The sequence below is a fragment of the Virgibacillus sp. W0430 genome, from assembly GCF_051846935.1.
Classification (GTDB): Bacteria; Bacillota; Bacilli; order Bacillales; family Amphibacillaceae; genus JBPYCR01.
In genome coordinates, this window is record NZ_JBPYCS010000004.1 from 57672 (window position 1) to 169903 (window position 112232).

The 112232-nt window shown below is 36.5% G+C and carries 110 protein-coding genes and 1 other annotated feature (1 of these 111 only partly in view); of the genes, 24 read left to right on the forward strand and 86 right to left on the reverse strand.

Annotated elements, in window-relative coordinates:
* The 30 genes from ACLIBH_RS03380 to ACLIBH_RS03525 all read right to left on the reverse strand — a co-directional run.
* Positions 1 to 87, reverse strand: partial view of an aspartate carbamoyltransferase catalytic subunit gene (locus tag ACLIBH_RS03380; RefSeq protein WP_439315280.1) — the beginning only. It extends 843 nt beyond the left edge of the window; only the first 87 of its 930 coding nucleotides appear in the window; it begins with the start codon at positions 85 to 87; its stop codon lies off the left edge, out of view.
* Between the two features lie 140 nt (positions 88 to 227).
* Entirely contained in the window at positions 228 to 764 is a 537-nt protein-coding gene (gene pyrR / locus ACLIBH_RS03385; protein ID WP_439315281.1) for a bifunctional pyr operon transcriptional regulator/uracil phosphoribosyltransferase PyrR, read from the reverse strand.
* Positions 765 to 988: 224 nt separating this feature from the next.
* Entirely contained in the window at positions 989 to 1894 is a 906-nt protein-coding gene (locus ACLIBH_RS03390) for an RluA family pseudouridine synthase (RefSeq protein ID WP_439315282.1), read from the reverse strand.
* Complete coding sequence (lspA, locus tag ACLIBH_RS03395; protein WP_439315283.1) at positions 1891 to 2361, reverse strand: signal peptidase II; 471 nt, start codon at positions 2359 to 2361, stop codon at positions 1891 to 1893. Before lspA ends, ACLIBH_RS03390 begins: the two co-directional genes overlap by 4 nt.
* 661 nt (positions 2362 to 3022) lie before the next feature.
* Positions 3023 to 5785 carry an isoleucine--tRNA ligase gene (ileS, locus tag ACLIBH_RS03400; RefSeq protein ID WP_439315284.1) on the reverse strand — a complete coding sequence of 921 codons (2763 nt, stop codon included), beginning with the start codon at positions 5783 to 5785 and terminating at the stop codon, positions 3023 to 3025.
* Positions 5786 to 5857: 72 nt separating this feature from the next.
* Positions 5858 to 6069: a binding site (T-box leader), on the reverse strand.
* Positions 6070 to 6170: 101 nt separating this feature from the next.
* Complete coding sequence (locus ACLIBH_RS03405) at positions 6171 to 6674, reverse strand: DivIVA domain-containing protein (RefSeq protein ID WP_439315285.1); 504 nt, start codon at positions 6672 to 6674, stop codon at positions 6171 to 6173.
* Between the two features lie 132 nt (positions 6675 to 6806).
* The gene (locus ACLIBH_RS03410) at positions 6807 to 7586 is read right to left on the reverse strand and encodes an RNA-binding protein (RefSeq protein ID WP_439315286.1); all 780 of its coding nucleotides are present in this window, start codon (positions 7584 to 7586) and stop codon (positions 6807 to 6809) included.
* 10 nt (positions 7587 to 7596) lie between these two features.
* Positions 7597 to 7860 carry a YggT family protein gene (locus tag ACLIBH_RS03415; protein ID WP_439315287.1) on the reverse strand — a complete coding sequence of 88 codons (264 nt, stop codon included), beginning with the start codon at positions 7858 to 7860 and terminating at the stop codon, positions 7597 to 7599.
* Positions 7861 to 7866: 6 nt separating this feature from the next.
* Positions 7867 to 8292 carry a cell division protein SepF gene (locus ACLIBH_RS03420; RefSeq protein WP_439315288.1) on the reverse strand — a complete coding sequence of 142 codons (426 nt, stop codon included), beginning with the start codon at positions 8290 to 8292 and terminating at the stop codon, positions 7867 to 7869.
* A 9-nt stretch (positions 8293 to 8301) separates the two neighbouring features.
* On the reverse strand, positions 8302 to 8982 hold the full coding sequence (locus tag ACLIBH_RS03425; RefSeq protein ID WP_439315289.1) for a YggS family pyridoxal phosphate-dependent enzyme: 681 nt from the start codon (positions 8980 to 8982) through the stop codon (positions 8302 to 8304).
* 141 nt (positions 8983 to 9123) lie between these two features.
* Positions 9124 to 9354 carry a YlmC/YmxH family sporulation protein gene (locus tag ACLIBH_RS03430; RefSeq protein WP_439315290.1) on the reverse strand — a complete coding sequence of 77 codons (231 nt, stop codon included), beginning with the start codon at positions 9352 to 9354 and terminating at the stop codon, positions 9124 to 9126.
* Between the two features lie 333 nt (positions 9355 to 9687).
* Positions 9688 to 10470: an RNA polymerase sporulation sigma factor SigG gene (gene sigG / locus ACLIBH_RS03435; RefSeq protein WP_439315291.1), complete on the reverse strand. Its 783-nt coding sequence runs from the start codon at positions 10468 to 10470 to the stop codon at positions 9688 to 9690.
* A gap of 139 nt (positions 10471 to 10609) precedes the next feature.
* A complete protein-coding gene (gene sigE / locus ACLIBH_RS03440) occupies positions 10610 to 11329 on the reverse strand; it encodes an RNA polymerase sporulation sigma factor SigE (protein WP_439315292.1) in 720 nt (239 codons plus the stop codon).
* Positions 11330 to 11373: 44 nt separating this feature from the next.
* The gene (gene spoIIGA / locus ACLIBH_RS03445; RefSeq protein WP_439315293.1) at positions 11374 to 12282 is read right to left on the reverse strand and encodes a sigma-E processing peptidase SpoIIGA; all 909 of its coding nucleotides are present in this window, start codon (positions 12280 to 12282) and stop codon (positions 11374 to 11376) included.
* A 739-nt stretch (positions 12283 to 13021) separates the two neighbouring features.
* Positions 13022 to 14149 carry a cell division protein FtsZ gene (ftsZ, locus tag ACLIBH_RS03450; RefSeq protein ID WP_439315294.1) on the reverse strand — a complete coding sequence of 376 codons (1128 nt, stop codon included), beginning with the start codon at positions 14147 to 14149 and terminating at the stop codon, positions 13022 to 13024.
* 110 nt (positions 14150 to 14259) lie between these two features.
* A complete protein-coding gene (gene ftsA, locus ACLIBH_RS03455; RefSeq protein ID WP_439315295.1) occupies positions 14260 to 15537 on the reverse strand; it encodes a cell division protein FtsA in 1278 nt (425 codons plus the stop codon).
* 133 nt (positions 15538 to 15670) lie between these two features.
* Complete coding sequence (locus ACLIBH_RS03460; RefSeq protein ID WP_439315296.1) at positions 15671 to 16450, reverse strand: cell division protein FtsQ/DivIB; 780 nt, start codon at positions 16448 to 16450, stop codon at positions 15671 to 15673.
* A 285-nt stretch (positions 16451 to 16735) separates the two neighbouring features.
* On the reverse strand, positions 16736 to 17848 hold the full coding sequence (gene spoVE / locus ACLIBH_RS03465) for a stage V sporulation protein E (RefSeq protein ID WP_439315297.1): 1113 nt from the start codon (positions 17846 to 17848) through the stop codon (positions 16736 to 16738).
* Positions 17849 to 17924: 76 nt separating this feature from the next.
* A complete protein-coding gene (gene murD, locus ACLIBH_RS03470) occupies positions 17925 to 19271 on the reverse strand; it encodes a UDP-N-acetylmuramoyl-L-alanine--D-glutamate ligase (RefSeq protein ID WP_439315298.1) in 1347 nt (448 codons plus the stop codon).
* Positions 19268 to 20236 (reverse strand): phospho-N-acetylmuramoyl-pentapeptide-transferase, encoded by a 969-nt coding sequence (gene mraY / locus ACLIBH_RS03475; RefSeq protein WP_439315389.1) that lies wholly within the window; start codon positions 20234 to 20236, stop codon positions 19268 to 19270. The genes murD and mraY overlap by 4 nt, the downstream gene beginning before the upstream one ends.
* A gap of 71 nt (positions 20237 to 20307) precedes the next feature.
* Positions 20308 to 21666: a UDP-N-acetylmuramoyl-tripeptide--D-alanyl-D-alanine ligase gene (locus tag ACLIBH_RS03480; protein ID WP_439315299.1), complete on the reverse strand. Its 1359-nt coding sequence runs from the start codon at positions 21664 to 21666 to the stop codon at positions 20308 to 20310.
* Between the two features lie 3 nt (positions 21667 to 21669).
* Complete coding sequence (locus tag ACLIBH_RS03485) at positions 21670 to 23139, reverse strand: UDP-N-acetylmuramoyl-L-alanyl-D-glutamate--2,6-diaminopimelate ligase (RefSeq protein ID WP_439315300.1); 1470 nt, start codon at positions 23137 to 23139, stop codon at positions 21670 to 21672.
* A 113-nt stretch (positions 23140 to 23252) separates the two neighbouring features.
* On the reverse strand, positions 23253 to 25196 hold the full coding sequence (locus tag ACLIBH_RS03490; RefSeq protein ID WP_439315301.1) for a stage V sporulation protein D: 1944 nt from the start codon (positions 25194 to 25196) through the stop codon (positions 23253 to 23255).
* Between the two features lie 73 nt (positions 25197 to 25269).
* Positions 25270 to 27471 (reverse strand): penicillin-binding protein, encoded by a 2202-nt coding sequence (locus ACLIBH_RS03495; protein ID WP_439315302.1) that lies wholly within the window; start codon positions 27469 to 27471, stop codon positions 25270 to 25272.
* Between the two features lie 16 nt (positions 27472 to 27487).
* Positions 27488 to 27862, reverse strand: coding sequence for a cell division protein FtsL (gene ftsL / locus ACLIBH_RS03500; RefSeq protein WP_439315303.1), 375 nt, complete (start codon positions 27860 to 27862; stop codon positions 27488 to 27490).
* Positions 27859 to 28839: a 16S rRNA (cytosine(1402)-N(4))-methyltransferase RsmH gene (gene rsmH / locus ACLIBH_RS03505; RefSeq protein ID WP_439315304.1), complete on the reverse strand. Its 981-nt coding sequence runs from the start codon at positions 28837 to 28839 to the stop codon at positions 27859 to 27861. Before rsmH ends, ftsL begins: the two co-directional genes overlap by 4 nt.
* Before the next feature lie 28 nt (positions 28840 to 28867).
* Positions 28868 to 29299, reverse strand: a complete 432-nt coding sequence (gene mraZ / locus ACLIBH_RS03510) for a division/cell wall cluster transcriptional repressor MraZ (protein WP_439315305.1) — start codon at positions 29297 to 29299, stop codon at positions 28868 to 28870.
* A 388-nt stretch (positions 29300 to 29687) separates the two neighbouring features.
* Positions 29688 to 31310, reverse strand: coding sequence for a bacillithiol biosynthesis cysteine-adding enzyme BshC (bshC, locus tag ACLIBH_RS03515; RefSeq protein WP_439315306.1), 1623 nt, complete (start codon positions 31308 to 31310; stop codon positions 29688 to 29690).
* 150 nt (positions 31311 to 31460) lie between these two features.
* Entirely contained in the window at positions 31461 to 31829 is a 369-nt protein-coding gene (locus ACLIBH_RS03520; protein WP_439315307.1) for a DUF3397 family protein, read from the reverse strand.
* Positions 31822 to 32700, reverse strand: coding sequence for a 2-dehydropantoate 2-reductase (locus ACLIBH_RS03525; RefSeq protein WP_439315308.1), 879 nt, complete (start codon positions 32698 to 32700; stop codon positions 31822 to 31824). Before ACLIBH_RS03525 ends, ACLIBH_RS03520 begins: the two co-directional genes overlap by 8 nt.
* 238 nt (positions 32701 to 32938) lie before the next feature.
* Between ACLIBH_RS03525 and ACLIBH_RS03530 the strand changes: the two genes are divergently transcribed.
* Positions 32939 to 33412 carry an N-acetyltransferase gene (locus ACLIBH_RS03530; protein ID WP_439315309.1) on the forward strand — a complete coding sequence of 158 codons (474 nt, stop codon included), beginning with the start codon at positions 32939 to 32941 and terminating at the stop codon, positions 33410 to 33412.
* 69 nt (positions 33413 to 33481) lie between these two features.
* Here the strand turns inward: ACLIBH_RS03530 and ACLIBH_RS03535 are convergent, their stop codons facing one another.
* The 4 genes from ACLIBH_RS03535 to ACLIBH_RS03550 all read right to left on the reverse strand — a co-directional run bounded on the left by ACLIBH_RS03535 (position 33482) and on the right by ACLIBH_RS03550 (position 35942).
* The gene (locus ACLIBH_RS03535) at positions 33482 to 33979 is read right to left on the reverse strand and encodes an RsfA family transcriptional regulator (protein ID WP_439315310.1); all 498 of its coding nucleotides are present in this window, start codon (positions 33977 to 33979) and stop codon (positions 33482 to 33484) included.
* An 80-nt stretch (positions 33980 to 34059) separates the two neighbouring features.
* Entirely contained in the window at positions 34060 to 34992 is a 933-nt protein-coding gene (locus tag ACLIBH_RS03540; protein WP_439315311.1) for an enoyl-CoA hydratase/isomerase family protein, read from the reverse strand.
* 184 nt (positions 34993 to 35176) lie between these two features.
* A complete protein-coding gene (gene rpmF / locus ACLIBH_RS03545; RefSeq protein WP_439315312.1) occupies positions 35177 to 35350 on the reverse strand; it encodes a 50S ribosomal protein L32 in 174 nt (57 codons plus the stop codon).
* 37 nt (positions 35351 to 35387) lie between these two features.
* The gene (locus ACLIBH_RS03550; RefSeq protein ID WP_439315313.1) at positions 35388 to 35942 is read right to left on the reverse strand and encodes a YceD family protein; all 555 of its coding nucleotides are present in this window, start codon (positions 35940 to 35942) and stop codon (positions 35388 to 35390) included.
* Between the two features lie 205 nt (positions 35943 to 36147).
* Here ACLIBH_RS03550 and ACLIBH_RS03555 point away from each other — a divergent pair, with 205 nt between their 5' ends.
* Positions 36148 to 37359, forward strand: a complete 1212-nt coding sequence (locus ACLIBH_RS03555; protein ID WP_439315314.1) for a nucleotidyltransferase — start codon at positions 36148 to 36150, stop codon at positions 37357 to 37359.
* A 19-nt stretch (positions 37360 to 37378) separates the two neighbouring features.
* Positions 37379 to 37813, forward strand: coding sequence for a hypothetical protein (locus ACLIBH_RS03560; RefSeq protein ID WP_439315315.1), 435 nt, complete (start codon positions 37379 to 37381; stop codon positions 37811 to 37813).
* Between the two features lie 133 nt (positions 37814 to 37946).
* Here the strand turns inward: ACLIBH_RS03560 and ACLIBH_RS03565 are convergent, their stop codons facing one another.
* Positions 37947 to 38960: a SepM family pheromone-processing serine protease gene (locus tag ACLIBH_RS03565; RefSeq protein ID WP_439315316.1), complete on the reverse strand. Its 1014-nt coding sequence runs from the start codon at positions 38958 to 38960 to the stop codon at positions 37947 to 37949.
* A gap of 226 nt (positions 38961 to 39186) precedes the next feature.
* On the opposite strand from ACLIBH_RS03565, the gene ylbJ reads away from it, so the two are divergent.
* Positions 39187 to 40413 carry a sporulation integral membrane protein YlbJ gene (gene ylbJ, locus ACLIBH_RS03570; RefSeq protein WP_439315317.1) on the forward strand — a complete coding sequence of 409 codons (1227 nt, stop codon included), beginning with the start codon at positions 39187 to 39189 and terminating at the stop codon, positions 40411 to 40413.
* A gap of 31 nt (positions 40414 to 40444) precedes the next feature.
* On the opposite strand, the gene coaD is transcribed toward ylbJ, so the two are convergent.
* The 7 genes from coaD to ACLIBH_RS03605 form a co-directional block, all read right to left on the reverse strand.
* Positions 40445 to 40924, reverse strand: a complete 480-nt coding sequence (gene coaD, locus ACLIBH_RS03575) for a pantetheine-phosphate adenylyltransferase (protein WP_439315318.1) — start codon at positions 40922 to 40924, stop codon at positions 40445 to 40447.
* Positions 40925 to 40936: 12 nt separating this feature from the next.
* On the reverse strand, positions 40937 to 41491 hold the full coding sequence (gene rsmD, locus ACLIBH_RS03580; protein ID WP_439315319.1) for a 16S rRNA (guanine(966)-N(2))-methyltransferase RsmD: 555 nt from the start codon (positions 41489 to 41491) through the stop codon (positions 40937 to 40939).
* A 242-nt stretch (positions 41492 to 41733) separates the two neighbouring features.
* The gene (locus ACLIBH_RS03585) at positions 41734 to 42009 is read right to left on the reverse strand and encodes a YlbG family protein (protein WP_439315320.1); all 276 of its coding nucleotides are present in this window, start codon (positions 42007 to 42009) and stop codon (positions 41734 to 41736) included.
* Positions 42010 to 42075: 66 nt separating this feature from the next.
* Complete coding sequence (locus ACLIBH_RS03590; RefSeq protein ID WP_439315321.1) at positions 42076 to 42525, reverse strand: YlbF family regulator; 450 nt, start codon at positions 42523 to 42525, stop codon at positions 42076 to 42078.
* Positions 42526 to 42794: 269 nt separating this feature from the next.
* A complete protein-coding gene (locus ACLIBH_RS03595; protein WP_439315322.1) occupies positions 42795 to 43028 on the reverse strand; it encodes a YlbE-like family protein in 234 nt (77 codons plus the stop codon).
* Positions 43029 to 43133: 105 nt separating this feature from the next.
* Positions 43134 to 43520: a YlbD family protein gene (locus tag ACLIBH_RS03600; RefSeq protein WP_439315323.1), complete on the reverse strand. Its 387-nt coding sequence runs from the start codon at positions 43518 to 43520 to the stop codon at positions 43134 to 43136.
* Between the two features lie 255 nt (positions 43521 to 43775).
* The gene (locus ACLIBH_RS03605) at positions 43776 to 44843 is read right to left on the reverse strand and encodes a CAP domain-containing protein (protein WP_439315324.1); all 1068 of its coding nucleotides are present in this window, start codon (positions 44841 to 44843) and stop codon (positions 43776 to 43778) included.
* A gap of 186 nt (positions 44844 to 45029) precedes the next feature.
* Between ACLIBH_RS03605 and ACLIBH_RS03610 the strand changes: the two genes are divergently transcribed.
* Both ACLIBH_RS03610 and ytvI read left to right on the forward strand, forming a co-directional pair.
* Positions 45030 to 45395, forward strand: coding sequence for a YugN family protein (locus ACLIBH_RS03610; protein ID WP_439315325.1), 366 nt, complete (start codon positions 45030 to 45032; stop codon positions 45393 to 45395).
* Positions 45396 to 45552: 157 nt separating this feature from the next.
* The gene (gene ytvI / locus ACLIBH_RS03615; protein WP_439315326.1) at positions 45553 to 46611 is read left to right on the forward strand and encodes a sporulation integral membrane protein YtvI; all 1059 of its coding nucleotides are present in this window, start codon (positions 45553 to 45555) and stop codon (positions 46609 to 46611) included.
* Positions 46612 to 46768: 157 nt separating this feature from the next.
* Here the strand turns inward: ytvI and ACLIBH_RS03620 are convergent, their stop codons facing one another.
* The 7 genes from ACLIBH_RS03620 to cyoE all read right to left on the reverse strand — a co-directional run bounded on the left by ACLIBH_RS03620 (position 46769) and on the right by cyoE (position 53551).
* On the reverse strand, positions 46769 to 47224 hold the full coding sequence (locus tag ACLIBH_RS03620) for a DUF420 domain-containing protein (protein WP_439315327.1): 456 nt from the start codon (positions 47222 to 47224) through the stop codon (positions 46769 to 46771).
* Positions 47225 to 47262: 38 nt separating this feature from the next.
* Positions 47263 to 48165 carry a cytochrome c oxidase assembly factor CtaG gene (gene ctaG, locus ACLIBH_RS03625; RefSeq protein ID WP_439315328.1) on the reverse strand — a complete coding sequence of 301 codons (903 nt, stop codon included), beginning with the start codon at positions 48163 to 48165 and terminating at the stop codon, positions 47263 to 47265.
* 469 nt (positions 48166 to 48634) lie between these two features.
* A complete protein-coding gene (gene ctaF, locus ACLIBH_RS03630; RefSeq protein ID WP_439315329.1) occupies positions 48635 to 48958 on the reverse strand; it encodes a cytochrome c oxidase subunit IVB in 324 nt (107 codons plus the stop codon).
* A gap of 3 nt (positions 48959 to 48961) precedes the next feature.
* Positions 48962 to 49582: a cytochrome (ubi)quinol oxidase subunit III gene (locus tag ACLIBH_RS03635; protein ID WP_439315330.1), complete on the reverse strand. Its 621-nt coding sequence runs from the start codon at positions 49580 to 49582 to the stop codon at positions 48962 to 48964.
* Between the two features lies 1 nt (position 49583).
* On the reverse strand, positions 49584 to 51449 hold the full coding sequence (ctaD, locus tag ACLIBH_RS03640; protein WP_439315331.1) for a cytochrome c oxidase subunit I: 1866 nt from the start codon (positions 51447 to 51449) through the stop codon (positions 49584 to 49586).
* A 44-nt stretch (positions 51450 to 51493) separates the two neighbouring features.
* On the reverse strand, positions 51494 to 52561 hold the full coding sequence (gene coxB / locus ACLIBH_RS03645) for a cytochrome c oxidase subunit II (protein WP_439315332.1): 1068 nt from the start codon (positions 52559 to 52561) through the stop codon (positions 51494 to 51496).
* 60 nt (positions 52562 to 52621) lie between these two features.
* Entirely contained in the window at positions 52622 to 53551 is a 930-nt protein-coding gene (gene cyoE / locus ACLIBH_RS03650; protein ID WP_439315390.1) for a heme o synthase, read from the reverse strand.
* A gap of 556 nt (positions 53552 to 54107) precedes the next feature.
* Here cyoE and ACLIBH_RS03655 point away from each other — a divergent pair.
* Positions 54108 to 55028: a COX15/CtaA family protein gene (locus tag ACLIBH_RS03655; RefSeq protein ID WP_439315333.1), complete on the forward strand. Its 921-nt coding sequence runs from the start codon at positions 54108 to 54110 to the stop codon at positions 55026 to 55028.
* Between the two features lie 437 nt (positions 55029 to 55465).
* Here the strand turns inward: ACLIBH_RS03655 and ACLIBH_RS03660 are convergent, their stop codons facing one another.
* The 6 genes from ACLIBH_RS03660 to ACLIBH_RS03685 form a co-directional block, all read right to left on the reverse strand.
* Positions 55466 to 56005: a hypothetical protein gene (locus ACLIBH_RS03660; protein ID WP_439315334.1), complete on the reverse strand. Its 540-nt coding sequence runs from the start codon at positions 56003 to 56005 to the stop codon at positions 55466 to 55468.
* Between the two features lie 43 nt (positions 56006 to 56048).
* Entirely contained in the window at positions 56049 to 56543 is a 495-nt protein-coding gene (locus ACLIBH_RS03665; protein WP_439315335.1) for a DUF1648 domain-containing protein, read from the reverse strand.
* Positions 56544 to 57149: 606 nt separating this feature from the next.
* Complete coding sequence (locus tag ACLIBH_RS03670; RefSeq protein ID WP_439315336.1) at positions 57150 to 57845, reverse strand: RluA family pseudouridine synthase; 696 nt, start codon at positions 57843 to 57845, stop codon at positions 57150 to 57152.
* Between the two features lie 71 nt (positions 57846 to 57916).
* Complete coding sequence (gene pyc, locus ACLIBH_RS03675; RefSeq protein WP_439315337.1) at positions 57917 to 61363, reverse strand: pyruvate carboxylase; 3447 nt, start codon at positions 61361 to 61363, stop codon at positions 57917 to 57919.
* Complete coding sequence (locus tag ACLIBH_RS03680; protein WP_439315338.1) at positions 61357 to 62538, reverse strand: FtsW/RodA/SpoVE family cell cycle protein; 1182 nt, start codon at positions 62536 to 62538, stop codon at positions 61357 to 61359. The genes pyc and ACLIBH_RS03680 overlap by 7 nt, the downstream gene beginning before the upstream one ends.
* A 254-nt stretch (positions 62539 to 62792) precedes the next feature.
* Positions 62793 to 63062, reverse strand: coding sequence for a DUF1507 family protein (locus ACLIBH_RS03685; RefSeq protein ID WP_439315391.1), 270 nt, complete (start codon positions 63060 to 63062; stop codon positions 62793 to 62795).
* A 722-nt stretch (positions 63063 to 63784) separates the two neighbouring features.
* On the opposite strand from ACLIBH_RS03685, the gene ACLIBH_RS03690 reads away from it, so the two are divergent.
* A complete protein-coding gene (locus ACLIBH_RS03690; protein ID WP_439315339.1) occupies positions 63785 to 64273 on the forward strand; it encodes a hypothetical protein in 489 nt (162 codons plus the stop codon).
* A gap of 255 nt (positions 64274 to 64528) precedes the next feature.
* Positions 64529 to 65119 (forward strand): YhcN/YlaJ family sporulation lipoprotein, encoded by a 591-nt coding sequence (locus ACLIBH_RS03695; RefSeq protein WP_439315340.1) that lies wholly within the window; start codon positions 64529 to 64531, stop codon positions 65117 to 65119.
* A 176-nt stretch (positions 65120 to 65295) separates the two neighbouring features.
* On the opposite strand, the gene arcC is transcribed toward ACLIBH_RS03695, so the two are convergent.
* The gene (gene arcC, locus ACLIBH_RS03700; RefSeq protein WP_439315341.1) at positions 65296 to 66246 is read right to left on the reverse strand and encodes a carbamate kinase; all 951 of its coding nucleotides are present in this window, start codon (positions 66244 to 66246) and stop codon (positions 65296 to 65298) included.
* Positions 66247 to 67239: 993 nt separating this feature from the next.
* Positions 67240 to 67488, reverse strand: coding sequence for a hypothetical protein (locus tag ACLIBH_RS03705; RefSeq protein WP_439315342.1), 249 nt, complete (start codon positions 67486 to 67488; stop codon positions 67240 to 67242).
* A gap of 100 nt (positions 67489 to 67588) precedes the next feature.
* On the opposite strand from ACLIBH_RS03705, the gene ACLIBH_RS03710 reads away from it, so the two are divergent.
* Complete coding sequence (locus ACLIBH_RS03710) at positions 67589 to 67825, forward strand: YlaI family protein (protein WP_439315343.1); 237 nt, start codon at positions 67589 to 67591, stop codon at positions 67823 to 67825.
* Positions 67826 to 67881: 56 nt separating this feature from the next.
* Here ACLIBH_RS03710 and ACLIBH_RS03715 read toward each other — a convergent pair whose 3' ends face one another.
* On the reverse strand, positions 67882 to 68187 hold the full coding sequence (locus tag ACLIBH_RS03715) for a YlaH-like family protein (protein ID WP_439315344.1): 306 nt from the start codon (positions 68185 to 68187) through the stop codon (positions 67882 to 67884).
* 133 nt (positions 68188 to 68320) lie between these two features.
* Between ACLIBH_RS03715 and ACLIBH_RS03720 the strand changes: the two genes are divergently transcribed.
* Positions 68321 to 68488 (forward strand): DUF5325 family protein, encoded by a 168-nt coding sequence (locus tag ACLIBH_RS03720; protein ID WP_439315345.1) that lies wholly within the window; start codon positions 68321 to 68323, stop codon positions 68486 to 68488.
* Between the two features lie 12 nt (positions 68489 to 68500).
* On the opposite strand, the gene ACLIBH_RS03725 is transcribed toward ACLIBH_RS03720, so the two are convergent.
* Positions 68501 to 69310 (reverse strand): inositol monophosphatase family protein, encoded by an 810-nt coding sequence (locus ACLIBH_RS03725; protein WP_439315346.1) that lies wholly within the window; start codon positions 69308 to 69310, stop codon positions 68501 to 68503.
* 151 nt (positions 69311 to 69461) lie between these two features.
* Complete coding sequence (locus tag ACLIBH_RS03730) at positions 69462 to 69656, reverse strand: hypothetical protein (protein WP_439315347.1); 195 nt, start codon at positions 69654 to 69656, stop codon at positions 69462 to 69464.
* Between the two features lie 240 nt (positions 69657 to 69896).
* Here ACLIBH_RS03730 and ACLIBH_RS03735 point away from each other — a divergent pair, with 240 nt between their 5' ends.
* A complete protein-coding gene (locus ACLIBH_RS03735) occupies positions 69897 to 70514 on the forward strand; it encodes a DUF1054 domain-containing protein (RefSeq protein ID WP_439315348.1) in 618 nt (205 codons plus the stop codon).
* A 115-nt stretch (positions 70515 to 70629) separates the two neighbouring features.
* Here the strand turns inward: ACLIBH_RS03735 and ACLIBH_RS03740 are convergent, their stop codons facing one another.
* From ACLIBH_RS03740 to ACLIBH_RS03775, 8 genes are all read right to left on the reverse strand, one after another.
* Positions 70630 to 71592: an NAD(P)H-dependent flavin oxidoreductase gene (locus tag ACLIBH_RS03740; protein WP_439315349.1), complete on the reverse strand. Its 963-nt coding sequence runs from the start codon at positions 71590 to 71592 to the stop codon at positions 70630 to 70632.
* A gap of 289 nt (positions 71593 to 71881) precedes the next feature.
* Entirely contained in the window at positions 71882 to 71998 is a 117-nt protein-coding gene (locus tag ACLIBH_RS03745) for a GapA-binding peptide SR1P (protein WP_439315350.1), read from the reverse strand.
* Between the two features lie 97 nt (positions 71999 to 72095).
* Complete coding sequence (locus ACLIBH_RS03750; RefSeq protein ID WP_439315351.1) at positions 72096 to 72953, reverse strand: polysaccharide deacetylase family protein; 858 nt, start codon at positions 72951 to 72953, stop codon at positions 72096 to 72098.
* Positions 72954 to 73082: 129 nt separating this feature from the next.
* Positions 73083 to 74489, reverse strand: a complete 1407-nt coding sequence (gene lpdA / locus ACLIBH_RS03755; RefSeq protein ID WP_439315352.1) for a dihydrolipoyl dehydrogenase — start codon at positions 74487 to 74489, stop codon at positions 73083 to 73085.
* A gap of 3 nt (positions 74490 to 74492) precedes the next feature.
* The gene (locus ACLIBH_RS03760; RefSeq protein WP_439315353.1) at positions 74493 to 75779 is read right to left on the reverse strand and encodes a dihydrolipoamide acetyltransferase family protein; all 1287 of its coding nucleotides are present in this window, start codon (positions 75777 to 75779) and stop codon (positions 74493 to 74495) included.
* Positions 75780 to 75805: 26 nt separating this feature from the next.
* Positions 75806 to 76783 (reverse strand): alpha-ketoacid dehydrogenase subunit beta, encoded by a 978-nt coding sequence (locus ACLIBH_RS03765; RefSeq protein ID WP_439315354.1) that lies wholly within the window; start codon positions 76781 to 76783, stop codon positions 75806 to 75808.
* Between the two features lie 3 nt (positions 76784 to 76786).
* Positions 76787 to 77830 (reverse strand): pyruvate dehydrogenase (acetyl-transferring) E1 component subunit alpha, encoded by a 1044-nt coding sequence (gene pdhA, locus ACLIBH_RS03770; protein WP_439315392.1) that lies wholly within the window; start codon positions 77828 to 77830, stop codon positions 76787 to 76789.
* A 510-nt stretch (positions 77831 to 78340) separates the two neighbouring features.
* Positions 78341 to 79021 carry a YkyA family protein gene (locus ACLIBH_RS03775; RefSeq protein WP_439315355.1) on the reverse strand — a complete coding sequence of 227 codons (681 nt, stop codon included), beginning with the start codon at positions 79019 to 79021 and terminating at the stop codon, positions 78341 to 78343.
* Between the two features lie 176 nt (positions 79022 to 79197).
* On the opposite strand from ACLIBH_RS03775, the gene def reads away from it, so the two are divergent.
* Positions 79198 to 79749, forward strand: coding sequence for a peptide deformylase (gene def / locus ACLIBH_RS03780; RefSeq protein ID WP_439315356.1), 552 nt, complete (start codon positions 79198 to 79200; stop codon positions 79747 to 79749).
* Between the two features lie 40 nt (positions 79750 to 79789).
* Here the strand turns inward: def and ACLIBH_RS03785 are convergent, their stop codons facing one another.
* Positions 79790 to 80566 carry a Cof-type HAD-IIB family hydrolase gene (locus ACLIBH_RS03785; RefSeq protein ID WP_439315357.1) on the reverse strand — a complete coding sequence of 259 codons (777 nt, stop codon included), beginning with the start codon at positions 80564 to 80566 and terminating at the stop codon, positions 79790 to 79792.
* A 519-nt stretch (positions 80567 to 81085) separates the two neighbouring features.
* Between ACLIBH_RS03785 and ACLIBH_RS03790 the strand changes: the two genes are divergently transcribed.
* Together ACLIBH_RS03790 and rnjA are read left to right on the forward strand one after the other, a co-directional pair.
* Positions 81086 to 81295, forward strand: a complete 210-nt coding sequence (locus tag ACLIBH_RS03790) for a DNA-dependent RNA polymerase subunit epsilon (protein ID WP_439315358.1) — start codon at positions 81086 to 81088, stop codon at positions 81293 to 81295.
* A 3-nt stretch (positions 81296 to 81298) separates the two neighbouring features.
* Complete coding sequence (gene rnjA / locus ACLIBH_RS03795) at positions 81299 to 82966, forward strand: ribonuclease J1 (protein ID WP_439315359.1); 1668 nt, start codon at positions 81299 to 81301, stop codon at positions 82964 to 82966.
* Between the two features lie 667 nt (positions 82967 to 83633).
* Here rnjA and ACLIBH_RS03800 read toward each other — a convergent pair.
* The 3 genes from ACLIBH_RS03800 to cbpB form a co-directional block, all read right to left on the reverse strand.
* On the reverse strand, positions 83634 to 84299 hold the full coding sequence (locus tag ACLIBH_RS03800; RefSeq protein WP_439315360.1) for a potassium channel family protein: 666 nt from the start codon (positions 84297 to 84299) through the stop codon (positions 83634 to 83636).
* Between the two features lie 185 nt (positions 84300 to 84484).
* Complete coding sequence (locus ACLIBH_RS03805) at positions 84485 to 85027, reverse strand: peroxiredoxin (protein ID WP_439315361.1); 543 nt, start codon at positions 85025 to 85027, stop codon at positions 84485 to 84487.
* A 234-nt stretch (positions 85028 to 85261) separates the two neighbouring features.
* A complete protein-coding gene (gene cbpB, locus ACLIBH_RS03810; RefSeq protein ID WP_439315362.1) occupies positions 85262 to 85714 on the reverse strand; it encodes a cyclic-di-AMP-binding protein CbpB in 453 nt (150 codons plus the stop codon).
* Between the two features lie 544 nt (positions 85715 to 86258).
* Here cbpB and trhA point away from each other — a divergent pair.
* Both trhA and ACLIBH_RS03820 read left to right on the forward strand, forming a co-directional pair.
* Positions 86259 to 86894: a PAQR family membrane homeostasis protein TrhA gene (gene trhA, locus ACLIBH_RS03815; protein ID WP_439315363.1), complete on the forward strand. Its 636-nt coding sequence runs from the start codon at positions 86259 to 86261 to the stop codon at positions 86892 to 86894.
* A gap of 68 nt (positions 86895 to 86962) precedes the next feature.
* Complete coding sequence (locus ACLIBH_RS03820; protein ID WP_439315364.1) at positions 86963 to 87154, forward strand: hypothetical protein; 192 nt, start codon at positions 86963 to 86965, stop codon at positions 87152 to 87154.
* 142 nt (positions 87155 to 87296) lie between these two features.
* Here ACLIBH_RS03820 and allB read toward each other — a convergent pair whose 3' ends face one another.
* The 8 genes from allB to ACLIBH_RS03860 all read right to left on the reverse strand — a co-directional run bounded on the left by allB (position 87297) and on the right by ACLIBH_RS03860 (position 97145).
* Complete coding sequence (gene allB / locus ACLIBH_RS03825) at positions 87297 to 88700, reverse strand: allantoinase AllB (protein ID WP_439315365.1); 1404 nt, start codon at positions 88698 to 88700, stop codon at positions 87297 to 87299.
* A gap of 26 nt (positions 88701 to 88726) precedes the next feature.
* Positions 88727 to 89665, reverse strand: a complete 939-nt coding sequence (locus ACLIBH_RS03830) for a dihydroorotate dehydrogenase (RefSeq protein WP_439315366.1) — start codon at positions 89663 to 89665, stop codon at positions 88727 to 88729.
* Positions 89665 to 90450, reverse strand: coding sequence for a dihydroorotate dehydrogenase electron transfer subunit (locus tag ACLIBH_RS03835; protein ID WP_439315367.1), 786 nt, complete (start codon positions 90448 to 90450; stop codon positions 89665 to 89667). The genes ACLIBH_RS03830 and ACLIBH_RS03835 overlap by 1 nt, the downstream gene beginning before the upstream one ends.
* Complete coding sequence (locus tag ACLIBH_RS03840) at positions 90437 to 91687, reverse strand: Zn-dependent hydrolase (protein ID WP_439315368.1); 1251 nt, start codon at positions 91685 to 91687, stop codon at positions 90437 to 90439. Before ACLIBH_RS03840 ends, ACLIBH_RS03835 begins: the two co-directional genes overlap by 14 nt.
* Positions 91688 to 92444: 757 nt before the next feature.
* Positions 92445 to 93719 carry a TRAP transporter large permease gene (locus ACLIBH_RS03845; protein ID WP_439315369.1) on the reverse strand — a complete coding sequence of 425 codons (1275 nt, stop codon included), beginning with the start codon at positions 93717 to 93719 and terminating at the stop codon, positions 92445 to 92447.
* Between the two features lie 22 nt (positions 93720 to 93741).
* Positions 93742 to 94209: a TRAP transporter small permease gene (locus ACLIBH_RS03850; RefSeq protein WP_439315370.1), complete on the reverse strand. Its 468-nt coding sequence runs from the start codon at positions 94207 to 94209 to the stop codon at positions 93742 to 93744.
* A 115-nt stretch (positions 94210 to 94324) separates the two neighbouring features.
* On the reverse strand, positions 94325 to 95377 hold the full coding sequence (locus ACLIBH_RS03855) for a DctP family TRAP transporter solute-binding subunit (protein ID WP_439315371.1): 1053 nt from the start codon (positions 95375 to 95377) through the stop codon (positions 94325 to 94327).
* A gap of 163 nt (positions 95378 to 95540) precedes the next feature.
* On the reverse strand, positions 95541 to 97145 hold the full coding sequence (locus tag ACLIBH_RS03860) for a PucR family transcriptional regulator (RefSeq protein WP_439315372.1): 1605 nt from the start codon (positions 97143 to 97145) through the stop codon (positions 95541 to 95543).
* Positions 97146 to 97393: 248 nt separating this feature from the next.
* Here ACLIBH_RS03860 and ACLIBH_RS03865 point away from each other — a divergent pair, with 248 nt between their 5' ends.
* The gene (locus ACLIBH_RS03865; protein ID WP_439315373.1) at positions 97394 to 97858 is read left to right on the forward strand and encodes a YkyB family protein; all 465 of its coding nucleotides are present in this window, start codon (positions 97394 to 97396) and stop codon (positions 97856 to 97858) included.
* Between the two features lie 68 nt (positions 97859 to 97926).
* On the opposite strand, the gene ACLIBH_RS03870 is transcribed toward ACLIBH_RS03865, so the two are convergent.
* Positions 97927 to 98256, reverse strand: coding sequence for a hypothetical protein (locus tag ACLIBH_RS03870; protein ID WP_439315374.1), 330 nt, complete (start codon positions 98254 to 98256; stop codon positions 97927 to 97929).
* A 495-nt stretch (positions 98257 to 98751) separates the two neighbouring features.
* Complete coding sequence (locus ACLIBH_RS03875; protein WP_439315375.1) at positions 98752 to 98928, reverse strand: Spo0E family sporulation regulatory protein-aspartic acid phosphatase; 177 nt, start codon at positions 98926 to 98928, stop codon at positions 98752 to 98754.
* A 293-nt stretch (positions 98929 to 99221) separates the two neighbouring features.
* Here ACLIBH_RS03875 and lepB point away from each other — a divergent pair, with 293 nt between their 5' ends.
* Entirely contained in the window at positions 99222 to 99746 is a 525-nt protein-coding gene (lepB, locus tag ACLIBH_RS03880; RefSeq protein ID WP_439315376.1) for a signal peptidase I, read from the forward strand.
* Positions 99747 to 100067: 321 nt separating this feature from the next.
* On the opposite strand, the gene ACLIBH_RS03885 is transcribed toward lepB, so the two are convergent.
* Together ACLIBH_RS03885 and ACLIBH_RS03890 are read right to left on the reverse strand one after the other, a co-directional pair.
* Complete coding sequence (locus ACLIBH_RS03885; RefSeq protein WP_439315377.1) at positions 100068 to 102002, reverse strand: sensor domain-containing protein; 1935 nt, start codon at positions 102000 to 102002, stop codon at positions 100068 to 100070.
* Positions 102003 to 102023: 21 nt separating this feature from the next.
* Positions 102024 to 103388, reverse strand: a complete 1365-nt coding sequence (locus tag ACLIBH_RS03890; RefSeq protein WP_439315378.1) for a TrkH family potassium uptake protein — start codon at positions 103386 to 103388, stop codon at positions 102024 to 102026.
* A gap of 413 nt (positions 103389 to 103801) precedes the next feature.
* Between ACLIBH_RS03890 and ACLIBH_RS03895 the strand changes: the two genes are divergently transcribed.
* The 5 genes from ACLIBH_RS03895 (at position 103802) to ACLIBH_RS03915 (ending at position 110215) form a co-directional block, all read left to right on the forward strand.
* Entirely contained in the window at positions 103802 to 104914 is a 1113-nt protein-coding gene (locus tag ACLIBH_RS03895; RefSeq protein ID WP_439315379.1) for a CdaR family transcriptional regulator, read from the forward strand.
* Positions 104915 to 105234: 320 nt separating this feature from the next.
* The gene (glcD, locus tag ACLIBH_RS03900; protein WP_439315380.1) at positions 105235 to 106623 is read left to right on the forward strand and encodes a glycolate oxidase subunit GlcD; all 1389 of its coding nucleotides are present in this window, start codon (positions 105235 to 105237) and stop codon (positions 106621 to 106623) included.
* A 19-nt stretch (positions 106624 to 106642) separates the two neighbouring features.
* Positions 106643 to 107983, forward strand: coding sequence for a (Fe-S)-binding protein (locus ACLIBH_RS03905; RefSeq protein WP_439315381.1), 1341 nt, complete (start codon positions 106643 to 106645; stop codon positions 107981 to 107983).
* A 94-nt stretch (positions 107984 to 108077) separates the two neighbouring features.
* Positions 108078 to 108986 carry a PucR family transcriptional regulator gene (locus tag ACLIBH_RS03910; protein WP_439315382.1) on the forward strand — a complete coding sequence of 303 codons (909 nt, stop codon included), beginning with the start codon at positions 108078 to 108080 and terminating at the stop codon, positions 108984 to 108986.
* A 98-nt stretch (positions 108987 to 109084) separates the two neighbouring features.
* Positions 109085 to 110215, forward strand: coding sequence for an ABC transporter ATP-binding protein (locus ACLIBH_RS03915; RefSeq protein WP_439315383.1), 1131 nt, complete (start codon positions 109085 to 109087; stop codon positions 110213 to 110215).
* Between the two features lie 130 nt (positions 110216 to 110345).
* Here ACLIBH_RS03915 and ACLIBH_RS03920 read toward each other — a convergent pair whose 3' ends face one another.
* Entirely contained in the window at positions 110346 to 111236 is an 891-nt protein-coding gene (locus tag ACLIBH_RS03920) for a fumarylacetoacetate hydrolase family protein (RefSeq protein ID WP_439315384.1), read from the reverse strand.
* Between the two features lie 87 nt (positions 111237 to 111323).
* Positions 111324 to 112199 carry an SMP-30/gluconolactonase/LRE family protein gene (locus ACLIBH_RS03925; RefSeq protein ID WP_439315385.1) on the reverse strand — a complete coding sequence of 292 codons (876 nt, stop codon included), beginning with the start codon at positions 112197 to 112199 and terminating at the stop codon, positions 111324 to 111326.
* Between the last annotated feature and the right edge of the window lie 33 nt (positions 112200 to 112232).

Genomic DNA, 112232 nt, shown 5'->3' on the forward strand with positions numbered 1-112232 from the left:
GTCGTATTTGCGATAGTGTTCAGCTAAATCCAGGATATCCAGCACGTCTGTCGTTTGTAAATCGTTCACAGAAATAAAATGTTTCATCAAGCTCTCTCCCTTTATTGTATTTTTAAATACAAAAATGCCTCTTTGCAAAAGGTCGCAAAGAGGCATGCATGTATAACCACACGCTACTCGTACAACCTTTTAAATCTCTCTGGATTTAATTAAAGGTTTTTCATATTTTATTCATAAATACTAACTTCATCGTTTTGTTTATCAATTTCTTCTAATTTAACGACGATTATTTCCTGTTCTGCTGTCGGTATATTTTTCCCTACATAATCAGCCCGTATCGGTAATTCCCGATGCCCTCGATCAACTAGTACGGCTAATTGAATTTGTCCAGGTCTACCTAAATCAATAACCGCATCCATTGCTGCTCGGACCGTTCGACCAGTGTATAACACATCGTCTATTAAAACGATTGTTTTACCTGTAATATCTGTTTCAATATTTGTTTCTTTTAATTGTGGGTCGGTCGAAGCTTCCTCTAAATCATCTCGGTATAAAGTAATGTCAAGCTCTCCAATAGGAACATTCCTATTTTCAATCTGTTTGATTTTTTCCTGTAAACGCTTTGCAAGTGGAACACCTCTCGTTTTAATGCCTACTAAAACAAGGTTTTCTCCTCCTTTGTTGCGCTCAACAATTTCATGGGCTATCCTCGTTAAAGCTCGCATCATAGCAGATGGATCCATTACAGACGTTTTTTTATTCATCTTACTCCCCCTAAATCGGACAGTTAAATCCCGTTTATAAATAGACTTCATTCATATTCATAATTAATTATAAATTTTAGCATGTAAAAATCCCTTTTTCCTAGTGAGAAAAAGGGATTAGACAATTAACTTTATAATGTCATTATTACCTTATTAGTCTCACAGGACTAAATTAAAGGATTGCTATTTTGTTTGATTTATTATTTCAAAATTTGTTCCTTCTGTCAACTCATTTTTTCTAATCGATTAATTACTGTTGCAAATTCTTTCGGCTGATCTATTTCAAACGTCAACCACTCCGCTTTTGTCGGATGATAAAAGGCTAGTTTTTTGGCAAACAATGCTTGTCCCTGCAGGTCACTTTTTCGCGGCCCATACTTCGTATCCCCATAAAGTGGATGACCAATATAGTTCATGTGTACCCTAATCTGATGTGTTCTTCCAGTTTCCAAATTACAAATAATATGTGTGAAATCTTTGTATCGCGTTTTTACTTGAAAGTGAGTGATTGCTCGCCTTCCATTTTCCACAACACCCATTCGAAGTCTGTTTTTCGGATCTCTTGCAATCGGTGCTTCAATCAATCCCGAATCATGGTCAAGCACTCCATGAACAATTGCCTCGTATTCACGCTTAATATTTCTGTTAAGTAACTCATCTGTTAGAAATTGATGTGCTTCATTGGTTTTCGCAATTACGATCAAACCACTCGTATCTTTATCAATTCGATGCACAATTCCAGGTCGAAGCGGCCCAGCAAGCGTGGATAAGATCTTACAATGAAATAGCAACGCGTTTACTAGTGTGCCACTTGTCGTTTGTTCATTGGGGTGAACAACCATCCCTTTTGGCTTATTAACGACTAAGATGTGTTCATCTTCGTATACAATATCAAGAGGAATTTGTTCTGGTTCTATTTTTGTTTCTTCTTTTTCTAGTAATGACCACTGAATAACATCCCCACGTCCACATTTATAATTAGCTTTAACGACACGATCATTGACCTTAACGGATTGATTCGTAATTAAAGCTTGAACTTGTGATCTGGAAAGGTGCGAATTATTTGTTAATACTTTATCAAGACGTGTATTCTCCTCAGTTTCGGTTACAACATGTTCAAATTGTTTCATCGCTTTTCTTTCCCTTTCTGCTTTTCATCGAGCACGGTAGCGATAATTATTATGAATACACCAACTACAAGTGCAGCATCAGCAATGTTAAATATCGGATAGTCATACGTAAAAATAATAAAATCAAAGAAATCAACAACTTCTTTTCGAAATAAGCGATCAATAAAGTTTCCGATTGCACCACCGAGAATTAAACTTAATGCATATGCGAGCAACTTGTTCTCTCTCGCATGCTTTTCCATATAATATATTATGCCAATTACTACAATCGTAGTAATTATATAGAAAAATACCATTTGATCTTGTAAAATTCCCCAAGCGGCCCCTTTGTTCCGGTGAGATGTTAAATAAAAAAAGTTATCGATAATAGGGATTTGTTCATAAAGGTCCATCTTACTTACAACAATCCACTTCGTAATTTGATCGAACCCAATAACAAGTAATGCAATAATATAGTATAAAAGCATATATGTTCCTCCGATTTGACTAGACTACACGTACCTTATGCTTACAATTCATATGTACTATTCATAGACTAAAACTTTTTATGTAAAAGTGCAACTTTATTATGGACATTGATTGAGTCAAGTATTTGTGGGTGTTATTTTAAGAAGTTAAAAAACCTCTCTTTGTATTCGTTAATTTTAGTATTGATTCCTACCGTCCGCAGTAGATATACACTACGCTTTCCGCAGGCAACACCTCAACTAATTTTAAAAGGTTGCCCCAAAACTTTTAAAATGGATTTTCGGCTGTTGCTTTTCCTGCAGGAGTCTGCCTGGATCCGGATTCCACACAGACGAGTTGGTGTTGCTATGCAAATTAAACAACATTGAAGGGTGTGCAGAAGCCGAGGCCGTTCTCACGGAAAACCTGTCGGCTGTAGTCCAAGTCAGCGAAATCAGAGCACAAGCTGTAATGTTTAGTTCTACTTCATGATTAGGTATTCCTCAACTTAAATACATCACCAACGTCATTTGCAAAGAAACCGTTATAATAGGCGCTTCTATGAAATTAATTGAAATTAAATAAATAGGCAACGGAAAGTTCCTGCTAATAAGGGAAATTCCGATGCCTATTAGTACTAATTGTTAAAAGTCAAAAACAATCTATATTTATCGCACGTATTTACTCTGCATAGTGCGCATCGACAATTTCAGCACAACGTGTACAGAGCGCTTCATACTGTTCGTTTTCACCAACCGTATGCGAAGACATCCAGCAACGTTCACATTTCTCTCCAGTATGCTTTTCTACTACAGCATGAACGTACTTATACGTTTTCGCATTGTCACTCACTGTAGTTGAAACAACTGCTTCCGATACGATGAGCAATTGATGCACATTTGGAATCATTTCAAGTACAGCTTTTGTTTCTTCATCTTTTGCAGTTAGCGTAATTTTAGCTTCTAAAGATTTGCCGATTACTTTGTCGTTTCTAGCTTCTTCTAACGCTTTTAGGACGTCATCGCGTACATTCATAAAATGATTCCATTTAGCCTGATCATCTTGTCCAAATTGTTCAATTTCTCTTGGCTCTGGCATATCTGTAAGCTGTACGCTTTCCGCATCAACACCAGGTATATATTCCCACACTTCTTCTGCCGTATGCGGAATAATTGGTGTCAACAACTTCACAATACTTGTCAGAATTTCATAATAAGCCGTCTGTATACTCCGACGAAGTGGGCTATTCGCTTCCTCGATATACAAAATATCCTTCGCAAAATCAAGGTAAAACGAGCTAAGGTCAACCGCACAGAAATTATGAATTCGATGGAAAATAGACGAGAATTCATAGTGATCATAGTCTTCTTTTACATCGGTAACGAGGCTTTGTAAACGATATAACATATATCTATCCACAGGCTGTAGTTCTGCTTCTGCAACTGTATCCTTATTCGGATCAAAGTCGGCTAAATTGGCAAGTATAAAACGGAACGTATTTCGGATCTTCCGGTAGCTTTCAGAAACTTGTTTTAAAATTTCAGGCGATATACGAACATCAGCTTGATAATCAACTGAAGATACCCATAAACGGAGAATATCTGCCCCTAGTTGTTTAAGTACTTTGGAAGGAACCATAACGTTCCCAATTGACTTACTCATTTTTCGTCCTTCTCCATCTAAGACAAAACCATGGCTGACAATCGTTTTATATGGTGCTTTCCCTGTAACTGCGACAGCTGTTGATAAAGAGGAGTTAAACCACCCTCGATACTGGTCACTGCCCTCCAAATAAATATCTGCTGGGCGTACATGATCTTTTCGGTTCATCAATACTCCTTCATGTGATGAACCAGAATCAAACCATACGTCCATAATGTCCGTTTCTTTTGTAAAGATGCCATTTGGACTATGTTCGGATGTGAAGCCATCCGGTAACAGCTCATTCGCTTCCCATTCAAACCAAATATTTGATCCGTATTCTGCAAATAAGTTTGATACGTGCTGAATTGTTTCATCCGTAATAATCGGCGTCTGATCCTCACCATAAAATACTGGTATTGGAACGCCCCACGTCCGCTGACGGGAAATACACCAATCTTCTCGGTCACGAACCATGTTATATAAACGGGTTTCGCCCCAATGTGGATACCAATTTACTTTTTTAATCTCTTGTAAAATATCGTGTCTGAAGTCTTTAATGGAAGCGAACCATTGTGATGTTGCACGGAAAATCGTCGGTTTTTTCGTACGCCAATCATGTGGATACGAATGTGTAATAAACTTTAGCAATAGTAGTGCACCGACTTCATCTAGCTTTTCTGTAACTGCTTTATTCGCTTCGTCATAAAACATCCCTGTAAAGCCAGGTGCTTCCTTCGTAAAATACCCTCTTTCATCAATCGGACATAGTACATCGATATTGTATTGCTTCGCTACATAAAAATCATCTTCCCCGTGACCAGGTGCGGTATGCACACAACCAGTTCCAGCCTCTGTTGTTACATGGTCTCCTAGCATTACAATTGATTCTCTCTCGTAAAACGGATGCTTTGCAACAATTTTATCTGCTGCTTGACCTTTAAAGGTTTTAACGATAGTCGCCTCTTCCCAGCCAAATTCTTCCTCAAGTGGTTCTAATAGATCGTGAGCAACAACATATTTTTCATTGTTTACTGCAACGACTACGTATTCTAAATTTGGATGAAGACTGATACCTAAGTTAGCAGGAATTGTCCATGGTGTCGTTGTCCAAATAATAAACTTCTCTCCACCTTCAAGCAATCCTTTTCCATCAATCGTTTCAAATGCGACATAAATAGAAGGTGAGCGTTTATCTTTGTATTCAATCTCGGCTTCTGCTAATGCAGACTCAGAGGATGGAGACCAATAGACAGGCTTTAATCCTTTATAAATGTATCCTTTTTTCGCCATCTCTCCAAAAACTTTAATTTGTGCCGCTTCATATTCTTTCGTAAGAGTAATATACGGATTATCCCAATCGCCTCGCACACCGAGCTGTTTAAACTGCTCACGCTGATTATCAATTTGTTCCATCGCATAATCGGCACACATTTGGCGAAACTCTGCCACCGGTATTTGTTTTCGATTAATTTTTTTCTTTTTCGTTAGCGCCGTCTCAATTGGCAGACCGTGTGTGTCCCACCCCGGAATATATGGTGCATGATACCCAGCCATTGATTTATAGCGGGTAATAAAATCTTTTAATATTTTATTCAATGCATGCCCGATGTGGAGGTCACCATTCGCATACGGAGGCCCATCATGTAAAATAAACAACGGTCTATCTTTTGTTCTTTCTAAATTTTTCTCGTACAAATTTCTATCTTCCCAATCCTGTCTACGAATTGGTTCTTTATTTGGTAGGTTGCCCCGCATTGGGAATTCTGTTTTTGGCATGAGCAACGTGTCTTTATAATTCATTTATTTATCCTCCTTACAAACGTTTAATTAACAATTTTTTCATAAAAATAAAAAAGGCCTCAAAATCCCTGGAAAAGGGACGAGAAGACCCGCGGTACCACCCTCATAAATTTATAAATAAATCCACTTTATCATTCGTAACGTGAATGAATCGGCCGATTCTACTTAGTTTCAAATGGCTACTCCGGAATGATAAAATAAAAGGTATCTGTACCAGGCTTTCACCGCTCCCTGACTCGCTTAACAAGATCTATACTTTTATTCGTTCCCATCATCGTATTTATTAGCGTTAGGACGCCTATTAATCGTTTAAGCAATGTATATGAAATGAATTATATGTAAAATTCCAAACAACGTCAAGGCTCACGTTCCTATTAATGACGTATTACTCTACTTTTTCCGCATATTCTTGATTTTTTTCTAATTCCGCATCAAACAGCTCTTCCCAATCGTTCGTACCGACCATATCTAATTGGGCCTCAATTAGCATTTTTAAACGTGTTCTAAATACTTTTGCTTGTTTTTTCAATTCCTCTACATCCATAGAGATTCTTCTCGATTCACTTAACGCTTCGTTTATTATACGATCCGCATTTTTCTCTGCTTCTTTAATTATAAGCTTTGCTTCTTTACGTGCGTTCCCTTTTACTTCTTCCGCTGTTTCCTGAGCAATTACAATCGACTTATTTAACGTATTTTCAATAGTTGTAAAGTGGCCAACTTTTTCATTTAATTCTTTCACTTTCTCTTTTAATTCTCTTTTTTCTCTAATCGTTAACTCATAATCTTTAACTACTTGATCAAGAAAGTCGTTCACTTCATCTTCGTCGTAACCGCGAAAGCTGCGGGTAAACTCCTTATTATGAATATCCAGTGGTGATAACGGCACGTATGCCACCTCCTCATTAATCGGTCCATTTTATCCTATTATAATATAAAATTCGAATAACTCCACTAATTTCTGACAAAGTTCTTAGCGGTTCACTCTAGTGTTTAAAACGAAATCACGAAATTATTTCGGTTACATTTTCAATATAGCTGTCGTAATCCGCAGTTTTTCTTTCTTTGTCTGCCCATGAATTTGTTTTAGCTTACTTCGTCCTTTGCCTCGAACTGAAAGCAAATCTCCCTCCATTAACTGAAATGCGCTGTCCTCCACTACTTTATAATTTACTTTTACTGCTTTTTTTTGAATGTATTGAACAGCACTTTTCCTTGATAATCGATATATTTCCTTTAGTACGACGTCTAGACGTAAAGATGCTACGGTTTTAATAGATTCATCCCACTCCGGTTTCATTTCCAGCTGATTAGAGAATGCTATTTGCTTCAATTGAATGGAAGCATTTTTAATTCGTGTTAAATGAGCAACGACGTAAGTTGCAATCTCTGCCGCAACAACAATTTGAATCCGGTCTTCTGTAACGATAATATCTCCAAGCTTTTTGCGGTCAATTCCTAAAGATAGAAAAGCCCCCAAAACATGTCGATGTGTAATCTCATTAAATTTCCTTTGATATGTGGCTTGTAGTAGCGCCAATTGATAATCTGTGCTGGTTATTTCTTCGTAAAATGGTGCAATGACGGATCGTTTTCTTTCCGTATCTCCTGTCCCACCAAAGAAAGCAAATTGAACATCCGCATTTGCTGTGCCGACTATACTTTTTAAAATGTGTTGTTCACGTGGATCCAAAAAATCCGTTAAATGACTGCAATATGTTTGTTCTACTGTTTCTTTCCATGATAACACTTTATCGATAAAAGAATGCTCATCCGCTCTAAAATGCTGATAAATACTCATTGTTATTCATTCATCCAATCATTTGAAATAAAGCGAGCAGGCCACTTCGTGCTAAATATAATACAAAAATCGCAACAATAGGGGAAATGTCAATCATCCCGATAGGCGGTATGAATTTTCTAAATTGCTCTAAATACGGTTCACACATTCCACCTAAAAAATTGCCAAATGAAGATTCCCTAGCGCCCGGAAACCAGGACATTAATATATAAATAAGTAAAGCATAACTATAAATAACTAAAGCAAGATCTAAAATACTGTATAATTGCCACATAATCGACTACCATCCTTTATCAAATTCATCCGACTCCACTGGCGAATCGGTTATCGAACCCGTTACATCCACATTATCGGGCGTACATAAAAACGTTTCAGGGCCTAGCTTTTGAATATCACCTTTCACCGCATAAACGGTCCCGCTAAGGAAATCAACAATTCGTTTTGCTTGCATATGGTCAACACGTTGCAAATTAATTACAACCGCACGTCGATTAACTATATTATCTGCTATTTCTTGTGCTTCATTGTATGATCTCGGTTCACAAAGTACTACTCTTGATGTCGGCTGCTGGATTTTAGATAAATTTACTACATTTTTTCCATCTTGCTTATCTTGTAAACCTTCGTGGGGATATTCCGTATCTTCAACATATTCATACGTCTCATCAACTGTAAAAAAATTTTTAAACTTATTTTTAATGCTCATACGATCACCTCACGTTTCATTTGTTCCAACTAGTTTGGAACCGATACGAATATGAGTTGCACCTTCTTCAATTGCTAGCTCATAATCATTACTCATTCCCATTGAAAGATACGCACAAGGGGCATGAGCCAATTGTTCTCGTTGGATGCTGTCTCGTAATTCAGCTAAATCTCTAAAAACTTTTCTTAATAATGCTTCATCTGTTACATGGGGAGCCATCGTCATCAACCCAACAACACGAACCTTTTCATACGATTCCAGCTGCTTAATAAAAGGTAGCGTTTCCTCTGGGGATAACCCATGCTTTGATTCTTCTCCGCTTACATTTACTTGTATAAAACATTCAATTGGGCTATTTGCACGCTTGTCAATTTGTTTAGCAACAGATAATCGATCCAGTGAATGAATTACATTTATCTTATCAATAACGTCCTTCACCTTTCGAGATTGCAATGTACCGATAAAATGCCAGGTAGCCTCGTTATCTATACTATTATATTTTCTTGTCAATTCTTCTGCTCGATTTTCACCGATATTTGTAATTCCGGCACGGATAGCTTCTTCTGTTCGTTCTATTGTAACATATTTTGTTACACCTATTATCGTTATTTCTTCACGCTTTCTATTTACTTTTTCACATGCTCGTTCTATATTTTCTTCGATTGTTTTTAAGTTCGATCGTACATCCATTGCGTCGTATCTCTCCTGTTCAAATATTGTCCAATAATATTGTATATATTTAATAATTAATTGAGAAAATAATTGCTTCTACATTATTCTACCATATTTTCTGTTTTCTTCATTCATTCTGTAAGAAATTAAGACGGATTATTACTCATTAACAAGAATAACATCTGAACCGATCGTTGTAATTTGTTCCCAATACACCATTCGCTCTTCGACTTTTTTGAACATTGTCCCTTTTGCTCCACGATCTGCAACAATGAGCGCAATAATAAAGCCACGGTCAGGGTCAATTTCCAAATCATGAATAAATCCGAGGCGCTTTCCACTATTCACTACAATAATTTCTTTTAATTGTAATTGCGATAGTTTAATCATTCCGTTTCACCACCTTATTATCCATTTATATGCAAGTATCCATATATTTTTCATTTTTATAGAAGGTCTTTTTTTATTATTATCGTAGTTTGAGTTAATTGTCATTGTTGATTTCAGTAATTAATCCGATCTTGAATGCAAAAAAAGCCAGATAATCCAGTTTCTAAGAACTGAACTGTCTGACTTTGCTGTTTTATATCGTTGATCGCTCAAAGTCTTACATGACAATTTATACTTTCCAATGCAGCGTCCGTATTCTCGGAATAAAACTACTTCCTGTACTATTTCAGAATACAGCAGGAGTTGGCCATTTAGTTTTAGTCGAGTACGTTTTTATTGAAACATGTCACTATTCATCTGTTCGATTGCGGCCTTTTCAAGTCTCGATACTTGTGCTTGCGAAATTCCAATTTCCTCTGCAACCTCCATTTGTGTCTTTCCTTGAAAAAATCGTTTATCCAATATCATCTTTTCTCTATCTCCGAGTAAATGCATGCCTTCCTTAAGTGAGAGCTTATCATCCCATAACTCTTCAGAATTCTTTGTGTCACTAATTTGATCCATCACATAAATAGGGTCGCCCCCATCATTATAAATTGGCTCGAACAGAGAAACAGGATCTTGAATTGCGTCCATTGCAAATATAATATCAGAATGTGGCACACCCATTTCCTCGGCAATCTCCATAGGGGTCGGCTCTTCTTGTGTTTTACTAATAAGTCTTTCTCTAATCTGAAGAGCTTTATATGCTGTGTCCCGTAGAGAACGAGACACCCGAATCGGATTGTTATCACGTAAGTATCTTCTAATTTCGCCGATAATCATTGGAACAGCATATGTCGAAAAACGAACATTATGGCTTAAATCAAAATTATCAATTGACTTCATGAGCCCAATACATCCAACTTGAAATAAATCATCTACATATTCACCACGATTATTAAATCGTTTAATCACACTTAATACGAGCCGTAAATTGCCATTTACAAGCTTTTCTCTTGCTGATAAGTCTCCTTCTGATTGCATCTTAGCAAATAACTTTCTCATTTCTTCGTTTTTTAATACTGGTAGCTTTGATGTATCAACACCACATATCTCAACCTTATGTCTTAGCATTCTCTTTTACCTCCCAGTTGGTGATGCTGTATGAGGACAGTATCTCCTCCTGAGAGATTTTTTATGCAAGCTTAAAAAGTAAAAAAATGGTTGAAATATTTTGCCTTTAAGAGAAATGCACGTACATCGACGCTTCTACCTACACCATCTTATTAAATTCTTTTTTCAGTCGGCGAATTATTTTTTTTTCTAATCGAGAAATATATGACTGCGATATCCCTAACATATCTGCTACATCTTTTTGTGTTTTTTCCTCCTTGCCTATTAAACCAAATCGGAGCTCCATTATTTGTTTTTCACGATCATTTAGTTGGGATAAAGCATTTGTTAGTAATTGTTTATCTACTTTTGTTTCAAGATTTTTCGTAATAATGTCAATCTCAGTTCCTAAAACGTCTGATAAGAGTAACTCATTTCCATCCCAATCAACATTCAGCGGCTCATCAAAAGATACTTCGGATCGAAGTTTGTTATTTCTTCTTAAATACATGAGTATTTCATTTTCAATACAACGTGAGGCATACGTTGCCAGCTTTATATTTCTCTCCGGATTAAATGTGTTAATTGCTTTTATAAGACCAATTGTTCCGATACTAATTAAATCTTCAATATTAATACCTGTATTTTCAAATTTACGAGCAATATATACAACTAGACGCAAATTGCGTTCAATTAATATCGCACGTGCCGATTGATCTCCTTTTGGTAATAATTGTAATAGCTTTTTCTCTTCGTCCTTTTCCAGGGGAGGAGGTAATGCTGTCTTCCCTCCAATATAATAAATTTCATCCGTTTTAATTTTTAATTTAATTAAAAGTTTATACCAAGCTAAGCGTAAACGTAATTTCATTCCGGTCAACAGTCATCGCTCCTTCTAACTTTATTTTAGTTGTATGTACTTCATCATGCAGCCAGTTTAATTATTTGCGGTTGCAATAAACAGTGATAGCTATCATCGTGTGTCAACTGAGCAAATTGTATACCAATTAAACAATGCTTTGTCGTTATTGCCTTTTCACCGTATTCAATAATTAATTTGTCTGGCTTTAGTGCGAGTAAAAACTGGCTGCTACCATCAACACCTTGGTATGGAACAAAATGTAAATCATTTTCCCATTTGCCAGGAACGTGTGAGAAATCAAACGATTGAAATGCCAGTTCTAAAAGCTTCCATTCCTGTTCGGTAAACCAGTGCAACAGAAATGACTTATCACAAACAATAACAGGCTTTTTCGTTAATGGATCTACTAGCTGGTTGCCACTATCAATATAGCCTGTCGTTGTATAACTGTTCCCTTTCATTTGTATTGTGACCGGATATAATTGATCATATCGAATCTTTTCGACCGCGTGCTTGTCCATACGGTTCTTTGTAAATAACCAAACAAATGGGAAACCAATAATTACAAGAAACCAACTGACCGGATCCCCATAACCACCATGAAATGTTAGAAATCCATTTCCAGATCGTTGAAAGGTATCTTGAAGTAAAAAATGTATACCGAATAATCCACCCCCTATAGAAAATGAAATAAAATAAAAAAGAAACAATAATTTAATCACTTGATACAAAGAAACGAAAGGAAACGTACAAAATATAATAACAATCGAATATAAAACTTTCCCAAAAAAGGTTGTAAAAAAAGATGCTGGAAAATATATCGAGATTGGCACGAGTAATGACGCGACAAAGGCACCGAAAAGAACTCTGACCTTTTTCGTATGAACTTTTGCTAATGCCTGAGTTAGCAGCAAGAGTAGCAAATCAATTAAAAAGTTCAATAGCCAGACTACGTCCAGATATATTGCCACGATGCTCTTCCTCTCTTCACTAGCATTAATTCGTACTAGGCTAGTTCAATTATATGAAGTATAGCTGAGCCATCGAGCAAAGTCTGTCATATCCTGTATGCAGAACGAGACTATTTTCAACTATTTTTCGGCAAGTTTGTCGGTGTATGCTTTCCCAAATCGTCATGGAGTTTATCGGCTTTTTCATTTCGTACTTACTTCAACTAATTATTTTATCTAAAAGATGGGAGTGATCGTGTTAACGATCATAGGCAAGCGTTTTGAAAGAAAAAACAGCGGAGTTGTCGTTTACTTAAGCGTTTTTCTAGTTCTAAAAAATATAGTTCTTTGTCAAATGACGTTGGTGATGTATTTTAGGTCGAGGAATACCTACTAATGAAGTAGAACGAAAATATCAGCTTGCGTCCTGATTTCGCTAACTTGCACTACAGCCAACAGGATTTAAACCGGCACGACCTCAGCTTCTGTAGCTCCTCTATCCGATTCGCTACAGTGATCTTCGGGCGCGTGCTATTTCCGTAGGAGTCCGTCGACTTTCGCTCCAGTCCGCTTAAAGAGGGCTAACAGCCTTATTGCACACTTCCCTACCAAAAAGTAATATGATTTTTCTTCACGAACACTATTTATTGTAGAGCCAAAAAAAAAAGAAAAAGTGACACCAATCAGTAAAATTATTTGATCGGTATCATCTTTTCTTTTTTGGTATAGCAACATTACAGTAATATTTCCCCTTACCTACTTATCGACGGTTGCGATTGCGGTTTCTAAGGAAAGTAGGTATGTCTAAAGTATCTTCATGATTTGCTGAACTAGAATCATTTCCATCTACTTGTTCAGGTTCATTCGCTTTTGTAGCCGCATGCTGATGCGTCATTGTTACAGGTCGTTTCGCTTTATTTTGATTCATATGTTTTGTTTCGTCAAAGCCAGTAGCGATAACGGTAACAATAATTTCTTCTTTTAAATTTTCATTTATAACGGAACCAAAAATAACATTCACTTCATCGTCTGCAGCAGATGTTACTAAATCAGCCGCTTCCTGTACTTCATATAAGCTTAAGTTTGTCCCGCCAGAAATATTCATTAAGATCCCATGAGCGCCATCTATTGATGTTTCTAATAATGGAGATGAAATAGCCTTTTTAGCTGCCTCTGTCGCCCTATTTTCACCAGTAGCTACACCAATACCCATTAATGCTGACCCTTTATCATACATAATCGTTTTAACGTCAGCAAAATCCACGTTAATTAGCCCTGGCTTTGCAATTAAGTCAGATATTCCTTGAACACCTTGACGAAGAACGTTATCTGCTTCTCTGAATGCTTCAAGCATAGGGGTGTTTTTGTCCACAATTTCCAATAAGCGATCGTTTGGTATAACAATCAAAGTATCAACGTTGCTTTTTAACGTTTCGATTCCGGTAATCGCTTGGGTAGAACGTCTTCTTCCTTCAAAAGAGAAAGGTCGTGTAACTACACCAACTGTTAAAGCACCAAGTTCCTTAGCCACTTGAGCAATCACTGGAGCAGCGCCCGTTCCAGTTCCGCCCCCCATGCCAGCTGTAACGAAAATCATATCAGCGCCTTGTAATGCTTCTTCGATTTGCTCTTTACTTTCTTCAGCTGCTTTTTTACCAACTTCAGGGTTTGCACCCGCACCTAGTCCTCGGGTAAGCTTGCCACCTATTTGTAGCTTCACTTCAGCTTTAGATAAGTTTAATGCTTGTGAGTCGGTATTTACCGCAATAAATTCTACACCTTCAACACCATGTTCGATCATACGATTAACCGCATTATTTCCGCCGCCACCAACTCCAATTACTTTAATTGTGGCCAATTGATCCATATTTGTATCAAAATCTAACATAATTTGTTCCTCCTAATATGTAAAATCACAGGATTTCAAAAAGCAGTTAATATGCGTCGCTCGAGAAACATTGATTGTTCTATGTTTCTACTACTGAATAAAACTATTGATTAATCAAAGAAATACTTAAATAGGTTCGCCATCCCTGACTCTTTCTTTTCCTTTTTACCCTCTGCATGATTACGCTGCTTTTTTGGTCGTTTTGCTGGTTGATCAGGCGTAGACATAATTACAGAAGGAAACAATTCTTTTCCTTGTATTTTCGCATTACGGTAAGCAAATTGCAAGGTTCCAACACCAACTGTAAATTGTGGTTCCCTTACACCGATATAATCTGGAATCGCAATTCGAGCATTCGCTCTAAATACATCTTGTGCAAGATCTAATACACCTGGCATTTTCATTGTTCCACCCGTTAAAACATATCCCCCTGGTACATCTTGGTATCCCATTTTACGAATTTCTCTCATTGCATAGGCATATATTTCTTCCAGGCGTGCTTCAATCATATCTGAAATTTCTAATTGATTGTACGTTTGCTTCGTATTACTGCCGATGATAAACGCTTCAAAAGTTTCCGATTCTTGCGCAGTATCGTAAAAGGCATGTCCATAGTTTTTCTTTATATCTTCCGCTTCTTCAGTAGACGTACGAAGTCCGATAGAAATATCCTTTGTAATATTATCTCCACCAAGTGGCACCATACTTGTAGAAACTAGATGGTCATGCTCAAATACAGAAACTGTCGTACATCCTCCACCGATATCTACTAAAGCGACACCTAAGTTTTTTTCATCCTTGGACAGTGCAACGGTCCCAGCAGCTAGTGGCTGTAAGCAAATATCCAATACTTCTAGATGCGCCCGTTCCACACATTTTAAAATATTATGTAAAAATGTTTTAGAGCACGTTATTATCGTTCCTTCCATTTCTAAACGAACACCAATCATTCCACGCGGATCATTAATTTCGTCTAAACCGTCCACAATAAACTGTTTAGGAATTACATCAATAATTTCACGTTCTGGTGGGATTGATATTACTTGTGCACCATCAATGACTCTTGCAATATCCTCGTCACCGATCTCTCTATTTTCACTTTGTACTGCAACAACCCCGTGACACGGCTGGAGCTGAATATGATTTCCATTTATACCAACAACAACACGCTCAATTTGCATTCCTACCATATGCTCTGCTTGCTCAATCGCATTTCGTATCGATTGGACGGTTTCATCAATATCAACAATGGCACCTTTTTTCATTCCACTAGATTTAGCTGTCCCCACACCGATAATATTCAAGGAGTCATTTAATACTTCTCCAATAATAACTTTAATTTCTGCTGTACCTATATCAAGGCTTACTAATATTTCACTTTGATTCATGTCGAGGCACCTCCTAATATCCGTTCATATTCTATCAGGTCAAATCGTTTTTTAATATATTAAACTACGCGTTGATCTATTTGTGATCAAATGGATGTAGATTAATTAATGTAAAATTAGTTTGTATTTTCAATCATGAATCATCTTGTTCTGCTTCCTCTTTGTTACTTTCATTCGTCTTTTCAAAGTAAGAACCTACACCGATATGTATTATACCCTTTTCTTGTGGATTAAGCTGGGAAACAATAGAAGGATATGCTTTCATTTTTTCAGAAAATCCTCTTATCGTACCATTTACGGTATAGCCATCATTCATATATAAAATAATTTTATACTTATTTTTTTCTGTCGGTTGCCAAGATACTTCTGAAATCAAATGTAAAATACTATCTGGCAATTGTTGGAGCTCCTTCGCCATCTTTGTTAAAAATCCTGCATCGTTAAAGTTCGACATTAATGGCGCATCACCAACAACCGAAGCATTAATCGTTGTTAACTTTTCGCCGTTTTCCAACACCGGATGATACACCCCTTTTTGCTCGATGTATCCTATAAGATCATGCTCTTTTAGATGGATTTCTACAGTCCAAGGCAGCTTTCGTACAACCTCCACTTGATCAACAACTGGATTCTTTTTAATTGTTTCACCAATGCCTGTCCGATCGATTGCCCAAATATTTGTCCGCGTAGATAGTTCACTTAAAGCGATAACTTCGTCTTCCTTTAAAAATGCATTACCTTTTACTTCTATTTGTTTTATATGGCTTAATGGTGATTGTAAATAAACAATAATGGAAATTAAAATGAAAAATATAGAGAGATAAAATATTAATCGCCGATTTGCTTTCTTTTTTCTAGCCTGTTTCAGCTTTGGGATTCGATCTTCAATGGAAACGACGTTTTTCTTTTTCATTTTTATTGCTTCCTTCTATTTATTTATCAGAAATGATTTTGTATACTAGTACACATTGCACCATCCACATTTACTGTTTTGACAAATATACGCGTACGTTTATTTAGGATGTTTCCTATTTTAGTATAATCATTTTAAATTGACTAAAAAATAAACGGTATCATTTGGATATACCGTTTCTTTTAATATATGAATTATAGCATATTATTCACGAAAACAGATAGTGCACAGGCTATTTTATCCGTATTAAATTTTACCAACCTCATTTTTTTGTTGAATCTAGGTCTAAAGTCTTGTGTATTTACTTATATTTAATAAAATACCTACGGAGGCCAAGGTTAGCGTTAAGCTCGATCCGCCATAACTTAAAAATGGTAGTGTTATACCAGTAACAGGAATAAGACCAATGACGACACTAACATTAATCATCATTTGAATCGCTAGCATAGACACGATCCCTAAAGCTAAAAAACGTCCAAATGCGTCCGGTGCTTCGAGTGCAATTTTTATTCCGCGCCAAAATAAAAATATAAATAAAAGAATTACAAATGATCCACCGATAAATCCGGTTTCCTCTGCAACAATTGCAAATATAAAATCCGTCTGCGGTTCAGGCAAATAGAAGTATTTCTGTAATCCCTTCCCTAAGCCGACACCCATTAAACCACCTGGTCCAATCGCATAAAGTGATTGAATAATTTGAAAACCATCACCTAACGGATCCTCCCATGGATTTAGAAAAGCAGTAATTCGGCTAATTCGATAGGGTGCGGATACTATAAGAAATACAAATCCCAACAACCCTAATATACCTAAGCTAATAAAGTGAGAAATTTTTGCACCTGCAACAAATATAAGCATCATACAAGTTAAAACAAGAACGACCCCTGTTCCTAAATCAGGCTGTAGCATAATTAATCCAAAAGCTGTAAAAACGAGTAAAATTGCAGGTAGAAAGCCTTTTTTCAATGACGTAATATATTTTTGATAGCTCGCTAAATATGCCGATAAATAAATAATCAAGCCTAGCTTCATAAACTCGGACGGTTGGATACTAAAAGCACCTACACCGATCCAGCTTTGTGCTCCCCCGCGCACAATTCCAATGCCAGGAATTAAAACGGCAAGAAGTAACAGAAAACAAATAAACAATAGCGTTGGCGCATACTTTTTCCACGTACCGTAAGGAATGAATATCATTAAGATCATTGCACCTACACCGACGATAGAAAATAAAAGTTGCCTTTTTAAAAAGAACATCGTATCGGCATACTTGTAATCCGCCCATATAAACGAGGAGCTATATACCATGACAATACCTATTACGAGCAAAATAATAATTACACTGAATAAAGTATAATCTGGCGCATCCTGATAATGAAACCATTTTTTAAACAAAATAAACACCCCTTTAAAAAGTATTAAAAGGGGGTGTTTTTAACCTCATATAAAAAGATAGTAAGGAAACAAGCCCCTATGCTAGTTTATGCACAGCTTGAATAAACATGTCTCCTCTTTCTTCAAATGTTCGATATTGATCCCAGCTGGCACATGCTGGGGACAAGAGTACAACATCGCCTTTCGACGAAACATTATAAGCTAATTTAACAGCCTCATCCATAGTATCTACTATCGTTGACTCTATTTTTAATTCGTTCGCGATGCTTTGTATTTTTTTAGCTGTTTCACCAAACAGCACCATTTTCTTCACATGGGTTAAGTCTTTCTTTAATGCTTGAAAGCCATTTCCGCGATCCAGTCCTCCAGCCAGGAGTATTACTGGCTGGCTAAAGGCTCGTAACGCTTTTTGAGTTGCTAGGACATTTGTCGCTTTTGAATCATTGTAAAATGATCGGCCTTGTATGTTAGCAACAAATTGCAAACGATGTCTAACCCCTGTAAATGTTTTTAAAACATATTTAATTGCTTCGTCTGTAGCTCCGCACGATTTAGCAATACTTATCGCAGCCAAAATATTAGCTAGATTGTGCTCACCTACTAACGCAATATCGTCTACGTCTACAATACGTTCCCCTTGAAAATAAATAGCTTGCTCATGTAAGCATGCGCCATCTGAAAACCACTTTCTTACAGAAAATGGTACGAGTCTAGCGCGTGCGTCTTTTACCATTCGTAGTATTGTTGAGTCGTCTGCATTATAAACAAGCATGTCTTCTGCCGTTTGGTTTTTAAAAATGTTCGATTTAGCTTGAACATAATTGTCCACTGTTTTATGGTAATCCAAATGTGCTTCATAAATATTTAAAAGCGCACTTATCTTTGGTCGAAACGACTGAACTCCAAGCAATTGAAAGGAGGAAAGCTCAAGTAATAATCGTTCCTCACTATCTGCATTGTTTGCTACTTCTACAGCCGCTGTACCGATGTTCCCCGCAATCTTTACTGAGAGATTACTTTGTATGAGCATTTCGCCTGTTAACGATGTCGTTGTCGTTTTCCCATTTGAGCCAGTAATACCTATAATCGGTCCTTTTGCAAGCTGTCCAGCTAATTCTATTTCTGTAATAATTGGAACTTGTCTATTTTTAGCCTCTTGAATTAAGGGATGTTCGTAAGGAATTCCTGGATTTTTTACAATTGTAGTGACATCTTCCAAGACGGAGACTGGATGGGAACCAGTAATTACCTCTGCACCTAACGCTTGCAATTCGTTTATCGATTGTTCGTTTCCTGCTGTTTTACCGTCATTGACTCGTACCGCTATACCATGCTCTAATAACACCTTTGCTGCGGCCGTTCCGCTTTTTGCCAAACCTAACACGAGTACATGCTCATAAGGAAGTATTGTTTGATTCTTCAACTTAGGCCCACCTCAATATAAACTCCAAGTACCGCAAATATAAGTCCAATCAGCCAAAACGTAGTAACCACTCGCCATTCTGACCAGCCCAATAACTCATAATGGTGATGCAACGGACTCATTTTGAACACTCGTTTCCCTGTTGTTTTAAATGATATAACTTGAATTATAACAGAAAGTGTCTCGAGTACGAATACACCACCGATAATTACTAGAATAAATTCCATTTTGGTTAAAATAGCTACAGCTGCAATAGCAGCTCCTAAGGCTAATGATCCTGTATCACCCATAAATACTTTTGCTGGATGTGCATTAAAAACTAAAAAGCCAAGTAATGCACCTACGATTGCTAAAGAAAATATTGTAGATACTTCGTTATCGACAAAAGCGTGTGAAGCAAGCAATGCAAATGCACCAAATGCAATCGTAGCCGTTCCTGCGAGCAAACCATCCAAGCCATCCGTTAGATTGACAGCATTTGAAGCGCCGACAAGCATAAAAATTATTAATAACGCATAACCCCAGCCAAGCTCTAATTGGATAGCCGTTCCTGGTATTTCAACATATGTGGGAAAGCCGTTAGATCGTAAAGTAAAGTAAAAAATTAATGCAATAACAACTTGACCAATCATTTTTTGTTTCGAGGTTAATCCCAAATTACGCTTTTTTATAATTTTAATAAAATCATCTAAAAATCCAAGTAGTCCATACGAAATAATAACGAATAATAAAAGCCAGAACTTATAACTTATTGGATAGACAGCAAATTTGTTAACAATAATAACTGTTGTAAGGACGACACTAAAAACAATCATTAAGCCACCCATCGTAGGTGTACCCGTTTTTTTCAAATGGGATTGCGGACCCTCTTCCCGAATACTTTGTCCAAATTTTAAACGCCTTAAAAAAGGGATGAAAATTGGGGATAGAAGGACGGTAATTAAAAATGCGATCGCAATTGTCATTGTTAATACATATATATTCACGAAATTTTCCTCCTCTAAAAGCAACCGTCCTATTCAGCGATTCGTATTGCTTATAATACTTTATTTATAATTTTTTCGAATTGCATTCCTCTTGACGCTTTAAACAAAACGATTGTATCTGTAGTCAATAAAGGCTCTAATGCGTTTATTAGTTTATTTATCGAGTGAAAGTGAGCGCATGTACTTATCGTATTTTCTTGTTCAACGGCTTTCGTAATCGTCTCTGATTCTTTTCCGTACGTAAACAATGCTGTGATTTGATTGTCAATATGAGGTGCAATCGATTGATGCAACGTTTCTGAGAAGTCACCTAACTCGTATATATCTCCCAACACAAGTATTTTATGTTTGAAACGACTCATTTGCTTTATCACTTCAATCGAAGCAATCATTGAAGTTGGAGAAGCATTGTACGCATCATTAATAATTGTTGACCCATTTCTTCCCTTTAATTGCTCAAACCGCATGTTCGTAATTTTCAGTGCCGAGATCGCTTGCTTTACTTTATTCATATGAATTGATAGCTTTTTAGCTACAGCGATTGCGTAGGCGCAATTTTTCGCATGGTGCTGCCCTAAAAGAGGGGTGGTGAATTTATTTTCACGGGTAATTTGAAAGGTTGTACCTTCTAGGTCAACCACTACATCCTCTATTCTAATATCGTTTGCAGAAGTAAAACCACAGCGTATCTGCTCTTTCATAGTACGTATTTCAGATAATAATGGTTCATCCCCATCTATAATTAAACACCCGTTTTTCTTTAGTCCGCTTGTAATTTCAAGTTTTGCTTTAGCTATTCCTTCACGAGATCCAAGATGTTCAATATGTGACTCTCCAATATTCGTTATTACAGCAATATCGGGCTTTGCAATTTTTGATAATAGCTCGATTTCTCCGAAATGATTCATACCCATTTCTAAAATTAACACTTCCGTTGACCGCGGCATTGCTAAAATGGTGAGTGGTAACCCGATATGATTATTTAAATTCCCCTCGGTTGCATGGGTTTTATACGTAGTTTTAACGACGGTGGAAACAATATCCTTCGTTGTTGTTTTTCCATTTGATCCAGTAATCCCAATTACAGTTGGCTCAATTTCACTACGATACGCTGTTGCCAAGAGTTGCAAAGCCTCTAACGTATTGGAAGTGAAAAATATCGGGAAATCCTCCGGCAAAAAATCCGGCAATTGGTTATCTTCATCCCAAAGCGCTGCGATAGAACCCTTTTCAATTGCTTGCTTTATATAGTGATGACCGTCAAACGATTCACCTGTTAACGGGATAAACAGCGCATTCGTTGAATGGTTCCTACTATCTGTCGTAACTTGTTCGATAGAAATGCTTTGTTCTACGTTGCCACGATGTACTGGGAATTGCTCAGCTAGCCATTTTAATTCGAATAACATAGTTTATATCTCCTTGGATCGAAGCGCTTTGCCTGCAATCAATCGATCATCAAAGTCATGTTTAATGCCATTTACTTCTTGGTACGTCTCATGCCCTTTCCCAGCAATTAAAACAATATCGTCCTTATTAGCTAAGTCTATCGCATGATAAATAGCTTCTTTACGATCTTTTACAATTTCAAAATGATCCTCTTTCAACGCATTTGTCATATCGGCCAATATCGCTTCCGGATCTTCTGTTCTTGGATTATCCGATGTAAAAATCGCCCAATCGGCATACTTTAATGCTGCATTTGCCATTAATGGTCTTTTAGTTCGGTCGCGATCTCCACCACATCCTACGACAACGTATACCTTTCGTTTCGAAAATTGTTTGATTGTTTGTAATACATTTTCTAAAGAGTCCTGTGTATGAGCATAGTCTACGATGACCGCAAAATCTTGCCCTTCCATCACTTGCTCGAACCGACCATTTACACCTTTCACTGCTTGCAGTGCTTCTTTTATAGTTGATAACGGAACGTTCATTGCAATGGCTGCTGCACTAGCTGCCAGCATATTGTAAACGTTAAATTTCCCAATCAAGTTACTGTTAATTTTCACTTTGCCAACTGGTGTTTCAAGTTCAAATGAGGTTTGCTTTATATCTAAGACTATGTTTGACGCACGCACTTGTGCACCTTCTGTACAACCGTAAGTGAGAACGGCTTGAGATGTACTTTTTTGAATTAATCCATGATGTGGATCATCATAGTTAATAATTGCAAACTTTCTTTGCTTTTCATCGTAGTGACTTCCTAGTTGAGCAAACAGTAAGCTTTTAGCGCGCAAGTAATCATCCATATCTTTATGATAATCAAGATGATCTTGTGACAGATTTGTAAAAATGGCTATATCAAAATTACATCCGTACACTCTACCTAAATCAAGTGCATGCGAAGAAACTTCCATCATAACGGCGTCGACATTTTCATTCGCCATTTGATGAAACATTTTTTGTAAAAAGAGTGCATCTGGAGTAGTGTTTTTCACAGGATAAGCCTGTTTACCAATTTTCATTTGAATTGTGCCAATCAAGCCTGTTTTCATGCGGTGGTAATTACATATTGATTCTAGTAAGTACGTAACGGTCGTTTTCCCATTTGTTCCTGTCACCCCAATTAAGGGGAATTTCTGAGTAGGAAAATGGTAGAACTTCGTAGCAACCATAGCTAATGCTCTTGAAGTATCCGCAACAACAATCGTTGGTACGGATACGTTTAACTCTTTTTCCGCAAGAATAGCTACGGCTCCATTCTCTATCGCAGCCAAAGCAAAGTCATGCCCATCTACAGTAAATCCTCGTATACAAATAAATAAGTCACCTTGCTCTATGTTGCGATGATCGGTTTCAATTTTGTTAATTTCTAAATGACCTATTTCATTATTAATTTTATAATAGGGTAGAATAGAAAGAATTTCTTGTAGTTTCATGGAAACGATCCTCTCTAACGATTTTCGAATAAGCATTGCAATACTCAGTTGTGTTTATATTCACCACAGAACTATAATTATGTCGTTTAATTCCTTATCCAGTATATCAAATTTTATTCAGAATCACGATCGTTTTTATCCGATACGTAAATTCTGATTTTTGCACCTTGTTCCACTTTTGTTCCTGCTTGTGGCGCTTGATCGATAATATAACTTCCTTCTCCATACGTTTCAATTGATAAATTAGTCATATATTGCATTAAATTCTCCGTAGTAGTTCCTATTAAATCTGGCACTTCAACTTTTGGGCGATCCGGCCATTGATATTCCTTTTCAAGTCCTTCACTTCGCCGTTTTATCCCCATTGCACTAAGGCTATCCTCAATTATCGTACCGACAATTGGACCTGCGACAACACCACCGAATTGAACGACATCTTTCGGGTTATCAATTGCAACATATACGAGAATTTCTGGATCATCAACTGGTGCAAACCCGATAAATGAAACAATATGATTATTTTCTAAGTACTTCCCATTCTTTCCCACTTTTTGTGCTGTACCCGTTTTCCCGCCAACACGATAACCGTCTACATAAGCAGTTCTTCCAGTCCCTTTCGCTACTACGCTTTCTAATGCATGACGAACCTCTTTTGAAGTTGCTTCAGAGATTACACGCCCTTTCATTTTTGGTTCTACGTGTTCAACTATTTTTTCCGTTACAGGGTCGACCCACGCTTGTGCAATAAAAGGCTCATACAAAAAACCTCCGTTTATTGCAGCTGCCACTGCCATTACTTGTTGAATCGGTGTTACAGAAACACCTTGCCCAAAGGCAGTAGTCGCTAACTCTACCGGTCCAACATTCGCTTCTTTGAACAATATCCCGCTTCCTTCACCTTCTAAGTCAATCCCTGTTTTTTTTCCAAAGCCAAATTTATGGATGTACGTAAATAATTTTTCTTTCCCTAACTTTTGACCTAAGTTTACAAAGCCTGGGTTGCATGAGTTTTCTACAACCTCAAGATATGTTTGATGACCATGACCACCACTTTTCCAGCAACGTAATTTCGAGCTACCGACTTTAATATGTCCTTTATCGTGGTAGTCATCTTTATACAGGTCAACAACCCCTTCTTCCAGTGCAGCTGATAATGTAATAATTTTAAACGTGGATCCCGGTTCATATGTGCTCCAGATCGGCAAGTTTCGGTCAAAAATAGAAGCCTCCACATCCTGGTAATTTGCAGGATCAAAGTTCGGCCTTGAAGACATGCCAAGTATGCCACCCGTTTTTGGATTAATTGCGATCGCTATTGCTCCATCTGGATTGTATTTTAAAACGGCTGCATTCAATTCTCTTTCCATAATTGTTTGTACTTTCAGATCTATTGTCGTTTTTAAATGCAGCCCATCCTTTGGAGGCTTATAAATATCGGCAATTTCAGGAATTTTCCCCCCCTTAGCATCTGAAAAGTAAGATAAACTTCCTTCCTTGCCGCTTAATTTATCGTCGTAATAATCTTCTAGGCCCATTAGCCCTTGATTATCAATGCCAGTAAAGCCAAGTACATGAGATAAAAAGAATTCATTCGGGTAGTGTCTACGTGAATCCTTAGCCAAATAAACACCGTCCATATTTAACGATTGGATAATGGATTCCTGCTTTTCTGTTATTTTTCGTCCTTCTGGGTGGATACGTACACTTGAGGAAGTTTTAGTAACTTGTTCATATGCCTTTTCTTCCGGCATATCTAGAATTTCCGCCAGTTTCCTTGCTGTTTCCTTTGGATTGCTAACTTGTCTTGGTACGACAATTACGGATGGAGCGGACACATTTTCAACTAACACGTGACCATCCTTGTCCAATATCTGTCCCCGTTCTGCTTGAAACGCTATATCTCTGCTCCATGAATTAATTGCATCATTAGTTAACTCGCTTCCAATTACAAATTGTACATAGGCTAGACGACCAATAATAATACTAAATATTAAAATGCCAAAAAGAAAAACAGCAACTATTCGTCTTCTTGTTGTTATAGTAGATACCCGTTTCATTTTCCATCCCCTTTTCATAGGTAGGCTTGTATCCACTATATGTCAATCAAAAATCGAATAGAACACTGTTTCTTTACGCTCCGCCTGCTTCATTATTCTCGTGTTTGTCCTTTTCTTCAGAAAAAGGTGGGGCTAATTTTACGTTTAACTTCATTTGTTTATCTAAGTGCTTTCCTTCTTTAATACTTTGGCTTACAACATACCCTGTTCCTTCCATCTCAACATCTAAGTTCGTCATCCGAGCCAACTGACTCACTTGTCGATAAGACCAACCAATTACATTTGGCATCGTCGGTTGATCCGTTATAACTAGGATAGGATCAGATGGTACGACTTCGTCATCGGGATCCACACTCATCGCAGTAACGCTTTTACCATTACCAACAATTGTATAGTTCAGCCCTATTTCTTTTAGCTTTTCTACAGCTATATCTATTGTCTCACCAATTATTTGAGGAGCTTTTACAGTTTCCGCCTTATTATTTGAGCTTTCTTTATCGGGCTCTATGTTTAAATAATGAAGGCCCGTTTCCATTACGTTGTTAAAAATAAATGAAACCGGTGCTGATCCAGCTTCTGTTGGCTTAAGCTGCGGTTGTGTAACAGACACATGCATCATTAAGCGCGGGTCATCTTTAGGTGCCATCCCCAAAAACGAAAAAATATAATTATTGTGTCCCGTCAAGTAGCCTCGTGCATCTGGATTTGGTATTTCAGCTGTACCTGTCTTCCCTACAACAGAGTAATCATCTAACCGAAACGGTTTTCCAGTTCCCTTTTCAGAATTCACTACTAAATCGAGCAAGTCAATTACTTGCTTTGCTGTACTTTCAGAAATTGGTTCACCTACTACGTTAGGTGTTTTTTCCTCAATAATTTCATTTGATGCTGGATCAACAATTTTCTTTATAATGTATGGTTGTACCATTTTCCCACCATTTGCAATTGCCGTTGCAGCTTTCATTTGCTGGATTGGAGTCATTGTGCTCCCTTGGCCAAAGGCACTCGTTAATTTCTCTCTGGGGTGGTTATATAATATTTGGCCTGCGACCTCACCTGGCAAATCTATGTTTGTTTTTTTGTCCAGATCAAACGCCTTTAAATACTCCAAGAATTTTTCAGGTCCTAATTTTTCCCAAACTAACTTGGAAGCTGCTACGTTTGAAGAGCGTTGCAACCCTTCATCATAAGTAATCGAACCCCAACCACGACCACCGTTATGATCATGAACAGGTGAGATCTTTTCATGAATCTTGTATTTTCCAGACTTATACCATTCATTTCCGTTATAAACACCCGCATCTATTGCGGCAGCCCATGTAAACATTTTCACTGTTGAACCAGGCTCAAATGGAGTCGATACTACATCATTGTACCAATTTTGTACATTTGCTGGATTGTTTGGATTGTAGCTCGGGCGGTTACTCATTGCAATGATTTCTCCTGTTTTTGGATTCATTACAACGGCAGTAATTCGTTTTGGCTCATATTCTTCATCCACTTGATTCATTACATCTTCCAACAATGTTTGAATCTTTTGGTCCATTGTTAAATAAATATCTTTCCCATCTACTGGCTGTTGGATAACTTCATTTGGGTCTAAAAGTTTTTTATTATAACGATCTCGCTCATAAGAAATACGCCCTTGTTTCCCGCTTAAAATATCATCCATTACTTTTTCCATACCAGTAATACCTTTAATTTCTTCATCGCCTTCTTCTTTTCTTGCAAAGCCAATGATATGCGAGGCGAACATTCCATTTGGATAATAACGTACCGACTCTTTTGAAAACTGTATGCCAGGTAAATTTAGAGCTTCAATTTCATCTTTTAATTGTTGTGATAACGCTTTTCCGTTCTTACCAAACTCAACTTGAAACAAACCCTTCTCTTTGCCTGTTTCAATTCTCTCAACAATTTCCTGCTGCTCCATATTTAATAATGGAGCAAGAGCGGCTGCCGTCGATTGAGAGTCTTCAACATGCTTCGGTTCTTTCTGATTATCGGAATAAAGTTCATCGACTATTGCATAGATACGAAAGGTTGGTCGATCATACGCCAACGTCATTCCAATATTATCAAATATCTTTCCTCTTTCCGCATCGATTGTATACGATGCGGATCTTTTTTGTTTCGCCCATTCTTCCAATGAAACACCGTTTATTTCTCCTGTTGCTTGTATATACAAAAATCTACCTGTTAGAAGGACAAACAGGCACACAAACAAACAAATTAATACAGCTGTCATAAAATGGGTGCGTTCATTCTTTTTCATATCATTTCCACCTTGACTAGTTGTTCAAAGCGTTTGCTTGTTTCACCTGAGCATCTTGGATTTTTAACCCGTTCTCTTTGGCTGTTTTTGTTATTCTTTCCGGCCTACTCAATTCTTTTACTTGAAATAATAACCCTTCATTTTTTAGCTGCTGATTTTGCACAGAGTGTTCAAGTGACTGTAGCTCTCTATTTAACGTATCGGTAGAAGATGAATAAAATACAATATATGCTCCGGCAATTATTAAACAGAAAGCTACGATGGAATACAATGCTTTTTCACCTTTTGTAATCCAGCTCTGTTTATGTACTTTTATTGTAACCTGCTTTTTCCTTTGTGGTGTAGTAGCATGTACTCCTTGTTGCCAATCTCTAGCCTGACTTGTATTCATTTCTTTAGCCACCCTTCCTCGTATGCAAATTCATTATCCCATACGGTCGTTTTCTCTACGATTCTTAATTTTGAAGAACGAGATCTTCTATTTTCGTGAACCTCTGCTTCATTAGGTATGATCGGTTTCTTCGTTATTAACTTAAAAGGTGCCTCATAGCCCTCAGGAATGATCGGTAACCCACGAGGTATTTCTTTACGTGTACTCCACTTTTTGAATGCTTGCTTACATATCCTGTCCTCTAAAGAGTGAAACGTAATTACTGCAATTCTCCCTTTTAAATCAACAACGTTGGCCGCTTGGTGCAACGCGTCGTTGAAAGCCGCTAGTTCATCATTGACTGCAATTCGTACCGCCTGAAAAATTCGCTTCGCAGGATGCCCGCCTGTTCGACGTGCAGCTGCTGGAATTGCCTCTTTAATCACTTCAACAAGCTGTAGCGTTGTTTCTATTGGTTTTGTTTGTCGATAGCTTTCAATCTTCCGTGCAATTTGCTTTGAAAATTTTTCCTCGCCATACTTATAAAATATAGAAACGAGCCTTTCATATGGCCATTCATTTACAATATTATAAGCTGTCAATGAAGCATTTTGATTCATCCGCATGTCCAATCGTGCGTCTTGATGATAACTAAAGCCTCTCTCCCCTTTATCTAGCTGTGGAGAAGATACTCCTAGATCAAAAAGCACACCATCAACATATGTAATTCCTAACTGTTCGAGTTCTGTTTGCAAATATCTAAAATTAGCGTGAACAAAGGTCGTCCGATCAAGATAATTTTTTAGGTTTTCTTTTGCAGCTAACAATGCATGTTTATCTTGATCAAATGCAATTAAGCGACCCTTATCTCCAAGACGGGAAGCAATCTCAAGTGAGTGTCCTGCACCACCAACTGTGCAATCAACATAAATACCGTCTGGTTTAATTGCCAGTCCTTGAATTGTTTCACTCTTTAACACACTATAGTGATCAAACATACATCCACCTGCTTTTCACATTACAAAATTAAATTTCAAAATCCATCAGGTTCTCAGCTATCTCACCAAAAGACCCTTCTGATTCATTAAAGTAGTCTTCCCAAATAGTGCTAGACCAAACCTCAACCCGATTGGATACACCGATAACGACACATTCTTTTTCCAATAAAGCATAATTTCTTAATGGCTGTGGAATATTTATTCTGCCTTGCTTATCCACTTCACATTCCATAGCACCCGAAAAGAAAAACCGTGTAAATGCTCGAGCGTCTTTTTTTGTAAGGGGAAGCTTCTTTAGTTTTTCCTCTAGATCCTTCCATTCATCCATAGGGTAAATAAAAAGACACTTATCTAAGCCGCGTGTAACAACAAATTCCTCACCAAGTCCAGCTCTAAACTTCGCCGGAACAATCATTCGGCCTTTCGTATCGATATTATGTTGAAATTCCCCCATGAACATATGGTTCGCCCCACTTTAAATGGATCAATGTTTCTATAATGTTACCACATTGCCCCACATTTCACCACTCTATTTTTTAAAAAGAAATACATAAATTAGAAATTGGTCTAATATACCTATAAGAGCACCGAAATCCTTGTCATGGAGATTGATTTCCTCACATCTAAAATTGAGAGAAATGCGATTTTATCACATGTTTTCTCACTGTTTTTATAAAAAGGAAACAAAGCAGTGTTGTTGAGGAAGGTGCGTTTTTAAAAAGGTGGGGATTTGTGGTAGGTTTTGTATCGTATTTCTACTGGTACAAATTTAGGAGCTTGAACTTTTATAAAGTACCAAATAATAAAAGATAAAAGACGGAGGTATATGCAACCTCCGTCTTTTATCTTTATAAATATACGAGATAATGCTCGTTTTCTAATGAACAATCTACGTTAACTAATTCGTGTAAAAATGAAGCGCCATGTTTATTCAAAAAGGAAAGAATGTTCCATGTTCTTTCCTGTAGTCCACCATTTGGATGCAATACCATGTTTAGCTTATCGAATTGGGCGATTGTTTTTTCGTTCTTTTCTTCAACTGCTTGACACATTTTTTTCTCTAAAAAGTCTATTTCCTTATATAAATTGTGTACGTTTTTATGAGCAAGCGCCCCGATATCGGATCGAATTTCCTGCGCCGCTTTGTTAAGTGGTTTGTGTACTCGATAAATCGCTTCTTTAATATGCGCTGTCATCTGATCTATTGGAGGATCATGTTGCATGGACAGCCAGTTAATCTTTTGTTCATCTATACCTCTCGTTATTGCTTCATCTGGATGAATCGTTAGTCGCGTTAATAGTTTTTCTATAGTTGCATCTACATATGAAAAGGAGAGACGCGGAAGGACTGGCGGCATTTCAATATCAAAACAATGAAACATTTGTTTTAGAGCAGCCCAATAGCTAATTTCACCTGGCCCACCTATAAACGCTAATACCGGAAACAATAGCTCTTGCATTAAAGGACGAGTAACGACATTGTTGCTCAACAGATCCGGCTTATTTCTAGCGATTTCGATTAACTCATCTGTTGTAAATGATATTTCGTTTTGCTTGCCTACCCAGGCTCCTTGCTCATTTCGCTTAAGTAAAATCCTTTCATTCTCATCCAAGTAAAAAAGATGAGCATCGTCTAATTGAACATCGAGTGAAGTGCCATATCCTGCTTGATTTAAATGATGGTTTGTTCGATAAACGGCCTCCGCAATATCTGGTTGCTTATTTATATAATCAACAAAATAGGTACTTTCTAGCTGTCGTGCATCGGCATGGTTTGAATCAAATAAAACGAGTCCTTCTTTGTTGAAAAGCTGAAATAACAACCGGGCAAAAAAGTCTACATACGTTCCTGACTTTTCTAAGCACGTTGCAACGATCTCCTGTATTGATTTCGTATATTCAGTCTCTTGGAGTTGTTCTAGCAGATCGGTAAACCACTTATCGAAATGCTCCTTATCTAGCTGTTGTTTAGATATAGGACTTTTCTCTAATCCGGATGATTGGAATACGTACTTGTGCATACGCTTTTGATTTGGAAGCCAAATGTGATTGATCTCCTCAAAATCATGATCTTCTCCTGCAATCCAAAATACGGGTATAACTGGTATACCTAGCTTTATTTCTTCTTTTTTTGCATATTGTATAATGGAGATCACTTTATTAATTGTATACATTGGTCCGGTTAATACGCCAGCTTGTTGTCCACCAATTACAACAACACTGCTTTTATCTTTCAACCGTTCTATTTGTCTTAATGTCGTTGCTGGAGCGCCCCACGCTTTATTCATAGCTTGTAATTTTTCTGATAATTCGACTCGATTGAACGACCGATTGCTAAGCGCCTTTATTCTTTCGGGCGAAAAAGTTTGAAAAGGGGAATAATCGAAATAGGACAAAATGTCATCCTTTCCATTACGATAATCTTTCATTAATTTACTTTCATTCGTTAATTGTACCGGCTTAATCCGCATCGACGAGAACTCCCTTTATAATAATAGTATCCATACTATATATTACATAATCCAGTTCTTTTTTTCATATATTCTGTTTGTATGATTGAGTCATGGTTGTATCGGCGAGCAATCCACCAACAGAGCACCTTGAGCTTATAATAAATCCGTCTAAGCTAAAAAAGCGAGCAGAAGAATGACGACTAGGCCGCATATGTATAAGAAGAAAAACAATAAGAAAGCTAGCCTCCACATCGTTTTTAATCCTTTCCATAAGACTACTTCTGTATTTTTTTTCCACTGTATAATTATTACAATCGCAAGAATAACAAGCAATAGTATAATCGTTATACCAACAAACTGCTGCTGGAGGATATGCTTTGCTAAAATGTTAACAGCTAGTATGTAAAAAAGTGTTGTTGAATTTACCGCAAAATGAAAGGCTCTCCAATCAAGAGAAAATACTCTTTTTCCGAGTTTGTAAAAGAGCCAGGTTGCAATAATCGGAATCGTTATAAGTAGTATACTAATCTCATTCATGACTAATTCCTTTCTTTTCTTCCAATGCTAGAATACTACGATATACAAAATTCGTATACGGCAGATCCCTCGTGCTTTTCTTTCGTATATAGGACGAAATTGCTTCTATTTCGGTTTTTCTGCCTTGATTAATATCCTCTAGCATGGACGATGTGTTTGCACCAGTTTTATAAGCGATCGTTTTAATCCGCTCCCATTGCTCTAATGGATTCAAGTGTAATACGGAACATGCTTCGTTACAAAGCTTTTTTGCTAAAAACTGAATGGCATTATTTTCGATCACACCTATGTTTTTCACCTGAAACAAAGCCGTTAAAGGATTAATTACAGCATTAATAACTAACTTGTTTACAAGCAGCTCATTCCAATTCGGAGAAAGCTTAACCGGAAAATCCAGTTGATTTAAGTGCTGAACGAGCAGGTGTAGTTGTTTTCTGTCGCCTGTATGCATTGCTATTTGAATACTTCCGAAACCAGAATGTATGACTGTTGTGTCCTCTTTTCGAAATGCCCCATGCTCAACAACTCCTACATAAATAGGTTGAGCAAACTGCTTGAAGTATTCTACATGCCCCATTCCATTTTGTAGAAATAATAACGGACTGTTATTATGTGACTCACGTATATACTGATGTACTTGACGTATATGTGGTTGCTTCACACTAACAATCAATAAATCTTCACGCTCCAAATCTTTACATAACTTCGCTTGAACAAGTGTTGTTTGTTGACCCACAACATTTACGCCATTCTTATTTAATAAGTCGGCCTGCTCCTTTCTTCTAACATAAAAGGTAATATCATGATCCCTACCTAGATATCCACCAATTAATAATCCTACCGACCCTCCACCAATTATACCTATTTTCATTGATGCTCCCCCTACTGGATATGAATTGTAATGTATCTTAATTACAGAAAAGCAATATATTGTGGCTACTCATTTCATTCTATTTTATTTTATACTATAATAGAAGAAAGAGAAAAAGTAGACTTATTTCTACTCAAACATTCATTTACACTTAAGGAAGTATCCGTGCATACAAATTGCACCGATCGTATGTTATTTAAAGTAGTATAAATATCTACGGATGAAGGGGAGTTTAGCCTTGCAAGATGTAAAAGTGGAAAAGTTATTAATAAATTATAAAACATTGGAAGAGTTTAAACGGTTTAAAGAGTACGGAAATCAAGAGTTATCGATGCTAGAGGATTTACAAAACAATATGGTTGAAAACGATAGTGAATCTCCATTTTACGGCATTTACTACGGAGATACACTCACTGCGAGAATGAGCTTGTACAAAGTAGATAAAAAATACGATGCATACTTTGATCCAGCTCAAGATTATCTTGTATTATGGAAGCTGGAAGTTTTACCTGCGTATCGAAACAAAGGATTCGGTAAAACTCTAGTCGATTATGCTAAAAGTTACCAACTACCGATTAAAACAAATCCACTAATTAATTCTCATGATTTTTGGGAAAAAATGGGGTTCCAAAAAGCTTCCTACGATATGGAAAGAGACTTTGGAGAAAACCCGCTTATTTGGCTTCCTGAAGGAGTCCATGAAAGCAATTAACACACAAAAGCGCAGACATTCTGCGCTTTTTTACATATTAGAATAATGTATATGAAAGAGTACTAATACTTACTCTTCATTTTTCATTTGGACCCATTCCCACAGATTTGTCATTTCTTTCCATGCTTCGTGATAACGAGCTACCTGTCTTGTCAAACGCTCATTTTCCTGTTGTAGAGTTTGAACAATATCCGCTTCGTTATTTGTCCGCTGCGTACGTTCCGCTATGAAATTATCTTTCATCTTTTCTAATAACATAATAGCAGAATCGATTGTAGTGCTTTCTTCTTGCACCCCATGTATAGCGTGTACAGGACGACTACTAATTTTTTCTGGCTGTCCTCCATTTTTCCTTTCCTCTTTAGCAATTAAAATCGCATCTTCATACTGCTTGCGAATCGTAGCATTCCATCTAAACCCGCATGCAGCTGGTGTTCGAGATAAACGACTTGCTACTTCTTTAAATGCCTCAAGCTGTGTTTTCCCTTCTCGTATATAGCGCAATACAGTTTCTGCAAGGACTAAATCTTCATCTTTTGTCCACGCATCCTGTCTCGTTGAATTCATAACACCCCTCCTAATATATTTGCTATAATGTATGCAAAAACTAGGAAAGATAGAATAACAGTTTTCAAATGGTATTTTTCCTACGTATATTGATGGCCTTTTTTACGAGCAAAAAATTGGTCAACAATTTCTTGATGTTCTTTCGTGTTCCACAATTGAGCACAATTTACAACCTCTTCTGTCATTTTTTCCATTAAGTCTTTGGGTTGTATACTTTTTATATATTGTTCTTTTAACAGCTTGCATTGCATCTCTGTTTTATTTAAATAGTTGCCTAATAGCACTTCTTCATCTTCCCAATCGCTACTCGCGATAACGTTATGAAGCCAGCCATTTGCCTTTAATGTCGGAGCATCGAAAATATTTCCTTCGATAATCCATTGGTAAGCAAACGTTGGATGCACCTTCTTATAAAGAAGTGCTCCACCACCCCAAGCAGGTATAATTTTTAAATTTGTTTGAATAAACCCAAACTTTGCTGTATCTTTAGCAATGCGAAAGTCACATGCAGTAGCTAGCTCACAGCCGCCTCCCAAAGCATCGCCATTTAATAAACAAATGGTCGGTACAGGAAACGTAGCAATGTCGAATAATATATTTTTCATCTTAGTAAGCAGAGTAAACGCTTCTTTTTCTGATAAGTTCCCGTGAAAATCATTTAAATCTCCGCCTGCACTAAAGATTCGTCCACCGGTTGTACGAATGAGCAAAAATTTAATATGATCATCCTTAGCGGCTGCTAAACAGTGGGAAAGCTCTTCAATCATTCGTACTGAAATGGCATTTCTCTTTTCTGGACGGTTAAGAAATATTTGGCCATATGCTGCATCTGTACGTTCATAAACGATTTGCTTGTCCATTTCAATCTCCTTCGTATAATAGGTGTAAGCATTAATTTGCTGCAGTTCACTCATACATAGTAGAGGAATAAAACCTCTTACATATATTGGGCATTCGGAAAGTAATGGAGAATGAGGGATTTCTATCCTTTTTCGCTCGTGCAATGCAGACAAGTGGTGAGTCTCCTCGTGCTACGTCCTGTGGAATCTCACCGTTCTTTTTGCTCCCACTGGAGGCACGCAACCTCCATTCGCTCATGCCGGAGACGACTACTCATTCACCTGCTGATCTGAAAGTACATAAAAATAAAACAGATCACACGCTGTGATCTGCTGCTTTTAGCCAAATAAATTTTTGTTATTCGCCTACTACTTCTTTGCCATCATAATGTCCACAAGCCTTGCACACATGGTGTGGCTTCGTTAACTCTCCACAATTAGAACATTCGTTTAATCCTGGCACGTGTAGTTTTTTATGCGTACGGCGTTGTCTAGTAACTTTTTTAGATGTTTTTCTCTTAGGTACTGCCATGTATAACACCTCCTTCAATATCTTTAGGAAGAAATCGTCAATCGTCGTTATTTTTATCGAGTAATAGACTCAATTTCTGCAAGCGCGGATCAATTGTATCTTTATTCGTATCCTCTGTCTCTATCGTTTGCTCGGAAACAATTGCCCAGCCTTTACCCTGTATCGTTGCTTGCTCATGATCCTTCACATTATCAGAAAAAACACGATATGGAATCTCCAATAAAATATTTTCCTTTATTAATGGAATTAAGTCAAGTACTTCTCCACTAATTGGGTGTATTTCATCTTCTTCGTCCTCTTCATCATAATGATTAGATGTTGTAAATATTTCTGTTGCATGAAAGTTGAATGGAAAGGGTACATCCACTAACGTACGTGCGCATGGTAATATTACTTCTCCTGAAATATCCAAGGAGAAAATAATTTGATCCCCTTGCATAATACAACTTCCCTCTACGTGCACAGGGTCTATATTACGAATATCATTATTCAATGCTGCAATGTCCTTTATTTGAACAACTTCATTGAAAGCAAAGGGCTGCTGCACCGTTTTCTTTCTTATTTCAGCTAATGTAAATTTCAACAAAATCACCTCAAGGCAACATGAGTATTTTAAAAGGAAATGAGTAATTTGTCAACATATACTGTTTGTCATACGAGTCAGAAAAGTAACGGTAATATCGTAATAAAGCTTTCCCATGGGAGCCGAATTCTACTCATTAGCAACAAAACAGACAGTTGTTTATTCACCCTTTCTTTTGTTACAATGACTATATTATAACAGAGGAGAGGTTTTATTGAAATCGTGTGGTTTAATCGTGGAGTACAACCCTTTTCACAACGGACATTTGTATCATGTTCAAACAGCAAAAGAACAAACAAAAGCCGACTGTATAATTGCAGTAATGAGTGGTTCTTTTTTACAAAGAGGAGAGCCCGCTATCATCGATAAGTTTCATCGGGCACGTGCAGCGCTCACTTGTGGAGTAGATGTAGTTATTGAGCTCCCTTATGCATATGCCGTTCAAAGCAGTGAGTTATTTGCTAAAGGAGCTGTACAATTATTACACGAATTAAGGATAGACTGCTTATGCTTTGGGAGCGAACAAGGACACATTCATTCGTTCAAATCGGCATATCATCAGCTCAAAAGAAATTTAGCTATTTTTCATACAGAGCAAAGGAAATATTTAGACAAAGGATGGTCATTTCCCGAAGCAAGCAAAAAAGGATATGAAATAATTGGGTTAGCTGATTCTAAAATCGATCTGACACAACCAAATAATATTCTTGGTTTTAGCTATGTTAAAGAAGTGATGGAGCTAAATTTGCCAATAGAACTGCACACGATTAAACGTACTGGAAGCAACTACCACGATCACACAATTAATAACGAGATCGCTAGTGCAACTAGTATTCGTCGAAGCCTCTTTTCTACTAATAGCCTGTCTCCACAAGTACAACATACATTACCACACGATTCTCAACAGCAGCTACTAAAATATAGAGATTTAACAACAACATGGCATTCTTGGGAATTGTATTTTCCGTATTTGCAATATCGGGTGATGACAACACCCGTTGAAGAATTGGCTCAAATACATGGCATGGTTGAAGGTTTGGAGTATAGAATAAAAAAGACGGCAAGGGAAGTTTCCTCTTTTCAGGAATGGATGGAGCGCGTAAAAACGAAGCGATATACGTGGACGCGAATCCAACGTACATTTACACATTTATTAACGAATACAAAAAAAAGTGAAATTACTACGATTATGGACATCCCTTCTATCCCTTATGTAAGATTGCTAGGTATGACCAAAACAGGCCAAGCTTTCTTAAGAACGAAAAAGAAACAAATCGAAATACCAGTCCTTTCTGGGCTAAAGAAGGAAGTGCATCCGATCCTATCGTTGGAAGAACGTGCAAGTCATGCATATTACAGTATTCTCCCTTCCCAAATAAAAAATCAAATGTTTACTCAAGAGCTAAAACACCCGATAATAATTTAATTTTTTAGGAGGTTGCTTCATGTCATTTTGGACGAGAGGTAAAGGTTTTGATCAGCAAAGGTACCAAGAAGCATTAAATAAGATTACTTTAGAAAAAATAGATGCTGGAATGGAGGCATACAATTTTTCACACGACGTAAAGAATTTTTTGCTAGACGCATTTAAAGAACGGATTAGACAACAAGGCATTAATGAATTCAAAATGTACATATACAATTTGCATTTTACTGTTCCACAAGAAATTGAAGATGAGCATACTGCTGCTCAGTTATATGAATTAAATGAAGTTTGGTTCGACCAAGAAGTAAAAAAGCTCGAGAATGAATTAAAGATCCCCTTTGAAGAACAAGCAGAAGATCTTGCAGACAAGCATATAAATGTACGAAAAACACAGCTAGTTATACGTCATCGCCTTAGTTCAATTATTTTAGATATTGCCGATAATCGTTTCTAGCTTATAAGACATCGCCTAGCTAGTTACGTTCAATTGGCGTATGCGCTACTACTTACTACTCATAAGAGGTGAGTACATTCTATGCTTAAGAAGCATACGCCAGTTGAGTTTAGCTAATAGATTGAGTTAATTATTACATATTGCTTAAATAGTTGAGCGCTTCTTCAAACGTATCGATTGGAACTATTTTCATTTTTGTGTTTATCTCAGCTGCTGTTTTCTTTGCTAGCTTATAATTAGAATCTTCTCTACCTTGCTCATTTGGCGCAAAGAAAATGTCACAGCCTTCCCTATCGGCAGCAATCACTTTCTTATCGACTCCACCGATCCTTCCTACCTGCCCGTCGTAATCAATTTCTCCAGTACCAGCAATTTTCATCCCTTTCGTTAAATCCTCTTCAACTAACTGATCGTATATTTCCAATGAAAACATAAGCCCTGCGCTAGGTCCTCCGATATTCCCACTTTTGAAGTCAACCGATCTTTCAACGTTTACATTACGATCGGTCACAAGACGGATACCGACTCCTACTTTTTCTTCTAAATCATCAAAAGCTTGCAATTCGATTTCTATTTCCTTGCGTTCCTCCTTGCGATTCACTTCTAATGTAATCGTATCTTCAGGATGCTTTTCCTGTACATATTCAATTAGATCTTTTGCTTCTGAAATTTTATGACCATCAACAGCAGTTATATAATCTCCAATTTCAAGCTTTCCTTCAGCAGGCATTCCATCAATAATTCCAATAACATAAATACCGTTATAATCAATCGTTATTTTTTCTCCGGCCGTTTCATACGCAACTACAATAGAAGCCTCTTGGGAAGATTCCATCATTTGTAATTGAGCATGCATATATTCTTCATCGGTAATTCCTTCTGGACGTGCCTTTTCTGCCGGGACAAGCTCCTGATGTGGCAATATTTTCGTAAGCAAATAATAAATTGGAGTAGCTCTGTTGCTGCTAATAGTTACAAGATGCATATCTCCCTCACTCGTGTATCCACCATTAACGACTACCATATCATTTAGTGGATCGGCATGACCCGGCTTGTATATGTAGTACGGCAATTGGTACGATACGAGAAAAACTGAGACGATACCGACGAAAAAAATAGATAAAATGTGCTTTCTTGAAAGCTTCATAGGAAGACCTCCTTTTTTTGTTCGATGTTCGATCTGCCCCGATAAAAAAAGTGTATGGCATAAATACAAGATGTATGAGCGTATATTTATATAGAGCTTGACCAATACAACAATACGTTCTTTCGTCGAAACTTATATTTATTTAAATTAATAATAAAAGCTGTACATACAACTTTAAAAACAAGTACAAAACCCATATTTTTAGCACACACTAGGAGGATATCTATTGAAACAGATCATACAAACATTGTTATTTGCCAGCTTAACCGTCTTTTTAGCTCTAGCATTAATTATGTTCCCGGAACATGCGTTAAAAGCAAGTATACGTGGTCTTGATATATGGTGGGGAACTGTTTTTCCATCCTTATTGCCATTTTTTATTACTGCAGAATTGTTAATTGGCTTTGGTATCGTTTCGTTTTTAGGAGTTCTTTTTGAACCGATTATGCGTCCAATATTTAACGTACCTGGCGTAGGTAGCTTTGCTTGGATTATGGGCATGGCGAGTGGGTACCCTTCAGGTGCAAAAATGTCAGTACAGCTTCGAGAAAAGGAGCAGCTTACACGAACAGAAGCTGAACGGCTTGTTAGCTTTACAAATGCGTCTAGCCCTTTATTTATATTCGGTGCAGTTGCAGTTGGCTTTTTTAATGATGCACGGCTCGGTGTACTTATCGCGACAAGCCATTACGTCGGAAATGCCTTAGTTGGTGTTTGTATGCGATTTTATGGACGTGACGATAAATCTACCAGTCAAAAGATAAAAAAGGATCTCCCAATGATTATTCGAGCATTTAAGAAAATGCATCGTGAACGATTAAATGATTCCAGACCTTTTGGAGAAATTCTAGGTAATGCGGTCGTAAGCTCCGTAAAAACATTAGTAATGATCGGTGGTTTTATTATACTATTTTCTGTTTTCACAACATTGCTTCAGCTAGTAGGCATTACATCAATGCTCGCTTTCCTTCTTGAATATGCTTTGTCCGTCCTATTCATTCCAGTTGAACTTGCGCTTCCACTGCTTACTGGATTCTTTGAAGTAACAATGGGCGCGCAGCTAATTTCTGAAAGCACTACAAATGCATTACGAGCTCAAATGATTCTCGTTAGCTTTATTTTAGGCTTTAATGGATTTTCAATTCAAGCGCAAGTCGCTAGTATTATCGCTAAGACAGATATTCGTTTTCGTCCTTACTTCTTTGCTCGGATATTACATGGGATATTTGCAAGTTTGCTAACGATTGTATTGTTTAAGCCGTTATATATAAGCAGACAGCCAGTTATCGACACCATTGTGCCGACAACAGGCGGTTCAAATCAAACGTTTGCTAGCCTAGCAATAAAATTCCTCCAACAGACGGGCCCGATAATTACGATCGTCTTTTTAGCAATTACAATCATACTTATGTATAAAAAAAATTATAGTAACAACTCAAAGCTTTTCCCTTAAAAATGACTTTACAGCGGCAAGCACACACTATTTATTGATATTTTTTCATTAATGCTTTTTCAACAGATGGGGGAACCAATCCAGAAATATCACCTTTATACTTTGCAACTTCCTTCACAATGCTAGAGCTTAAAAACGAGTATTGATTGTTCGTCATCATAAAAAACGTTTCAATGCGTGGATCTAATTTTTTATTCATTGACGTTATTTGCATTTCATATTCAAAGTCACTAATCGCTCGCAGACCACGCAAAATTGCATGGGCTTTACGTTGACGTGCATAATCAATTAATAGGCCGTCAGAAACGTCCACAGTAACATTTGGCAAGTCTCTTGTCGCCTCTTCCAGTAAACGGATTCGTTCTTCTACGGAAAACAGAGGAGTTTTAGATTGATTATTAAATAATGCAACAATAACCTCATCGAAAATTCCGGAACCTCTTCTAATAATGTCTAAGTGCCCGTTTGTAACTGGATCAAAGCTTCCAGGACAAATTGCTAATTTTTTCATAAAAACACCTCTTTATACTCTTTCAAAAATTGTAACGCCGATTGACCCACCATATATAGCTTGTCTTTTTATAGTAAGCATGTTGTTAATTGGTGTCAGCTTATTAGAAGCAGAATGCTCACAATAAACAATACCATTTTCACTTAAGATATTTAATGCAATAACTTCCTGCAGGAGGTCATTATAACTAAATTTCTCATACGGTGGATCAATTAATATTAAGTCAAATGTAAGGTTTCTTTTTGCAATCGCCTGTAAAGCTCGGGAGGCGTCATTACGATATATTTCGACATGATTTGATATATTTAATGCATTCGTATTTTTATTTATAGTATGAATGGCTTGACGATTTTTATCAATAAATATTGCTTTGTCCATGCCTCTACTAATCGCTTCAATACCTAAAGAACCACTACCTGCAAATAAATCAAGACAGGTGCCTCCATCAAAAAAAGGTCCCATTATTTGAAAAACAGCTTCTTTTACTTTATCAGACGTTGGTCTAGTTGCTACTCCTGGAACAGCCTTTATTTGACGTCCCTTCATTCTGCCTGCTACGATACGCACTCGCTTCACCTCAAACCGGGGAATAGTTTATCTTTTTAAACAGGACTAAAATCATACTGTATATGTATATATTTTTTTCCTTTGTTCATAATAGCATAATGTAACAGCGATTTCACAATCAAACTGTTACAGTGACAGAGGAAGACTTTTTGCTTCCCCATTAATTCTTCCCTTCTGTCACTCCCTATTTTATCCGGTTAAAATCAAAAAACCACGCACGATAACCTGTATCGCGCATGGCTTTAAATACCCATTTTATAATCATATTGCTTCGCTTTGTCTGGCTTCGCATTTTCATAGTTCGTTTCTACAAAAGGTTTATATGAACGCTCCACCTTAGATACAAAAGCGAGCTTTAATAAGCTATTTTCGATCTCGTCCCGTTCATCTTGATTCACATAAAGTAAAGCATATTTCATTTTTTTTGATACGTATATGAGATGCCCATACCGTCTAATTTGTTTGACGTTTTTCCGATGCTGAAACCATACAAAAATACCTTGCCGATTCACTCTCATTCCATATCCTCACTAACCATCTAATTTTCATTAGTATATCAAAATTGATACTGCAGAGCAACTGTATTAGGAAGCTTGGCAACCACAGCTCCCCCCACTTCCACAGCCCCCACTGGAACAACCGCTATCTGTCAGCAAAGCACCTTCTTTTGGCACCATTATTTGTTCACTTGTACTCTTTGCTATTAGCTCACTAATTTCATCGAGCAAATTTTGTAAGTTACGTTCCGCAATTTTATATTTTGCGACAGTAGGATGCATATCCATTTTCCGCTTTACAGCACGAACATTTTTCATAATTTCATTGTAATCCGGATGATACCTTCCGAATCGTTGTACATCTTCATAATGAGACTTTATATTTGTAAAAGCAGCGATCAGCTTCTGTGCTTCGCTATCTTCATGTAAGTTATTGCGAGCGTCCCTGTAAGCTTGCATTACATCGGATTGTAAGATCATTTTACTTAAGTGCTCCGAATGATCTAAAACATCTACATACTCCATAGTAGCTATCATTCCACTACACCTCCGACACTATCATACCATGTTCTTAACTAGATGGAAATCATCGAATCTAATCTAAGGTACGTATTTGGATCTCATCGTTTTAATTGTTCCTTCCTACCTAGCTTAAGGATATACATTACGTTTTAAGTGACCGCTAAAAGCATCCAAACCGAGTGGAATTCTATATTCATTTACAAGTCACTTCAATTAAAATGATTCTTTTAATATGATGTTTAATTCATACAATAGTTACTTCCATGAATAGTATACGTATACAGCTAATCTTTCATTGCTTCCGTGAGTGAAAGCACCATGTGAGCCATCTTCATATGTTCATTCATTTGCTCTAGCTTTTGGGGGAATGTTTTTCCATAAAATTTCTTTGCTTCTTTTTCTATTTCTGATAGGCAGTCCGGATTTCGCGTAATCGATCGATACCAAACTGGATTATACCGTATGAATCGTAACAGATGTGGCTGCTCTTTCAAATATTTATAGCACGTATGATCCATCTCCTCCCCTCCTTGTACTTTGTTTAGTCTTTCATTACAATCTATTTATTCATAGTTATTTATCTAAGCGGAAGTTTCTAAAAGTGTCGAAATCAGACTACTTTTTTAATCCATAAACCAGTTAAATGGTTCATTTTCTTTCGTGGAAGTTTGCTGCTTTGTTTCCTGGAAATGACCAATTACTTCTTGAACAGTGTCAATTGTTTTGTTTAATTGTAAAACTTGTTCTTGTACTTTGTTTAAATCGACGTTTTCGGTATATTTTAGAAATTGATTAAACAACTCCATTTGCTTCGATTTCGTTTTATTAGGAGCGGCTGTGTCGATATCACCAAATTCCTCCCAAAAAGGGTCGTCTTCTCCAAGCAATGCCCACTTTTCATAATACTCTTGCCAGCTTCGCCCATTTTTTCGTACTTCCTCAATTAGCTTTGGACGTTCATTAATAAATTCTTTAAATGCCTGAACAGTAGGATGTAAGTTATTCTCCACTGTAATCACTCCGTCTTTACTTTATATAAATAGCCTATTTTATTTTATGTTCTTATTGAAGATAATGTGCTTTTAATTAATCTTCATATCGGATTACTTTAGATGTGGAGTTGGAAAAACTTCCTAGGTTACTTAAGGCATTACCAAAAGAAAACAAAGTATATGACAACAGCGGTAAACGCAATATAAAAAATAGTCGCAGCTTCCAATCAATTTAAAAGCTGCAATTAATAATGGTAAAGTAACAATCTTATTTTACGGTTTTGCTAAAAAATTTTGTGTATAATATTGTCGGTATACGCCTATACCTAAATGGGTATAATTTTCTTTTAACAGCGCCTCCCGATGTCCCTTGCTGTTTAACCAGCCTTCCATTGCCGCAGGTGCGTCAGAATACTGTGCAGCGATATTTTCCCCTGCCTCAATATAAAAAACCTCCTCTGCCGCCAACCGTTCTTTTAAACCATTTCCATTTTGACTGTAATGAGAAAAGTAATTATTGTCCGCCATATCCTTACTATGTTTAAAAGCAACTGCACTCGCCTGTTCATCAATACGTAAAGGGGATTGCTCATGGCGGTGTCTAAATACATTTGTTAAATCGAAAATTTGTTGCTCCATCCCCTTTTCTATTTCCTCCCACTCTTCACGTGAGAAATTAGCTACTTCATCTAACATTCCTCGATACTCTATCTCATAAAATCGATGCATTAACAATGTATCCGCGTCAAGAATACGTAACGAGGACAATTCATTCGTAAACGTATCAAAATAACATTGTACGTATAAATCATCTTCAAGCTGTATTAACGGCTGCTTACGTAGGTCCTCCGCACTTAAACGAAACGTATAAAAGGAAATGTCTTTTCGATAAGATATCTCCTTTGAAAAAGCGAAAACGCTTTCAACATCTTCATATGATTGACCTATTTCAAGCGGAGAAGCGGATAAGTCATCACCAGTCCCATAAATCGTTACAATTTCTCCATTTTTTATACCGAATTGAATATATTCGTCCTCTTGATTCGTATAAACCCACCACGTATAGCCATATGCACTTTTATCTTTTCGATCTGGCTCGTCCAATACTTCTTTTAGTTCATCCGAAGGCATTCCGATCCAATTGTAAAGATCACCGGTCATTAACTCCTTTGTCCGCTTACGTTCAGGCACTTGTTTTGTTTTTACTTTTTGTTTTATTTGATCAAATTGCAAATGCTCTGCCGACTTTTTTAATTGATCGGCTACGTTGAGATTGGAATACAAATAATACCCTCCACCAACTAGAAATGCTATTAAGACGAAAAGTTTAATTGTTCGCATATAATTGCTCCTTTATTTCTACATATATATTTTCATTATATGTACTAGCAAAACGTTCCATACTTAAATTTTACGAACTTATGAAGATTCCTCTATAGCAAGCCTGTTTTTACTCTTATCAATTGCAACTTTAGCTAATTTCTAATATGATAGCTTTAATGAGAATAATTAGTTGAGGTGGATAATATGAGATTGGAAAACACTGGATTAGAAGATACTGTAATAGATATCGTACCACTAAACCATATTATGGGGAAACATGCGTTTATACTTGGTGAATCTTGGGATTACGAGCGTGTAACGTATGATTATAGAGTTAGTTCGCAAGAAAAGAATGTTACATATTATATTCGGATTCAAGGGGAAGCAATTGAAGGTGATGTAGATAAGAAGGATGCTGTTATTAAGCTTAAAGCACCTTTTTTAGGCAAACATTATTATCCGCACGGAGTAGAGTATGGCGAAGATGAAAACTTTCCAGAAAATCTAGTAGAACGTGCCAACAACCTAATTCAAAAGGTAAAAGAAGAAATAGACAATTATAAGAAGTAATTTGTCCTTTTTAATTTGCAGTGCATATTGAACCAATAGCTCTATTCCTATATAGAGTTATTGGTTTTTCTATACTGTTCTATCTGTTCAAAACAACAAATACATGCTATATTTTTTATAGACCATAATTGTAGTACGAAGGGAGACAACTTTTACTTTGATTCGGAAACTGACGAAACGCCATTGGACCTTTATTTTTATATTTATACTACTCATTTTATTTTTTTATTTTATTTTACCTGTCTCCATTCCTTTAATTACGGCATTTATAACCGCAATTATCCTAAGCCCTTTAGTACGGCTTATTCAGAGAAGAACGAAATTAAATAGAAAAGTATCTGTTATTATTGTTTTTTTACTATTCAGTATAATGATTGGCTTTACAGGGTCCGTCATTGTTACGAAAGCAATTGCTCAGGTCGTAAACTTTGTCGAGGATGTACCTACACATGTAAATGAATTAAATATTATATATACTAAATGGGAGAACGATTTTCAGCAATATACACAATCAATGCCACCAGATTTTTTTCGAGAAGTATCCAATAGCTTGGAGGAAAATATAAACGACTTGGCCGCGACAATTAAAAATGTAATCACACTTGATAATATCGCGCAAATATTTGCTAAAATACCCCAATATTTAATTAGCTTTCTCGTTTATTTAATTGCTTTGTTTTTATTTATGCTTGAACTTCCGATTTTAAAATCAAAAGTATACCATCTTTTTACTGAAGAAACTGCGAAAAAGGTATCTTTTATGAATGCACGCCTCTCAAATGTTCTTCTCGGCTTTTTAAAGGCCCAATTTTTATTAAGTATTATCATTTTTATCGTTTCATTAATTGGTCTATTGTTTATAGCGCCTGAAGTTGCTGTTATTATGGCATTATTAATCTGGTTAATTGATTTGATTCCAATTATTGGTTCAATTATTATCTTAGCTCCATGGGCCAGCTTTATGTTTTTATCTGGAAATTCAACGATGGCAATTAAGCTCTCCATTCTGGCAATCGTTTTGCTAGCAATTCGTCGTATTATTGAACCAAAATTAATGGGGCAACATATTGGGCTTTCCCCTTTAGCAACATTAATCGCTATGTTCCTCGGTCTGAAATTAATTGGTATTACTGGATTTGTTTTAGGTCCGCTACTAGTAATTGCCTTCAGTTCAGCAAAAGAAGCAGGTATCATTAAATGGAATGTTAAAATTTAATTGCCCAGACGAGTAATAAAGGTCAATCTGATCATCTATTAGGTAGATGACAAGATTGACCTTTATTTATTGTAGAGCCTGTTTTCATAGCTATGAGCAATTCCTATTAATGCTATTTTCATTTAAAGTGTTTTTATTAATCTTGAATCTGTGCTAGTTAATAGCCTAGTATTGCGCGGATAAGACTTGTTGTTTCTCCCCCACTGAATATAACATATAGAAATAAGTAAACAAGTACACCTGTAACTGCACTCCCAAACCAAATAATACTCGTAACTGGTCCAATATTTTCATGCTTTGGAATATTTCGCTTCCATGCTAGACGTAATGTAATAATACCGAAAACTAAGCTAACAGTAGCTAGAACGATGTGAAATAAAAGGAAAATAGTATAATATATTTTAATACTTTCAGGACCACCAAAGCTTGTACTTCCAATAAAAATTGTTTTCGATAAATAAGTAACAAAAAACAAAAGTGCACTAACTGCAGCTAACGTCATCGCCTTTTTATGAGCTGCTTTTTTACCTTTTATAATGAAACGCCAGCCAAGAGCAACATATATAGCGCTTATTAAAATAAAAATCGTACTTATCGTTGGTAATAAAGGCATTTTCTCGTATCCCTTCAAAAGCTTATATGGTAATTAAATTAATGGTGCTGTAATTGCGTTGGAATTGGATCAATCTCCATATTTTTCTTAGAAAACCAACGGAAAAATATTCGGCCAAGTAATATCCCATAAACAATTTCTTGTATAAATTTCATAATAATACCACCCAGTTGTTGATCCTCCAGCATAGTTAATGGAGAAAACATTTCTGGACCGGATAGCGCAAATTGTAAACCATCTAATACATCCCCTGGTACACATAGACTCAATGCTTGTAGCCACGCACCCTCAGAGCTATAAGCGGAATATACTGGATTGCTTGCAAAAATAAGAAGCGCACAAGCAATAGTAATAATGGCTGCACTTCCGACTAGAAAAGCCATTTTAAGAAGTGGTTTTAACGTATCTAACTTGCTGATCGGACTTAACACTGGCCACCACATAATAAACGCAGCGATAATGAGTATGATCGAAATCGAACTATGTGCAATTTGTGATGATTTGGCAAAATCAAATATAACCGGAATGTGGTAAATAGAAAACAATGCATTGAAAACTAATAATGCAATAAGCGGCTTTGTAACAATCTTAAAAAATGGATTTATTGCCTTAGCATATACGACCTTTTCCCAAATCCAGACAGGTATACCTTTATATATAAAAATTGGAAAAATAAAATAAAAAACAGCCATTTGAATCATATGTGCAGTAAGCATAATATGGGATAACAAATCGATTGGTGATCCCTTTACTGCATACAATAGGAATAAGCCAAAATAGAAATTTACATGTTGCTTCCCTGTTGGAGGCTCTCCACCACCAAACTTTTTACGAAAAGGCCCGGTAATTAAAAAGTAAGCAACAGCGAGCGCTGTAATAAACAAGATAAAATAAGGACTCCATAATGCTCGAAATCCAAAGATTTGTAGTTCAAGCCACATGACACTTCACTCCATTATATACAATGTACCTATATTATAACGTATTTTTTAACTGATACACATTGTTTCTGTGACAATACAACAACATTTAACATTAGGTTAATGTGACATTGCTCATGATACAATTCTAATCTAAAACGAAAGATTGTACAATATATGATATTGGTGAGATTGGGTCAAGTATTTGTGGGTGTTATTTTAAGAAGTTAAAAAACCTCTCTTTGTATTCGTTAATTTTAGTATTGATTCCTACCGACCGCAGTAGATATACACTACGCTTTCTGTGCCCGCGGAAAGCCTGTCGGCTGTAGTGCAAGTCAGCGAAATCAGAACACAAGCTTTCATGTTTCGTTCTACCGCATTAGTAAGTATTCCTCGACTTAAAATACTCACCAACGTCATTTGCAAAGAACCAAACGAAATAAAAAGAAGACCGGGAGACGTTTCCCCGATCTTCCTTCAGTTCTGATTACCACCACGTAATAGCGATCAAACCAGCAAGTGTTAAAAATGCTGCCCAGACACCGCCATAAATTAAAGTGGCAGGCATTTCATGTCCTTTATCTTTCATATGCATGAAATAATAAAACTGAAATGCTACTTGAATAAGCGCCATAATCAATAGTATTGGAACAATAAACATTTTTTGTACATTACCTGACGCAACAGCTCCAAAAGCTATTACAGTAAATACGATCATTAATACAAACGATATTACATGTCGCTTCATTTCTTCTTTGTTTTTTTGCTTTCGAAACAGTTCAGCTTGATTGGTATTGGTGTTTTCGGACATTATTTAACCCACCTTTCCCATTAAATATACAACAGTAAATACAAATACCCAAATGACATCAATAAAGTGCCAGTACAGACTAAATGTATTAAACTTTGGAGCGTTGTATAAATTCAAGCCTCGTTTAGCATTACGCACCATTAACGCGATTAACCAACAAATTCCAAAAGTTACGTGTCCTCCGTGAAATCCGACTAAGGCATAGAATGCTGAGCCAAAGGCAGATGAACGAAAAGTAAAGCCATACTCAGAAATATAATGTGCAAACTCATATACTTCTCCAACTAGAAAGCCTATTCCAAGCAATGCAGTAATTCCAAGCCAAAGCTGCATTTGCTTAAAATTGTTATTTCTCATATGGTACATCGCATACACACTTGTTAATGAACTCGTTAATAATAAAATCGTCATAACAAAAACGAGTTCTAGACCAAATAACTCTTGAGAAGTAGGGCCACCAGCAGTGGAGTTTTTAAGCGCTAAATACGTACCAAACAAGCAAGCGAATAAAACCGTTTCACCGCCAAGGAAAAACCAAAGCCCCATAAATTTATTTTTACCTTCTAATGTTGCCTTTTCTGGTTCATGAGGCATCACTTTAGGGTTTAAGGTATGCTCACTCATCTCAGTCTGCCTCCCGTTCATCAATTGCTTTTTGAAGTTCCTCTTTAGGGATGTAATAACCATGATCATCCTTGACTGATCTTACTACCATACACCCAATAGCAAAAGCCATACCGCCATATAGGGCAACATACCATAATGCATGATCAACCTGATAAATAAACCCAAAACCAGCAACAAAGAACCCAAGTCCCATTAAAAATGGTAATATTGATCCGTTTGGCATATGGACGTCATCTAATGGCTCGCCAGGTAATATCTTTCCTTTACCTTCCATTTTTTCAATCCATAGTGGATCTAATCCACGAACTAACGGAAGCTGTTCAAAGTTGTAATATGGTGGTGGAGACGGAACTGTCCACTCTAATGTTCTACCATCCCATGGATCTGCTGGTGCTTGAGCTCCTTTATACGCTGTATGAATAATGTTATAAAGAAACACAATAACACCGGCGGACATGAAAAATGCACCTATCGTACTAATTAAGTTTCCTAAATCTAATCCTTGATCTTCTAGGAACACCCAATAACGTCGTGGCATACCCATTAACCCAAGGAAATGCTGAATGAAGAAGGTTAAATGGAAACCAATAAAGAATAACCAAAATGTGATTTTACCCATTGTTTCATCCAATATTTTACCAAACATTTTTGGCCACCAGTAATGAAGACCAGTAAAAATACCAAAAATCGTTCCACCAACAATTACATAGTGGAAATGCGCAACTACAAAGTAAGTGTCATGGTACTGATAATCTGCTACAGAGGAACCGAGCATAACACCTGTCATTCCACCAATAGTAAATGTTGGAATAAATCCAAGTGCCCATAGCATTGCGGAGTTTATTGAAACTTGACCGCCCCACATTGTAGCAAGCCAGTTAAAGATTTTAATTCCGGTAGGAACGGCAATCGCCATCGTACCTACAGCAAAGATCGAGTTCGCTACTGGACCAAGACCAACTGTAAACATATGGTGTGCCCAAACCATGAATCCTAGAAATGCAATCAACATTGTTGCAAATACCATTGCAGTATAACCGAATAGTCTTTTCTTTGAGAATGTTGAAAACACATCACTGAACAGACCAAATAATGGCAATATCAAAATGTAAACTTCCGGATGTCCAAAAATCCAGAATAAATGCTGATAAATAATTGTGTTACCACCTAAGGATACATCGAAAAATGCAGTACCAAACATACGATCAAACATTAATAAGAATAGGTTTATCGTAAGTGCTGGGAATGCAAAAAGAATTAAAACACTTGTAATAAATGTTGCCCATGTAAACAAAGGCATACGCATATAGGTCATGCCAGGGGCACGCATCGTAACAATTGTTGCGATAAAGTTAATTCCCCCCATTAAAGTACCAGCACCAGCAATTTGCAATCCCATTACATAGAAATCAATACCATGTCCAGGAGAATTCATTGCTAACGATGCATAAGAAGTCCATCCTGCATCTGGAGCACCGCCTAATAAAAAGCTCAAGTTTAATAGAAGTCCTCCAAACAAGAATAGCCATAAGCCAAGTGCGTTTAAGAATGGGAATGCGACGTCTCGTGCACCTATTTGCAGCGGCATGACGGCGTTCATCAATCCGACCAGTATCGGCATCCCTGCTAAAAATATCATGGTAGTACCATGCATCGTAATCATTTCATTATAAAATCCAGCACTAACAAAGTCATTTTCTGGCACCATTAGCTGAATTCGAATAACAACTGCTTCAAGTCCACCGAGAATAAAAAAGAACCCACCGCCCAGTAAATACAAAGTACCAATTTTCTTATGATCTACTGTCGTTAAATAATCCCATAACACGGCACCGAAGCTTCTTTTACCAGCTGCTACGTTCACGTAATATACCTCCTCAATTAATAATCAAACTACTTTAAAACCCACTAATTGCCAGCCGTTTCCGGAGTTACTTCGGAAGGCTTAAGCTGTAATAGATATTCTGCAATTTTATCTGCTTCTTCTTCTGAAAGCTCTGGATACATCCCTGTCATTTTGTTCCCTGGTTTAATTACCTCTGGATCAAGTAACCAGTCAACAAGATTATCTTTTGTCGGAAGTAAAATTCCAGCAAAGCGCGAGCGATCCCCAAAGCTTGTCAAGTTAGGTCCCATTGGAACAGAACCAGCTGCATAATTTTGCATGTCAGTAGCATGACAATTAATACAACTATTCGCTTCAAACAATTCCTTACCTTCTTGAGCAACTGCGTCTAATTCCACTTCTTCAGAATTATGACCTTTCAAGTCGCTCACCCACTGATCATATTCTTCCTGACTCACTGCTACAACTTTAAAGTCCATCAATGAGTGGGAAGGTCCACATAACTCAGCACATTTACCGTAGTATACGCCTTCTTCATGTGCCTGAATAAACATTGTATTTACGTTCTCAGGGTTTACGTCTAACTTACCAGATAAACTTGGTACCCAGAACGAATGCAGTACATCTGAAGCTAATAGATGAACATACACCTTTTCACCTACTGGAATATACATATCTTGACTTGTAGCAATTTCTTCATTCTCATAATCGAAATGCCACCAATACTGAGCTCCAGTAACATTAATATTAATATGATCTGCTGCATCCGAATCGTCAGCTAAATGGAATGTAGCGAATACAGTTGGAACCGCCATTATAATTACAAGAATTATAGGAATTACCGTCCATACTGTTTCAAGTGTTTTATTTCCTTCAACTTGTTTCGGTATAAAGTCTTTGTCACCTTTTTTCTTTCGGAAGCGCAGTAAAACAATGACATAAACAACCATAACTGCGATAAATACGAATGTCATAACAACAGTTGTTAAAATAATGAGATACATTGATTGATCAGCACCATACCCTTTCGGTACGAGCGCTGTTAAGTTCTCTTTACCACAACCTGATAAAATGAATGCTAATGAGCCTAGTAAAAATAGTGCTCGAATTTTTCCCATCCAACCTTTCATGTATGCATACCTCTCTTTCTCATTGTTTCTCCTTATATTTTTTGGTTAGTTAAGGGTGATTTAACTAAAAGGGGACTCCATCGTAACTAAAATCATTAATAAGAACATGATGACTAAGTAGTTCAATGAATAGATAAATATCATGTGCGCCCATTTCAGGTTGTTTTTCATAAAAAACCCACTAAAGCCCATGATCAACCAGCCAACATTCAAAATAGTAGCTACGACTAAAAATGTTGTACCAAGTTCTCCCAAAAAAAATGGTAATGGAAGAAGGCAAGCAATATAAACAACGATTTGACGCATTGTAAATTCAAATCCATGTACAACGGGAAGCATCGGGATACCTGCTGCTTCATATTCACGGCTGTTTTTCATTGCCAAAGCGAGAAAATGGGGTGTTTGCCAAATAAACATAATGAGAAACAATATAATAGGAACGATGTGAAGTAAATCAGGACTAACTGCTGCCCAACCGATTACTGGAGGAACTGCACCAGAAATACAACCAATCTCTGTGTTCAACGTATATTTTCGCTTAGACCACATCGTATACAAAACAACATACGTAAACCAGCCGACAAAAGCAACAATAGCAGCTGTAGCTGTCGTAAACAACAACATAGTTAAACCGAATAGTGTTGTCACTATTCCGATTAATAGTACAGTCTGTAAAGACATTTTTCCTGTTACGGTCGGTCTATCCTTCGTTCTCTTCATCATCGGATCAATATCAACATCATACCAGTTATTTAAAACACTTGCACCAATTAATACTAGAGAGCTCCCACCAAATGTTAAGAGAAACAAATCGAAATTTGGTAGAAATGGTGTATTCGTAAAATAAAGTGCCAACCAAAAGCCGGTAAAGACTGTAATTAAATTTGAATTGACAATACCTATTTTAAATAGTGCTTTAATATCTTTTATAGTCGCTCTTTGTTCTTTAGGTACAGAGGTTTTATTCATTGAAATCGATGTCGTATCCATGTTGCTCACTCATTTATCCCCCCTTCGAATCCCTAAATAAAAAGAATATAAAAAGATTATATACCCTTATCATGGTACGTAAAAATCTAATTATACCCTACCGTATTGGATTTCCCATTTCAAAACGTATCATGGAATTGTATTTAATTGTTCGTACTACAACTATGTACAGCCTTACCTTATGGCAGAAGCTGATAATGTACAATTGTAGTTTTTTCACAAAAAAATAATTCGTATGATATTAAATAAAAGCTTATTCAGTTGTGAAAATGTAACTTAGCAGTTTCCCCTATAACTATTTCTAGCAAATATCATGATGGATTGCAAGGATTTTTCATTCTGTCTCAATTAATTTGAAGATATTTGAAATCTATGTAACAAATTTGTGACAATTGTTTGTTTAAAACTTGTTTTATCCGTTTTTCAAGTGAAAAAAATACATATTTACTTTATGATAAATAGTAGAAAGCATCGTCATAGGAATATAAACTTTACGATACGGCGGATAGCTTATAATACACTTAAAGTATCTACTACTATAAAGCGAGGCTATACAATGATTAAAACATTAAAATGGTTATCGGTAGTGTCATCGATAGGCATGCTATTTATTTTACTAGGTGGAGCACTCGTTACGAAAACGGAATCCGGAGCTGGCTGCGGAGATAGCTGGCCGTTATGTAATGGGGAGCTCATTCCTTCTAATATAACTCCTGAACTCGTGATCGAATACAGCCACCGCCTTGTCTCTAGTACAATGGGGATTACAATATTGGCATTAGCTGTTTTAGCTTGGAAATTTATTGGTCATATTCGCGAAGTAAAATTTTTATCTTTTTTAGCCGTCTTTTTTTTAATCTTACAAGGATTAATTGGTGCGGCAGCAGTTGTTTGGGGGCAATCCGATTTCGTATTAGCTGCTCACTTCGGGATTTCATTAATCTCTTTCGCAGCAGTTTTTCTATTAACATTGCTCATATTTGAAATAGATCAGAAATTGGATGCAAAGTTACTTAAAATTAAGAAAAAGCATCGAGTCGAAATTTATTTGTTAACGATATATACCATAATAGTCGTATATACTGGTGCTCTTGTACGCCATGCGAACGCCAATCTCGTCTGTGGCGATTGGCCATTTTGTAAAAATACGTCCCCTATTAATTTTGCTAGCTACTCAATGGAGCAATGGATACAGATGGGACATCGCTTTGCTGCTGGTATTTTATTTGTTTGGACGTTCACTTTTTTTATAAAGGTTATGAAGCTGTATAAACATAGCCGGATTATGCGGTGGGGATGGACAATTACGTTTGCTCTTATTGTAATGCAAGTCATTTTTGGAGCGCTCATTATTTTCACCTTGCTCAATCTTGGTATTGCTTTACTACATGCTTTAGTCATCACTTGCTTTTTCGGTATGCTTAGTTATTTTATTTTGCTTTCATCAAGAAGCGCAAAATATGAAAAAGAACAGTAAACGACAGATTGCATTGAAGATAACCTTTAAAAGACTTAGAGAAACAGGGTATTCGGAATATATTGCAGAAGGGAAAATTCCCTAAAATTATCGCTCATGGAATATACACGCTTTCCGCGGGCGAATGGTGAGCCTCCTCTTTCTTCCGGCTGGAGTGTCGCATCTTCCATTCGCTCGTGTTGGAGAGCCTTCCTAATTTTCCACACCAAAAATCCGAGCGTAATTACTAAGATTTTTTTACAATCCGGTCTACAAGCATACATGTAATAGTATTATTGCTTTTCAAAAAAGATAAATTCAAATCTAGCGAAAACAAGTCTAATTTGGCGCATCAAAATATCGAATTATTAGTTCGTATCCAATCACCACTCTTTGCGCTTAATTCGTATAATTAAGTCGTACTCCTTACGCAACAACTGGTACTCACTTTACCGTAGTTATTTAATTAAAACTTCAATTTCAGCTTCATTTTCTTTCACCAATTCTTCTAGTAGTTCATCAAATTCAACCATCCATTTAGCATTACTAAAATTTCCTTCCCCCAACTTTTCTTCGAGATACGTTTTTAAATACGCATTTTGTTCATTAATTTTCCTCGCATATTCTCGTTGGAATTGTTCTGGCTTGATTCCTAGCTTTTTAGCTTGTGATTCTGCGTACGTACGAATTTGTTTTTCATCTGCATCTGTTGTGTTTTTAGGTGGCAATTCCTCGAATGATGCACTAGTATCATTTTCTTTATCAGATATATCCAGTTTCATTTCCTCTACCTCATGCTTCACCAACTCTATCTGTATTACCCCGTCGAGATAATCTAAGGCCGTATCATCGGGATATAAAAACCGTAAATCACCGACTGTAATTTTATGTCCCTTTACAATGGCTATTACTTCACTATCCTCATATTTTGAAATACTGTTACACGCAGCTAGGAAAACAAGGAGTATCAAAACAGAAAACCGAAATACTTTTGACATTAACACACCCCAAATCCATATAATCTAATTCAGCAGAATTTCACTATTTAATCTTTTTTTGACGTACGATCATAAACAAAATTGGAATAAATGAACTCATAATTGCAATCGATAAAAATAACTTCCCAAAGCCGTTTCCCCAACCCAACGCTATGGAAACCGATTCGAATAAAATTAAAGTAAATATAACTAAACAGATATTTTTAACTTGATTTACCATTTTACGGCTATTCAAATAAAATGCTTTTGCATTTAATTTATTAAATCTTTTTGGATAATTGTGAGTTTCAGGGAACTTTTCGAGAGTTTGCATTAAAGCTAGTATGAAAGTTCCGATCCCTGGTAAAATCAATAATTCCAATCTTGATCCCCAACGATCAACTTCGCCCAGTGCATTGAAGTGTACTGGAACTGTTTCTGGTAGCCTGGTCCAAATAATAGCTAAAAATAGTATTGAGCCTATGTAAAGTGAATAGCCAATACTATCACAAAACCATTCCCCTCTTGTTTTAGGAATTTTTATCTTAGGTCGTTCCAATACTATCACCTTCTCTTTTGATAAGTGCTTATTATAAAGAACGATACATATTACAAATCATTAACCATATACCAAAGATCATCATTAAGCTTAATTGTATCATCATTATTTTTGCCATTTTCAATCCACTGCTTATTGATTGAATTATGTAGGGTTATTTCATGGTATACGATGATCCACTTGTCGTATACCTCCTCAAATAAACACTCTCTATTTTGAAAACATCACTTATCACTTTTTTTCCATTTCTAATTAGTCAAATTCCGAAATAAAGAATACTGTTAGGTTTTCCACTTTCAATGTAGGTTCATTTGCAATTAGGAACAAGTCGTTCGATGTTATAAAATTAGTTCACCATAACTATTTTGAGTATTTTGATAAATCCTCTATATATTATAAAATATTACGCACTACACATTCCGTACAAGAATATCTTACTACGTGAACAACTTAGTACGTACATTAATTTAAAATTCAGTATTAATTCATACTACTCTATAAAATAATCGCATAGTGTGTTGAGGAAGCACACTGTGCGATTATTTTAAATAGCACCTTATTTCCGCCACGTATTAAACCTGCTAGTACAATACAAAGTAATTTTTATCATGTATGAAATACTGATCTCTCCATAAAATTCCAAGGGAATTCATAAGGAGGGTTTGATCGTACTGTTACCCTTTCATCTCTCGTAGGATGATCAAATGACAATGTTACTGCATTAAGTGCTAGTTTTTGTCCATTCTGCTTAAGTACGTCATTCGTACTGTATTTATAATCTCCGACAATCGGACATCCTATCGCGGCTAATTGTACACGTATTTGGTGGGGACGTCCCGTTTGCAATTGAATTCGAACAAAACTGTAATCTTTTGTCTTACCGATTACTTCATAATTCAAAACTGCTTTCTTTGCTTTGTTTGTGGATGGCGGAACGACCTTCACTACATTTCTGCGATGATCTTTTAATAAATAATGATTTAAAGTAGCCCTTTGTTGGGGCGGGTGGCCTTTAACAACTGCCACATATGTCCTGTGTATCGTTTGCCTACGCATCATATCGGATAAACGAGAAGCGGCTTTTGACGTTTTAGCAAAAGCAATTACGCCACCTACCGGACGATCAAGCCGATGAACGAGACCAAGATAAACATTACCAGGTTTTTTATAACGAATTTTTAAATCGTTTTTCAGTATCGTTAATAAATCATCATCGCCACTGCGATCCGCTTGTACAGGCACGTTAATTGGCTTATCAACAATTAACAAGTGATTGTCCTCATATAAAATAGGAATGTGCACCGTATATCTCCTTCCTTACAAACTTATAGGTAGGAATTGATATGTTGTCAATTCCTACCTATAATTATTTACTATTCGAACTCAATAAGTAAGTCATTTACACCAATTGCTGATCCTTCTTTTACATAAATTTGCTTAATCGTACCGTTAAAAGGAGCTTGAACGGTTGTTTCCATTTTCATTGCTTCCGTAATGAGCAAATAATCTCCTTTAGCTACTTTTTCGCCTTCATTAGCGATTACTTTAATTACAGTTCCCGGCATCGTTGCACCAATATGTTTTACATTAGCTTTATCGGCTTTTGGTATTGTGACCACCTGTGATTCAATAGACTGATCTTTAATAATTATTTCGCGAGACTGACCATTTAGTTCAAAATAAATTACACGTGTACCATCAGACCTTGCTTGAGAGATTGATACGAGCTTAATAAATAAAGTTTTACCTTGTTCAATTTCTACTTCAATTTGTTCTCCCAATCTCATACCGTGGAAAAAGGTTGGTGTGTCTAATACGGACACATCCGCGTACGATTCACGGAAAGTTTGATAGTCTTTAAATACTTCCGGATATAATGCATAAGCAATCGTTTCTAGATTACTCGCTTCATGGTCAAGTATTTGAGACAGATCTTTCTTTAGATCATTAAAGTCGATAGGTTCCAATAATTCTCCAGGGCGAACCGTAATCGCTTCTTTTCCTTTAAGAATGATTTCTTGTAATTTTTCAGGAAAGCCTTGATACGGTTGTCCAATATGTCCTTGAAAGAATTCAATAACCGAAGCAGGAAAATCAATTGAATCCCCACGCGCATAAATATCTTCTTCTGTCAAATTGTTTTGTACCATAAATAAGGCCATATCGCCAACAATTTTTGAAGAAGGAGTAACTTTAACAATATCACCAAACATATCGTTAACCGTACGGAACATTGTTTTTACTTCATTCCAACGATCCCCAAGCCCCACTGCTTTTGCTTGTTGCTGTAAGTTACTATATTGACCACCTGGCATTTGATGATGATACACTTCTGTATGCGGTGCCTTCATCCCACTCTCAAACGCATCGTAATACGCACGAACTACTTCCCAATATTGTGAAATTTGCTCGTATGCTTGTACATTTATTCGTGGTTGGCGATTATTTCCTTCAAGTGCATAAGCTAACGATTGGGCGCTTGGTTGTGAAGTAGAACCAGCCATTGGGCCACATGCTACATCGACTACATCTACTCCTGCCTCAATTGCACGTGCATACATATGGATTCCGTTTCCACTCGTATCATGCGTATGTAAGTGAATCGGAATATCTATTTCTTCTTTTAATGTTGAAACAAGCTGATAAGCTGCTTCCGGCTTTAATAAACCTGCCATATCTTTAATTCCTAATATATGCGCACCAGACTGCTCTAATTCTTTAGCTAGGTTAGCATAATACGTAAGGTTATATTTCATTTCTGTTTTATCCAGGACGTCACCCGTATAACAAATCGATGCCTCAGCTATTTTATTGCTATCTCTTACAGCTTGAATAGCAGGTACCATACCATCTAACCAGTTTAAGCTGTCAAAAATCCGAAAAACATCAATTCCCTCTGCAGCACTTTGTTTTACAAATTCATGAATTAAATTATCCGGATAGTTCTTATATCCAACTGCATTGCTTGCCCGTAATAACATTTGAAACAAAATATTCGGCATCTTTTTGCGCAGCTTTGCTAAACGAACCCATGGATCCTCTCTTAAAAAGCGATATGCGACATCAAAGGTTGCTCCTCCCCACATTTCCATAGAGAATAATTCCGGAAGCATACGTGCAGTAGGTTCTGCTATTTGCAGTAGGTCTTTTGTCCGTATACGTGTCGCTAGTAGAGATTGGTGAGCATCACGAAAAGTTGTGTCTGTTAAGAGCACTTCTTTTTGATCCTTTAACCAATTTGATAGACCATCTGGTCCCTCTCTATCAAGAATTTGCTTCGTCCCTGACTGTATCGATTCTTCCGTAATAATAGATGGAATCGGTGAAGTCGAAAATGCAGGCTTTTTCTTTTTTGCTACTCCAGGATACCCATTAACTGTTGTCTCACCAATATAAGTTAACAGCTTGGTTCCGCGATCTCTATGTTTCGGAAATTTAAATAGCTCCGGAGTCTCATCAATAAAGCTCGTATTATACGTACCTGTTAGAAATTTTTCATGCTGTATTACATTTTTTAAAAAAGGAATATTCGTTTTTATACCTCGAATACGAAACTCCTTCAAATTACGTACCATTTTTTGTGCAGCTTGCTCAAAAGTTAACGCCCATGTGGATACTTTAACGAGCAAGGAGTCGTAGTATGGTGAAATTTCTGAACCTTGAAAGCCATTTCCAGCATCAAGTCTTACTCCAAAACCGCCTCCTGACCGATAAACCATAATTCGACCTGTATCCGGCATAAAATCGTTCAACGGATCTTCTGTTGTAACCCGCGACTGAATTGCAAATCCACTTACAGCAATATCCTTTTGTTCAGGAACACCAATTGATTTACCGTGTAAATGTTTACCTTCTGCTATCTTTATTTGCGTTTGTACAATATCTACGCCAGTTATCATTTCAGTAATTGTATGCTCAACTTGAACGCGGGGATTTACTTCTATAAAATAAAATTCATCCTCGGTCACTAAAAATTCAACCGTACCTGCATTTACATAATTTATATTTTTCATTAATTGAATTGCAGCATCACAAATTTCATCTCTTAGCTCATTAGACAATGATAAGCTCGGTGCGACTTCAACAACCTTTTGGTGCCTTCGTTGTACGGAGCAGTCTCGTTCATAAAGATGGACAAGATTCCCATGCGTATCACCGATAATTTGTACTTCAATGTGCTTAGGATTTTCAATAAATTTCTCAACATAAACTTCATCATTTCCGAAAGCAGATTTTGCTTCAGACTTTGCACGATCATATGCCTCGGACAGTTCGTCATCACTTTTGACTATACGCATACCTCGGCCCCCGCCACCAAGAGATGCTTTAATTATGATTGGATAGCCAAATTTATTACCAAAATCACGAATTTCATCTAATGTGGATACAGGTCCATCTGAACCTGGTATAATTGGAAGTCCTGCGTTGATTGCTTGTGTTCGAGCTTTTACTTTGTCACCAAACATACTTAAGTGTTCACTCGTTGGTCCTATAAAAATGATTCCTTCTTCTTCACATCGTTTTGCAAACGCTATATTTTCAGACAAAAATCCATAGCCAGGATGAATTGCATCTACGTTTACATGTTTTGCAAGCTGTATAATTCCCTCTATATCCAAATAAGCGTCTATTGGATTTTTATTTTCACCAATCAAGTAAGATTCATCGGCTTTATAACGATGAAGCGCACCTGAATCTTCTTTAGAATAAATAGCTACTGTACGCATATTTAATTCCGTACAGGCTCTGAAAATTCGGATGGCGATTTCTCCTCGATTTGCTACTAATACTTTTTCGATTTTTTTAGTATCTTTTACCATGTGCTTCCTCTCCTATTCATAAATACGTTCCTTTCCCTCATTTGTTCTGGTTGAACAGAAATGGGTTCTCTCTCTTTCTTTTTTACTTGCTTAGCTATATTATTTAAAATGCCCATTGAGAGCATTAAAACAATCAAAGATGACCCACCGTAGCTAACAAATGGTAATGGCACACCAGTAATTGGCAATATGCCACTAATTGATCCAAGATTTATAAATGCTTGAATACCAACCATTGAGCTAATTCCAATTGCAAGGAGAGCACCAAAGCTGTCCTCGCATTTGCGAGCAATAAAAATTCCTCGTAGTACTATTGTAATAAGAAGTCCGATAACAATAACTACTCCAACAAACCCCAATTCTTCCGCGATAATTGCCATTATAAAATCCGTGTGTGCGCCCCATAAATAGCCTAGCTTTTGCACGCTTTGTCCTAATCCTTCTCCTGTAAGACCGCCTACGCCAATGGCTAAATAAGATTGAATCAAATGGTACCCATCGGAATCCGGTGTTTCAAACGGTTTGTATGCCCCTGTAAACCGAGCAATTCTAACATCGGTAACCATATTCGGAATCGTAAATGCGAGTAAGATAACCCCAATAGCAATTAATAAAAACAAATGCTTATACTTTATTCCTGAACTGAATATAACCGAGCTCGCAATTAAAAATATAATTGCTGCTGTTCCAATATCTGGTTGTGCTACAATGAGAGCAAGAATAATGACCATAATAATAAGTGGCGGTAAAACACCTCGATAAAACTCATTTATGTATGCTTGCTTCTTAGAGTATACAGACGCAAGATAAATAATTAATCCGAGCTTAACAAATTCTGCCGGCTGCAAACTAAAAAATGGAGTAACAAACCACGATTTCGAATTGTTAATGTTCTCACCAAATAAAAGAACGCCTACAAGCAGACCAAGACATATAAATATAATTTGTTGAATGACGAATTGATATTTTTGGTACGGAACGATACTGAAAAAAATAAAACAAAAAAGCCCTACAAAAAACCATTGCAATTGCTTAACTAAAAAATGTGTGCCTTCTAATCCGTCAACTACTGCGGAGACCATGCTCGCACTATAAATCATTACAATTCCAAAGGCAGCTAGGATCAAAGGTGTAATAAGTAACGTAAAATCGTAATGCTTTAAAAACCGTATCATCGTCTTCCCCTCAGCATCTATTAAAATTTATTACAACTAGGTAATGGTATGGATCGTTTAATTCTTTTTGACACACTATTTCGAATAATTGGTATAGCAGTATGTCTTATTTATATTTTTCAAGGAGTATAGTAGGCTAATTTACAGGAAATTAAAATAAAAAACCTTGCCATTTCGCATGCCGGCAAAGTTTTAGCGCGTGTTCGCATGAATTAAGCACTCTCTCACACGCAATGCTGAAGCTCTGAAACGTATTATAAAGACTTCTGTGCTGCTTCATGCAATATATTCAGCTTACGCTCAAGATTCTCAAGTAGCTTTTTACCTTCCGCTTCACTAACTAAATCTAATCGAACAGCAAAGTCAATCTCCCTTGAAAGACCAAACATTTGTGTGTCCAGTACTTCTTCATATAGTGGGCATTGTGGCATCATTAAGTTTTCCATCTGTACTTCAATCAGCCGCAATATTTTATCAGCATCAGCCTTAAGAAGGGCATAGGCTTTTTCTCGATGGGTTGTCATCACCTCTGATATCAACTATATCCCCCTCCCTCAAAACCTATCTCATCGCCTAAAGGCGTAGTGTCTATTCAGCATTTTACTTACTTCTTTTATATTATCGTTATACAGTTCAAATTGCAAATAATATTTATTTCCTGATTGATTCTTGTAATTTTCAATGGATCTTGTTATCTTTTAAAACACCCTTTTTGTATCGTTTTTTCAATTTCTTTTTACTATTGGTTTGGGTACCGCCCTTGATATATACTCGCTTTCTATGGGCAATGCCGCAACTAATTTAAAAGATTTTTTCCTTTTTCTATGTACCTGTCTGAATGGAGTTTCGATTATTAAATTTTTCAACTGGATTTTCGTTTATTACATTAGCTAATATGGGGAATATAGATGAAAGAAAGGAAGAGCGTTTAGGTGCTTAATCTCTCAAATACCTTACGATGCGAAGGCTGTTGAAGATTATTATAAATACGTGAAAAACTCAAAGTAAAAGGAGTCAGTATTTCTAGCTTCCGCCCATTGGAAAGTAATAACGAAGCAATGCTTGAGAAAAGAAAAAGGTGGCGTAAAGTACAACTCCTACTGAACAAACTACAGCACAATAAATAGTTCATATGCTCTCCTTCAGACGCTTTACACTTATTTATTTTTTGTTATTTGGTTTTAATCGTGAAAAAACAATCAATCTTTGATATTCTTAATAAAGACAATTTAAGAAGGGTGATAAAATGATAATACCGATAAAAGGAAAGGTTTCCTACTCAATAACTCTTGATCCTTCCGTATGGATTTTTGACGATCGAAAAATCGTTTTTGAAGATGCTTTTACAGAAAATGCTCAAGGAACGAATGATGAGGATACGTTAGAAAAGGCTGCACAAAGATGGAATCAAGAGGTATATCAACAAAAAGTAAAACCACCTGTAAATAAAAGCATCACTAAATTTGAACGTGAAAAAATTCTAGTAAATACATATGTTATGCCAATTAATGATTTTGTTGAGCATACCGAAATACAATCAGATGCCACAGAAGCTATACTACACCATGCAGGAGGCGAAACGGTTGTTACGCTCGAAGCATTACAGACAGGTTATTTATTATTTGCAATTAACGGAAAGCCTGTAAAAGACAACGGTCCTGTGCATTTTTACTATAAAGATGGTTCTAATAAAGATTGTCCTATTAAGGGTATTCATACAATTACAATTGCGTAGCTATATATCATACTACCAAACCATTATACACTTTCTTGAAATAAAGACCGTTCCTCAGCCGAGGAGCGATTTTTTTTTGCGGAAAACCTAATTATTACTCAACTCCTCTCTGTGTAAAGAAACATTCGCACATTAAGCAAATAAGGTATAATCACAAAATGTCTAATCTCTTTTTGTATAATTTGACACATTTAACTCAAAATAAACAGAAGTGAAAAAATGGTATCTTTTACGGATGTTTAGGAGGAAAATTAAATGTATCGATATAACACGCTTATTTTAATTATTATTTTTATTCTGTTTACTGGATGTCAGCAAAAACAGGAGGACAACACGTTACAACAACCAAATACAGATGACCGATTTATTGAAGTGAAAAATTCCCACCCCGATGAAAAGAAAGATTTTAATAATGAACAAATTGCTGTTCACCTAGCACGAGTTGCTAGTAATGTTCCCCATGTACAAGATGCAGCTGCAGTGGTAGCAGGTCCATATGCTGTTGTCGGTATCGATGTCGCAGAAGATATTGATCGTCAGCGTGTTGGTACGATTAAATATACAGTTACAGAAGCACTTCAAGAGGATCCATACGGTAAAACCGCCGTTGTTATAGCGGATGGCGATATAATGGCGAGAATTCGAGGAATGGGCGATAAAATTCAACAAGGCTATCCAGTACAGGGAGTTGTTGATGAATTAGCAGCTATTATTGCACGATATATGCCTGATTTGCCTATAAATGAAGATTTGCCTGAAGAACCGGATCAAAACAAAGAAAATATTTCTGACAAAGAGGAAGAAAAACTTCAAGATATTCAGAAAGAACAATCGGGAGAACATTAATTCTCCCAATTGTTCATTAGCTTACAACTGTAATACCAACTAAAAACCACTTGTGTACGAGCGTATACACATGTTTTTTTACAGCGCAGTAGCATTAGTGTATGCTCTCTTCAGTATAAAGAGCGAAATACATCATGTACATTATTTACAGTAGATTTTTTATGCTGCTGGAAGTTTTATTTAACAATATGTGTTCCTGTTTGCATGTGCATTGCTTCTTTTAAGCTTTCTGGATTCGTTATAATTACATTTGAACCATTATGCTCTAAAAATTGTAAGCTCGCTTTTATTTTCGGCAGCATACTTCCATCAGGAAATTGCCCATCCTCCATATGCTTTTTTGCTTCCTGTACAGTAATTAACTTCAATGCCTCTTGATTCTCTTTACCAAAATTAATATATACTTGTGGGACGCCTGTTGTAATAATTAATATTTCTGCACCAATTTGTTCTGCTAACAAGCTTGTTGCAAAATCCTTGTCAATTACAGCATCCACGCCGGAGTATGTATTGCTATTTGTTTTCACTACCGGAATCCCTCCACCACCAGCAGCAATAACTACATATCCTGATTTTATTAGAGTTTTAATTGCATCCTTTTCAACGATATTTACAGGCATTGGCGAAGGGACAACCCGGCGGTAACCACGGCCCGAGTCTTCAATAACTGTCCAATCCGGATGTTTTTTTAATAATTCATTCGTCTGCTGCTCGGTATAAAAAGAACCGATCGGCTTACTCGGTTGTTTAAATTTCGGATCATCTGGGTTAACTTCAACTTGCGTAATAATACTCGCAACCTGTTTGTTTATTCCTCTTTTCACAAATTCATTTCCAAGGGCTTGCTGAATTTGATAACCAATACCGCCTTGTGTATCAGCCACACAGTTTACAAGAGGTACATTTGCCATACCTTTCACTTCATTGGCAATTTCAGATCGTCGCAATCCAAAGCCTACTTGTGGACCATTTCCATGTGTAACGACTACTTCATACCCTTCTTCTACCATATCGGCAATTTGCGTAACCGTCTCACATACCTTCTCATATTGGTCTTGTACGGATTGATGATTATTATCCTTTACTAGTGCATTGCCGCCGATTGCAACGATAACTAACTTCCTCATAGTGTACCTCCCTTAATATAGTGCTTCACATATTTCAAGGTTTTCTACAAATATGCTTTGCTCTAATAACTACCATCCATTTATTGATCATCTTATATTTTAAAACAAATTGATAATACAATAAAGGCTTTTTTGTATATTTTTTTATAAAAATTAATATTTATGTATAAATATTCAACTTTCCCCTCCTCGTATAGTATATTTAGGCATTAATCTTAGCCTATTTATTCTGATTCATTTTCGTGTTATACAGACTTTATAACTCCGTTATCTTTCACTGCAGGAAGACGCGTTTCACCGGCATGGCCTCATCCGCTTCCCTCGCTACACTTCACCAGGATCTTCGAATCATGCTATTTAAGAATGAAATAATCATATGCGAATCATTTGTTAATCTACAACGTCCTATTGATAAATATATGTACTAGTATAGTCATAAGAGGAAAAATAAAATTGACTAATATGAGTCCGGTTAAATACCAGATACAAACCAGTCAATTAGCTGTTTAAAATCTAGTCTAACTTTATGTGTTTAGTACTAAAGCATTAAAGGCCTCTTGTTTTTGTTAGTGGAAAGACTTTGCAGAAAAAAACAACAGTCCTTGAGCGGTCTCTGCTACGCAATATGGGGTCTTATTCGCGTTCACATTCCCACTGGTTGCATAGCAACAGCAGAAAATCCACTTTATAATTCTATTCTTTTATGATGTTTTAAAAAGGGCAATTATGAAATCGACTCAAATAAATAACTTATTAAAAAAAGCTAGTGCAAAACGAACACGGCTCTCTCTAAAATGTCCTTTAAATTATTTAGAGGGGAATAAAGTCATTTTTCGCGCGATATGCGCGATATATATATGCCAATGTGTGTCAATAAAAGACCTCACAATATTCCGAACAAAAAATGACCTAGTTCCAGCGTGTGTATTATGCACCAGCAATAAATCGTATGTTTTTTATTTATAGATATACGTCATTCCATTTTAAATTGTATCAGTGAATACTATCTAAATTCTCTTCCTCAGTTTTAGCTTCATTATAATATTGTACGCCATATTGAGAGCCCTCAGATACCATTTTAGCATTTTCTAATTGATCTAAGCTGTTGTGCTCCATTTGATCAGGCACACCTGCCTGCTCTAATGTTGATTTTTCACTTTTTTTCTGTTTATTTTTAAGCCATAATCCAGCAGCAACGCTTGCCCCGGCAGCTCCAATTGATGCAATATATCGCTTTTTCATTTTTTCTAAGTCATCCTTTCCTCTTTTTACTTTATATTACCCATACGAACGAAATTGAAACGTACAATTTTGCTTCTTTTAAAATTTAAGTTATGGTAGTATGAAACAGACAGATTTTGTTGAGGTGAAACAGATGCAAGTGAAGTGTGTACTTTGTGACCAAATAGAAGATATTGATGATGATGCATTGCAAGCAAAGCGATTACGAAACCGCAAGCTGAATATGTATTTATGTACGCCATGTAATGAACGAATTGCTAAAAATACAAAGAAGCGGCACAAATCAGGTAATTTTCACCTATTTAAGGAAAAAAAAGATACGAATGATTATCTTTAATTTTTTAACACGCCATAAGAAAGCAGCTCTCTAATCATCAGACAGAGAGCTGCTTTCTATTTTGTTTTACTTTTGCGTTGCCTATACAATCGAAAGCGATAAACACCCAATACGAGTGAAATTACAATTAACGTTTCTGTTATTGGATATTGAAGCAAGCTAAAAATAGTTATTATGTAGTTTCCAACAGCAAGCATTACATAAACAACTAGCGTTTTAATTAAAGGTAACTTCCGCGCGAACCCAAGCTCATAAGCAATTATTGCAAGTATTAAATTTATAATATAAAAAATCCAAAAAATATTATTTGTTCCATAGTTCGTAACGATATATTCAAATATAATGTTAAAGTTTGTGTCCATAGCTTCCTCCATCTTTGTTCATTTACCCACCCTCTATCATACTAAATCTTTTTAATACATGCTAGTTATTGTATTTTGTATATACGAACTAAATGATATATACTATGGAGTGGAATAAATTTGAGGTGATTTCATGGGTAAAATAAATGTCCCTATGCTGTTATTAGCTATTCTAGTTATACTTATGTTTGTAATCGCAGGCTTTTCTATTGCGCTTCGTAATGGTTGGCTTGTTGCTTTGTTTTTATTACTCGGATTTGTACTAATGGGATATGGGCTAGTCTTAAAACGAAGAAAGTGACATTACGGTCCGTCACTTTCTTCCAATTAGCAGATAATCATGTATAATCCGATTATGTATTTGTTTATTGCCTGTAAAGACAGCGTTCCTTGTCAACAAATTTAGCGGTTCCCCGTCAATATTGGTAGTAACTCCACCTACTTCATTCACAATAATTATACCCGCTGCAAAATCCCATGGTTGAAGTCCCATTGTAATATAACCGTCAATAATTCCTTCGGCAACAAATGCAAACTCAAGGGCAGCTGAACCGTATGTTCGTGTCCCTCTCACTCTTTTAACAAGTTGCTGCATCGCTTTTTCTTCCACCAGTCGATTCGGGCTTAGCCACGTATGATTGAATGCAAGTATGGACGTTTCCAATGTACTATTATTGTTTAATAACGGCAATTTTACTTCATTTTTATATGCGCCTCTGTTTCGGATTGCACTATAAAGTACATCTTCCATAACATCATATATAAGACCAATCTCTCCGATACCTTCTTTATATATCCCAATAGAAATTGCAAAATTTCTCTTTTGATGAACGAAATTCATCGTCCCATCTATAGGGTCAATGATCCACACGGTACCATCAAGTGTTGTGATGTTATCCCCATACCCTTCTTCACCAATTAACTTGTGATCTGGGAACACTTTCTTAATCTGTTCTGCAAAATATTGTTCTGTTTCTTTGTCCAACTCCGTTACTAAATCATTTGGGTTCGATTTCCAATTAATAATGAGGCGTTTATTCATATTTTCTTTAATCCGATTACCAGCCTCTAATATCCATGATTTAGCCTGATGATATAATTGCTCATTTCTATTTTGCTTCATGCATCTGCTCCTTTCTACTTTAAATTGTAGCAAAGTAAGAGAAGAACGTCACATTTTATAAAAATTAATGAAACAATTTTACCATCACATAAAAAACGGCTTTCATATGTATTGATTTTATCCAATGAATACATATGGAAGCCGTTTAAATTTATAAATCACTTTCTATTTTTACTTTTTGCAGCCGCAATTGTCGCAATCGTTCTTTTGATTTAATGATCTGTACGGTGTCTCTTTCCTGCATCGCATCATATAGTGTAGCTAACTCATAGTCAATTTCCATTCTAATTACTGGTAACCGTTCCTGCTCTTCCTTCCGCCTAAGTGCTTCCATCACATATTTCACACGACTCACACCTTTTAATGGTTTTTTTATATATATGAAGTAATTCTTAATATGTTCAAGCATTTTCACTGGATCGTATATTTTAATATTCCCCACAATTAATAGAATTTAAACATAAAACATTGTTTACAATGACCCTATATAGCTTGACTTCATACGATTAGAAATGATAGCTTAAGCGTTAGCAAATGATTTTCCATGTCAACGACAAAATGAACGAGTAAAGTGGTGATTGAAATAATGAGTTTTAATGGTTTTATAAAAAGTGACTTCAATACATTTGAAATTGAAGGGCTTGAACAAAGAATGGAAGCTATACAACAACGGATCCAACCAAAGTTTGAGATAATAGGAGGACAGCTCGTTCGTTTCCTTACCGAGAAACTAAATCAAGAAATGTACGTGCATATTGCCCGTCATGCTCGCAGAACAAAGAATCCACCAAATGATACTTGGGTAGCTTTTAGCCATAACAAACGAGGGTATAAAAAACACCCACACTTTCAAGTAGGTCTATGGGATGATCGAGTATTTCTATGGCTTGCTTTTATATATGAATTGCCAAACAAAGTTGAGATTGCTGACGTTTTTAGCGAGCATGAGCAGGAGATCTTTGAACGGATTCCGAATGATTTTGTTCTTTCCATGGATCACATGAAAAAAGATGCTCAAGCAGTGGATAAAAAAGTGCTAGCGGTAGGAATAGAACGATTTAAAACGATAAAAAAATCGGAGTTTCTGATCGGTAAGCAATACGAGGCGCATGACAATCTTTTAAAAGATGGTGATGCCTTTATAAAAGAAGTAGAACGCGTATATGACCAATTATTACCTATCTATCGACTCGCGTTTACTTAAATGAAATTGTAAAACGAACTAAAATAAAGCTCACCGCTGCACAAAAGCAACAGTGAGCTTTATTTTTAGGTGCTCAACAAGTGAAACATGGATATCACATCTAATAAACACCAAATTAACTTATGCACCATTTCTTTCTTATTAATTCTGCTTCATTTATAATTGATTTCATTAGCTGCTCAACGGTTGGAATATCATGGATTCTTGCTGCACCTTGTCCTGCCCAACCAAACCCTTCTGTTTCCTTCCCATCATGAATAAACCGTTTATTTGCTTCACCACTAATATAATCTTTAAGCGATTCGTATCCGTTCTTATCCGCTTCAATTTCTAAAATCTGTTCTGTCCATCTCCCTTTCAACGCACGAGCTGGTGCACCGATTGATTTTTTAATAACGGTTGTAGCATTTTCGTCGGCATCAATTATGGCTTGCTTATATACTGGATGTGCTGTGACACATTCTTTTGTTGCAATAAACCTAGTCCCCATTTCAATGCCATCGGCTCCAAGGGCAAGTGCTGCCATTAACCCTCGGCCATCAACAATGCCACCCGAAGCCAATACTGGAATTGATACATAATCAGACACTTGTGGAGTCAGTACGAATGTACCTGTATCACTACGCCCTATATGTCCACCGCCTTCTTGTCCTACGACCATTACAGCATCCGCTCCAAGCTGCTCTGCTTTTTCAGCTTGTCTTCTTGCAGCAACAAGTACGAGCGTTTTAATTCCGTGTCCCTTTACCATATCCAATACACTTTTAGGATTGCCACCTGTCACCGAAATAGCAGGTACTTTTTCTTCAATTGCAACATGTACCATCTGCTCAAAAGGCCGACGCTGTTGTCCGATTGCAAAGTTTACACCAAATGGCTTTGATGTTAGTGATTTCACTCGCCGTATTTCTTCACGCAACCGTTCGGGATTCGGTAAACTCATCGCTGTTACTTGACCTAACCCACCGGCGTTCGATACAGCGGCGGCTAAGTCGGCGTAAGCTAAATGAGCAAGTCCGCCTTGGACAATCGGATAGTTAATTCCAAAAGTTTCCGTTACTCTCGTTTTCCATTCCATAATAATTTGCCCCCTTAACAAATAAATTATATCTAATTAATACACTATACATTGTGAACAATGGATGCAAGCATAATAAGCATAAGCTTTTAATGAAATAACTTTGTTAAATAGGGATTTCGAATTAGCTTGTGAAAGATAAAGAGTGATACCTAATACAAGTGATTGGAGGGTACGAAATTATAGCCGGATGAAAGTATAGAGCTTTATTTTCTTAGAAGTTCACATTGAAGTAAATTAAAAAGAAGCTGTAAAAAGTACAGCTCCTCTACACTTCATTGTATTTAATTTAAACGGCCTCTTTTTCATACGAGCAATTTGAACAAGTTCCATAGAGGGTTGTTACTTTCTCATAATCATAATGATCAATGATCTGTTGGCAATCTTGGCAAATAATTGTACCCATCAAACCCATCTCCTTATCTCATATCGTATACTCTAATCATATTATAGTATGTCACATTAAGGAGGTCAATAGCTAAATATCATAACACATTAACAATTTACTCGGTTTGAATAAGTGCCGGGTCAATTATTTCATACCCTTTATCTCTCAATCCTTTTACAATACTTTCTAACGCTTCGGCTGTCCATTTCCGATCGTGCATTAACAAATTTGCTCCGTTAGCTAACTCAGGTGCATTGACCATTATGTCGGCAATTGCTTCCCGTGTCATATACTTTTTATCCCAGTCGTATCCATAAGACCAATTCATCAGGAGCATGTCCTCTTCGTTTGCTAATTGCTCAGAGTAATCGGTATTTAGCCCAAACGGAGCTCGAAAGTATTTTGGACGCTCACCAATAATTGATTCCACCATATCGCTTACATGAATTATTTCTTCACGCTGTTTTGCTTCCGATAAATTTGGAAGCTTTTCGTGACTATAAGTATGATTGCCAATTGCAAACCCCATATTATGAATCTCTTTTAATATCTCTTTTTCTTCATCTGTTTCTAAAAAATGCCCATTTACAAAAAATATTGCTTGCGCTTCTAGTTTTTTCAAAGTTTTGGCCATTTCCAAAGCATACGTATTTGGAGCATCATCGATTGTAAGTAAGACAACCTGTTCGTTTGTTTTCTCATCTAATGGTTGAATAAACCATGTAGTAGTATTTATTTTATATTTTGGTTGATTGTCTTCATTTTGATTCACTTTTTCATCTGCTTGCTGCGCTTCTTGTTCTTCTGTTTCTACTTCAGGTACTTTATCTACTTTTTCCTCTCTTAGTTCCTTTTCCCCTGAAGGCAGTTGTTGATTCGGGTTCGTTTTTTCATTTTGTTGTTCCGTAGATTGTTGTTCGCTACAAGCAATTAATAAAAAAGGTATAAATAGAGTTAATAATTGTCGTTTCATGTCATTCCCCTTCGTGTATAATGTTTTCTCGTTGCATTTCTTCTCATCTATTTCAGAGCAAGCAGACCGAAATAAACAACAAATAAAAGAGAGCTGTGTTTAATACAGCCCTCTTTTATATTTTATTTATTATAGCATATGAATTGGTGTTCCTAAAGCTACTTCTGCAGCTTCCATTGTTATTTCACCTAGAGTAGGGTGTGCATGAACTGTTAATGCAATGTCTTCTGCAGTCATACCTGCTTCAATTGCTAGTCCTATTTCAGCGATCATATCACTTGCATTAGGTCCAACAATTTGCGCACCAATTACTAATCCATCTTCTTCTCTCGTAATTAGCTTCAAGAAACCATCGCTATCATTTAATGATAATGCCCGTCCGTTTGCTGCAAACGGGAACTTTGATGCTTTTATGCTGTAGCCAGCATCTTTTGCTTCTTTTTCTGTATACCCGACAGACGCCATTTCTGGATCAGAAAATACGACAGCCGGCATACCTAGATAATCGATTTCAGATTTTTGTCCACTAATTGCCTCTGCAGCAACCTTTCCTTCATAGGATGCTTTATGAGCCAATGGAAGGCCTTTAACAACATCACCAATTGCATAAATGTTATCAATATTAGTACGACATTGTTTATCGATTTTAATTAGACCTTTATCATCGACTTCAATCCCAACCTGATCCAAACCGATTTCTGCTGTGTTCGGGCGTCTTCCAACAGTTACGAGTACATAATCCGCATCAATAACTTCTTCTTTACCATTGGATTCATACGTAACTTTAACGCCATCTTTTGTTTCTTCAACACCTTTTGCCATTGCTTCTGTAATAATGTCAACGTCTTTTTTCTTCAAACGCTTTTTAACAATTTGAGTCATTTGCTTTTCAAATGTACCAAGGATATCTTTTTCACCTTCAAGAATTGTAACCTTTGTACCAAAGTTTGCATACGCCGAGCCTAACTCTGTACCAATATATCCGCCACCAATTACGACTAACTTCCCAGGAATTTCATTTAAATTCAATCCCCCAGTAGAGTCTAGCACACGATCGGAAAATGGAAAGCTAGGAATTTCAATCGGTGAAGATCCAGTAGCAATAATACAGTTATTAAACGTATATGTTTGTGAATTCTTTTCGTCCATCACTTTTGCATGCTTGTTATCAACAAAGTATACTTCGCCTTTAACGATATCTACTTTATTTCCTTTTAACAAACTCTCTACGCCAGAGGTTAAACGATTCACAACTTTCCCTTTCCATTCTTGGACTTTAGAAAAGTCTACCGTTACATTTTCAGTTGTAATACCGAGCTCTTCATTACCATGTGCATTGTCAGCCAAGTGACCTGCTTGAATCAATGCTTTAGAAGGAATACAGCCTACATTTAAGCACGTTCCTCCTAGAGCTCCTTTATCAACAATTGTAACTTTTTGGCCGAGTTGTGCAGCTCTAATTGCTGCAACATATCCACCTGGTCCTGCACCAACGACTAAAGTGTCTACTTCAATTGGAAAATCTCCTACTACCATGCCTTACGCCTCCATCATGATTAATTGTGGATCATTCAATAATCTTTTAATTTGGTTGAGCGCCAATTGCGCTGTAGCACCATCTACAATTCGGTGATCAAAGCTTAACGATAAAGCCAAAACTGGAGCAACTACAATTTCACCATTACGCACAACTGGTTTATCTGCGATTCGACCAATACCAAGTATAGCGGCTTCTGGATAATTAAGCACAGGTGTAAACCACTGTCCCCCAGCGGAACCAATGTTTGTAATTGTATTTGAAGCTCCGCTCATCTCTTCAGTTGTTAGTGTACCACTCCGAGCTTTATCTGCCAACTCATTAATCTCTTTGGAAATTTCAAAAATGGATTTGCGATCAGCATCTTTAACTACAGGCACAAGCAATCCCTTATCCGTGTCAGCAGCAATACCAACATTGTAGTAATGTTTATGCACGATTTCATTTGTTTCATCATCAATTGCTGCATTCATAATTGGATATTTTTTCGAAGCAGAAACTAGCGCTTTAACGACATACGGCAAATACGTTAACTTAATGTCTTGCTCAAGAGCTACTTCTTTAAATTGCTTCCGATGGGCAACAAGTGCTGTTACATCTACATCGTCCATTAATGTTACGTGTGGTGCTTTTGTTTTTGAGTTTACCATCGCTTTTGCAATTGCTTTTCTTATACCGCTCATTTTTTCGCGTGTTTCTGGATAGTCACCTTTTGGCACTTGTGTAGTAGTCGATTTTGTCTCTTGTTCTGTATCTTCTGCTGATGCTGTATCTGTCGTTTCTGTTTGTTCGTCTCCATTTAAGTAACGGTCAATATCTTCTTTTAATATTCTACCATTTTTACCCGTACCAGAAACCGATTGAATTGATACATCATGATCACGGGCATACTTTCTAACGGATGGCATAGCAATGACACGCTCGTTAGTCGACTCGCTTTCATTTGCATCTTTCGTTTCTTCTTTTTCATTTTTAGAATCCGATTCAACTGTAGACGAATCGTTATCCTCTTCTTGAGTCTCAGCTGTAGTTGAAGCTTCAGACTCATACCCTTCCGCATCGATTGAGACGAGCACATCGCCTACGACTGCTACTGTTCCTTCGTCTACGTGAATTGTTTCAATTGTTCCATCTACTGGGGATGGGATTTCAACAACTGCTTTGTCATTTTGTACTTCACATAAAGGGTCGTCTTCTTTTATTTCATCGCCTTCTTTAATAAACCACTTTACAATTTCACCTTCGTGAATTCCTTCACCAATATCAGGTAATTTAAATTCAAATGCCATACTAAATACCTCCTATCTTTCTAAAATTAAAAATTAATGACTTTTTCTACCTTTTCGATAATATCTTTATGATTCGGAAGCCATACTTCTTCTGCAGCCGCAAACGAATATACCGTATCAGGAGCAGCTACACGGAGTACTGGAGCTTCAAGGTGTAATATCGCACGTTCTTGAATTTCAGCAACGACTGTCGATGCAATACCTGCTTGACGCTGCGCTTCTTGAACAACAACAACGCGATTCGTTTTTTCTACTGATTTAATGATCGTTTCTATATCTAGTGGCCAAACTGTACGAAGGTCAATAACTTCTGCTTCAATATTTTGTTTTTCAAGCTCCTCGGCTGCCTTTAAACAAGCATGAACCATTGCACCGTAGGCTATTAAAGTTACATCTTTACCTTCTCGCTTAACATCTGCTTTACCAAGCTCAATCGTATACGATTCTGCCGGAACCTCACCACGGAATGAACGATACAGCTTCATATGTTCTAAAAACACGACAGGATCATTGTCGCGGATAGACGCTATTAACAATCCTTTTGCATCATAAGGTGTTGATGGGATTACAACTTTTATCCCTGGTTGCTGGGCAATCAAGCCTTCAAGTGAGTCTGCATGAAGTTCTGGGGTTTGTACACCGCCACCAAAAGGCGAACGAACCGTTATTGGTGAAGTATGTGTTCCACCTGTACGATAACGCATACGCGCCATTTGCCCACTAATAGAGTCCATTACCTCATATAAAAATCCAAAAAATTGAATTTCTGGTACCGGTCGAAAGCCTTGCAATGCAAGACCAATCGAAAGGCCACCTATTGCTGATTCCGCTAAAGGCGTGTCAAATACACGATCTTCTCCAAATTCATCCTGTAATCCTTCAGTAGCTCGGAATACACCGCCATTTTGTCCTACGTCTTCGCCGAAAACAAGCACATTTTCGTCATTTTTTAACTCCGTACGCATTGCATCTGTTATTGCTTGAATCATTGTCATTTGTGCCATGATTTACTTCGACTCCTTTTCTTTATATTCCTTCATTTGCTCCTGAAGATTATACGGAAGCTCTTCGAACATATGTCCTATAAGTTCAGTTACCTTTTGTTTTGGGTAGCCGTCTGCTTTTTTAATCGCTTCTTTAATATCCTCTTTCGCTTCTTCAATTACTTTATCTTCGTCTTCTTTTGACCAAAGCTTTTTCTTTTCTAAATAAGTACGGAAACGAACGAGTGGATCTTTCTTTTCCCATTCTGTATCAAGTTCTTTTGTACGGTAACGAGTTGGATCGTCACCAGCCATCGTATGCGGGCCATAGCGATAAGTAATTGCTTCAATTAGAGCAGGTCCTTCTCCAGCAATTGCACGGTCACGCGCATGCTTTGTAATTGCATACATCGCCAGCGGATCCATACCGTCTACTTGAAACCCTTCTATACCTGCAGCAACTGCTTTTTGTGCTAACGTTTTTGCTTTCGTCTGCTTCTCAACTGGAACAGAAATCGCAAAAAAGTTATTCTGAACAAAAAAGATAGCTGGTGCGTTATATGCTCCTGCGAAGTTAATCCCTTCATAGAAATCTCCTTGAGAAGTTCCACCATCCCCTGTATACGTAACAGCAACTGCTTTTTTCTTTCTAAGCTTCATACCAAGTGCAACACCGGCCGCCTGCACATATTGTGCTCCGATAATAATTTGTGGACTTAACGCATTAACTCCTTCAGGCATTTGATTTCCGTGATAATGTCCTTTTGAAAATAAAAACGCCTGATATAAAGGAAGACCATGCCATATTAATTGTGGTACGTCACGGTATCCTGGTAAAATAAAATCATCTTTCTCTAATGCAAATTGGCTTGCAATTTGCGACGCTTCTTGCCCAGCTGTAGGAGCGTAAAAACCTAGTCGGCCTTGACGATTTAAGGCGATCGAACGCTGGTCAAGCACTCTCGTATACACCATCCGGCGCATTAGCTCTTTTAATTCCCCATCGGATAGGTCGGGCATATCTTCTTTATTAACTATCTCTCCATCTTCATTCAAAACTTGGAACATTTCAAACTGATTTTCCACATTTTCAAGTACATGTTTCAAAATGGCCACCTCTTCCTTTCAATTTAAACTCTTATTTTTTCCTGCGCTTTAAATTAGTTGTCTGTATAACAATGCCACGTTACGTTAGCTTGACGGTGCGGAGCATATTTAACTTAATCTAACAAACGTATTCATGTAATTATTACTTTTCACTTCTTGTACCCGATTGAATGCAACTTTAATCATAGCATCAATCTGTTACATAGAAATGTTGAATAATAATAGTACAATATTTTGCCTAGTTAGAGTTTAGCTCATTTACATATAAAAGGTCAATCCCTTTGTTTGTTTTTATTGATAATCCAATAAATAACTACTACGAATACCGTTAGAAATTACATTTGGAAACAATCTGTTACAATCATTAATAACTCCTGTATTAATACTAACTATTTTTTTGCATAAAAATAAAAGAACTAAATGTTTACCATTCAGCTCTTAATATGTACTATTTTTTTAATTCAACACACGCTAATTCTCTAAATTCGAATGTCCTTCAAATTCAACTTCAACATCAACCAGTACGTAAAATTCTTTCTTTAAATTATTATAAAGTACCGTCTGCTCATTAAATTGCTTATTCGCTTCAAGGACATTTTTATAACTTTCATTAATTCGTGTAATTTGTGAGATTAATGCATCTTGTTCTACATCTTCTTTTTGAAGCATCGTGTATAATTCCTTCTCAAGGTCTAAAGAGGTTTTGTATGCACGATGAATTTTATCGTAAGCATTATACCTCTGCAACATGACATCATACATTTCTTGCGCCTTTTTCTTAGCTTCTTCGTCCTCAAGCTTACTTAGTAACTTTTCAACCTTGCGAAACTCTTCCTCTGATGCCTCTATGCTTTCTTTTTCAAGATCAATTTTTTCACTTCTTTTATTAATTGTGTCAATTGCTTCATTAGATAAGTTAACAATTTTTTCAAAGTCTTGCATGCCGAGCTCAATTATTTCATTGTACAACTCTTTTTCTTTTTCTTCCAGATTCGTAATATGACTTTGTTGATCTTCAAATCCCTTTTCGAGTTGTACCGTTTCTTCTAGATGGTTGTATATTTTATCTACTGTATTTTTTTGCCCACAGGCAGGTAGCAGAATAATTAAACTAACAAGAGCGATACCAATATATATTCTTACTTTTAGCACGGAGGTGCCTCCTTCATTAAATAAAGTCCTTTTTACATGTAGCCAGTATACCAAAATTAAACTTTCGTTAAAAACATTTGTCTCTTAATGCTTGTACAATACTAATTTATGAAGAAAATTCAATATATATGTTAATATAATTAAATATGAACAGATTTAATTTTGAGGTGATAAATATGATAGTAATGAAGGACATTGTACGAGAGGGTCATCCCGCATTACGAACAAAGGCAGAGGAAATATCGGTTCCTCCTTCACAAGAAGATAGAGATACATTAATCGAAATGATGGAATTTTTAGTGAACAGTCAAGATGAAATGCTCGCTGAAAAATACAACTTAAGGTCAGGTGTTGGGTTAGCTGCGCCACAGCTTGGTATTAGCAAGCGTATGATAGCCGTACACTTTACAGACGCGAAAGATACCGTCTATAGCTATCAATTAATAAATCCAAAAATCGTTAGTCATTCTGTCGAAATGGCTTATTTAGCCGGAGGAGAGGGCTGCCTGTCTGTTGATCGAGAAGTTGAAGGGTATGTACCTAGATATTCACGGATTACAATTAAAGCCTTTACCCTTAACGGAGAGCCAATAAAATTACGATTAAAAGATTATGCAGCAATCGTGTTTCAACATGAGATTGATCATTTAAACGGAATTATGTTTTATGATCATATTAATAAACAAAATCCCTTTACCATACCAGATAACGCGAAAGAAGTTGAGTAAAGCATGCGGGTGCAAAAATATGAACTGCGCCCGCTTACTATTATTTTAGTAACCCATATTTCCTTAAAGCATTGTAAATGCCATCTGCTTCTACACGATCTGTTACGTCATCTGCTGCTTGTTTAAGCTGTTCAACCGCATTTCCCATTGCAATCCCCATTCCCACTTCTTTTATCATTTCCAAGTCGTTTAAGCCATCTCCAAAGGCAATGCTGTTTTTACGATCAATGCCACTTGCATCCAATATTTTCTTTATCCCGATTGCTTTAGATCCACCTTTTGGCAATACATCACACGCTTGATCGCCCCAGTGAATAAAATGAAAAGCATCGTGCGATTTTGAAAAAGGCGTAGAATTATTGGCTTCATAAAATAAAAGTGCTTGAAAAATAGATTCGCGTTCATAAAATCGGTCTTCTACTTCAGGGTAATAAAACTTTAATCGCCCTAGCCCATCTGCTACAGCAGGATGCCCTGCAATAGTCGCCTTCATCTCTTTATCGCTCATGAGTATCATTGGATATGCTTTGTCTTTGGATTCTTCATACAAGTTTTTTAAACTCTGTGTACAAAGTGGATTCTGGTAAATCGTTTCCCCTTCAAATACAACGTGTTGGCCCGTATAACTGACATACGTATCAATCCCTAAATTTTTGCGTAAATCTTCAAACATAAACGGTGGCCGTCCAGTAGCTATTGCCACTTCTACCCCGTTATTTTGCAAATCCTTAATTGCTTTTTTTGTCGATGCAGGAACTTGCTTTTCTTCATCATAAATTGTACCGTCAATGTCAAAAAATACGATCTGCTTACTCACTCATACCATTTCCCTTCTTATTCTTCATAATTTAGGCATGTATAAATAATTCATTGCTCGCAAAAAATATACAAAGTTAGAAAATGAAACTTGTTCGGTTCGTATGTATGTAAGTCGATTAGTAATTAATTACAAAAATTTAAAGGTTATTCATTTCAATATTTCTTAAACCATATTATACTGTATTTAAGAGGGATTGGATCGGTAGAACGTTTTATGCTTTTCTTGATTATGTGAAAGGAGTTGTGTACCTGCATGTTAAAGCGCCTAAAAGAAAAACTCAAGAATCGCTGGAAGGATTTTTTAGGCAGAGAACGTGTACCTACAACTTATAAATAGGACTACCCTTACACTTGCTTTTACCCAACCACACAACTATTAATGTACTATAAATGAACGAAGCTTGCTACGGAAATGAAATAATGACAAAAATCAATAGTAATGCAGACGGCTCTTTGTTCGGTTGGACGCTGAGTAAGGATGCAGATATATTGAAAATGACGAAATAGGAGAGATGATATGATTTTTAAAGTACTTTACCAAGAAACACCTAATGAAGCACCTATAAGAGAACGAACAAAAAGTGTCTATGTTGAAGCAGATTCTAAACGAAATGTTCGCAAAAAATTAATCGATCGCAATTACAACATTGAATTTATTCAACAGCTAGATGAGGCACATTTAAACTATGAGGAAAATTCCGCCAATTTTGTTTTGGAGAAGCTATAATTTATGAAATTTGTTAAAAATGATCAGACGGCCGTTTTTGCACTCGGCGGCTTAACAGAGATCGGAAAAAATACGTATGCTGTGCAATTTCAGGATGAAATCATCTTAATTGATGCAGGCATTAAATTCCCGGAGGACGAGCTTCTGGGAATCGATTATGTAATTCCCGATTATACGTACCTTGTGCAAAATCAAGAAAAAATAAAAGGTTTATTTATCACACATGGTCATGAGGATCATATTGGCGGGATCCCTTACTTATTGCGTGAAATAAATGTACCCATTTATGCTGGTAAACTAGCGATCGGATTAATTAGAAATAAATTAGATGAACATGGCTTATTGCGAAATGCCAAGTTAAATATTATTCAAGAAGATGATGTCATTAAATTCCGTAAAACAGCAGTAAGCTTCTTCCGTGTTACACATAGTATTCCCGATGCTTATGGAGTTCTAGTTAAAACACCTCCGGGAAATATTGTTCATACAGGAGATTTTAAATTCGATTTTACCCCTGTAGGAGAACCGGCTAATCTAGCTAAGATGGCCGAAATAGGCAAAGAAGGCGTGCTTTGCTTGCTTTCAGATAGTACAAATAGTGAAGTGCCCGGATTTACAATGTCGGAGCAAGTGGTTGGTGGCAATATTAACGATATATTTAGTAGTGTAGATGGACGATTAATATTTGCGACATTTGCATCGAATATATATCGATTGCAACAGGTAGTCGAAGCTGCTGTAAAGCATAATCGGAAAGTTGCTGTTTTTGGCCGTAGTATGGAGTCATCCATTCAAATTGGTCAAGAGTTAGGATACATTAAGGCTCCGAAAAATACGTTTATTGATACGAATCAAATTAATCGTTTGCCTGCTCATGAAGTAACAATTTTATGTACAGGTTCTCAAGGTGAGCCAATGGCAGCCTTGTCTCGAATTGCAAATGGTACGCATCGTCAAATACAGATCAACCCAGGAGACACTGTCGTGTTTTCATCTTCTCCAATCCCTGGAAATAATGTTAGTGTCAGCCGGACTATTAACCAGCTTACACGCGCTGGTGCTGAAGTAATTCATGGCCCCTTAAGCAATATTCATACATCTGGTCACGGGAGCCAAGAAGAACAGAAGTTAATGCTGAGACTTATTTCACCAAAGTATTTCATGCCGATTCATGGAGAGTATCGCATGCTAAAAGAACATACAAAACTAGCTGCTGCGTGTGGCATTCCGTTTGAAAATTCTTTTATTATGGATAATGGAGATGTACTCGCATTAGGTAAAGACTCTGCAACTGTTGCGGGTAAAATACCTTCTGGATCGATTTATGTCGATGGAAGTGGTATTGGCGATATTGGTAACATTGTTTTAAGAGATCGTCGAATCCTTTCTGAGGAAGGGTTAGTTATTGTTGTAGTAAGCATTAACATGAAAGACTTTAAAATTGCTGCAGGTCCAGATATTATTTCTCGGGGATTCGTATATATGCGAGAGTCTGGAGACTTAATTAATGAGGCGCAAAAACTCGTTTCTGCGCATTTGGATAAAGTAATGGAACGAAAAACAACACAATGGTCTGAAATTAAAAATGAGATTACCGATACGATTGCACCGTTTCTATACGAAAAGACAAAGCGCAGACCGATGGTTATGCCAATAATTATGGAAGTATAAAAAGAGTAATTCAAAAAACAGTACACGAATGGAACACCTAATAAATATAAAAGAAGTCAGAAAGTCCAATATAAATGATGGGCTATCTGACTTCTTTTATTACTATTATTGAAAAAAGTATTGGTTCTTTGTCAAATGACGTTGGTGATGTATTTTAAGTCGAGGATTACATACACGAAAACATGAAAGCTTTTGCTCTGATTTCGCTGACGTGCAATACAGCCGACGGGCTTTCCGCGGGTACGGCCTCAGCTTCTGTAGCCCCTCTATTCCAGTCGCTACAGTGATCTTCGGTCTCGTGCTATTCCCGCAGGAGTCTGACGACTTTCGTTCCAGTCAGCTTAAAGAGGGCTAATAGCCTTATTGCATACACTTCCATACTGTTTCAGTTGCATTGGCGTGTGTTTCTTTATGATGTTTGTATTGTATTTTGTTTCTACAGGTTTTCGCTTGAAATAAAGCATGATTCGATACTTATCATTCGTGAAGTTTCTGTACCCATAAGCGAATCGACAAGTGATTTCAAATATTCCTACCAAAAAGTAATGTGCTATTTCTTCACCAACGTCATATATTGTACAACCAATGCATTTCATCTAGTAAAAAATCTGCGAACCGAAAGCATACTTCTTTTTCAACAGCAATGCTCTCTTATTTTAACTTACATCTAATCATCAATTACTAAGTGTTTTTCGAACTTGGAAATATCTTTATCCGCACCAATAACAATTAAAATATCATCCTCTTGCAAGGCATAATCAGCACGCGGGGATACATTAATATCTTTTTTGCGTTTAATTGCAACAACGTTACAACCAAAATTTGCTCGAATATCTAAATCGATTAATGTTTTTCCAATCATCTTCTGGCCAGATTTTACTTCTACAATACTATGATCGTCCGACAGTTCGAGATAATCGAGAATATTACTTGAAATTAAACTATGCGCAATTCGTTTTCCCATATCTCTCTCAGGATGGACGACATGATCAGCACCGATTTTATTTAAGATTTTTTCATGGTAATCATTTTGTGCTTTTACCGTTATCTTTTTAATACCTAAGTCCGTCAAAATAACTGTCGTTAATATACTTGCTTGTATATTATCTCCAATCGCTATTATTACATGATCGAGGTTTTTTATACCTAATTCTTTTAATGCTGCTTCGTCTGTTGAATCAGCAATGACAGCATGAGAAGCGATGTTTTTATATTCATTCACTTTATGCGGATCATTATCGATAGCAAGTACTTGCATTCCTTCTGAACTTAGTTCCTTGCAAATACTGCCTCCAAATCGTCCTAAACCGATTACTGCAAATTCTCGTTTCATCTCGCTATTCCTCCATCATGACTAAAGTCTATATACTCCTTTAGTCTAACACATTCCTTTTGATTCAAACAAAAAATTGGTGAACAAACAGAATACAATCGTTATGTGCTTCAACGTTTGATTAAATGGCAAAAAGCTGACGAATTAAGCAAAAATTGCTTAATTCGTCAGCTTTCTTTTTGAAATTATAAAGTTTTTTGACCTGGCTTCCAGTTTACAGGACATAATCCTCCAGTTTGCAATGCTTGCAACACACGCAATGTTTCTTCTACATCACGACCGATATTGTTATGGAATACCGTTTGATACTGCAATTCACCTTCAGGATTAATGATAAATAGTCCACGTAATGCAATTCCTTCTTCTTCAATAAGCACGCCGTACTCTTTTGAAACAGAATGATTTGTATCTGCCGCTAACGGGTAGTTCAAATCACCAAGTCCATTATCTTCTCTTGGCGTATTAATCCAAGCTTTATGTGTATGAATCGTGTCTGTTGATAAACCGATTACTTCTGCATTTAATTCTTTAAATTCATCGTAACGATCAGACATCGCTGTAATTTCAGTAGGACATACGAACGTAAAATCCATTGGGTAAAAGAAAAGTACTGTCCACTTTTTATTTTTAATATTTTCTTCAAGGCTAACTTTTCCAAATTCCTTATTAGGCATTACTGCTTCCATTTCAAAACGCGGTGCTTGTTTACCTACCATTCTTTCTACCATCTATAATACCTCCAAGTATATGTTGTATATTTTTGAAACCCATATTTGATTATAGACAACTTCTTCATTTTAGTCAATGTTAAATGATAATTAATATAATCCAGCTCAGTTTCCTGTCTTAAATCTGCTTCAACTCGACCTTAAGAAATATTTATATACCGGTTTATTCTCAATTATGCCTTAATAATAAAGTATTATTTTTAACAAATTAGCAAAAGAACTAGGTAAACGATTTTATAAATTTCTCTCTGACGCATAGTAATCGCGCTTGACTACTTTTAAAATTGCTCTTCTCGTTAAAATACCATCAAAATATCCTTCATTATCGACAACACAAATAAACGGTTCATCAATAACCGCTTTTAACCCTTCTATAAAGCTCGCATCCTTTGTTATACTTGGCATATCCGCTGTCATCACTTCATGTACTCTCATATCTGAGAGCTTCTCTACCTCATATCGTTCCAAACCTAATATTTGATCCAAAATAACCGTCTTTCCAATAGCACCTACAAGTTTATAGGAAGAATCCAGCACAGGAACGGCAGAATAACCAGATTTAATTAGAACAAGCAAAGCATGCTCTAACGGATTGTTCAGCTGTACATGTGCCACCTTCTCTGCAGAAATCATCAAGTCTTCAACTGTAATGTCTTTTAATTTTTTGCCTTCTTCTATTTTATTCATGGGAAAGCGCTCCTTTTTAATTCTCATATTATATAACTATGGGTTTCATCCCTTGAAAAAGGAGTATTTATTCGGAAACTCACAGTTCTAGTTTACCATAGTTGTTGAATTTGGAACATGTTAAACGCTTTAATTTGAAATATTTTACAGTATATTTAAAGCGGTTACATATTCATGCAATTCAACAAATAGTATGTAGCGTAATAAAGAGATCGTTTACTTCGCTCAAAATGTATTTAGTTATTCCCTTTTACCATGAGGTTTTCATGCGCTGCTCTCTTCCCGCATGTGGCAGATACTTATTGTAACCGAAATACATTTAATTTTCATGTTAAAATCTTTCGTCTTACTGATGTGAACAGCTAAGAACAATGTTTCATCGACGAAACAATGGGGGTGTTGCGATACCAATCTCTATAAATACACGTGCACAAAAGCATGCTTCTTTACACTACACCTACTCCATTAATGGGTGTCGTATTAGCTTAGCGTCTATTTTCCATGTACAATAGGAGTATATTGTGAATTATAAAGAGGTGTTTTAATGAATGTTCATGTTTTTAGTAAAAAGGAAGAAGTGGCACACGCAATTACACATGCAATAGGGGCTGTCTTGAGCGTTATCGGCCTGATTTTACTTATTATTTACTCCTCTTTAAATGGTACTGGTTGGCATATCGTTTCTGCTACAATTTTTGGTGTTACGATGCTTTTGATGTATATTTCGTCTACAGTAGTACACAGCTTGCCTAAAGGTAAATGGAAAGATTTGTTTCAAATTATTGATCACGCTTCTATTTATTTGTTTATTGCTGGTACGTATACACCCTTTTTACTTGTCCATCTAAGAGAAGGTGTTGGCTGGTTTCTCTTTTTTATTATATGGGGAATTGCACTAATTGGTGTAGTGTTTAAAGTGTTTTTCATAAACCGTTTTTTAATTTTATCTACTCTAATATATGTTGTAATGGGTTGGCTTATTATTACCGTCTGGTCTCCTCTCACAGAGACAGTTAATGAAAAGGGGATTCTGTTATTAATTATTGGCGGCATATTTTATACGGTCGGTGCGGTATTTTATATGATCCGAAAAATTCCATACCATCACGTCATTTGGCATTTATTCGTCCTTGCTGGATCTATCTGTCACTTTTTTTCAGTTTTTTACTACGTCATTTAATATCCACAATACTACGGACGTGCTATAATAAACTTATATATAATGTCGCAGATGGGAGTGTCTGATTCGTGAATACTCAAAATAAGGTTAAAGCATTTGCCAAACTGTATGGCTTACTTACTTTTTATTATGAAAACAGAGACCAGCCAGTTGAGAACGATTTTGATTTTTTCGCTGAGGTGGAAGGTTTATGCACCACACTTGATTTGGATTTTGAAGAGTTTAAAAGGGAATTTAAATTAACTAATTTTACTGGGTGAACATAGGCTACAAACACGCAAAGATGGATTTGATCAACAATTAAACGTGATCAAATCCATCTTTATTTATTTTGGGTATTCGGAAAATAACGCTGAATAAGAATGTTTCTAATATAGCCCTAAGATAAGTGTTTCCCAAGTGTTATAGATTATTATGCACAGGGGTTACACACTGTCCAACCGGTTTAGACTGAATCGTACCATCCTTCATAACTGTAATACCATTAACGATCGTCTGAACTGGCATGCCTTGTATGTTAAATCCATCGTATGCAGTTACTTTGCTTTTACTGTGTAATTTCTCTCTCTTAATTACTGATTTTTTATCCATATCAACAATTGTTAAATCTGCATCTGCACCAACTTGTATCGCACCTTTTTTTGGAAAAACGCCGAATTGCTTTGCGGGATTTTCCGCCAGAAGACAAACAAGCTGCTTCATTGAAATTCTCTTATTCGAGACTTCATTTAGCATGAGAGGAACTAACGTCTCCACACCACACATACCTGCAGGAATTGAATGTAAATCTCCACTTTTTTCTTCCTCTGTGTGTGGCGCATGATCTGAACATACAAAGGAGATCGTTCCCTCCATTATACCTTGCCAAATACGGTCTTGGTCTTTTTTATATTTCACTAATGGGTATACTTTCATTGAAGGTCCGATGTTTTTATAATCTTCATTCGTTAAAAACAAATAGTGTGGACATGTTTCGGCTGTTATTGGATATCCGTCTAGCTGTGCTTGCTTAATTAACTCTACTCCTTCAGCTGTACTGACATGTAATATATGCAGACGAGCACCTGTTGCCTTAGCCATTGCAATACCCGTTTGGATTGTGAGCTCTTCCGCTAAATTAGGTCTTGTCGCTAAAAAAGCATGATAATCATTCCGTTCCTCAAACTTCGCCTGACTTGTTAGTCGATTAATAAGCTCGCTGTTTTCTGCATGTATAGCAATCGTCTGCCCGGTTTTCGCAACTTCTTTAAACATGTCATATACTTCTCCATCTGAGCACGGTGGGAAAACATCGTCCATGTTTTCTGAATAATTGTATTGTAATTGAAACGTTTGCTTATGAACTGCATAGCCCCAAAAATATTTAAAGCCAATTACGCCTGCCTGATGCAAGCCTTTAAAATCATTTATATTTACATCTCCTAGACAGATTCCCCATAATCCAAAGTTAACGTGTGCTTTTGGGAGTAAGTTTTCAACCTGCTTATGGAAGTTTTCCGCATTATTTATCGTAGGATTTGTATTAGGCATTTCAAAAATTGTTGTAATTCCACCAGCAGCTGCCGCTTGTGTCGAGTGAAAGAAATCCTCTTTGTGAGTTGCTCCACCATCGCGAGAATGAACATGTGTATCGATTAAACCAGGTAAAACATACCGACCAGCTGCATCTGTAACTTCCTTAGCCTCTCCATCTAAAGCCTCATTTGATATAGCTGCGATTTTACCATCTTTAATATAAATATTTGCTACAAAATCGGAAGTCGATGTAACGATATGACCATTTGTTACAATATGATCCCAATGCATAATTCCACCTACCTTCTGCTTATAAATTAGATGGAGCATTCAGCAGACAATGAAGAATTATCTACTGCTCCTATTAATTCCGTAACGTGATTCACGTTATACTCGTTCATATAATCTTTTATTCCATCAATAATTTCGATCATTGCCAAAGGGTTAATAAAACTTGCTGTACCTACTTGCACAGCTGTTGCTCCTGCCAATATCATCTCAATTGCATCTTCTGCATTCATCACGCCACCACAACCAATAATTGGAATTGAGCAGACTTGTCGTACTTGATAGATAAGGCGAACAATAATTGGCTTAATAGCCGGTCCAGATATACCTCCTAAAACATTTCCTATTTTAGGCTTTCTCGTATGAATATCAATTGCCATAGCTAAAATAGTATTTGCTACATTCAAACCATCTGCCCCTGCATCTTCACAAGCACGTGCAATTTCTTGAATGCTCGTTACATTCGGTGTGAGTTTCGCAATAACGGGTACATCTGTTACACCTTTAACTTTTTCCACTAATTTGTATGATATGTCCGCATCCATACCAAATGCTTTCCCATCACCTTTCAAGTTCGGACAAGAAATATTTAGCTCAATACCAGATACACCTTCTGTATTCCCAATTACTTCAGCCATTTCAGCATATTCGTCAATGGAATCAGCGGATATACTAGCAATTAACGGGGTAGTGTATGATGCGTAAGCAGGAATCGTATGCTGTAAATAATAAGGGAGACCTTTACTCTGTATCCCAATGGAATTTATCATTCCGGCGTTCACTTCACATACTCTTGGCGTTGCATTACCTCCACGCGGATATTTGGTAATGCTTTTCGGTACAACAGCACCAAGCTGATTGAAATCAAATAACGATTCCATCTCATGCCCAAACGCTCCAGAAGCTGGCATAATTGGGTTCTTTAATTTAAGCTTTCCTATCTGAACAGTTAGATCCAGTTCTTTCATTAGCTTAGCACCACCTTTTTCAAATCAAACACTGGCCCTTCTTTACAAACGCGGACCGATTCAACATAATCTTCATGTTGCAAATCACATACGCAAGCATAGCAAACACCCATTGCACAACCCATATGTTCTTCTAATGCTATTTGACCTGGTATTTGTTTTTTCGTCGTTACTTTTTGCATTAATCTGGATAATCGTTTTGATCCACAAGTAAAACCAGCTTTTATCGAATGCTTTTGAAAAATAGTTTCAATTAGCTTTTCGACATGCTCTACATCACTTGTTCCGTCTTCTTCCGTTACTTTATACACTTCCGCTCCAAACCCTTGTAATGTTTCCGTTGCCAAGAGATCATTATTGCTACGGGCACTTAAAATAGCTACACATTTAACATTCTTTTTAGAAGCTTCCTGTGCCAGCGCTGCAAGTGTCGCAATGCCGACTCCTCTTGCTAAAAGTAATATCGTATCCCATTCTTCTTCCAACTCAAATCCGACACCTAACGGGCCAAATACATCTAAATAATTGCCTGCTTGCATATACGTTAGGTGCACTGTTCCAGCACCTTTAACTAAATATAAGAATTCGATTGTTTTTGAATCCTCATTTATTCGATAAATACTAAAAGGTCTGCGCAAAAAAGGGAATGACATTTCCGCACATTTTAAATTAAAAAATTGTCCAGGTGTAATTTTCTCTTTTATTTCAGAGGCATCTACTACCATATGCCAGTATCGATCACTTACTTGAATATTTGATAATATTTTTAACTTATAGACGCTCATTCGATACACCTCCTAAGGCTGCTTTTACCATTACTTCCTTCAATAATAAAACTCCCGAATTAATTTCCTCTATGGAAGTAAATTCTTCTGGATGGTGGCTTAATCCATTTTTTGAAGGTACAAATATTAAGCCAGACGGGCAAAGTGAAGCCATATTCATCACATCATGACCCGCCCCACTTGCCATTTTCAAATACGAAATACCCATTTGTTCACACGTTTCTTCCATCATCCCAATAACTGAATCATCCAACATAACAGGTGATTCGTTTCCTAGTTTTTTTACATCGATCGTTAATTTTCTGCGTGCTTCAAGCGCTTTGACCAATCGATTCAGTTCCTTCACTACTTTTTCCTTAGATGCAACGGATGTGCTACGGATGTCTACGGACAATTCAACGTTACCAGGAATAACATTCATTGCACCTGGTGCAACGTGACAGCTCCCAACTGTTGCGACTGTCCCATGCTCTTTCTCGAGACATGCCAACCTTTCCAAAGCCAACGTAATTTCTGCAGCGGCACAAAATGCATCCGCTCGTAAATGCATTGGTGTAGAACCTGAATGCGCCGCTTGCCCTTTAACCGTAATAATAAACCGAGTCGGGGCAGCAATCCCTGTTACGAGACCAACTTGATAGCCGGATGTTTCTAGTACAGGCCCTTGCTCAATATGAAGCTCGTAAAATGCTTTAAACGCTTTCTTGCTTCGACGTGCATTCTCGATTTGATTTACATCTAAATCACATGCTTGAAAAGCTTCACGAATCGTTATATTATCTTTGTCTTTAAGCGTTTTAAGCATTTCTTTGTTAATCTTTCCGGTCATTGCTTTACTCCCAATCGTAGCTACACCAAATCGTGCCGATTCCTCACACGCAAATACAATTATTTCGATCGGATGCTTTGTTTCAATATTTTCTTCATTCAACATTCGAACTACTTCGAGGCCTGCAAGTACCCCGACCGTACCATCGTATTTCCCACCGTTATATACACTATCAATATGTGATCCACAAGCTACTGCTGGTAGTTCTGGATTCATACCTTCTCTACGTGCAATTACATTCCCAGCAGCATCCACTGTAACTGTCATATTTTCATGCTCAAATAATGTAATTAAATAAGCCAATGCTTCTTGCTCTATTTCTGTATATGCTAAACGATTCATCCCTTGATACGATCTACCATACATATTTAAAGCTTCGATCGTTTCTGTAAAGCGTTGTAAATTCATGATATCCCCCTCAATTATACTATCTTCTTATTAGTATATATTGAATCAAGTAACCGTTTTCTTGTCGTTATATACAATAAAACACACATTTTATTATCGATTTAGATAAATTTAATCACTTTATACAGCTGGATGAATCCCATTAAAAAAATTGGTTCTTTGTCAAATTACGTTGGTGATGTATGTTAAGTCGAGGAATACCTAATATTAAGTAGAACGAAAACATGAAAGCTTGCGCTCTGATTTCGCTGACTTGCACTACACTTTCGGCGGGCACAGCCTCATCTTCTGTCGCTCTTCTATCCGAGTCGCTACAGTGATTTTTCAGCCGCTTGCTATTTCCGCAGAAGTCCGTCGAATTTCGTTCCAGTCAGCCTAAAGAGGAGGAATAGCCTTATTGCACATACTTAATTTGCATTGGAGTGTGTTTCTTTATAGTGTGTATTGTATTTTGATTCTACAAGTTTTCGCTTGAAATAAAGCCTGATTCGACTCTTATAATTCAAGAAGTTTCTGTACCCATAAGTGAATCGAAAAGTGATTTCCCTCCTGGATATAGTTTTCGGCGACTTTTATTCTACGAGGAAATTCAGTCGTTTTCTATTATGTAATCAAAAATGACGCTAGTGGATTTCCTTCCCATTTCCCTACCAAAAAATAAGGTGATTTTCTTCACCAACGTCATATTTTACAACCAAAAAATGTTCCAATCATTATACGACGATTGGAACATTTTTCAAAAACAATGTACGGTATTTTATTCTAAGATTTTCAATAAAAACAACGAGACATCTGGAATATACGTTATAATGAGTAATGCTAGTAGATTAAATCCTAAGAACGACAGAACTCCTGGTAGCATTTCCTTCATACTCGTCTTCGTTATTGTCTGTGTAACGAAAATATTTAATCCAAATGGAGGTGTATACATTCCGATCGCAAGGTTAGCAATCATAATTATACCTAAATGAACTGGATCAATACCTAATGCTACTGCCGCAGAAAATACGAGCGGAGCAACTACAATAATTGCTGCGACACCTTCAATAAACATCCCTAAAACTAGTAAAAGAACATTAAACAATAACAAAAATAAAATAGGAGTCGATATATTTTCGGCGATAAAAGTCGCTATTAATTGTGGCACTTGACCTCTCGTTAATAACCAGCCAAGAACTTGTGCAGCTGCAACTAGAACTAATACTTGTGCAGTTGTAACTGCTGATTCTACACATATTTTATAAAACTTTTTAAAAGTCATTTCTCGATATACAAAAAAGCTAATAATAAGTGCATAAACCGCGGAAACCCCCGCTGCCTCTGTCGGAGTAAACATACCACTATAAATACCACCGAGTATTATGATAGGTATGAGCAATGCCCAACCAGCCTTGCGAGTCGTTTCTAACACTTCTCTTTTTGTCGCTTTTTTATCTTTTGGTATTTGGTTTCTTTTAGCATATAAATAAATATAAACGATCGATGATATACCGAACAGAGCACCCGCTCCTATACCAGCAATAAATAAACTGCCTACAGATACTCCTGTAACGGAACCGTAAATGATGAGTGTTATACTTGGAGGAATAATAAGCGACACTGCCCCTGAAGAAGCAAGTAATCCAGATGAAAATGATTTACTATAGCCGCCACGAAGCAATTCGGGATACATAATTTTACCTATTGCAATTACCGTCGCTGGACCGGAACCTGAAAGGGCTCCAAAGAACATGCTCGAAACCTGTGTCGTCATAGCAACCCCACCTGATAAATGACCAACAAGTGCACGTGCAAATCGTAAAATCCTCTTTGATAAACCGCCACCATCCATTATATTTGCAGCTAAAATAAAGAGTGGCAAAGCCATTAAAGCAAATTGATCCAACCCACCAACTAATCGTTGGATAAGTAACATCGGTTGAATATCACTAAACAATATAACCGCTAAAAACGAAGCAGTTCCTAACGCTACAAATATCGGTACACTACCGAGTAATAAGATAACAATTAAAGCTATTAATGCAGTGATCATTATTTATAATTCCCCTTCTATATTAGCTTGTTTTAAAATTACGAATCATTGTAACGGCCTGTATAAATAAATGAAATAGCGATAGGATAGCTCCTATCGGAATAGCCAAATATACCCAATACATTGGAACTTGCAGTGCTGGTGATACTTGACTCGTATTCATACTGAAAGCAACAAGCTCAAACCCGTACTTTATTAATAAAAGCATAAAAAGAATGGAAATAAAATAAATGAGCAGCTGAACTATTTTTTTACCAGATTTCGGCAAATAATCCATTAATAAATCGATCCCTACATGAATACCCCTCCGAAAGCATATTGCCGATCCAAGAAAGGTAATCCATATAATTACGTACCGTATTAATTCTTCTGCCCACGTAATTCCTGCACTAAAAAAATAACGTAGGATTATGTTAACAAATAATAAAAGTGTAACACCCATTATACTAATACCAACAAACATTTCTTCGGTTTTTTTTAATATAGTCAACGCATTCACCCTTTCACGTTCTTTGTTAAAGAATGAAAGACAAAAACAAGGAATTAGTATCAATAAAGAAGTGAACTAACTCCTTGTTTTTAATGCTTTCATCCAATTAAACTGATTAGTTGGCTACTTCTTCAATCTTATCCTTGATTTTCTGAAGTAATTCTAACTGTTCTGGCTCTCCATATGCTTCCTCGTGGAAAGGAACAGATACCTCTTTAAATTGTTCAATTTCTTCTTCTGTTAATTTGTAATAATTAACACCTGAATCAATTATATTTTGACGAAATTCATCTTCAGTTTCGACAAGCGCTTTTCTAGCAGCTTCTTTTCCAGCTTTTTCAGCTTCTTGTACAAGACCTTGAACTTCTTCTGAAAGTCCTTCGTACCAACCTTTGTTCGCCATAAATAAATAGGTCATCGTTCCATGATAGCTTTCAATAACGTAATCCTGTACTTCATGATAATTGTTTAAGTATATCGATTGAAGCGGGTTTTCCTGTCCATCTACAACACCTTGTTGCAATGAATTGTAAACCTCCGCATATTCAATCATTGTAGGGTTTGCACCCCACAGCTTATATTGGCCTTCTAATAGCGGTGAAGACATAACACGCATCTTCAATCCTTTAAAATCATCAGGACCATGTATTTCCTTGTCACCTGTTGTAAAGAGCTTGTACCCTCCAGGCCAAAAACCTAGCCCTTTAAATCCACCTTGCTCCAATGTAGCTAAAATATCATCGCCAACCTCACTATCTAACACAGCATACATTTGCTCTGCATCAGCTGGCCATAAATAAGGAAGATCAACGACTTTAACATCATCAACAAATGGTGTAACGAACGCAGATGGTTGCATCGTAATATCAATTTCACCTACTTGCGTTTGTTCAATTTGTTCTCTTAAACTTCCAAGCTGTGAAGCAGGAAAAAGCTCTACTTCCACTTTTCCTTCTGATGCTTCTTCAATATGTTCCTTAAAAGCAGCAGCACCCGCATGCTCTGGACTTTCCAATGGCTGATTATGACTTAAAGTAATTGATATTACTTCACCATCAGTAGCCGCTTTCTCTTCATCCTTGTCACTTGCATCGTTGCCTCCACCGCATGCAGCAAGAACGAGTACAGTTAGCATAGCTGCAAAAACTAAAGCTCTTTTGATGTTCATTTATCCTTCCCCCTCGTTTCTTTTCCTTACAAATTGTAATCTAATTTTGCGGAAAAATCACTAATAATAACTTAACATTAATTATAATTTATTTTCTGAAGATTGGAATGTCACAATGGTACAAATTAAAGCGCTTTAATTTAGCTAATAAGACAAATGAGTATTAGTTATCTTCCTCTTTAAATTGAAGCAACTCAAAAATTTTTAACCCTAAAAATAAACTTGTTTTTTCCTCTGTCTTTCGTATGTGATAACCTGTAAGCTCTTCTACTCTTTTAAGACGATATTTTAACGTATTAACATGGATAAACAATGCGTTAGCCGTATCCTTTAACGACTCATTACAAAGAAAGTACATTTTTAAAGTTTTAATTAATTCTTTTTTTGGATCCTGGTCGACTAGTCTTCCAATCGTATCTTCATAAAACTCCTCTAGCTCTTTTTGGCCTAATAGCGGACTTAACAAGCGAAAAGCACCTAATTGATCATAATAAATAATATCCTCTTGTACTTGTAACGTTTTTGTAAGCTGAAGTGCTTGCTCAGCTTGAAAAAAACTAGTCCGAATTCCTTTAGGTCCCGCACTCTGCTCTCCAACACCTAAAACGAAGTGTATATTCTTTCTACAGTAATATCGAATTTGCTCCCATACGGCATTACAAGTTGCATGAACATCTGCTTTATCTATAGGGACAATAATACAAATTAACCCTCTAATGACCCCTACTAAAACAGTTGGCCATTTTTTTTGGAGAATCGTTTGTACTTCTATTTTATTTAGTTGCTTATCCTTTGAAAGAGATGCATCATTCAACTCGTGTACTTCCTCTAACAATATACAAACATACTGTTCTTCTCGATAAATTTCATAACGAGCGCCTCTTTCTACTAAATCCTGTTCCGTCAAGCTTTTATTAAATAGCAATTCCCTCATAAATTCATTTTTATACTGTTGTTCGACATCATACTTAACTTTTAATCGTAAAAACTCTAGCGAAACTAAGGTAGATGCTTTCTCTAATACAGCTAAATCCATTGCTAAATGATCATGCTTAACAGCCCAACAAGTAATGTTCCCATAGTAATCGTTGTCAACAATTATTGGTGCTACAATGCACGGGACGACAACGTCACCATACGTACGTTCATAACGGATCGGGCGCTTTATTACGGATAGCTCATGCTTTTGATCGTTTGATAACGTACATATATCTTTTTCAGGCTGTGGCGTTGGGATATATGAAAATTCGCTTTCAATTGTAACGATGTTTCGTGTAAGGTGGGCCATAGTTTTTACAAAAGCATTCAACCCTTGTGCATGCAATGAAATTTCTTGGAGCATGTTTGTGGCCTGTTCCAAGTTTTCTTGCAAAACTACTTTTTCATTAAAGATTTGATGCATAACTGGTGATAAAATATCTAAATATTTTACGTGCTCAGGAATTTGAATAACTGGAAATCCAAGTTTATTAGCGCTTTGAATAATAACATTTGGAATACCTTTCATTGATTCAAACGGTTTAATTGCTAGTGCGGAAGCTCCTGCATAATACAGTTGTTGAATTAACAAATTTTGCGCATCAGCATCGTCTTTAATTGCAAATAAAGACGTTAAAATTAATTCGCGTCCCTTTAACCATTTAACGATGTCTGGCACTTCCATAATCGTAATATTTTCTACTACCTTGTCCAACCCTTCATGACCCGCTACAACTTCACATGCTCTAAATTTACCAAGTTTCATTGAATTGCGTATGGATATACTCATAACTGTAGTACCTCCCGAGTACGTTCCCAAGAATCAAGAAACGCTTCAATGTCATTCATTTTACCATGCACGGGAACGTATTTCGAAAAATATCACCTCAAAAGCAATTTTTATAAAAAAAGGTAATATTTTTCTTTGAAAATTTGCACCCTCCGAACTTGACTCAAGCAAATAGTATTATTATTGCAAGCGGACAAGCTTTCCGTTAAGCTTAAAAGAAATCAACTCGTATGTTAGGAGGCACCCTTTTGACTCAAACGCATTCATTAAATGAATTGGCTAAGGCCATCTATACGATTAATCGCCATGCAAAGACTGCACCAGAACCACAGCATTTGTATTTTATAAAAAAAGAAGCGATCCATCGTTTATTAAAAGAAAAACGCGCAAAAAAAATGGGGCTGCATTTTTCTAAGCACCCAAAATTTAGTAATCAACATTCTACATTGCTTGTGAAAGTTGCGGATTATTATTTCCATATCCCCCCATCTAAAGAGGATTTTAAATTCTTGACTCATTTAGGTGCACTCGATCAAAGCTTTCGAAACCCACAGACGAAAATGCCTCTCTCCTATGCAAAAAAGGTCATCTACAGCTATATAGACTGGAAGCCGAAAAGGCAACCCTCCCCTTTTCGAAAAACGTATTCTTCGTCTTATTATACACCTTCCTCGTTAGGGAAAATGGAGTGGCCACCAAAACGGACAAATTAACAATTAAAAGTTGAAAAGGTTCATACAAAACAAGCAGTGTGAACCTTTTCAATACGTATTTATTTATATTAGTGTGAAGTAAATTTTCGCTTAACCTGTAGGAATAAGTACCCTCCCACAACGAATAAGCCAAAAAAAGAAATGGCTTGCAAGATTATTTTTAAAAAGTAAACATGAAACATTTCATTCATAACAATGAGCAGCAAATAAATAACGACAACAAATAAACTGCTAATAATATAAGTGATCATCTTTTGTAGTTTTTGACTAATAAACCAGTTAACCAACGGATAAAATAATAAGAAGAATATACACGTACTACTAAAGACAATGGCAAATATTAAATGTTCTTCTGTAATTCCTAAAGACGGGAAATGCTCTGTCTTTATCCAACTCATAATTATCGACTGCCCTTTCCATAAACAAATAAATAAAATTTAAATATCGCTATTGCGTCAGTTGCTTTCCTTCTGCCATTCAAAATCATTCCTATATTTTCTTATGGAAGTATCTCTAGTTGTGCCTTAGCTTCTATTTTTCGCATTATTTCGATATATTATACTCTAGCTAAGTTTAAAAATTGCTTGTACCCCTTAAAAGTAACAGATTGTAAGTGTAGACATTAAAAAAACCCCTTACATCGTTATTAGAGCTCAACGATAAAGAGGAGATTGATTCCATATTCGTCTATTAAATCCAATATTCTACTTTACAGATCGCACACCCTGCTTCTAAATAGAGTGATGCGAATTTCGGTAAAGTTCTCGTTAGCAATTACTCGTTTCATCCCACCGGCCGTTTAAATGGTTCGTATACAACTGAATAAGAGCCTCATTAACTAACTTACTGAATATTACAAAAATAATTAGTGAGAGTAGGTTTACTCGGAAAATTTAACTACTTTTAGCTTTTGCCTTAACGTTCATCCGACTGTACAAGTTTAATAATTGATCAAGTCTTTGACTGACCTCTATCGATTCCTCACTCGTAAAGCCCTTAGTAAAAGCGATTTCCGTCATTTGATTTCGTAATATTTCAATTTGTTTTAGTATCAAATCGTTGGAACCCATAAATGTAAAGGTTCACTCCCTCTATTAATATTAGTATACTCTAACATATTATCTTTGAAATACACAGTTTATTTACGACTTATGTCCTAGATATGTTATATTGTACGTAACGAACATTTCATTACTTTATACAATATACATGTGAAAATGAACCTTGTCCATGTTTTTGTATGACAAAACCTAAGTTTATCTGTATATAATGCTATTACCACATAAAATTGAATTCGAAACAAATTAAAGTCTATGCTACTATAGAATATGATTTACATACGCTGTTAGAGAGGATGTCATCAGTGAGTGAAACAAAAAAGGATAATGAATGGATCGAATGGGGAAAAGCTATTGTTATCGCCCTCCTGCTTGCATTCTTTTTACGATCTTTTGTCTTTGCTACGTCGATTGTTGAAGGTGAAAGCATGGATCCCGCTCTTGAAGATGGGGAGAGGGTAATTTTCAATAAATTCATTTATATTATATCAGAACCTGACCGTGGTGACATCGTTATTATAAAGCGGCCGCATAAAAATTATGTCAAACGGATAATCGCACTACCAGAGGAAACGATAGAAATGAAGGATCATGTTCTGTATATTAATGGTATCGAACAAAAACAACCATTTATCACAGAATCAGCCAAGCTTCTTACGGGTAATTTCGGCCCAATTCAAGTACCTTCTCAAAGTTATTACGTTATGGGAGATAATCGGGCGATTAGTAAGGACAGTAGGAATGGATTAGGCTTTATTGACAGAAATGAGATCATTGGCAGATCAGAATTCATTATTTACCCGTTTAAAGAATGGGAATTGACAAGATAAATTAACGAGGTTTATTTAATTTAAACAAATTGGAAGCAAAGATCGATTATCGTTCAATCCTTTGCTTCCAATTTTTTACTCGTGATCAAATAAACAATAACCGATATTTAGTGCTACAATTCCTAAACATACAATACTAAACGCAACTTCTAGCATGAACGTGCACTCCCTTCTACAATCTTTTCCAACTATATTTTATAATAAATAACAGATCCTACTTACTTCCTCATATCATACCAATAATTTTTAACGAAATAAAGTTATTTATACAACTGAAATACAAGCAGCCCTATCCTTTCAGCCAAAACAGAGCGTATGTAATTAATGCCGAAAGAACTTTGTTAATCGATGTGGCGGCAATGGCTTGCTGAAATAGAACCCTTGGATCTCATCGCAATTTTCGTCGCGTAAGAAATTCAGCTGTTCGATTGTTTCTACGCCCTCAGCAATCACTTTCATATTCAAGGAATGGGACATATGGATAATTGATTTTACAATCGCCTTATTCTGCTCCTGCTTTTCATCCATAAACATCTTGTCTATTTTCAACTTCGTTATCGGGAAAAAACTTAAATATTTTAATGAAGAATAGCCCGTTCCAAAATCATCGATAGATACACTAACCCCTAACTGTCGTAACGATTCAATTGTATCAAGAATATTTCGATCATTTGCCATTGCCATGCTTTCCGTTAATTCCAATTCTAAATATTGAGCTTCAAGCCCTGTTTCTTGCAAGATTTGCTTCGTTTTATTAACCAGATTCTTTTGATGAAATTGCTTTACTGATAAGTTAACGCTAATAACAATTGGGTCAAACCCTTCATCCTGCCATCGTTTGTTCTGTTTACACGCTTCATTCATTACCCAATCACCAATCTCAATAATAAGACCCGTTTTTTCAGCCAGCGGAATAAACTCCATCGGTGGAATATAACCTTTTATTGGATGCTTCCACCTTAACAAAGCTTCCATTCCAACAACTTTCTTCGTCTTAATGTTTTTTTGAGGCTGATAGTGTAATTCGAATTGACCTTTTTTTAATGCTTTGCGTAAATCATTTTCCATCATAAGCATTTGTTTAAACCTTCGTGATATTGAAGCTTCAAAAACATGATAATTGTTGCGATGTTCTTCCTTCGTTACATACATGGCAGAGTTGGCGTGCTTAATTAAATCTTGAACATTTCTACCGTGATTTGGGTAAATACTAATTCCAATACTAACGGAAATAACCATTTCATAACCAGAAATTTTTATCGGTGTTTCAAATTCAGAAATTAAATGCTCGGCAAACTGTGTGACCATATTTACATCTCGGATATTTCGTTGCAAAACCAAAAATTCATCCCCACCCATACGAGCAATAAACGGATTCTGATCGGAAAAAGTACGTAAACGATTTGCACAAGCTTGTAATAATTTATCCCCAAAATCGTAACCTAATGTATCGTTTATTTCCTTAAAGTAATCCAAATCGATAAAATGCACAGCAATTAATTCATCCGATAATTTTACGTGCTCGAGCGTCGCTTCTAATTCACTCATAAAATAATTCCGGTTCGGTAGCCCTGTTAATTCATCGTAATAGGCCATAAGTTCAATTTGTCGTTCATATTGGATCCGTTCTGAAATATCCTTTATAAATTCAACACGGATTACATCATCTTGAAAATACGATTGACCGATAACTTCTACATAAAAAGTTGTTCCATTCTTTTTTATACCGGTGTACTCATTCGCCTTTTTTACAATGCTATTATTTTTATAACGCTTTTTTCTAAAAAAAGTTGTCATCCTTTGACCCTTTACTTCTGCTTCCTTATAGCCGAACATACGGGCAAATGTTGCATCACAATCGATAATCTTTTCCCCGTCATGAATAATCATGCCTTCTTCACTTGCTTCTATAAACGATTGAAAAAATCTATCTATTCCATTCATTTTATCTTTTAAAGACAGTTTTCGCACTATTAAACAATATTGTTCCTGTTCAATTTGCAATGATTTTACTTTCACCCAGCTGCCTAACTGTTTTTTCAATTCCAAAATGACGTTCACTTCTTTATGACCGATCACATCTGCAAAGTCCAGTAACTCATAAATGGATACGACCTTATTTGTCCCTAGATTAAATAACGTTCGAGCTGCATTATTTTTACGTAGAACGGTACCATCTTCATGGACAAATAAGACTGCTTCATTTATCGCATTTAATACTTTGGTTTCAATTATATGATCGTGCTTTTTCCCCATCGATGACCACTCCCTACCGTATCAGCCGATAATAATTTTCTCCTTAGGATAATGAACTTTGCCGTTTTGTTTGCGCGTTTTAAACGTAAGTAAAAAGGTTAAAATGCCCACTCTGCCAATAAACATTAATATCATTAAAATTATTTTGCTAAATGTCGTTAACTCACCCGTAATTCCTAAAGATAAACCAACTGTTCCAAATGCAGAGGTTACTTCAAACAAAAGCTTCATAATCGGAAATGGCTCAACAATAAGTAAAATAAGCAAAGACGTAAATACGAACATTACCGCCATTAACGTTACAGTTACAGCTTTTAGTAAATCCTCATCGTATACTTCACGTTTAAATAGGCGGATACTCTTTCCACCTCTAGCATATGTAACTATAAAAATAACAACTAAAGCAAATGTTGTCGTACGAATCCCTCCCCCTGCACTGCTAGGAGAAGCTCCAATAAACATTAAAAAGGACATAAGTAAATGATTTTGTTCAGTGAGCATATTTACATCCATTGTAGATAAACCAGCACTTCTCGTTGTAACGGACTGAAACAAGGAGTAAAACAAACTTTCATGCCATGGCTTTCCTGCAAAAAAGTGATTCATGTCAAGTAAATAAATAAGTATCGTTCCAATTACAATAAGAGAGAAAAATGTTGTCGTCGTTACTTTTGTAAACAAACTAAACCGCATATACTTCCTTTCTTCTCCCTTAGCAAGGACAAACTCCTTTACTTCAACCAACACAGGAAATCCGATTGCACCAAAAATAATAAGCAAAATATGCATCGTTTGAACAAAATAATCATCGTAATATAGATGCAGTGACTGCCCAGTAATGTCGAAGCCGCCATTTGTAATTGCACTAATCGTAGCGAAAAAGCTATGAAAAAAAGCTTCTTGAGCTGTAGAAAAGTATTTTAAATAATAAATGCCCAATACAATGAAAAAAATAAATTCGATAATAAATAATACGTAAATGATTTGAATAATAAGGCGGACCATGCCTTCAAAATTTGTTTGATTTTGATCGGTCATAATTAAACGTCTTTCTTTTAAGCCGATTTTCTTTCCTAAAATAACCCAAATCAATGTACCAATTGCCATAACACCTACTGCACCTAATTGCAAAGTAATCGCGAGAAATAGTATACCTGTCGTACTAAGTGTATCTGCAACGGTTATTGTACTTAGTCCTGTCACGCTGAAGGCGCTTACGGCGGTAAACAATATATCAATAAATGGGATATGTACTCCCTTTTGATGTGCAATTGGCAAAGCCAATAAAATGGTGGAAATTACAATCGCTATTAAATAAAAAAACAATAAAATTTGAACCGGAGATAATCGATTAATCCATCGGACGAATGGATGTTGATTAAACATACAAATGCTCCTTTTTTATATCGGATACAAACAGCTAATGCTTAAGGCAATTATAACAAAATGTATATCAATAATACCTGCTTTTTTTCGACATTTCTACTAAATCCCGATACAATTTACACAATGTATAAAAAGCAAGGAAAGCAAGAGGAAAAAGATAGTCCCAGAAAAACCTACAGTGACACGTCAAATTTTAATGCAATCATTTATTACAAAGGAATAAGCTGCTTGAAGCGCAAGTCGGCGACTCCTGCGGGTAAGCATGTGACTTGAGACCCCACAGAGAGCCTTTTTTGCGAGCGAGGAGGCTCAAGCCCATGCCCGCGGAAAGCGACCGCCTGAAGCGCAAAGCATTGCAATTAGAAAACAGGAAGAAACATTAGATCGAAACAATACGCAAGGAAGGTGAAACGATGGAAATAACAAAAAAACTAGGAGAAAAAATTATAAAGCAAGCACGTCGGTTAATAAATGAACATATGATTATCGTTAACAAAAAAGCAATCGTCATCGCTAGCACACTGCCTAACCGCGTTGGTAATTTTCACGAAGGAGCCGATAAAGCTATTAAAAGCGGAACGAAAACAATTATCTCAATTGAAGATGAAAAAGAGATGCAAGGTGTAAAGGCTGGAATAAACTTACCAATCATCATTCAAGGAAACGTAATCGGCACGATTGGAATTACAGGTAATCCCGACAAAGTAGTTCCTTTTGGCTCCTTAATGCAAAAAATGACCGAGTTACTTATTAAAGAAAGTATATTTATCCAAGAAACGGAATGGAAGGAACGTATTTTAGAACGCTTTGTATTCGATTGGTTGCAGCTAGAGAACAACTACGATGAAGCATTTCTTAAAAGAGCACACGTATTAGGATTTAACACAGAGGCAACAAAAAGGTGTATTGTAGTATTAATAAAAGCAAACAAAGAGCAACAGCTCGCCGCAATTATTTCTAGCTGCAAAGCTTGGCTCGAAACCGAGCTTGCAGAAACTGTTTTAAAATGGGAAACGAATAAATTACTCCTTATCCTAGAAGACAAGCACCAAAAGAACTCGGCTAACCTTTCGAAATACATGCAGGCATTTCAGCGTTATGTTGAAAGTGAGTTTCAAATAGAAGTCCAAATTGGGATCGGTAACGAAACAAACTTTCGTTCGCTAAACACCTCCTACTCTCAGGCAATGAAAGCATTGAAAGCTTGCTTACAGCCAATTACGTTTTATGACGATCTTTTGCTAGATATTTTATTGACAGAAATACAACCAACAACGAAATCTGGTTTTATCCACCACGTTTTACAACCAATTATACGAGACACAGTACTGATGAATACATTAGCAACGTATATAAAAAACGACTTGCAACTAAAGGAAACTGCAAATGAGCTCCATATTCATATCAATACGTTGCATTACCGTTTAAATAAAATTTATAAAAGAACGAATTTAAACCCAAGAGAAGTACACGCACTTACCGCCTTTCATCTCGCTTTCCTTTTATTAGAAGAAATACCGAAATAAATCATTACGACGCACCTTTTTAGATGAACATCCAAATATTAAAAGTAAAAAAATATATTTTTTGTGTTATTATACATATATCTTTCTGAATATTTCCATTAAAATAAAGTTAAGTGTAAAAAATTTTGTGTTTTCGGATGTATGTGTGGAAAATTAGGAATACTCTCCAACATGAGCGGAAATGTCAGTAAGTTTCTCCTTCTACAATATTTTCCGGATACCAAAACTTTAAATTAATGTTCTCTTCTCTTGAATTCCTTATTACTGCAAGCAAATGGATTCCGTTTCTTTTCCTATTATTTAACTAAAGGAGACATCATATGCTCACAAAGCAATTTATTGAACAACTAAAAGGTATTATAGGTGCAAAAAATATCCGAATGGACAATGCTTCTCTCTTAGCCTATTCGTATGATTCGACAGCCCAATTTCAAGCGATGCCCGACGCAGTTGTTACACCAGCAAACACAAAGGAAGTCGCTGCCATTGTTGAATTGTGCAATAACGAAAAGGTTCCAATTATCCCTCGTGGTTCAGGTACTAATTTATGTGCTGGAACGACACCACTTAAAGGTGGAATTGTGCTCTTACTTAATAAAATGAATAAAATAGTAGAAATTGACGAAGAGAATCTGACGATGACGGTTCAACCTGGCGTTTATACGAAAACCATCCATGAAGCAGCCGAGTCTATCGGTCTATTTTATCCGCCAGATCCTGGTTCAATGCACATCTCTCAAATAGGTGGAAATATTAGCGAAAACTCAGGAGGCTTGCGCGGATTAAAGTATGGTGTTACAAAAGATTACGTTTTAGGCCTTGAAATCGTTCTACCGAATGGAGAAGTTATTCGAACAGGCGGCAAATTAGCGAAGGACGTTGCTGGTTATGACTTAACGAGTTTATACGTTGGTTCAGAAGGGACACTCGGTATTATAACAGAAGCTATTTTAAAGCTTATTCCAAAACCGGAAACAAAACAAACGATGTTAGCATTATACGATGATATAGAAAAAGCTGCAGAATCTGTTTCTTCAATTATTGCTAACCGAATCATCCCTGCTACTTTAGAGTTTTTAGATCGACACACATTACAAGTTGTAGAGGATTTTGCTAAGATCGGATTGCCGACATATGCGGAAGCTGTTTTACTTATTGAACAAGACGGCCCACTGCAAATTGTCCAGCAAGATATGTCTTTAATCGCAGCACTCTGTGAACAGAACAACGCTTTTCAAGTAACGATTGCTGAAACCGAAGAAGAAGCAAACGATCTAACAGCAGCAAGACGCACTGCTTTGTCCGCACTATCAAGGCTAAAACCAACGACAATTCTTGAAGACGCGACCGTTCCCCGATCCGAAATTGCTAACATGGTACGCGCCATCGGAGTAATTGCTGAAAAGTATAATTTAACCATTTGTACGTTCGGTCATGCTGGTGATGGTAATTTACATCCAACCTGTCTAACCGACGCTCGAGATACAGAAGAAATGACTCGTGTGGAGCAAGCGCTTGGAGAAATATTTGAAGCTGCAATATCTCTTGGAGGAACAATTACTGGAGAACATGGTGTAGGAGCAATGAAGCTCCCTTACTTACATTTGAAAGCCGGAAAAGCGGGTATTGCCGCCATGCGTAGTATTAAGCAAGCACTTGACCCGAATAACATTATGAATCCTGGCAAGATATTTACAATACTTGAATAAGAATTGTGAGGGGTTACCAATGGATGTACAAGAAAAGTCTCGAATACAAGCAGCGTTTAAAACCAAAATGGATTATGACGAAATTCTTAACTGCACGCGGTGTGGCTTTTGTTTGCCAAGCTGTCCTACATATGTAGAAACAGGTGATGAAGTGCATTCTCCTCGAGGACGAATTGCGATTATGAAAGGACTCGTAGACGGAACAATTGAACCGAGTGAAGAAGTAAAACGATCAATCGATCTTTGTCTTGGGTGCCGAGCATGTGAGCCTGTTTGTCCATCAGGAGTACAGTTTGGTCATCTGCTAGAACAAGCACGTGACGCTATTTATCAAAATAATCAACAATCTATTTTTGAAAAGTGGATACGCAAGGCTTCGTTTAACAACCTTTTTCCCTACCAAAACCGCATGATTGGCCTTACAAGTTTACTAGGATTGTATCAGCGATCTGGGATTCAACAAACAGCCAGAAGGGTTGGATTTATGAAGCTTTTTCCCGCCCATTTGCAAGCTATGGAAAAAGTAATTCCTGAAGTTCCAAAGCGAAAGGAATTAAAAAGAAGGCCAAGTCATTTAAAACCGTATACTAAACAGCAAAAAAAAGTCGCCTTCTTTTCTGGTTGCCTTATGGATACGATGTTTATGCATACAAATGATGCAACAACAAAATTATTACAATACGCCGGCTGTGAAATCGTCATTCCACAATCTCAAGGCTGTTGTGGAGCTTTGCATGGGCATAGTGGCGAACAAGATCGAGCGAGGGAGATGGCAAAACGTAATATTGAAGCATTTGAACAAATGGAAGCAGATTATATTATTACAAATGCCGGTGGATGTGGTGCATTTCTCGTTGATTATACGTATCTATTAAAGGATGACCCCGCATGGAGTGAACGTGCGAGGTTTTTCACCAATAGGATCATGGATATTTCTAGAATATTAATTGAACTCGATTTTCATAAGCTTGCACTTCAGCTTGACGAACAAATTATTACTTATCAAGATTCATGTCATTTAAAAAATGGTCAAAAAACATTTACGGAGCCGCGACAATTATTAAATTCTATTAAAGGTGCTCAATATGTAGAGATGCAGGATGCAGATCGTTGCTGTGGCTCAGCAGGCATTTACAACATGATTGAACCCGATATGTCTATGCAAATATTGGGTTATAAAATGAAGCAAACAATTAAAACAAAAGCAAAAACAATTGTAACAGCTAATCCAGGCTGTCTGCTACAAATGAAATTAGGTATTGAGCGGGAAGGCTTGGCTGATCAGATCAGAGCCGTTCACATTGTAGATTTACTGTTAGAAGCGTATGAGTACGCAAGACGTGGGAAGCAATCTTCCTAATCTTGCTCACTTTATTATACTTAAATATCGAGCTAACAATATTTTAGTTCCTATTAATTTTACATGTTATTTATGATGAAATGAGGGTAGTTAAATGATTAACACGTTACAAAGGCTATTCCCTTCCCTTTTAACACAGTTCCCAAACGATAGAAACAAAACGAAACAATACGTATGGTTTTTAACAACAGATCAACTGCCTATCGGTATTCATAAAAAAGAGCTGACACAAAAAGACAATACGTTGTTAGCTACGTTTTTGACCCCTTTTAATGCTAATCTGCCTACCCCTACAGTCGAAGAGGATAAATGGAGGAAACGAATAAGTGGTGCAAATCAAAATGAACCAAATGAAACAAAAGCCACTTTTCGTTTTATTTATTTTCAATTGGCAGATAATGAAGTCGATCCAACAGCTTTTCTCGAAGCAATACAAGCGCTTTTTTCAAAGTCCGTCCCAATTCTATGGGAAAACGAACACGAAGGAGTCATAATTGAAGAGAAATCCGTATCCGATGAAGATATCAATTTCAAACAAATTATTAATGTTTTGACGAGTGATTTATATGTGAACATTAAATTTTTTATCGGTCTGTATCAACGTTCCTTGCATAATGTTTCCACCTACTATAACACGATGAAAGCTACGGCCAAAACTGTATTTGCTCACTCTAAGCTCACTGTTATTACTTATCCAGAAGCCGTTCCATATATTCTTATGAATCAAGTAAACACAAGTGTAAGAGAACAAATCACTTCCGGAATTTTGGACGAATTTGTTGCAGATCCTAACATGTTACAAACGATTCAAACCTTTTTCAAATGTAACTTAAATGTTTCGGTAACAGCAAAAGAAATGTATATGCATCGAAATAGCTTACAATATCGAATTGATAAATTTCGTTTAAAAACAGGTATTGATATCCAACAATTTGATCAAGCTCAAGCTGTGTATCTGGCGTTATTGGCAAAAGAATTTGAAAAAGTTAGTGAACATGCATAAAAAAGAAAAAATAATTTATGCATGTTACCCATTTTGAATTATCTGACGTTTTAGTATTATTAAAACAACAGAATAATATGAATTAGGGGGTACTTGTAATGGCAGAATTGCAGCTAAACAATATTAAAAAGGTATATGGGAAAGATGTTGTTGCGGTAGAGGATTTTAATTTACATATTGATGATAAGGAATTCGTTGTTTTCGTAGGACCTTCTGGATGTGGAAAATCAACGACATTACGTATGATAGCCGGATTAGAGGAAATTTCTAGTGGAGAATTGTATATTGATGATGTATTAATGAACGATGTCGCGCCAAAAGATCGAGACATTGCAATGGTGTTTCAAAACTATGCTCTATACCCGCATATGAATGTGTATGATAACATGGCCTTCGGACTAAAACTACGCAAATTTAAAAAAGCAGAAATTAAAGAACGCGTGCACAATGCGGCTAAAATTTTAGGTTTAGAAGATTTCTTGGATCGAAAGCCAAAAGCATTATCTGGTGGGCAACGTCAACGTGTAGCTCTTGGCCGTGCGATCGTAAGAGATGCAAAAGTCTTCCTAATGGATGAGCCACTGTCTAATCTGGATGCTAAACTACGAGTGCAGATGCGTGCGGAAATCCAAAAGCTACACCAACGATTGCAAACAACGACGATTTACGTTACACATGATCAAACCGAAGCAATGACAATGGCCACGAGGCTTGTTGTTATGAAGGATGGTATCATTCAGCAGGTCGGTGCACCGAAAGAAGTTTATGATTTTCCAGAAAACATGTTTGTGGGAGGATTTATTGGCTCTCCTTCCATGAATTTCTTGAATGGAAAGTTAACAGATGGTTTTTTCACAATGGGAGAAACGAGCGTCAAAGTACCTGAAGAAAAAATGAAATTTCTTAAGGAGTCTGGATACGTAAACAAAGACTTGATACTAGGCATTCGTCCAGAAGACATTCACGATCAATCACTATCTAATGGAGTCTTTTCAAGCGCTAAATTCACAGCAAATGTTGAAGTTGCTGAATTAATGGGTTCTGAAACCGTTATTTACTCTAAAATTAACAACGAGGACTTTGTCGCTCGCATTGAAGCCCGTACGGGAATTATGAGCGGAGCAACACTTGAATTAGCCTTTAATATGGAAAACTGCCATTTCTTTGATAAAGAGACAGAGCTGAGAATTAAAGGGAAGGAAGAAAAGACATTAGCGATGGAAGCATGATTTATTCTAAGTTTTTCTTTTAAAGTACTAACTGTTAAACTAATACCTACAATAAAAAATGCTTTCTTTTTCAAATGCACAAAAAAACTGGTGCTCACTCTGTTACATGACAAGCACCAGTTTTTTATGTCTATTTATCTTTAATAAACTGACTCGTTAACCTACCTAATTTCTCAATCTCTACGGTAACTTCATCTCCTGGTTGAATATATACTTGCTTATCTTCTGGCATACCCATTACTACGCCTTCCGGTGTACCCGTTAAAACAACATCTCCAGGAGTCAATGTCATATACTTTGAAATATAGCTTATTATTTCATTGCAATGAAAGATCATATCTGATGTATTTGAATTTTGTCTTTCTTCACCGTTTACAAACGTTTTCAAATATAAATTATTCGGATTATCTACTTCGTTACGCGTTACTAAATAAGGGCCGATCGGAGTAAAATCATCGCAACTCTTACCTAATAACCATTGTGAAGATACAAATTGTAAATCTCTTGCAGACAAATCGTTTGCTATTACATAACCAAACACATGATCAAGTGCTTCTTCCTTTTCAACATCTTTTGTCTTCTTTCCTATAACAATACCTAACTCCACTTCATAATCTAGCTTTTTAGTCACCTTTGGTACAGCAATATTCTGTTTATGACCGGTTAATGTATTATTATATTTCGTGAAGAGTATTGGCGTTTCCGGATAAGGGGAACCAGTTTCATCAGCATGTTTTTGATAGTTTAAGCCAACACAAATAATTTTATTCGGTGAGGGTACAGCTGGTCCAAAACTAATGTCACTTTCTGCAACCATATAATATTTATCTTGTGGTAATTCTTCAATATAACTTTCAAGCTCCGTGATAACAGGCTCCCCACCTTGAATAATGTCCATTATGTTACTGGATATATTTTCATTCGGTTGGATTGTTAATGCTTTTTCTATATCTATGATTCCTTTTTCTGTTTTAATACCTAATGTTTGTTGATTATCATTAATAAAATTCAGGATTTTCATTCTACTACCTCCAGAGTTTACTACAATAATTTCATCTTTTATGTTATATCATTTATTATTTAATGATTAAAAAATTAAATATAATTTTCATCCTTTAAATTTATACGACTGTGTACCAACAATATTAGTATCTAATCGAAAAACGCCACCTGCAAGTGGTTGAATTTCTAAATCATTTTTGTTTAAATCTAATCTTGATGTAGTTATATATAATTCATTCATTTTTTCCCCACCGAAAACACAAGATGATACATTTAGCACTGGTATAGGTATAACTTCGAGTAATTTTCCTATTTCGGGGTTCCATCTTGTAACTTTAGAACCTCCCCAGTGTGCAATCCAAATTTTGCCTTCCATATCTGTAGTTACACCATCGGGTATTCCTTCTTTATCTTCGAATTTTATTACTACTCTTTCGTTGTCAATCTTTCCTGATTCATTATCATAATCGAAGGCTACTACTTGTCTTGTCGGTGAATCAACATAATACATTATATCATCGTTCGGGGACCACGCTATACCATTTGATATACTAACCTTCTCTTTTACCTTTGTGATTTCTAAATTATGATTTAATCGATAAAGTGATCCACAATTTTTTTGTCCATTAAAGTCCATCGTACCTGCCCAAAAACGACCAGCAGGATCACACTTTCCATCATTAAATCGATTATTTTTTAAATGAATTTCTGGATTAAGTATAGGTATCATCATTTCCTCTTTAATATCAAAAAAATTTATTCCGTTTTGTGTAGTTAACAATAAACCACCAGATTCTCTTACTACCACACTACTAACATACTCATTGACATATATTACACGATCCACATTTTCTCTTGGGTTAAATATGTGCAATTTCTTACCAATAATATCTACCCAGTATAGTATTTTTTTATCAGGATCCCAACAAGGACCTTCTCCTATTAATGCTTGTGCATCAACAATTAATTTAACAGAGTTCATTTTCACCCATCCCTAATACACTATATAAAACTA

Excerpts from the sequence above, each read along its gene's own strand:
- pyrR (WP_439315281.1), bottom strand. The coding sequence starts at position 764 with ATGAATAAAAAAACGTCTGTAATGGATCCATCTGCTATGATGCGAGCT.
- ACLIBH_RS03390 (WP_439315282.1), bottom strand. The coding sequence starts at position 1,894 with ATGAAACAATTTGAACATGTTGTAACCGAAACTGAGGAGAATACACGT.
- lspA (WP_439315283.1), bottom strand. The coding sequence starts at position 2,361 with ATGCTTTTATACTATATTATTGCATTACTTGTTATTGGGTTCGATCAA.
- ileS (WP_439315284.1), bottom strand. The coding sequence starts at position 5,785 with ATGAATTATAAAGACACGTTGCTCATGCCAAAAACAGAATTCCCAATG.
- ACLIBH_RS03410 (WP_439315286.1), bottom strand. The coding sequence starts at position 7,586 with ATGAGTATTTATCAGCATTTTAGAGCGGATGAGCATTCTTTTATCGAT.
- ACLIBH_RS03415 (WP_439315287.1), bottom strand. The coding sequence starts at position 7,860 with ATGTGGCAATTATACAGTATTTTAGATCTTGCTTTAGTTATTTATAGT.
- ACLIBH_RS03420 (WP_439315288.1), bottom strand. The coding sequence starts at position 8,292 with ATGAGCATTAAAAATAAGTTTAAAAATTTTTTTACAGTTGATGAGACG.
- ACLIBH_RS03425 (WP_439315289.1), bottom strand. The coding sequence starts at position 8,982 with ATGGATGTACGATCGAACTTAAAAACAATCGAAGAAAATATAGAACGA.
- ACLIBH_RS03430 (WP_439315290.1), bottom strand. The coding sequence starts at position 9,354 with ATGATTAAACTATCGCAATTACAATTAAAAGAAATTATTGTAGTGAAT.
- sigG (WP_439315291.1), bottom strand. The coding sequence starts at position 10,470 with ATGCTAAGACATAAGGTTGAGATATGTGGTGTTGATACATCAAAGCTA.
- ftsZ (WP_439315294.1), bottom strand. The coding sequence starts at position 14,149 with ATGTTAGATTTTGATACAAATATGGATCAATTGGCCACAATTAAAGTA.
- ftsA (WP_439315295.1), bottom strand. The coding sequence starts at position 15,537 with ATGAATCAAAGTGAAATATTAGTAAGCCTTGATATAGGTACAGCAGAA.
- ACLIBH_RS03460 (WP_439315296.1), bottom strand. The coding sequence starts at position 16,450 with ATGAAAAAGAAAAACGTCGTTTCCATTGAAGATCGAATCCCAAAGCTG.
- mraY (WP_439315389.1), bottom strand. The coding sequence starts at position 20,236 with ATGACAATTGCGATCGCATTTTTAATTACCGTCCTTCTATCCCCAATT.
- ACLIBH_RS03480 (WP_439315299.1), bottom strand. The coding sequence starts at position 21,666 with ATGTTATTCGAATTAAAATGGCTAGCTGAGCAATTCCCAGTACATCGT.
- ACLIBH_RS03485 (WP_439315300.1), bottom strand. The coding sequence starts at position 23,139 with ATGAAACTACAAGAAATTCTTTCTATTCTACCCTATTATAAAATTAAT.
- ACLIBH_RS03490 (WP_439315301.1), bottom strand. The coding sequence starts at position 25,196 with ATGAAACGGGTATCTACTATAACAACAAGAAGACGAATAGTTGCTGTT.
- ACLIBH_RS03495 (WP_439315302.1), bottom strand. The coding sequence starts at position 27,471 with ATGAAAAAGAATGAACGCACCCATTTTATGACAGCTGTATTAATTTGT.
- ftsL (WP_439315303.1), bottom strand. The coding sequence starts at position 27,862 with ATGAATACAAGTCAGGCTAGAGATTGGCAACAAGGAGTACATGCTACT.
- rsmH (WP_439315304.1), bottom strand. The coding sequence starts at position 28,839 with ATGTTTGATCACTATAGTGTGTTAAAGAGTGAAACAATTCAAGGACTG.
- mraZ (WP_439315305.1), bottom strand. The coding sequence starts at position 29,299 with ATGTTCATGGGGGAATTTCAACATAATATCGATACGAAAGGCCGAATG.
- bshC (WP_439315306.1), bottom strand. The coding sequence starts at position 31,310 with ATGCGGATTAAGCCGGTACAATTAACGAATGAAAGTAAATTAATGAAA.
- ACLIBH_RS03520 (WP_439315307.1), bottom strand. The coding sequence starts at position 31,829 with ATGAATGAGATTAGTATACTACTTATAACGATTCCGATTATTGCAACC.
- ACLIBH_RS03525 (WP_439315308.1), bottom strand. The coding sequence starts at position 32,700 with ATGAAAATAGGTATAATTGGTGGAGGGTCGGTAGGATTATTAATTGGT.
- ACLIBH_RS03535 (WP_439315310.1), bottom strand. The coding sequence starts at position 33,979 with ATGAATTCAACGAGACAGGATGCGTGGACAAAAGATGAAGATTTAGTC.
- rpmF (WP_439315312.1), bottom strand. The coding sequence starts at position 35,350 with ATGGCAGTACCTAAGAGAAAAACATCTAAAAAAGTTACTAGACAACGC.
- ACLIBH_RS03560 (WP_439315315.1), top strand. The coding sequence starts at position 37,379 with ATGTCATTTTGGACGAGAGGTAAAGGTTTTGATCAGCAAAGGTACCAA.
- ACLIBH_RS03565 (WP_439315316.1), bottom strand. The coding sequence starts at position 38,960 with ATGAAGCTTTCAAGAAAGCACATTTTATCTATTTTTTTCGTCGGTATC.
- coaD (WP_439315318.1), bottom strand. The coding sequence starts at position 40,924 with ATGAAAAAATTAGCAATTTGTCCTGGAAGCTTTGATCCAGTTACAAAC.
- ACLIBH_RS03585 (WP_439315320.1), bottom strand. The coding sequence starts at position 42,009 with ATGAGAGTGAATCGGCAAGGTATTTTTGTATGGTTTCAGCATCGGAAA.
- ACLIBH_RS03590 (WP_439315321.1), bottom strand. The coding sequence starts at position 42,525 with ATGATAGCTACTATGGAGTATGTAGATGTTTTAGATCATTCGGAGCAC.
- ACLIBH_RS03595 (WP_439315322.1), bottom strand. The coding sequence starts at position 43,028 with ATGGATCATACGTGCTATAAATATTTGAAAGAGCAGCCACATCTGTTA.
- ACLIBH_RS03605 (WP_439315324.1), bottom strand. The coding sequence starts at position 44,843 with ATGCGAACAATTAAACTTTTCGTCTTAATAGCATTTCTAGTTGGTGGA.
- ACLIBH_RS03610 (WP_439315325.1), top strand. The coding sequence starts at position 45,030 with ATGAGATTGGAAAACACTGGATTAGAAGATACTGTAATAGATATCGTA.
- ACLIBH_RS03620 (WP_439315327.1), bottom strand. The coding sequence starts at position 47,224 with ATGCCTTTATTACCAACGATAAGTACGATTTTTATTTTAATAAGCGCT.
- ctaG (WP_439315328.1), bottom strand. The coding sequence starts at position 48,165 with ATGTGGCTTGAACTACAAATCTTTGGATTTCGAGCATTATGGAGTCCT.
- ctaF (WP_439315329.1), bottom strand. The coding sequence starts at position 48,958 with ATGTCCGAAAACACCAATACCAATCAAGCTGAACTGTTTCGAAAGCAA.
- ACLIBH_RS03635 (WP_439315330.1), bottom strand. The coding sequence starts at position 49,582 with ATGAGTGAGCATACCTTAAACCCTAAAGTGATGCCTCATGAACCAGAA.
- coxB (WP_439315332.1), bottom strand. The coding sequence starts at position 52,561 with ATGAAAGGTTGGATGGGAAAAATTCGAGCACTATTTTTACTAGGCTCA.
- cyoE (WP_439315390.1), bottom strand. The coding sequence starts at position 53,551 with ATGGATACGACATCGATTTCAATGAATAAAACCTCTGTACCTAAAGAA.
- ACLIBH_RS03655 (WP_439315333.1), top strand. The coding sequence starts at position 54,108 with ATGATTAAAACATTAAAATGGTTATCGGTAGTGTCATCGATAGGCATG.
- ACLIBH_RS03660 (WP_439315334.1), bottom strand. The coding sequence starts at position 56,005 with ATGTCAAAAGTATTTCGGTTTTCTGTTTTGATACTCCTTGTTTTCCTA.
- pyc (WP_439315337.1), bottom strand. The coding sequence starts at position 61,363 with ATGGTAAAAGATACTAAAAAAATCGAAAAAGTATTAGTAGCAAATCGA.
- ACLIBH_RS03680 (WP_439315338.1), bottom strand. The coding sequence starts at position 62,538 with ATGATACGGTTTTTAAAGCATTACGATTTTACGTTACTTATTACACCT.
- ACLIBH_RS03685 (WP_439315391.1), bottom strand. The coding sequence starts at position 63,062 with ATGACAACCCATCGAGAAAAAGCCTATGCCCTTCTTAAGGCTGATGCT.
- ACLIBH_RS03690 (WP_439315339.1), top strand. The coding sequence starts at position 63,785 with ATGATAATACCGATAAAAGGAAAGGTTTCCTACTCAATAACTCTTGAT.
- ACLIBH_RS03695 (WP_439315340.1), top strand. The coding sequence starts at position 64,529 with ATGTATCGATATAACACGCTTATTTTAATTATTATTTTTATTCTGTTT.
- arcC (WP_439315341.1), bottom strand. The coding sequence starts at position 66,246 with ATGAGGAAGTTAGTTATCGTTGCAATCGGCGGCAATGCACTAGTAAAG.
- ACLIBH_RS03705 (WP_439315342.1), bottom strand. The coding sequence starts at position 67,488 with ATGAAAAAGCGATATATTGCATCAATTGGAGCTGCCGGGGCAAGCGTT.
- ACLIBH_RS03710 (WP_439315343.1), top strand. The coding sequence starts at position 67,589 with ATGAAACAGACAGATTTTGTTGAGGTGAAACAGATGCAAGTGAAGTGT.
- ACLIBH_RS03715 (WP_439315344.1), bottom strand. The coding sequence starts at position 68,187 with ATGGACACAAACTTTAACATTATATTTGAATATATCGTTACGAACTAT.
- ACLIBH_RS03720 (WP_439315345.1), top strand. The coding sequence starts at position 68,321 with ATGGGTAAAATAAATGTCCCTATGCTGTTATTAGCTATTCTAGTTATA.
- ACLIBH_RS03725 (WP_439315346.1), bottom strand. The coding sequence starts at position 69,310 with ATGAAGCAAAATAGAAATGAGCAATTATATCATCAGGCTAAATCATGG.
- ACLIBH_RS03735 (WP_439315348.1), top strand. The coding sequence starts at position 69,897 with ATGAGTTTTAATGGTTTTATAAAAAGTGACTTCAATACATTTGAAATT.
- ACLIBH_RS03740 (WP_439315349.1), bottom strand. The coding sequence starts at position 71,592 with ATGGAATGGAAAACGAGAGTAACGGAAACTTTTGGAATTAACTATCCG.
- ACLIBH_RS03745 (WP_439315350.1), bottom strand. The coding sequence starts at position 71,998 with ATGGGTACAATTATTTGCCAAGATTGCCAACAGATCATTGATCATTAT.
- ACLIBH_RS03750 (WP_439315351.1), bottom strand. The coding sequence starts at position 72,953 with ATGAAACGACAATTATTAACTCTATTTATACCTTTTTTATTAATTGCT.
- lpdA (WP_439315352.1), bottom strand. The coding sequence starts at position 74,489 with ATGGTAGTAGGAGATTTTCCAATTGAAGTAGACACTTTAGTCGTTGGT.
- ACLIBH_RS03760 (WP_439315353.1), bottom strand. The coding sequence starts at position 75,779 with ATGGCATTTGAATTTAAATTACCTGATATTGGTGAAGGAATTCACGAA.
- ACLIBH_RS03765 (WP_439315354.1), bottom strand. The coding sequence starts at position 76,783 with ATGGCACAAATGACAATGATTCAAGCAATAACAGATGCAATGCGTACG.
- pdhA (WP_439315392.1), bottom strand. The coding sequence starts at position 77,830 with ATGTTCCAAGTTTTGAATGAAGATGGAGAGATAGTTAATAAAGAAGAT.
- def (WP_439315356.1), top strand. The coding sequence starts at position 79,198 with ATGATAGTAATGAAGGACATTGTACGAGAGGGTCATCCCGCATTACGA.
- ACLIBH_RS03790 (WP_439315358.1), top strand. The coding sequence starts at position 81,086 with ATGATTTTTAAAGTACTTTACCAAGAAACACCTAATGAAGCACCTATA.
- rnjA (WP_439315359.1), top strand. The coding sequence starts at position 81,299 with ATGAAATTTGTTAAAAATGATCAGACGGCCGTTTTTGCACTCGGCGGC.
- ACLIBH_RS03800 (WP_439315360.1), bottom strand. The coding sequence starts at position 84,299 with ATGAAACGAGAATTTGCAGTAATCGGTTTAGGACGATTTGGAGGCAGT.
- ACLIBH_RS03805 (WP_439315361.1), bottom strand. The coding sequence starts at position 85,027 with ATGGTAGAAAGAATGGTAGGTAAACAAGCACCGCGTTTTGAAATGGAA.
- cbpB (WP_439315362.1), bottom strand. The coding sequence starts at position 85,714 with ATGAATAAAATAGAAGAAGGCAAAAAATTAAAAGACATTACAGTTGAA.
- trhA (WP_439315363.1), top strand. The coding sequence starts at position 86,259 with ATGAATGTTCATGTTTTTAGTAAAAAGGAAGAAGTGGCACACGCAATT.
- allB (WP_439315365.1), bottom strand. The coding sequence starts at position 88,700 with ATGCATTGGGATCATATTGTAACAAATGGTCATATCGTTACATCGACT.
- ACLIBH_RS03830 (WP_439315366.1), bottom strand. The coding sequence starts at position 89,665 with ATGAAAGAACTGGATCTAACTGTTCAGATAGGAAAGCTTAAATTAAAG.
- ACLIBH_RS03835 (WP_439315367.1), bottom strand. The coding sequence starts at position 90,450 with ATGAGCGTCTATAAGTTAAAAATATTATCAAATATTCAAGTAAGTGAT.
- ACLIBH_RS03840 (WP_439315368.1), bottom strand. The coding sequence starts at position 91,687 with ATGAATTTACAACGCTTTACAGAAACGATCGAAGCTTTAAATATGTAT.
- ACLIBH_RS03845 (WP_439315369.1), bottom strand. The coding sequence starts at position 93,719 with ATGATCACTGCATTAATAGCTTTAATTGTTATCTTATTACTCGGTAGT.
- ACLIBH_RS03855 (WP_439315371.1), bottom strand. The coding sequence starts at position 95,377 with ATGAACATCAAAAGAGCTTTAGTTTTTGCAGCTATGCTAACTGTACTC.
- ACLIBH_RS03860 (WP_439315372.1), bottom strand. The coding sequence starts at position 97,145 with ATGAGTATATCCATACGCAATTCAATGAAACTTGGTAAATTTAGAGCA.
- ACLIBH_RS03870 (WP_439315374.1), bottom strand. The coding sequence starts at position 98,256 with ATGAGTTGGATAAAGACAGAGCATTTCCCGTCTTTAGGAATTACAGAA.
- ACLIBH_RS03875 (WP_439315375.1), bottom strand. The coding sequence starts at position 98,928 with ATGGGTTCCAACGATTTGATACTAAAACAAATTGAAATATTACGAAAT.
- ACLIBH_RS03885 (WP_439315377.1), bottom strand. The coding sequence starts at position 102,002 with ATGGGGAAAAAGCACGATCATATAATTGAAACCAAAGTATTAAATGCG.
- ACLIBH_RS03890 (WP_439315378.1), bottom strand. The coding sequence starts at position 103,388 with ATGTTTAATCAACATCCATTCGTCCGATGGATTAATCGATTATCTCCG.
- ACLIBH_RS03895 (WP_439315379.1), top strand. The coding sequence starts at position 103,802 with ATGGAAATAACAAAAAAACTAGGAGAAAAAATTATAAAGCAAGCACGT.
- glcD (WP_439315380.1), top strand. The coding sequence starts at position 105,235 with ATGCTCACAAAGCAATTTATTGAACAACTAAAAGGTATTATAGGTGCA.
- ACLIBH_RS03905 (WP_439315381.1), top strand. The coding sequence starts at position 106,643 with ATGGATGTACAAGAAAAGTCTCGAATACAAGCAGCGTTTAAAACCAAA.
- ACLIBH_RS03910 (WP_439315382.1), top strand. The coding sequence starts at position 108,078 with ATGATTAACACGTTACAAAGGCTATTCCCTTCCCTTTTAACACAGTTC.
- ACLIBH_RS03915 (WP_439315383.1), top strand. The coding sequence starts at position 109,085 with ATGGCAGAATTGCAGCTAAACAATATTAAAAAGGTATATGGGAAAGAT.
- ACLIBH_RS03920 (WP_439315384.1), bottom strand. The coding sequence starts at position 111,236 with ATGAAAATCCTGAATTTTATTAATGATAATCAACAAACATTAGGTATT.
- ACLIBH_RS03925 (WP_439315385.1), bottom strand. The coding sequence starts at position 112,199 with ATGAACTCTGTTAAATTAATTGTTGATGCACAAGCATTAATAGGAGAA.